At 68.5% G+C, this 108,332-nt stretch carries 108 protein-coding genes, 1 tRNA gene and 1 pseudogene; 24 read left to right on the top strand and 86 right to left on the bottom strand.

Annotated elements, in window-relative coordinates:
- The first annotated feature begins 185 nt into the window (after nucleotides 1-185).
- From ACFVH5_RS07470 to ACFVH5_RS07460, 3 genes are all read left to right on the top strand, one after another.
- Complete coding sequence (locus tag ACFVH5_RS07470; protein WP_385832601.1) at nucleotides 186-1,514, top strand: LCP family protein; 1,329 nt, start codon at nucleotides 186-188, stop codon at nucleotides 1,512-1,514.
- Nucleotides 1,515-1,774: 260 nt separating this feature from the next.
- On the top strand, nucleotides 1,775-3,520 hold the full coding sequence (locus ACFVH5_RS07465; protein WP_384801372.1) for an LCP family protein: 1,746 nt from the start codon (nucleotides 1,775-1,777) through the stop codon (nucleotides 3,518-3,520).
- Between the two features lie 74 nt (nucleotides 3,521-3,594).
- Nucleotides 3,595-5,331: an LCP family protein gene (locus ACFVH5_RS07460; RefSeq protein ID WP_385832600.1), complete on the top strand. Its 1,737-nt coding sequence runs from the start codon at nucleotides 3,595-3,597 to the stop codon at nucleotides 5,329-5,331.
- A gap of 102 nt (nucleotides 5,332-5,433) precedes the next feature.
- On the opposite strand, the gene ACFVH5_RS07455 is transcribed toward ACFVH5_RS07460, so the two are convergent.
- On the bottom strand, nucleotides 5,434-6,462 hold the full coding sequence (locus ACFVH5_RS07455) for a glycosyltransferase family 2 protein (protein ID WP_384801366.1): 1,029 nt from the start codon (nucleotides 6,460-6,462) through the stop codon (nucleotides 5,434-5,436).
- A 118-nt stretch (nucleotides 6,463-6,580) separates the two neighbouring features.
- Here ACFVH5_RS07455 and ACFVH5_RS07450 point away from each other — a divergent pair, with 118 nt between their 5' ends.
- Nucleotides 6,581-8,044: an LCP family protein gene (locus ACFVH5_RS07450; RefSeq protein WP_385832599.1), complete on the top strand. Its 1,464-nt coding sequence runs from the start codon at nucleotides 6,581-6,583 to the stop codon at nucleotides 8,042-8,044.
- 258 nt (nucleotides 8,045-8,302) lie between these two features.
- Here ACFVH5_RS07450 and ACFVH5_RS07445 read toward each other — a convergent pair whose 3' ends face one another.
- A complete protein-coding gene (locus tag ACFVH5_RS07445) occupies nucleotides 8,303-8,848 on the bottom strand; it encodes an acyl-CoA thioesterase (protein ID WP_385832597.1) in 546 nt (181 codons plus the stop codon).
- 119 nt (nucleotides 8,849-8,967) lie between these two features.
- Here ACFVH5_RS07445 and ACFVH5_RS07440 point away from each other — a divergent pair, with 119 nt between their 5' ends.
- Nucleotides 8,968-10,239, top strand: a complete 1,272-nt coding sequence (locus ACFVH5_RS07440; RefSeq protein WP_384801356.1) for an LCP family protein — start codon at nucleotides 8,968-8,970, stop codon at nucleotides 10,237-10,239.
- Nucleotides 10,240-10,333: 94 nt separating this feature from the next.
- Here the strand turns inward: ACFVH5_RS07440 and ACFVH5_RS07435 are convergent, their stop codons facing one another.
- Nucleotides 10,334-11,491 (bottom strand): acyl-CoA dehydrogenase family protein, encoded by a 1,158-nt coding sequence (locus ACFVH5_RS07435; RefSeq protein WP_384801353.1) that lies wholly within the window; start codon nucleotides 11,489-11,491, stop codon nucleotides 10,334-10,336.
- A 187-nt stretch (nucleotides 11,492-11,678) separates the two neighbouring features.
- On the opposite strand from ACFVH5_RS07435, the gene ACFVH5_RS07430 reads away from it, so the two are divergent.
- The gene (locus ACFVH5_RS07430; RefSeq protein ID WP_384801350.1) at nucleotides 11,679-13,022 is read left to right on the top strand and encodes a UDP-glucose dehydrogenase family protein; all 1,344 of its coding nucleotides are present in this window, start codon (nucleotides 11,679-11,681) and stop codon (nucleotides 13,020-13,022) included.
- A 55-nt stretch (nucleotides 13,023-13,077) separates the two neighbouring features.
- Here ACFVH5_RS07430 and ACFVH5_RS07425 read toward each other — a convergent pair whose 3' ends face one another.
- The 5 genes from ACFVH5_RS07425 to ACFVH5_RS07405 all read right to left on the bottom strand — a co-directional run bounded on the left by ACFVH5_RS07425 (nucleotide 13,078) and on the right by ACFVH5_RS07405 (nucleotide 18,879).
- Nucleotides 13,078-14,217 (bottom strand): dipeptidase, encoded by a 1,140-nt coding sequence (locus tag ACFVH5_RS07425; protein ID WP_385832596.1) that lies wholly within the window; start codon nucleotides 14,215-14,217, stop codon nucleotides 13,078-13,080.
- A 419-nt stretch (nucleotides 14,218-14,636) separates the two neighbouring features.
- Entirely contained in the window at nucleotides 14,637-15,863 is a 1,227-nt protein-coding gene (locus tag ACFVH5_RS07420; protein ID WP_385832607.1) for an RNA polymerase sigma factor, read from the bottom strand.
- Nucleotides 15,864-15,978: 115 nt separating this feature from the next.
- On the bottom strand, nucleotides 15,979-16,335 hold the full coding sequence (locus ACFVH5_RS07415; RefSeq protein WP_384801344.1) for a YciI family protein: 357 nt from the start codon (nucleotides 16,333-16,335) through the stop codon (nucleotides 15,979-15,981).
- 173 nt (nucleotides 16,336-16,508) lie between these two features.
- Complete coding sequence (locus ACFVH5_RS07410) at nucleotides 16,509-17,498, bottom strand: LCP family protein (protein ID WP_385832606.1); 990 nt, start codon at nucleotides 17,496-17,498, stop codon at nucleotides 16,509-16,511.
- Between the two features lie 352 nt (nucleotides 17,499-17,850).
- On the bottom strand, nucleotides 17,851-18,879 hold the full coding sequence (locus ACFVH5_RS07405) for a LacI family DNA-binding transcriptional regulator (RefSeq protein WP_210882078.1): 1,029 nt from the start codon (nucleotides 18,877-18,879) through the stop codon (nucleotides 17,851-17,853).
- A gap of 163 nt (nucleotides 18,880-19,042) precedes the next feature.
- Between ACFVH5_RS07405 and ACFVH5_RS07400 the strand changes: the two genes are divergently transcribed.
- The 4 genes from ACFVH5_RS07400 (at nucleotide 19,043) to ACFVH5_RS07385 (ending at nucleotide 24,609) form a co-directional block, all read left to right on the top strand.
- On the top strand, nucleotides 19,043-20,434 hold the full coding sequence (locus ACFVH5_RS07400; RefSeq protein WP_385832595.1) for an ABC transporter substrate-binding protein: 1,392 nt from the start codon (nucleotides 19,043-19,045) through the stop codon (nucleotides 20,432-20,434).
- A gap of 62 nt (nucleotides 20,435-20,496) precedes the next feature.
- The gene (locus ACFVH5_RS07395) at nucleotides 20,497-21,378 is read left to right on the top strand and encodes a carbohydrate ABC transporter permease (RefSeq protein ID WP_385832605.1); all 882 of its coding nucleotides are present in this window, start codon (nucleotides 20,497-20,499) and stop codon (nucleotides 21,376-21,378) included.
- A gap of 4 nt (nucleotides 21,379-21,382) precedes the next feature.
- Nucleotides 21,383-22,285, top strand: coding sequence for a carbohydrate ABC transporter permease (locus ACFVH5_RS07390; protein ID WP_385832594.1), 903 nt, complete (start codon nucleotides 21,383-21,385; stop codon nucleotides 22,283-22,285).
- Between the two features lie 26 nt (nucleotides 22,286-22,311).
- A complete protein-coding gene (locus tag ACFVH5_RS07385; RefSeq protein ID WP_385832593.1) occupies nucleotides 22,312-24,609 on the top strand; it encodes a glycoside hydrolase family 3 N-terminal domain-containing protein in 2,298 nt (765 codons plus the stop codon).
- A gap of 123 nt (nucleotides 24,610-24,732) precedes the next feature.
- On the opposite strand, the gene ACFVH5_RS07380 is transcribed toward ACFVH5_RS07385, so the two are convergent.
- Genes ACFVH5_RS07380 through tsaB form a run of 4 tightly spaced genes read right to left on the bottom strand, consistent with a single transcriptional unit; the run spans nucleotide 24,733 to nucleotide 27,257 of the window.
- On the bottom strand, nucleotides 24,733-24,987 hold the full coding sequence (locus ACFVH5_RS07380; protein ID WP_385832591.1) for a hypothetical protein: 255 nt from the start codon (nucleotides 24,985-24,987) through the stop codon (nucleotides 24,733-24,735).
- On the bottom strand, nucleotides 24,984-26,111 hold the full coding sequence (gene tsaD / locus ACFVH5_RS07375) for a tRNA (adenosine(37)-N6)-threonylcarbamoyltransferase complex transferase subunit TsaD (protein WP_385832590.1): 1,128 nt from the start codon (nucleotides 26,109-26,111) through the stop codon (nucleotides 24,984-24,986). Before tsaD ends, ACFVH5_RS07380 begins: the two co-directional genes overlap by 4 nt.
- A complete protein-coding gene (gene rimI, locus ACFVH5_RS07370) occupies nucleotides 26,104-26,577 on the bottom strand; it encodes a ribosomal protein S18-alanine N-acetyltransferase (protein ID WP_384801403.1) in 474 nt (157 codons plus the stop codon). The genes tsaD and rimI overlap by 8 nt, the downstream gene beginning before the upstream one ends.
- A gap of 20 nt (nucleotides 26,578-26,597) precedes the next feature.
- Complete coding sequence (gene tsaB, locus ACFVH5_RS07365; RefSeq protein ID WP_385832589.1) at nucleotides 26,598-27,257, bottom strand: tRNA (adenosine(37)-N6)-threonylcarbamoyltransferase complex dimerization subunit type 1 TsaB; 660 nt, start codon at nucleotides 27,255-27,257, stop codon at nucleotides 26,598-26,600.
- A gap of 134 nt (nucleotides 27,258-27,391) precedes the next feature.
- Between tsaB and ACFVH5_RS07360 the strand changes: the two genes are divergently transcribed.
- Nucleotides 27,392-27,946, top strand: a complete 555-nt coding sequence (locus ACFVH5_RS07360) for a hypothetical protein (RefSeq protein ID WP_385832604.1) — start codon at nucleotides 27,392-27,394, stop codon at nucleotides 27,944-27,946.
- Nucleotides 27,947-28,545: 599 nt separating this feature from the next.
- On the opposite strand, the gene tsaE is transcribed toward ACFVH5_RS07360, so the two are convergent.
- From tsaE to ACFVH5_RS07335, 5 genes are all read right to left on the bottom strand, one after another.
- Nucleotides 28,546-29,109: a tRNA (adenosine(37)-N6)-threonylcarbamoyltransferase complex ATPase subunit type 1 TsaE gene (tsaE, locus tag ACFVH5_RS07355; RefSeq protein ID WP_385832588.1), complete on the bottom strand. Its 564-nt coding sequence runs from the start codon at nucleotides 29,107-29,109 to the stop codon at nucleotides 28,546-28,548.
- Nucleotides 29,075-30,325, bottom strand: a complete 1,251-nt coding sequence (locus ACFVH5_RS07350; protein WP_385832587.1) for an alpha/beta fold hydrolase — start codon at nucleotides 30,323-30,325, stop codon at nucleotides 29,075-29,077. Before ACFVH5_RS07350 ends, tsaE begins: the two co-directional genes overlap by 35 nt.
- A gap of 95 nt (nucleotides 30,326-30,420) precedes the next feature.
- Nucleotides 30,421-31,572: an alanine racemase gene (alr, locus tag ACFVH5_RS07345; protein WP_385832586.1), complete on the bottom strand. Its 1,152-nt coding sequence runs from the start codon at nucleotides 31,570-31,572 to the stop codon at nucleotides 30,421-30,423.
- Between the two features lie 64 nt (nucleotides 31,573-31,636).
- Entirely contained in the window at nucleotides 31,637-32,596 is a 960-nt protein-coding gene (locus ACFVH5_RS07340; RefSeq protein WP_385832585.1) for a L,D-transpeptidase family protein, read from the bottom strand.
- Between the two features lie 157 nt (nucleotides 32,597-32,753).
- Complete coding sequence (locus tag ACFVH5_RS07335; protein WP_385832584.1) at nucleotides 32,754-34,190, bottom strand: NAD(P)H-hydrate dehydratase; 1,437 nt, start codon at nucleotides 34,188-34,190, stop codon at nucleotides 32,754-32,756.
- Between the two features lie 310 nt (nucleotides 34,191-34,500).
- Here ACFVH5_RS07335 and ACFVH5_RS07330 point away from each other — a divergent pair, with 310 nt between their 5' ends.
- Nucleotides 34,501-34,821, top strand: a complete 321-nt coding sequence (locus ACFVH5_RS07330; protein ID WP_385832582.1) for a hypothetical protein — start codon at nucleotides 34,501-34,503, stop codon at nucleotides 34,819-34,821.
- A 195-nt stretch (nucleotides 34,822-35,016) separates the two neighbouring features.
- Here ACFVH5_RS07330 and ACFVH5_RS07325 read toward each other — a convergent pair whose 3' ends face one another.
- The 3 genes from ACFVH5_RS07325 to ACFVH5_RS07315 all read right to left on the bottom strand — a co-directional run bounded on the left by ACFVH5_RS07325 (nucleotide 35,017) and on the right by ACFVH5_RS07315 (nucleotide 36,842).
- A complete protein-coding gene (locus ACFVH5_RS07325; RefSeq protein ID WP_210882064.1) occupies nucleotides 35,017-35,388 on the bottom strand; it encodes a holo-ACP synthase in 372 nt (123 codons plus the stop codon).
- Nucleotides 35,389-35,421: 33 nt separating this feature from the next.
- Nucleotides 35,422-36,339 carry a hypothetical protein gene (locus ACFVH5_RS07320; RefSeq protein ID WP_385832581.1) on the bottom strand — a complete coding sequence of 306 codons (918 nt, stop codon included), beginning with the start codon at nucleotides 36,337-36,339 and terminating at the stop codon, nucleotides 35,422-35,424.
- Nucleotides 36,340-36,419: 80 nt separating this feature from the next.
- The gene (locus ACFVH5_RS07315) at nucleotides 36,420-36,842 is read right to left on the bottom strand and encodes an ATP-binding protein (RefSeq protein WP_385832580.1); all 423 of its coding nucleotides are present in this window, start codon (nucleotides 36,840-36,842) and stop codon (nucleotides 36,420-36,422) included.
- Nucleotides 36,843-37,077: 235 nt separating this feature from the next.
- On the opposite strand from ACFVH5_RS07315, the gene ACFVH5_RS07310 reads away from it, so the two are divergent.
- Nucleotides 37,078-37,914 carry a helix-turn-helix domain-containing protein gene (locus tag ACFVH5_RS07310; protein WP_385832579.1) on the top strand — a complete coding sequence of 279 codons (837 nt, stop codon included), beginning with the start codon at nucleotides 37,078-37,080 and terminating at the stop codon, nucleotides 37,912-37,914.
- Between the two features lie 8 nt (nucleotides 37,915-37,922).
- On the top strand, nucleotides 37,923-38,135 hold the full coding sequence (locus tag ACFVH5_RS07305; RefSeq protein WP_385832603.1) for a DUF397 domain-containing protein: 213 nt from the start codon (nucleotides 37,923-37,925) through the stop codon (nucleotides 38,133-38,135).
- Here the strand turns inward: ACFVH5_RS07305 and glmS are convergent.
- Entirely contained in the window at nucleotides 38,096-39,943 is a 1,848-nt protein-coding gene (gene glmS, locus ACFVH5_RS07300; RefSeq protein WP_384801290.1) for a glutamine--fructose-6-phosphate transaminase (isomerizing), read from the bottom strand. The two genes, ACFVH5_RS07305 and glmS, sit on opposite strands and share 40 nt — an antisense overlap.
- A 91-nt stretch (nucleotides 39,944-40,034) precedes the next feature.
- Nucleotides 40,035-40,286 (bottom strand): hypothetical protein, encoded by a 252-nt coding sequence (locus ACFVH5_RS07295; protein WP_385832578.1) that lies wholly within the window; start codon nucleotides 40,284-40,286, stop codon nucleotides 40,035-40,037.
- Nucleotides 40,287-40,451: 165 nt separating this feature from the next.
- Between ACFVH5_RS07295 and coaA the strand changes: the two genes are divergently transcribed.
- Nucleotides 40,452-41,441, top strand: coding sequence for a type I pantothenate kinase (gene coaA, locus ACFVH5_RS07290; protein WP_210882058.1), 990 nt, complete (start codon nucleotides 40,452-40,454; stop codon nucleotides 41,439-41,441).
- A gap of 43 nt (nucleotides 41,442-41,484) precedes the next feature.
- Nucleotides 41,485-42,408 (top strand): DUF389 domain-containing protein, encoded by a 924-nt coding sequence (locus tag ACFVH5_RS07285; RefSeq protein WP_385832577.1) that lies wholly within the window; start codon nucleotides 41,485-41,487, stop codon nucleotides 42,406-42,408.
- A gap of 159 nt (nucleotides 42,409-42,567) precedes the next feature.
- On the opposite strand, the gene glmM is transcribed toward ACFVH5_RS07285, so the two are convergent.
- The 3 genes from glmM to rplM form a co-directional block, all read right to left on the bottom strand.
- The gene (gene glmM, locus ACFVH5_RS07280) at nucleotides 42,568-43,926 is read right to left on the bottom strand and encodes a phosphoglucosamine mutase (RefSeq protein ID WP_384801281.1); all 1,359 of its coding nucleotides are present in this window, start codon (nucleotides 43,924-43,926) and stop codon (nucleotides 42,568-42,570) included.
- Between the two features lie 386 nt (nucleotides 43,927-44,312).
- Nucleotides 44,313-44,837, bottom strand: a complete 525-nt coding sequence (gene rpsI, locus ACFVH5_RS07275) for a 30S ribosomal protein S9 (protein ID WP_107022214.1) — start codon at nucleotides 44,835-44,837, stop codon at nucleotides 44,313-44,315.
- A 46-nt stretch (nucleotides 44,838-44,883) separates the two neighbouring features.
- Complete coding sequence (rplM, locus tag ACFVH5_RS07270; RefSeq protein WP_369233862.1) at nucleotides 44,884-45,327, bottom strand: 50S ribosomal protein L13; 444 nt, start codon at nucleotides 45,325-45,327, stop codon at nucleotides 44,884-44,886.
- Nucleotides 45,328-45,706: 379 nt separating this feature from the next.
- Between rplM and ACFVH5_RS07265 the strand changes: the two genes are divergently transcribed.
- Nucleotides 45,707-46,576, top strand: a complete 870-nt coding sequence (locus ACFVH5_RS07265; RefSeq protein ID WP_384801278.1) for a hypothetical protein — start codon at nucleotides 45,707-45,709, stop codon at nucleotides 46,574-46,576.
- Nucleotides 46,577-46,733: 157 nt separating this feature from the next.
- Here the strand turns inward: ACFVH5_RS07265 and ACFVH5_RS07260 are convergent, their stop codons facing one another.
- The 42 genes and pseudogenes from ACFVH5_RS07260 to ACFVH5_RS07055 all read right to left on the bottom strand — a co-directional run bounded on the left by ACFVH5_RS07260 (nucleotide 46,734) and on the right by ACFVH5_RS07055 (nucleotide 76,848).
- A complete protein-coding gene (locus ACFVH5_RS07260; protein WP_385832576.1) occupies nucleotides 46,734-47,486 on the bottom strand; it encodes a polyprenol monophosphomannose synthase in 753 nt (250 codons plus the stop codon).
- A 4-nt stretch (nucleotides 47,487-47,490) separates the two neighbouring features.
- Nucleotides 47,491-48,795 (bottom strand): UDP-glucose dehydrogenase family protein, encoded by a 1,305-nt coding sequence (locus tag ACFVH5_RS07255; RefSeq protein WP_385832574.1) that lies wholly within the window; start codon nucleotides 48,793-48,795, stop codon nucleotides 47,491-47,493.
- Between the two features lie 88 nt (nucleotides 48,796-48,883).
- The gene (locus ACFVH5_RS07250; protein WP_385832573.1) at nucleotides 48,884-50,737 is read right to left on the bottom strand and encodes an ArnT family glycosyltransferase; all 1,854 of its coding nucleotides are present in this window, start codon (nucleotides 50,735-50,737) and stop codon (nucleotides 48,884-48,886) included.
- Nucleotides 50,737-51,762: a glycoside hydrolase family 26 protein gene (locus ACFVH5_RS07245; protein WP_385832572.1), complete on the bottom strand. Its 1,026-nt coding sequence runs from the start codon at nucleotides 51,760-51,762 to the stop codon at nucleotides 50,737-50,739. Before ACFVH5_RS07245 ends, ACFVH5_RS07250 begins: the two co-directional genes overlap by 1 nt.
- Nucleotides 51,762-53,177, bottom strand: coding sequence for a glycosyltransferase family 2 protein (locus ACFVH5_RS07240; protein ID WP_385832602.1), 1,416 nt, complete (start codon nucleotides 53,175-53,177; stop codon nucleotides 51,762-51,764). Before ACFVH5_RS07240 ends, ACFVH5_RS07245 begins: the two co-directional genes overlap by 1 nt.
- 457 nt (nucleotides 53,178-53,634) lie before the next feature.
- On the bottom strand, nucleotides 53,635-54,492 hold the full coding sequence (truA, locus tag ACFVH5_RS07235) for a tRNA pseudouridine(38-40) synthase TruA (RefSeq protein ID WP_385832571.1): 858 nt from the start codon (nucleotides 54,490-54,492) through the stop codon (nucleotides 53,635-53,637).
- 146 nt (nucleotides 54,493-54,638) lie between these two features.
- Nucleotides 54,639-55,154, bottom strand: a complete 516-nt coding sequence (gene rplQ / locus ACFVH5_RS07230; RefSeq protein ID WP_385832570.1) for a 50S ribosomal protein L17 — start codon at nucleotides 55,152-55,154, stop codon at nucleotides 54,639-54,641.
- Between the two features lie 193 nt (nucleotides 55,155-55,347).
- The gene (locus tag ACFVH5_RS07225) at nucleotides 55,348-56,370 is read right to left on the bottom strand and encodes a DNA-directed RNA polymerase subunit alpha (protein WP_003966937.1); all 1,023 of its coding nucleotides are present in this window, start codon (nucleotides 56,368-56,370) and stop codon (nucleotides 55,348-55,350) included.
- 122 nt (nucleotides 56,371-56,492) lie between these two features.
- Nucleotides 56,493-56,897, bottom strand: coding sequence for a 30S ribosomal protein S11 (gene rpsK, locus ACFVH5_RS07220; RefSeq protein ID WP_003956432.1), 405 nt, complete (start codon nucleotides 56,895-56,897; stop codon nucleotides 56,493-56,495).
- Nucleotides 56,898-56,966: 69 nt separating this feature from the next.
- A complete protein-coding gene (gene rpsM / locus ACFVH5_RS07215; protein ID WP_107022207.1) occupies nucleotides 56,967-57,347 on the bottom strand; it encodes a 30S ribosomal protein S13 in 381 nt (126 codons plus the stop codon).
- A gap of 216 nt (nucleotides 57,348-57,563) precedes the next feature.
- Nucleotides 57,564-57,677 carry a 50S ribosomal protein L36 gene (gene rpmJ, locus ACFVH5_RS07210; RefSeq protein ID WP_003998809.1) on the bottom strand — a complete coding sequence of 38 codons (114 nt, stop codon included), beginning with the start codon at nucleotides 57,675-57,677 and terminating at the stop codon, nucleotides 57,564-57,566.
- Nucleotides 57,678-57,733: 56 nt separating this feature from the next.
- Nucleotides 57,734-57,955 (bottom strand): translation initiation factor IF-1, encoded by a 222-nt coding sequence (infA, locus tag ACFVH5_RS07205; protein ID WP_003948620.1) that lies wholly within the window; start codon nucleotides 57,953-57,955, stop codon nucleotides 57,734-57,736.
- Between the two features lie 316 nt (nucleotides 57,956-58,271).
- Nucleotides 58,272-59,108: a type I methionyl aminopeptidase gene (map, locus tag ACFVH5_RS07200; RefSeq protein ID WP_385832569.1), complete on the bottom strand. Its 837-nt coding sequence runs from the start codon at nucleotides 59,106-59,108 to the stop codon at nucleotides 58,272-58,274.
- A 101-nt stretch (nucleotides 59,109-59,209) separates the two neighbouring features.
- Nucleotides 59,210-59,920: an adenylate kinase gene (locus ACFVH5_RS07195; RefSeq protein ID WP_385832568.1), complete on the bottom strand. Its 711-nt coding sequence runs from the start codon at nucleotides 59,918-59,920 to the stop codon at nucleotides 59,210-59,212.
- Entirely contained in the window at nucleotides 59,920-61,233 is a 1,314-nt protein-coding gene (secY, locus tag ACFVH5_RS07190) for a preprotein translocase subunit SecY (protein ID WP_210882047.1), read from the bottom strand. The genes ACFVH5_RS07195 and secY overlap by 1 nt, the downstream gene beginning before the upstream one ends.
- A 248-nt stretch (nucleotides 61,234-61,481) precedes the next feature.
- Nucleotides 61,482-61,937, bottom strand: coding sequence for a 50S ribosomal protein L15 (gene rplO / locus ACFVH5_RS07185; RefSeq protein ID WP_328495908.1), 456 nt, complete (start codon nucleotides 61,935-61,937; stop codon nucleotides 61,482-61,484).
- Nucleotides 61,938-61,939: 2 nt separating this feature from the next.
- Nucleotides 61,940-62,122, bottom strand: a complete 183-nt coding sequence (rpmD, locus tag ACFVH5_RS07180; RefSeq protein WP_107022202.1) for a 50S ribosomal protein L30 — start codon at nucleotides 62,120-62,122, stop codon at nucleotides 61,940-61,942.
- Between the two features lie 2 nt (nucleotides 62,123-62,124).
- Nucleotides 62,125-62,727: a 30S ribosomal protein S5 gene (gene rpsE / locus ACFVH5_RS07175; RefSeq protein WP_055513610.1), complete on the bottom strand. Its 603-nt coding sequence runs from the start codon at nucleotides 62,725-62,727 to the stop codon at nucleotides 62,125-62,127.
- 42 nt (nucleotides 62,728-62,769) lie between these two features.
- The gene (gene rplR / locus ACFVH5_RS07170) at nucleotides 62,770-63,153 is read right to left on the bottom strand and encodes a 50S ribosomal protein L18 (protein ID WP_107022201.1); all 384 of its coding nucleotides are present in this window, start codon (nucleotides 63,151-63,153) and stop codon (nucleotides 62,770-62,772) included.
- 3 nt (nucleotides 63,154-63,156) lie between these two features.
- Nucleotides 63,157-63,696 (bottom strand): 50S ribosomal protein L6, encoded by a 540-nt coding sequence (gene rplF, locus ACFVH5_RS07165; protein ID WP_107022200.1) that lies wholly within the window; start codon nucleotides 63,694-63,696, stop codon nucleotides 63,157-63,159.
- 24 nt (nucleotides 63,697-63,720) lie between these two features.
- On the bottom strand, nucleotides 63,721-64,119 hold the full coding sequence (gene rpsH, locus ACFVH5_RS07160; RefSeq protein WP_081218894.1) for a 30S ribosomal protein S8: 399 nt from the start codon (nucleotides 64,117-64,119) through the stop codon (nucleotides 63,721-63,723).
- A 235-nt stretch (nucleotides 64,120-64,354) separates the two neighbouring features.
- Nucleotides 64,355-64,540, bottom strand: coding sequence for a type Z 30S ribosomal protein S14 (locus ACFVH5_RS07155; protein ID WP_003948630.1), 186 nt, complete (start codon nucleotides 64,538-64,540; stop codon nucleotides 64,355-64,357).
- Between the two features lie 5 nt (nucleotides 64,541-64,545).
- Nucleotides 64,546-65,103: a 50S ribosomal protein L5 gene (gene rplE, locus ACFVH5_RS07150; RefSeq protein ID WP_107022199.1), complete on the bottom strand. Its 558-nt coding sequence runs from the start codon at nucleotides 65,101-65,103 to the stop codon at nucleotides 64,546-64,548.
- Complete coding sequence (gene rplX, locus ACFVH5_RS07145; RefSeq protein ID WP_055513601.1) at nucleotides 65,103-65,426, bottom strand: 50S ribosomal protein L24; 324 nt, start codon at nucleotides 65,424-65,426, stop codon at nucleotides 65,103-65,105. The genes rplE and rplX overlap by 1 nt, the downstream gene beginning before the upstream one ends.
- Before the next feature lie 2 nt (nucleotides 65,427-65,428).
- Nucleotides 65,429-65,797, bottom strand: a complete 369-nt coding sequence (gene rplN / locus ACFVH5_RS07140; RefSeq protein ID WP_003992364.1) for a 50S ribosomal protein L14 — start codon at nucleotides 65,795-65,797, stop codon at nucleotides 65,429-65,431.
- A 102-nt stretch (nucleotides 65,798-65,899) separates the two neighbouring features.
- Entirely contained in the window at nucleotides 65,900-66,187 is a 288-nt protein-coding gene (gene rpsQ, locus ACFVH5_RS07135; protein WP_107022197.1) for a 30S ribosomal protein S17, read from the bottom strand.
- On the bottom strand, nucleotides 66,187-66,411 hold the full coding sequence (gene rpmC, locus ACFVH5_RS07130; RefSeq protein WP_003998824.1) for a 50S ribosomal protein L29: 225 nt from the start codon (nucleotides 66,409-66,411) through the stop codon (nucleotides 66,187-66,189). Before rpmC ends, rpsQ begins: the two co-directional genes overlap by 1 nt.
- On the bottom strand, nucleotides 66,411-66,830 hold the full coding sequence (gene rplP / locus ACFVH5_RS07125; RefSeq protein WP_099500627.1) for a 50S ribosomal protein L16: 420 nt from the start codon (nucleotides 66,828-66,830) through the stop codon (nucleotides 66,411-66,413). The genes rpmC and rplP overlap by 1 nt, the downstream gene beginning before the upstream one ends.
- Before the next feature lie 5 nt (nucleotides 66,831-66,835).
- Nucleotides 66,836-67,687, bottom strand: a complete 852-nt coding sequence (gene rpsC, locus ACFVH5_RS07120; protein WP_107022196.1) for a 30S ribosomal protein S3 — start codon at nucleotides 67,685-67,687, stop codon at nucleotides 66,836-66,838.
- The gene (gene rplV / locus ACFVH5_RS07115; protein WP_030619142.1) at nucleotides 67,687-68,034 is read right to left on the bottom strand and encodes a 50S ribosomal protein L22; all 348 of its coding nucleotides are present in this window, start codon (nucleotides 68,032-68,034) and stop codon (nucleotides 67,687-67,689) included. Before rplV ends, rpsC begins: the two co-directional genes overlap by 1 nt.
- Nucleotides 68,035-68,076: 42 nt before the next feature.
- Complete coding sequence (gene rpsS / locus ACFVH5_RS07110) at nucleotides 68,077-68,358, bottom strand: 30S ribosomal protein S19 (RefSeq protein ID WP_006376029.1); 282 nt, start codon at nucleotides 68,356-68,358, stop codon at nucleotides 68,077-68,079.
- A 12-nt stretch (nucleotides 68,359-68,370) separates the two neighbouring features.
- Nucleotides 68,371-69,207, bottom strand: coding sequence for a 50S ribosomal protein L2 (rplB, locus tag ACFVH5_RS07105; RefSeq protein WP_028805741.1), 837 nt, complete (start codon nucleotides 69,205-69,207; stop codon nucleotides 68,371-68,373).
- A gap of 39 nt (nucleotides 69,208-69,246) precedes the next feature.
- Nucleotides 69,247-69,663 carry a 50S ribosomal protein L23 gene (gene rplW / locus ACFVH5_RS07100; protein ID WP_107022195.1) on the bottom strand — a complete coding sequence of 139 codons (417 nt, stop codon included), beginning with the start codon at nucleotides 69,661-69,663 and terminating at the stop codon, nucleotides 69,247-69,249.
- Nucleotides 69,663-70,319 (bottom strand): 50S ribosomal protein L4, encoded by a 657-nt coding sequence (gene rplD, locus ACFVH5_RS07095; protein ID WP_384801246.1) that lies wholly within the window; start codon nucleotides 70,317-70,319, stop codon nucleotides 69,663-69,665. The genes rplW and rplD overlap by 1 nt, the downstream gene beginning before the upstream one ends.
- 7 nt (nucleotides 70,320-70,326) lie before the next feature.
- Nucleotides 70,327-70,971 (bottom strand): 50S ribosomal protein L3, encoded by a 645-nt coding sequence (gene rplC / locus ACFVH5_RS07090; protein WP_384801243.1) that lies wholly within the window; start codon nucleotides 70,969-70,971, stop codon nucleotides 70,327-70,329.
- A gap of 16 nt (nucleotides 70,972-70,987) precedes the next feature.
- Nucleotides 70,988-71,296 carry a 30S ribosomal protein S10 gene (gene rpsJ / locus ACFVH5_RS07085; protein WP_003948644.1) on the bottom strand — a complete coding sequence of 103 codons (309 nt, stop codon included), beginning with the start codon at nucleotides 71,294-71,296 and terminating at the stop codon, nucleotides 70,988-70,990.
- 480 nt (nucleotides 71,297-71,776) lie between these two features.
- Nucleotides 71,777-72,496: a hypothetical protein gene (locus ACFVH5_RS07080; RefSeq protein ID WP_385832565.1), complete on the bottom strand. Its 720-nt coding sequence runs from the start codon at nucleotides 72,494-72,496 to the stop codon at nucleotides 71,777-71,779.
- Between the two features lie 575 nt (nucleotides 72,497-73,071).
- A pseudogene (locus ACFVH5_RS07075) lies at nucleotides 73,072-74,103 on the bottom strand (putative T7SS-secreted protein); the annotation flags it as partial.
- 98 nt (nucleotides 74,104-74,201) lie between these two features.
- On the bottom strand, nucleotides 74,202-75,173 hold the full coding sequence (locus tag ACFVH5_RS07070) for an SUKH-3 domain-containing protein (protein WP_385832564.1): 972 nt from the start codon (nucleotides 75,171-75,173) through the stop codon (nucleotides 74,202-74,204).
- A gap of 193 nt (nucleotides 75,174-75,366) precedes the next feature.
- Nucleotides 75,367-75,726, bottom strand: coding sequence for a hypothetical protein (locus tag ACFVH5_RS07065; protein WP_385832563.1), 360 nt, complete (start codon nucleotides 75,724-75,726; stop codon nucleotides 75,367-75,369).
- A gap of 274 nt (nucleotides 75,727-76,000) precedes the next feature.
- Nucleotides 76,001-76,429: a hypothetical protein gene (locus ACFVH5_RS07060; protein WP_385832562.1), complete on the bottom strand. Its 429-nt coding sequence runs from the start codon at nucleotides 76,427-76,429 to the stop codon at nucleotides 76,001-76,003.
- Nucleotides 76,426-76,848 (bottom strand): hypothetical protein, encoded by a 423-nt coding sequence (locus ACFVH5_RS07055; protein WP_385832561.1) that lies wholly within the window; start codon nucleotides 76,846-76,848, stop codon nucleotides 76,426-76,428. Before ACFVH5_RS07055 ends, ACFVH5_RS07060 begins: the two co-directional genes overlap by 4 nt.
- A gap of 53 nt (nucleotides 76,849-76,901) precedes the next feature.
- Here ACFVH5_RS07055 and ACFVH5_RS07050 point away from each other — a divergent pair, with 53 nt between their 5' ends.
- Complete coding sequence (locus tag ACFVH5_RS07050; RefSeq protein WP_385832560.1) at nucleotides 76,902-77,945, top strand: hypothetical protein; 1,044 nt, start codon at nucleotides 76,902-76,904, stop codon at nucleotides 77,943-77,945.
- Between the two features lie 18 nt (nucleotides 77,946-77,963).
- Here ACFVH5_RS07050 and ACFVH5_RS07045 read toward each other — a convergent pair whose 3' ends face one another.
- Together ACFVH5_RS07045 and ACFVH5_RS07040 are read right to left on the bottom strand one after the other, a co-directional pair.
- Nucleotides 77,964-78,155: a DUF397 domain-containing protein gene (locus tag ACFVH5_RS07045; RefSeq protein WP_385832559.1), complete on the bottom strand. Its 192-nt coding sequence runs from the start codon at nucleotides 78,153-78,155 to the stop codon at nucleotides 77,964-77,966.
- A complete protein-coding gene (locus tag ACFVH5_RS07040; protein ID WP_385832557.1) occupies nucleotides 78,152-79,003 on the bottom strand; it encodes a helix-turn-helix domain-containing protein in 852 nt (283 codons plus the stop codon). Before ACFVH5_RS07040 ends, ACFVH5_RS07045 begins: the two co-directional genes overlap by 4 nt.
- A gap of 140 nt (nucleotides 79,004-79,143) precedes the next feature.
- On the opposite strand from ACFVH5_RS07040, the gene ACFVH5_RS07035 reads away from it, so the two are divergent.
- The 5 genes from ACFVH5_RS07035 (at nucleotide 79,144) to ACFVH5_RS07015 (ending at nucleotide 83,352) form a co-directional block, all read left to right on the top strand.
- Nucleotides 79,144-79,641 carry an ATP-binding protein gene (locus ACFVH5_RS07035; protein WP_385832556.1) on the top strand — a complete coding sequence of 166 codons (498 nt, stop codon included), beginning with the start codon at nucleotides 79,144-79,146 and terminating at the stop codon, nucleotides 79,639-79,641.
- Nucleotides 79,642-79,923: 282 nt separating this feature from the next.
- On the top strand, nucleotides 79,924-80,817 hold the full coding sequence (locus ACFVH5_RS07030; RefSeq protein ID WP_385832555.1) for a helix-turn-helix domain-containing protein: 894 nt from the start codon (nucleotides 79,924-79,926) through the stop codon (nucleotides 80,815-80,817).
- Between the two features lie 52 nt (nucleotides 80,818-80,869).
- Nucleotides 80,870-81,469, top strand: coding sequence for a Uma2 family endonuclease (locus ACFVH5_RS07025; RefSeq protein WP_385832554.1), 600 nt, complete (start codon nucleotides 80,870-80,872; stop codon nucleotides 81,467-81,469).
- A gap of 145 nt (nucleotides 81,470-81,614) precedes the next feature.
- Nucleotides 81,615-82,529, top strand: coding sequence for an NADP-dependent oxidoreductase (locus tag ACFVH5_RS07020; RefSeq protein WP_385832553.1), 915 nt, complete (start codon nucleotides 81,615-81,617; stop codon nucleotides 82,527-82,529).
- A gap of 361 nt (nucleotides 82,530-82,890) precedes the next feature.
- Nucleotides 82,891-83,352 (top strand): MarR family winged helix-turn-helix transcriptional regulator, encoded by a 462-nt coding sequence (locus ACFVH5_RS07015; RefSeq protein ID WP_385832552.1) that lies wholly within the window; start codon nucleotides 82,891-82,893, stop codon nucleotides 83,350-83,352.
- 9 nt (nucleotides 83,353-83,361) lie between these two features.
- On the opposite strand, the gene ACFVH5_RS07010 is transcribed toward ACFVH5_RS07015, so the two are convergent.
- From ACFVH5_RS07010 to ACFVH5_RS06930, 17 genes are all read right to left on the bottom strand, one after another.
- Entirely contained in the window at nucleotides 83,362-86,481 is a 3,120-nt protein-coding gene (locus ACFVH5_RS07010; RefSeq protein WP_385832551.1) for a glycosyl hydrolase 115 family protein, read from the bottom strand.
- Between the two features lie 285 nt (nucleotides 86,482-86,766).
- Complete coding sequence (gene tuf, locus ACFVH5_RS07005) at nucleotides 86,767-87,960, bottom strand: elongation factor Tu (protein ID WP_107020991.1); 1,194 nt, start codon at nucleotides 87,958-87,960, stop codon at nucleotides 86,767-86,769.
- A 170-nt stretch (nucleotides 87,961-88,130) separates the two neighbouring features.
- Nucleotides 88,131-90,260, bottom strand: a complete 2,130-nt coding sequence (gene fusA, locus ACFVH5_RS07000) for an elongation factor G (protein ID WP_107020990.1) — start codon at nucleotides 90,258-90,260, stop codon at nucleotides 88,131-88,133.
- Nucleotides 90,261-90,299: 39 nt separating this feature from the next.
- Entirely contained in the window at nucleotides 90,300-90,770 is a 471-nt protein-coding gene (rpsG, locus tag ACFVH5_RS06995; protein ID WP_081218873.1) for a 30S ribosomal protein S7, read from the bottom strand.
- 2 nt (nucleotides 90,771-90,772) lie between these two features.
- Nucleotides 90,773-91,144, bottom strand: coding sequence for a 30S ribosomal protein S12 (gene rpsL / locus ACFVH5_RS06990; protein WP_003948652.1), 372 nt, complete (start codon nucleotides 91,142-91,144; stop codon nucleotides 90,773-90,775).
- Nucleotides 91,145-91,435: 291 nt separating this feature from the next.
- Nucleotides 91,436-91,990 (bottom strand): DUF1707 and DUF4190 domain-containing protein, encoded by a 555-nt coding sequence (locus ACFVH5_RS06985; RefSeq protein ID WP_385832550.1) that lies wholly within the window; start codon nucleotides 91,988-91,990, stop codon nucleotides 91,436-91,438.
- Nucleotides 91,991-92,195: 205 nt separating this feature from the next.
- Nucleotides 92,196-96,095 carry a DNA-directed RNA polymerase subunit beta' gene (locus ACFVH5_RS06980; protein ID WP_385832549.1) on the bottom strand — a complete coding sequence of 1,300 codons (3,900 nt, stop codon included), beginning with the start codon at nucleotides 96,093-96,095 and terminating at the stop codon, nucleotides 92,196-92,198.
- Nucleotides 96,096-96,196: 101 nt separating this feature from the next.
- Nucleotides 96,197-99,682 (bottom strand): DNA-directed RNA polymerase subunit beta, encoded by a 3,486-nt coding sequence (gene rpoB, locus ACFVH5_RS06975; protein WP_384801190.1) that lies wholly within the window; start codon nucleotides 99,680-99,682, stop codon nucleotides 96,197-96,199.
- Nucleotides 99,683-100,306: 624 nt separating this feature from the next.
- Nucleotides 100,307-100,687 carry a 50S ribosomal protein L7/L12 gene (gene rplL / locus ACFVH5_RS06970; RefSeq protein WP_107020986.1) on the bottom strand — a complete coding sequence of 127 codons (381 nt, stop codon included), beginning with the start codon at nucleotides 100,685-100,687 and terminating at the stop codon, nucleotides 100,307-100,309.
- A gap of 110 nt (nucleotides 100,688-100,797) precedes the next feature.
- Entirely contained in the window at nucleotides 100,798-101,328 is a 531-nt protein-coding gene (gene rplJ / locus ACFVH5_RS06965; RefSeq protein WP_107020985.1) for a 50S ribosomal protein L10, read from the bottom strand.
- Between the two features lie 287 nt (nucleotides 101,329-101,615).
- Nucleotides 101,616-102,473 carry a DUF1396 domain-containing protein gene (locus ACFVH5_RS06960; RefSeq protein ID WP_385832548.1) on the bottom strand — a complete coding sequence of 286 codons (858 nt, stop codon included), beginning with the start codon at nucleotides 102,471-102,473 and terminating at the stop codon, nucleotides 101,616-101,618.
- A gap of 220 nt (nucleotides 102,474-102,693) precedes the next feature.
- A complete protein-coding gene (locus ACFVH5_RS06955; protein WP_385832547.1) occupies nucleotides 102,694-103,614 on the bottom strand; it encodes a hypothetical protein in 921 nt (306 codons plus the stop codon).
- A 224-nt stretch (nucleotides 103,615-103,838) separates the two neighbouring features.
- A complete protein-coding gene (gene rplA, locus ACFVH5_RS06950; RefSeq protein ID WP_107020982.1) occupies nucleotides 103,839-104,564 on the bottom strand; it encodes a 50S ribosomal protein L1 in 726 nt (241 codons plus the stop codon).
- 76 nt (nucleotides 104,565-104,640) lie between these two features.
- On the bottom strand, nucleotides 104,641-105,075 hold the full coding sequence (rplK, locus tag ACFVH5_RS06945) for a 50S ribosomal protein L11 (RefSeq protein ID WP_267028676.1): 435 nt from the start codon (nucleotides 105,073-105,075) through the stop codon (nucleotides 104,641-104,643).
- A 193-nt stretch (nucleotides 105,076-105,268) separates the two neighbouring features.
- Nucleotides 105,269-106,165 carry a transcription termination/antitermination protein NusG gene (gene nusG, locus ACFVH5_RS06940; RefSeq protein ID WP_385832546.1) on the bottom strand — a complete coding sequence of 299 codons (897 nt, stop codon included), beginning with the start codon at nucleotides 106,163-106,165 and terminating at the stop codon, nucleotides 105,269-105,271.
- Between the two features lie 77 nt (nucleotides 106,166-106,242).
- The gene (gene secE / locus ACFVH5_RS06935; RefSeq protein ID WP_055610500.1) at nucleotides 106,243-106,530 is read right to left on the bottom strand and encodes a preprotein translocase subunit SecE; all 288 of its coding nucleotides are present in this window, start codon (nucleotides 106,528-106,530) and stop codon (nucleotides 106,243-106,245) included.
- Between the two features lie 109 nt (nucleotides 106,531-106,639).
- Nucleotides 106,640-106,712 (bottom strand) — tRNA-Trp (locus ACFVH5_RS06930).
- Nucleotides 106,713-106,937: 225 nt separating this feature from the next.
- Here ACFVH5_RS06930 and ACFVH5_RS06925 point away from each other — a divergent pair.
- Nucleotides 106,938-108,164, top strand: a complete 1,227-nt coding sequence (locus ACFVH5_RS06925; protein ID WP_384801174.1) for a pyridoxal phosphate-dependent aminotransferase — start codon at nucleotides 106,938-106,940, stop codon at nucleotides 108,162-108,164.
- Nucleotides 108,165-108,332: the final 168 nt, after the last annotated feature.

Raw genomic sequence — 108,332 nt, 5'->3', positions numbered from 1 at the left:
GCGCATTTCCCCGCGCCCCTAGGTACCTAGGGGCGCGGGGAACTGCGCAATCCTTTGGGCCCGCCCCGCCCGCCCGCACTCGGCGGCATCCCCCGTTCGGCCCACCACCCAAGGCCCTCGTCGCCCGAAACGCGGCATGGTCGTAGAGGGCATGGCAGGGCCGGCGGGAGGAGGCGTACAGGGTGGTGAGCGGCACCGGTGGGACGCGTCGTGACGGGGCGGTCGGGCCCGGTGTGGGCTCCGCCGCCACGGGAACCGGCGTCGCCCGGCGCCGCAGACGATGGCTGCGGTGGACGGGCATCGGCGTCGCCGTGACCCTCGTCGGCGCAGCGGGAGCCGGCTGGGCGGTGTACGAGAAGCTGAACGCCAACATCACCTCGGACGACGACACGGCCGCCGAACTCGCCCGCTACGAGAAGGAACGGCCCACCGCGCTCGTACGCGCCGCGCAGAACATCCTGCTGATCGGCTCGGACTCACGGTCCGGCGACGGGAACCGCAAGTACGGCAGGGACTCCGGCACCGAGCGCTCCGACACCACGATCCTGCTGCACCTCGCGGCGAACCGGCGCAGCGCGACCGCCGTCTCGCTCCCGCGCGACCTCATGGTCGACATACCGAGCTGCCTGCGGTCGGACGGTTCCCGCGGCGCACCCATGTTCTCGATGTTCAACTACGCCTTCCAGAAGGGCGGTCCGGCCTGCACGATCCGTACCGTCGAGAAGCTGACCGGGGTGCGCGTGGACCATCACATGGTGGTGGACTTCCACGGGTTCAAGGACATGGTCGAGGCGGTCGACGGCGTCGAGGTGTGTCTGAAGGAGCCGATCGACGACCCCGCCGCGAAACTGCGGCTGCCCGCGGGCAAGGTGCGGCTCGACGGCGAGCAGGCCCTCGGTTATGTGCGGGCCCGCAAGACCATCGGCGACGGCAGCGACACCGACCGGATGGACCGCCAGCAGCGTTTCCTGGGCGCGCTCGTCAACAAGGTGCGCAGCAACGACGTACTGCTGAATCCCGCGAAGCTCTATCCCGTGCTGGACGCGGCGACGTCGTCCCTCACGACCGACCCCGGGCTGGCGAACCTGCGGGGGCTGTACGACCTGGTCCGCGGTATGCGCAACATCCCCACCGAACGGGTGCAATTCCTTACCGTGCCGAGGGAGTCGTACGCCCTCGACGCCAATCGCGACCAGTTGGTGGAACCCGAGGCGCAGAAACTTTTCGAGCGGCTGCGCAGGGACGCGCCGTTGGAGGTCGCGAAGGAAGTTCCGGAGGATTCCGGTGCAAAGAGGAGTACTCCCGAGCCGGTCGACGAGCCGGCCAGGCGCGGCTATTCGTACGACTTCGAGCGCTATCGGCCGGGTGACGGGGGCGAGGACGGGCGCTTCGGGGCCGAGTCGGGTGCGGACGACGGCAAATCGGGCGGAAAGCGGGCCGACGGGACTTCGTCCACACCGAGTCCCGCGCCGACTTTCCGGGGAAACACCGCCGCCGAGGACGTGTGCGGTTAACGCCCGAACAGCCCTCCGAGTAAAGGGCAAACCAAGAGCGGGAACGTACGTTCAAGGAATTGGGCGGATTGCCCGGTTGTAGGGACGTGGAATTCGTCACCGTCGTCGCTCGTGGCTGATCCGGCCGGATAGTGTGAGCGATCCGGTGCACCCGGCCCGAGGCCTGTCCTGGGAGTCGCGCACTGGTTGGACCGACTGACCGAGCGTCTTTTTGAGGGGGAAAAGACGCCGCGTGGCCCCGACGGAGGACTCAAGCAACCGTGGACGCGCAAGGCCGTGGGCGGGCGGACGATATCGACCCCGCAGACCAGTGGGTACTCAACCCGAACACAGGCGACTACGAACTGCGACTGCAGAATTCCGCACCGCAGTCGGCGGTCCCAGGTCCCCGTTCCCGCAGAGCGGCGGGTGCCGCCGCGCCGCCGGCCGGGCGCACCGCTCCCGGCCGGGAGCGGAAGGGGACACCGGAGGAGGCGCCGGAGCCCGGCGTGCCCGGGCCGCGCAGACGCCGTGCGCCCGAGAGCCCGCCGCCGGCCGGCCGGCGCAAGGGCCGGCCCAAGAAGTCGCGGGGCAAGAAAATACTGCTCTGGACGGGCGGCACGATGGCCTTCCTGCTCGTCGGTACCAGTACCGCCGGGTACCTCTATTGGAAGCATCTAAACGGCAACATCACGTCCGTCTCCGACGACGGCGCGGGTACCGGCGGCTTCAGCAAGGACCGGGCGATCAACGTCCTCCTGGTGGGCACGGACAAGCGCACCGGTGACGGGAACGACGGCTACGGCGACTCGGACAGTCCCGGCCATGCCGACACCACGGTGTTGCTGCATGTCTCCAAGGACCGTACGAACGCCACCGCGATGAGCATCCCGCGTGACCTGATCACCGACATCCCGGACTGCCCGACGACGCAGGAGGACGGCTCCACCAAGGTCATCCCGGGCACGCTGAACACACGCTTCAACGAGAGCCTGGGCCAGGAGGGCCGGACGCCGAGCTGCACGATGCGGACCGTCACCGCGCTCACCGGCGTCAAGATGGACCACTTCATGATCGCCGACTTCAACGCGGTCAAGACACTGACGACGGCGGTCGACGGCGTGGACGTGTGTCTCGCCAAGGACATCGACGACCCGGACTCCAAGCTCAAGCTGTCCAAGGGCGAGCACAGCATCCAGGGCGAGGAGGCGCTCGCCTTCGTCCGTACCCGCCACTCGGTGGGCTTCGGCGGCGACCTCAGCCGGATCGAGATCCAGCAGCAGTTCCTCAGCTCCCTGATGCGCAAGCTGAAGTCGAACGACACGCTCACCAGCCCCACCAAGCTGCTCAAGCTGGCGGAGGCGGGCACCAAGGCGCTGACCGTCGACTCGAAGATCAGCAGCATCACCAAACTGCGTGACCTGGGCACCGAGTTGGGCAAGTTCCCCACCAAGAACCTGTCCTTCACCACCGTGCCGGTGGCCGACAACCCCACCGAGAAGGTCAAGGCCACGGTGGTCCTCCAGGAGGCCAAGGCCAAGGAGATGTTCGCCCTGATCAAGGACGACGTCTCGCTCACCGCGGTCAAGCAGGAGAAGAAGAAGGAGAAGGCCGCCGAGGCCGCCCGTCTCAAGGGCAGCAAGGCCGACCCCGCCGAGGTCCGTGTGCGGGTCCTCAACGGCGGCGCGGTCGCCGGTTCCGCGCAGGAGACCCTCAACTGGCTGCAGCTCGAAGAGGGCGTCACGAAGTCCGAGAACGCGGGCAACGCCGGGGCGACGCTGAAGAAGACAACCGTCGAGTACGCTCCCGACCAGGCCGATCAGGCACGCAGGCTCGCCGATCTCATGGGCCTGTCCGGATCGGCCATGAAGCCGGGCAAGAGCGTGACCAACTCCCAGGGTCTCCCTGCGATCACGCTGACCCTCGGTGAGGACTTCAAGGGGGCCGGGGTCTCTCTGACCACTCCGTCGACGGCGCCGGAGGACGTCGAGAAGTCCACGGCGGACAAGGTCGAGTGCGCCAAGTGACCTAACAGGTCCGTCCTACGTCTCACAGGGCGTAGGACGGACCTGTGTCAGGCGCAGGGTGGGGAGGCAGGAACATGGCGCAGAGCAGTGTGCGTGGGGAGGGGGCTCGTCCACGCGCCTCGCATGCGGAGGAGGGCGGTCGCGGTGACGGCTCCTCGCAGACGGGGGAAGCAGGTGGCGGCGGCACCGCGCAGGCGTCGCGGGTGCCGCGGGCGCGGACCGCGTCGGGCGGGAACGGCGGCGAAGACGGCGGGGACGGCGGCAGACCGGCGAAACGGCGGGGCGGCAGACCCCGGCGCATACTCCGGTGGTTCGCGCTGGTCCTCGCGGTGCTGATACTCGGGACGGCCGGCGCCGGATACCTCTACTACCGCCATCTGAACGGCAACATATCCAAGGGCAAGCGCAACAACGGTGAGTCCGACGTCAAGAAGACGGAGCCCAACGCGGCCGGTCAGACGCCGCTGAACATCCTGTTGCTCGGCTCCGACAGCCGCAACTCGAAAGAGAACGTGAAGCTCGGCGGCAGCAAGGACCAGGTGGGCAGCAAGCCGCTGGCCGACGTCCAGATGCTGGTGCACGTCTCCGCGGACCGCAAGAGCGCCTCCGTCGTGAGCATCCCGCGCGACACCCGGGTGAAGATCCCCGAGTGCGAGGACCCCGAGACCGGGGAGACGTACCCGGAGACGAACAACATCATCAACATGTCGCTGCAGCGCGGCGGGGCCGGCTGCACGCTGGCGACCTGGCAGAACCTCACCGGTGTCTACATCGACCACTGGATGATGGTCGACTTCGGCGGCGTGGTGAAGATGGCGGACGCCATCGGCGGTGTCGAGGTGTGCGTGGAGCAGAACGTGTGGGACCGTCCGCTGCCGGGCGTCCCGGGCGGTTCCGGTCTGAAGCTGAAGGCGGGCAGCCACAAGGTCAAGGGGAAGCAGGCCCTGCAGTGGCTGCGCACCCGGCACGCCTTCGAGAGCGACCTGGGCCGCGCCAAGGCCCAGCACATGTACATGAACTCGATGATCCGCACGCTGAAGGGCCAGAACGTCTTCACCGACAGCGGCAGGCTGATGGGTCTGGCCGAGGCGGCCACCGACTCCCTCGAGGTCTCCGAGGAGATCGGTACGGTCAAGAAGCTGTACGACCTGGGGATGAAGCTCAAGTCCGTGCCGATGGACCGGTTCACGATGACGACCATGCCCACGGTGCCGGACCCGCTGAACGCCAACCACCTGGTCCCCAAGCCCACGGACGCGGACAAGGTGTGGTCGATGATCCGCAACGACGTCTCCTTCGACAAGGGCGGCAGGAGCGGCAAGGACGGCAAGGGCAAGAGCGGTGCGTCCGCGAGCCCGGCGGCGACCGGACCTGCCGCCGCGCCCGCCGAGGGGCTGTCCGTCACGGTCGTCAACGGCACGGCGGGCGACGACAGCGAACTGGCGCCGGTGGGCAGCCGGGCCACGGCGATCGCGGGCGCCCTGCAGGGCAAGGGGTTCACCAAAGCCACCGCGAGCGCGCAGGCCGATCCCAGCTCGCGTACGCAGATCACGTACCCGAAGACCTCGGGGGCGCAGGGCAGGGCGAACGCGCTGTCCGTGGCCGAGGCCGTCGGTGTGCCGAGCGGTCAGGTACGCGCCACGGCCGACGCCGTCACCACCACGCTGACCGTCGGCAGTGACTGGCGGGAGGGCAACGCCTACCCGAAGCAGTCCACTCCGGACGCGGGTGACCTGCCCGAGAGCGCGGACGCCCTCAGCGGCTCCAAGGAGGACGCCTGCATGCCCGTGTACAAGCCGTACCGGTACTGAGTCCGGCGCCGGACCGGCGAGGGGTCACCAACCGGTGAGGGGCCGGAACCGCTGTCAGGACGACAGTGGTTCCGGCCCCTCGGCCGTTCGGGCTCCCGGTGCTCAGGTCTCGCTCAGCACCGCGGGACGGCGGGACGCGATGACCTTCCTGGCCAGCGCCTTCGGGCTGGTGAGGAAGCCCCAGCCCCACGACATGTGCATGGTCGCCAGCGCCACCGGGATCCGCAGCCGCGCCTTCAGGGGCAGCCCCTTGCCCGCGGGCAGCGAGCCCAGCGCGATGGCGACGAGGTAGCCGAGGGGGACCAGGAAGCCCCAGGGGGTCACCGCCGCGCCCACCACGAGACCGAGGACGATCGCGACGACCGCCGTCGGCGGCGCCAGATAGCGCAGGTTGATGGAACCGGAGTGGTAGCGCGCCACGACATGACGCCAACGGCCGTAGTCCTTGTACTGCTTGGCCAGGGCCTGCATCGAGGGGCGCGGACGGTACGAGACCCGCAGCTCGGGCGAGAACCAGATGAGGCCGCCCGCCTCCCTGATCCGGAAGTTCAGCTCCCAGTCCTGGGCGCGGATGAACTCCTCGTTGTAGCCGCCCTGTTGCTCCAGCGCCGCCCGCCGGAAGACGCCCAGGTAGACCGTGTCCGCGGGACCCGCCTGGCCGCCCGTGTGGAAGGCCGCGTTGCCCACGCCGATCTTCGAGGTCATGGCGGCGGCGACCGCGTGCTCCCAGTCGTTCTCGCCCTCGGCGTGCATGATGCCGCCGACGTTCTGCGCGCCGGTCTCCTCCAGGAGCCGTACGGCGGTCGCGATGTAGTTCGGCGAGAGCATGCCGTGCCCGTCGACGCGTACGACGACCGGGTGGCGGGACGCCTTGATCGCGGCGTTCAGTGCGGCGGGGGTGCGGCCGGTCGGGTTCGGGACCGTGTGCACCCGGGGGTCCTCGCGTACGAGTTCGGCCGCGATCTCCTCCGTACGGTCCGTCGAGGGACCGATGGCGATCACGACCTCCATCTCGCCCCCGTACTCCTGGGCGAGGATCGCTTGGACGGCTCCGCGCAGATGCCGTTCCTCATTGAGGACGGGCATGATCACGGACACGGCGGGAAGCTGCACGGCGGGTTCGGCGTTCATCGCGGATTACGTTACCGCGAACGGGGGACACCGACGCGCGCCGCCCGGCCCCTGCACCGGGCAGCAGATCGTATGGGCCTACGGTGCTCACGGACCCCCACACCCGGCCTACGCGGAGGTGTCCGCTTTGCCCACCCCGCCCAGCTCTCCCGCCCCTCCCCCGCGACAGCGTCCGGTACGGCAGCCCGTACGGGGCGGCCGGCCGCAGTGGGCCACGCGGGTGGCGACCGCGCTGTCCGTGGCGGTGCTCGCGGCGGCCGGCGTCGGACACGCGGTGGTCACCGGTCTCGACTCCGACATCCACCGGATCGACCCCTTCAAGGACATGAAGAACCGGCCCGCCCGCGGCCACGGCATGAACGTGCTCCTGGTCGGCACCGACGGACGGGACCGGATCACGGCGCGGGAGAAGGCGGAGTACCGGCTCGGCGGCGCCCCCTGCCACTGCACGGACACGGTCATGATCGTGCACGTCTCCGAGGACCGGCGGCGGGCCAGCGTGGTGAGTCTGCCGCGCGACTCGTACGCCGAGACGCCCCCGCACATCGACCGGACCACCGGCGACCGGCACAAGGCGCACCCGGTCAAACTGAACGCCGCGTACGCGGAGGGCGGGCCGCAGCTGACCGTGCGCACCGTCGAGAAGATGACCGACGTGAAGATCGACCACTATCTGGAGGTCGACTTCATCAGCTTCATGAAGACCGTGGACGTGCTCGGCGGGGTGCGGATCTGCACGGTCCGGCCGCTGAAGGACACGGTCACCGGCCTCGACCTCGCGACCGGGACGCACGACCTGAACGGCGGACAGGCACTGCAGTACGTACGTTCGCGGCACGTCGACGGAGCCTCCGACCTCGGCCGGATGCAGCGTCAGCAGCGGTTCCTGGCGGCGCTGATCGCACAGGCCACGTCGTCCGGGGTGCTGCTCAACCCGATCAGGTTCCGCGACGTGACACAGTCCGTGCTCGGCGCCGTGCGGGCGGACAAGGGCTTCGGAACCAACGAACTCATCGACCTGGGGCGGGCGATGCGGGGCTTCTCGCCGTCGTCCTCGGAGTTCACGACCGTCCCGATCGGACAGATGGGGTACGCCGTCAAGGGCATCGGCTCGACGCTGAAGTGGGACACGAAGAAAGCGGGGCGGCTCTTCGCCACCCTGCGCGACGACAAGCCGCTCGCTCCGCACCGGGTGCGGTCCAAGGTGCTGAGCGTCGATGTGGCTCCGCAGCAGATCCGGGTGCAGGTGGAGAACGGGACGATGACCTCCGGGCTGGGGCTGCGGGTCGACAGCGGTCTTGCGGGGACGGGGTTCCGGACCACCCGGGCGCCGGTGAACGCGCAGGACCGGACGCTGCGGCGGACCGTCGTGCGGTACGACCCGCGCTGGGACCGGTCCGCGAAGTCGCTCGCGGCGGCGTTGCCCGGCAGTGAGCTGCATGCCGTGACGGGGCAGGGGCCGTTGATGAAGGTGGTGGCGGGGGCGGACTTCTCGGGGGTCCGCAAGGTCCGTGCGGACGATCCGACGCAGGGGGAGTTCGCGGCGGTCACCGGCGACCAGGTGATCTGCCCACCGGCCTAGCGCCTGCGGCCCCGAGGGGGCGCGCCCAAAAGATCGCGCAGTTCCCCGCGCCCCTGAAAACCACCCCTGCGGGCCCGTCGTGGCTGGCCGCGCCGTTCCCCGCGCCCCTCAGGGCTCGGCTGCGCCCTCGCCCCTCAGGGGCGCGGGGAACGGCGCAATCTTTTCGTCTTTAGGGGCGCGGGGAACTGCGCAGTCTTTCGTCTTCAGGGGCGCGGGGAACTGCGCAGTCTTTTGGGCTCGCCCGCGTGGGACGGGGCGTTAGTCCAAGCCCTCCGCTGCGCGGCGTTCGCGGAGGTCCAGGATCGCGCGGCGGCGAGCCAGCCGGTGCTGGCGCCGGATCTGCGCCTCCTGATACCGCCGCTCGTCCCGCTCGGTCTCCGGACACACAGGCGGCACCCGCCGCGGCTTCCCGTCGGAGTCCACCGCCGCGAACACGAGATACGCGGACCCCACCTGCTGGGGCGGTGTCGACTCGTTCCACCGCTCGGCGAGCACCCGGACACCGACCTCCATGGACGTACGCCCGGTCCAGTTGACCTGTGCCTTCACATGGACCAGGTCACCTACGCGTACGGGTTCCAGGAACGCCATCTCGTCCATGGACGCGGTGACGGCGGGCCCACCCGAGTGCCGCCCCGCCACGGCCCCCGCCGCGTCGTCGACCAGCTTCATGATCACCCCACCGTGCACCGTCCCCAGCAGGTTGGTGTCGTTGTGGCTCATGATGTGGCTGAGCGTGGTCCGGGACGCCGAGGTCGGCTTGCCCGGAATATCGGATTCCGGGGTGGTGGCCTGGTCTGTCATGCCGCCCACCCTATGCCGGGGCGCGCAAGGGTCGCTTTGCATCAGCTTGGCAACAGCCCTGATCCGATTTTCCGAAGACCCTTGTATGCCACACCCTCGGGCACTGCACACTGGGTCGCATGAACGATTGGCCCCAGGGATGGTCCGGAAACAACGGCGGCGACCGCCAAGGCCGTGGCAGCGCGAGCGCCCAGCCCGAGGGTGCCCGCGTGATGCGACAGGTGCAGCGCGGCCCCGCAGGCGCCCCGCACTCCTCGGCGCCTCCTCACGGGGTCCCGCCGCAGCAGTCGTACACCGACGGTCACGGTGACAACGGCTACGACGGATACAACACGGGGCAGGTCTACGGGGGCGGCGGCGGTCCGCAGGGCCCCGGCCCCGACGGCCGGCCCGGCCGCCCCGCGCCGAACTGGCGCAAGCGGATCAAGTGGATCTCGATCTCCGTGGTCACCGTGCTCGTCGTGGTGACCGTGGGCACGTACTTCTGGGCCGACTCCAAGCTCAACCGGGACGTCGACCTGTCGAAGGTCATCGACCGTCCCGACGGGGGCGAGGGCACGAACTACCTGATCGTCGGCTCCGACAGCCGCGAGGGCATGTCCGCCGAGGAGAAGAAGAAGCTCCACACGGGCTCCGCCGACGGCAAGCGCACCGACTCGATGATGATCCTGCACGTCGGTGACAACGGGAACACGATGGTGTCGCTGCCCCGCGACTCGAACGTGACGATCCCCACCTTCAAGGGCTCCGAGTCCGGCAAGACGTTCCAGGGCACCGGCCGCCAGGTGAAGCTGAACGCGGCGTACGCGGAGGACGGCCCCGAGCTGCTCGTACGGACCGTCGAGGCCAACACGGGACTGCGCATCGACCACTACGCGGAGATCGGCTTCGCCGGCTTCGCCAAGATCGTCGACTCCGTCGGCGGCGTGGAGATCGAGATCCCCAAGGGCGGCATGAAGGACACCAAGTCCGGTGCCGACTTCGAGGCGGGCAAGCAGACCCTCAACGGCGAGCAGTCCCTGGCGTTCGTCCGGACCCGGTACGCGCTCGCGGGCAGCGACCTGGACCGTACGAAGAACCAGCAGAAGTTCCTCTCGGCGCTCGCCAACCAGACGGCGACCCCGTCCACGGTCCTGAACCCCTTCAAGCTGTACCCGACGCTCAGCTCCGGCCTCGACACCCTCACCGTCGACAAGGACATGTCGCTGTGGGACCTCGGCTCGATGTTCCTGGCCATGAAGGGCGTCACCAGCGGCGACGGCAAGTCCATGAACATGCCGATCTCGGGCAACACCGGCAACGGCAACCTCCAGTGGGACACCGCCAAGGTCAAGCAGCTCGTCGAGCAGCTGAAGAACGACGAGAAGGTCACGGTGACGAGCGACCGGTAGGCAGAACAACCAACAGCCGCACCCGTCAGGGCATGCGAGAGGCCCCCGCAACCGAACTGGTTCCGGGGGCCTCTCGCATGCCGCACACGGTGGCCTACGGCAGGTTGCGGGCCATCACGATCCGCTGGACCTGGTTCGTGCCCTCGTAGATCTGCGTGATCTTGGCGTCGCGCATCATGCGCTCGACCGGGTAGTCACGGGTGTAGCCGTAGCCGCCGAGGAGCTGGACGGCGTCCGTGGTGACCTCCATGGCGACGTCGGAGGCGAAGCACTTGGCCGCCGCGCCCTGGAAGGTGAGGTCCTTGTCACCGCGCTCGGACTTGGCCGCCGCCGCGTACGTGAGCTGGCGGGCGGCCTCGATCTTCATGGCCATGTCGGCGAGCATGAACTGGATGCCCTGGAAGTCGGCGATCGGCTTGCCGAACTGCTTGCGCTCCTGGACGTACCCCTTGGCGTAGTCGAGCGCGCCCTGGGCGATGCCGAGCGCCTGCGCGGCGATCGTGATGCGGGTGTGGTCCAGGGTCTTCATCGCGGTGGCGAAGCCCGTGCCCTCCTCGCCGATCATGCGGTCGGCCGGGATGCGGACGTTGTCGAGGTAGACCTCGCGGGTCGGGCTGCCCTTGATGCCGAGCTTGCGCTCCGGGGCGCCGAAGGAGACGCCCTCGTCCGACTTCTCGACGACGAAGGCGGAGATGCCCTTCGAGCGCTTGGTGGGGTCGGTCACGGCCATCACCGTGTAGTACTCGGACTCGCCGGCGTTGGTGATCCAGCGCTTCACGCCGTCCAGGACGTAGAAGTCGCCGTCGCGGACCGCCTTCGTCTTCATGCCGGCCGCGTCGGAGCCCGCGTCCGGCTCGGAGAGGGCGTACGAGAACATCGCGTCGCCCTTGGCCAGCGGCGTCATGTACTTCTTCTTCAGGTCCTCGGAGCCCGAGAGGATGACGGGCAGCGAGCCGAGCTTGTTCACCGCGGGGATCAGGGACGAGGACGCGCAGACCCGCGCCACCTCCTCGATCACGATGACCGTGGCCAGCGCGTCCGCGCCGGTGCCGCCGTACGACTCCGGTACGTGCACGGCGTGCAGGTCGGCCGCGACCAGCGCGTCCAGGGCCTCCCGGGGGAAGCGGGCCTCCTCGTCCACCGCCGCGGCATGCGGCGCGATCTTCGCCTCGGCCAGTGAGCGGATCGCGTCCCGGAGCATGTCGTGCTCCTCGGACGGGCGGTACAGGTCGAAATCAGCCGATCCGGCCAAGGTCTCTCACGCTCCCAAAGATGCAGTGACGCCGAGCTAACTACCGTTAAGTAACCCAAATTTTATGCGCCCGCCCACGTGAGTGATACGTGAGCTTGCCGACAGGGGGGATCTGCCCGGTGAAGGGCTCCGGCACGCCCCGACTATGCTCTGTCCGCGCACCTGACGGCTACCTCCTGGAGCACCCATGGCCCTCAAGATCACCGTGATCGGTACCGGCTATCTCGGCGCCACGCATGCCGCCGCCATGGCCGAGCTCGGTTTCGAGGTGCTGGGTCTGGACGTGGTGCCCGAGAAGATCGAGATGCTCCAGCGGGGCGAGGTCCCGATGTACGAGCCCGGTCTTGAGGAACTGCTGCGCAAGCATGTCGCCGGGATCGAGGGATCCAGCGGGCGGCTGCGGTTCACCATGGACTTCGCCGAGGTCGCGGAGTTCGGCGACATCCACTTCGTCTGCGTGAACACCCCGCAGAAGCACGGCGAGTACGCCTGCGACATGTCGTACGTCGACGCCGCCTTCGCCTCGCTGGCCCCGCACCTCACCGGGCCCGCCCTGGTCGTCGGCAAGTCCACCGTCCCCGTCGGATCGGCCGACCGGCTGGCCCGCATACTCACCGGACTGGCACCCGCGGGCGAGGAGGTCGAGCTGGCCTGGAACCCGGAGTTCCTGCGCGAGGGCTTCGCCGTCCAGGACACCCTGCACCCCGACCGGATCGTCGCCGGAATCCGCAGCGAGCGCGCCGAGAAGCTGCTGCGCGAGGTGTACGCGACACCGCTGTCCGAGGGCACGCCCTTCGTGGTGACCGACTTCCCGACCGCCGAACTGGTGAAGACCGCCGCGAACTCCTTCCTCGCCACCAAGATCTCGTTCATCAACGCGATGGCCGAGGTCTGCGAGGCCGGCGGCGGAGACGTCGTCAAGCTCGCCGAGGCGATCGGGCACGACGACCGGATCGGCAAGAAGTTCCTGCGCGCGGGCATCGGCTTCGGCGGCGGCTGCCTGCCCAAGGACATCCGCGCGTTCATGGCCCGCGCGGGCGAACTGGGCGCCGACCAGGCGCTCACCTTCCTGCGCGAGATCGACTCCATCAACATGCGGCGCCGCGGCCAGATGGTGGAGATGACGCGTGAGGCGCTGGGCGGCAGCTCCTTCCTCGGCAAGCGCATCGCGGTGCTCGGCGCGACCTTCAAGCCCGACTCGGACGACGTCCGGGACTCCCCCGCGCTGAACGTCGCGGGCCAGATCCACCTCCAGGGCGGCCAGGTCACCGTCTACGACCCCAAGGGCATGGACAACGCCCGCCGCCTCTTCCCGACCCTCGGCTACGCGGAGACGGCCGTGGACGCCGTCCGCGGGGCGCACGCCGTCCTGCACCTCACCGAGTGGCGCGAGTTCCGCGAGCTGGACCCGGCGGCGCTGGGCGAGGTCGCCACGGACCGGGTCGTACTGGACGGCCGCAACGCGCTCGACCCGGCGGTGTGGCGGGCGGCGGGCTGGACGTACCGCGCGATGGGCCGCCCGACGGCCTGAGGCCCCCGCGGCAGTTCCCTCCCGTTCTGCCTCCGCGCCTGCCGCGCCTGCCGGGTCAGCCGTCGAGTTCGGCGATCCGTGCCATGGACGGCTCGCGGCGCTGCCGGGCGGCACGGGAGGTGAAGTCCGCGGAACGCAGGACGCGTTGGACGTTGCCCCAGGTGAGCAGGGCCAGATCGGTCCCGGACCAGCCGCGGCCGAGGAGTTCGGCGACCAGCCGCGGATAACCCGAGGCGTCGGACAGGTCCTGCGGATGCGCGGCCCCGGAGTCGTACGTCCCCGAGAGGCCGACGCACTCGGGCCCCGCGAGATCCCGTACGTGGTCCAGGTGGTCGGCGACGTCCCGGACCGTCGGGCCGGTCTGCTCGGCGGTCAGCGGGACCAGGCACAGGCCGTGGTTGGCACCGAGTTCGACGAGCACGTCGTCGGGGAGGTTCGACGGGTGCGGGCGCAGGGCGCGGGCGGCGGAGCGGGTGCACATCACCGGGGCCTTGGAGATGGTCAGGGCGCGGCGGACGGTGGCGTCCGAGGCGCCGGAGAGGTCGGCGAGCACGCCGAGGCGGTTCATCTCACGCACGACCTCCTCGCCGAACCGCGTCAGCCCGTTCTCGCCGGCCCAGGAAGCGCCCGAGAGGGTGAGGACACGCAGGCCGAGGGCGTGCAGCGCCCGCAGAATGCCCAGGGAGTCGTCCAGTGCGGCGGCGCCCGCGGGGCCGAGCAGCACGGCGACCCGCCCGCAGTTCCTGGCGTCCGTGACCTGGGCCGCACTGTGGGCCATGCGCAGGCCCTCCGGATGCGCGGCGACCACGGTCTTCACGAGGTCGAGCTGTTCCAGCGTGGCGCCGACGGCCCGCTCGCCGACGAGGCCTCCCGGCAGGTGCAGCGACCAGAACAACGCTCCCACGTGTCCCTCGCGGAGCCGTGGCACGTCCGTGTCGACCGCGCTCTCGCCCAGTTCGAGGTCGTACCAGGACAGGCGGCGCAGGGCCCAGGGGAGGCCGCTGTAGCCGTCCGCGACGGGGTGGGCGGCGAGGAGGGTGTGGGCGCGGGCCAGGGGGTCGGTACCGCGCTCGCTGTCCGCGCCGGGCCCTGGCTCGACGGCCGGGGGCTCGAACGCGCTCAGCGGCTCGGGGTGATCCAGGTCCAGTTCCCCGACCTCTGCGGTGGAGTGCAGTTCGTCCTGCAGATCAGCCATGTGAGGCTCCGGGGTCCGGTGGTGCCAACAGGTGGCTCCACCGTGCCACGCCCCGGGCCCACCTTCACGACAGAAGAGCCGTTCGGGCGACCCGGGCCCCGTCGGGACCGCCCGCACCGTCCGTCTCGCGGGTGCGGGCACGCCGTGGCTGATCGCGCAGTTCCCCGCGCCCCTGAGGGGGAAGGCGGACCCGCCGTCTTGTGGGTGCGGGTGCGTCGTGGTTGGTCGCGCCGTTCCCCGCGCCCCCAGAGGGAGGAGGTGGACCGGGCGTCTTGTGGGTGCGGGTGCGTCGTGGCTTGTCGCGCCGTTCCCCGCGCCCCCTACGGGGCGAGGGCGCAGCCGAGCCCTTAGGGGCGCGGGGAACTGCGCGGGCAACCCCCACCGGGCCGCACCCTCAAGACGGGACGGGAAGCGTGTTCTCAGTGCGGCGGAGCGCACTCTTGTGCTCGGGTCAGCAGGAGCGTCCGTTCCCGCTCGTTGCCGGCGAGGCCAGCCGCCCGGGTGAACTCCCGCGCCGCTTCCTCCGTACGACCGAGCCGTACCAACAGGTCCCCCCGGACACTCGGCAGCAAGTGGTATTCGCGCAACGCCGGCTCCCCCACCAGCGCGTCCACCAGGACCAGCGCCGCCCCCGGCCCCTCGGCCATGGACACGGCGACGGCCCGGTTCAGTTCGACGACCGGCGACGGCACCCGCAGGGCGAGCATCCCGTAGAGCGTGACGATCCGCCCCCAGTCGGTCTCGGCGTACGTGAGCGCGTGTGCGTGGCACGCGGCGATGGCGGCCTGCAGCACGTACGGCCCCGGCCCACCCCCGGAGGACACGGCCTCCGCCCGCCCCAGCGCGGCGAACCCGCGCCGGATGAGCACCCGGTTCCACCGCGCCCGGCTCTGGTCCTTGAGCAGCACGGGCTCCCCCGAGGGCCCGGTCCGCGCGGCCGACCGCGACGCCTGCAGTTCCAGCAGCGCGGCCAGCCCGTGCACTTCGGGTTCCTTGGGCATCAACTCGGCGAGCACCCGCGCGAGCCGCAGGGCGTCCTCACAGAGCGCGGGCCGCAGCCAGTCGTCCCCGGCCGTGGCGGCGTACCCCTCGTTGAAGATCAGGTAGATGACCTCCAGTACGGAACCGAGCCGGGCCTCGCGTTCGGGCCCGTACGGCACCTCGAAGGGAACGCCCTTCGCGGCGAGCGTCCGCTTGGCGCGCACGATGCGCTGGGCGAGGGTCTTCTCGGGCGTGAGGAAGGCGCGGGCGATCTCGACGGTGGTCAGCCCGCCGAGCAGCCGCAGGGTGAGGGCGATCCGGGCCTCGGCGGACAGGACGGGGTGGCAGGCGGTGAAGACGAGCCGCAGCAGATCGTCGTCGATGTCGTCGGGATCGGCGGGCTCGTCGAGATGGCTCTGCGGCCCGGACGTCTCCAGGTCGCGCCCCATCTCCACCAGTTTGCGGGCGTACCGCTCGCGCCGCCGTACGAGGTCGATCGCCCGGTGCTTGGCGGTGGCCATGAGCCAGGCTCCGGGGTTGCCCGGCACTCCGTCCCCGGGCCACTGTTCCAGTGCGGCGACCAGCGCGTCCTGCGCAAGTTCCTCCGCGATGCCGACGTCGCGCACGATGCGTGCGACCCCGGCGATGATGCGGGGCGACTCCATCCGGAAGACGGTTTCGATGGTGCGGTCAGGGGCCTGGGGGGAGGTCTGGCCGGGGGCGGGGGTGTCTGGCGTCACGGTCCACCATCAGACACCCCCGGACCCGTACGGCCAAGGCTCAGCCTTCGACGATCTCCCGTACCTCGCAGGTGACCGTCCAGTGGGCCTCGTGGATCTGCAGGAACCGCTTGGTCCATTCGACCGCCTCGGCCCGGTCCTTGGCCTGGAGCATCGCGTACCCGCCGACGACCTCCTTGGCCTCGGTGAACGGCCCGTCGGTGACGGACAGTTCGCCGCCCTCCCAGCGCACCCGTGTGCCCTGCGCGGTCGGCGTCAGCCCGGAGGTGTCGAGCAGTACGCCGGCCTTGGTCATCTCTTCGATCAGTTCACCCATGCGTTCCATGAGCGCGTCGCTCGGCCCCTCGGCGGGGGCGGTCTGCTCGTCGATACGGATCATGGACAGGTAGCGCGGCATGGTGACTCCCTGAGTCCTCGGCGTGGAGCCGGGGCCGGTCCCCGTCTCTCATCGCCTCTCACCCATGCGTCGAACGACCGGCACGGGGATCGACACACCCGCCGAACTTCTCAGATATTTCTTCGACCGGCCTCAGCCACCTCAGCCACCTCAGGTCACTCAGGTCACTCAGGTCACTTCAGTGACTCCCACAGCTTCCCCGCCTCCGGCTCCTCCGCCACCACCCGGTTGGGGTTGGGCGCGGGCACCACCGGCATCGTCACGGTCTCGGTGTAGGTGGAGGAGAGGGACTTCAGGCTCTGGCCGAGGCTCATGAGTTCGGTCAGGGAGTTCAGCCCCGTGTCGGTGGTGAGGCTGCCGGTGAGGGCGTCGGCGACGCTGTACAGCCGGGTGGGGTTGGTGAGGAGGTTGCTGGTGGAGACCTGGTCGAGGAGTCCCTTCACCAGTTTCTGCTGGAGGCCGATGCGGCCGAGGTCGCTGCCGTTGCCTATGCCGTGCCGGGTACGGGCCAGGGCCAGGGCGTCCGCGCCGTCGAGGTGGTGGGTGCCCGCCTCCAGTTCGAGGTGGCTGTCCTCGTCGGAGATGTCGTCGTCGGTCGTCACCGTGACCCCGCCGAGCGCGTCCACCAGATCGGCGAAGCCGGCGAAGTCGATCTCGATGTAGTGGTCCATGCGGACGTTCGTCAGGGTCTCCACGGTCTTGACCGCGCAGACGGGCCCGCCTAGGGAGTACGCGCTGTTGAACATCACGCCGTACGCCTCCGCCGTCGAGCCGCCCGACTCCAGCGGGCAGGAGGGGCGGGTGACGAGGGTGTCGCGCGGGATGCTCACGACGGTCGCCTCCGAGCGGCCCTCGTCGACATGGATGATCATCGCCGTGTCGGAGCGGGCGCCCTCGCTGCTGCCGCCGCCGAGCGCCTTGTTGCGCTTGCCGCTGCGCGAGTCCGAGCCGAGGACCAGGATGTTGAGCGCGCTGCTGGGCAGCGGGGTGGCGGACTCGGGGCCCGTCGGGGTCGTCACGGCCCGGGCCGGCCGGTTGTCGCCGAGCGCGCTGTCGATGTCGACGCTCTTGATGTTGTGGTTCAGGTGCCAGTACACCCACGCGGCCCCGGCCATCGAGGCGACGAGTACGCAGCTGAGGGCGATGCCCGTCACCTTGAACAGCCGTGACCGGCCGGACCACCACGACCGTCCCCCGGCGCCTGCGACGCCTGCGGCGCCTGCGCCCTCACCGTTACCGCCGTTGCCGCCGTCACCGCCGCCGTCGGGTATCGCGGCGTCCTCGCCCCCGGACCCGTCTTCTCCGCCCACGCCCACACTCCCGCTCACAGGAAGAACATAAGTCCGAATTATTTCAACAAGGAACCACTTCCCGGCTTTCCTTCGGAAACTCTCAGGTTTCGTTGAGTTTTCTCAGACACCTCCCGCGCCCGGGGCGGCAGGCACCCGGAAAGTCTTCGAAACTTTCGACGCGCCGATACCGCTCACGGCGGCCGTGGCACGACCGTGGCATCGATCACGCCGACGGCGGCGCCGTACTGCTCCTGACCACCAGGCTCGTCGCGAGCTCCACCCGCGTGGCGGTCGAGGGCCGCTCCGAGCGGCCGAGGTCCAGGACGAGCCGGGCCGCCGCCTCGGCCATCTCCGTGAGCGGCTGACGCACGGTGGTGAGCGGCGGGCCGACCCAGCGGGCCACCGGCAGGTCGTCGAAGCCGACGATGCTGAGGTCCTCCGGCACCCGCAGGCCCAGCTCGCGGGCGGCCTCGTACAGGCCGAGGGCCTGGAGGTCGTTGCCCGCGAAGACGGCCGTCGGGCGGTCGGGGAGTTTCAGCAGTTCGAGCCCGGCGCGGTAGCCGCTGTCGTGGTGGAAGTCGCCGGTGCGCACGAGCGCCGGGTCGACCGGCAGCCCGGCCGTGTCGAGCGCCGCCCGGTACCCGTCGAGCCGGGCCCGGCTGCACATCATCCGTGAGGGCCCACTGATCACGCCGATGCGGCGGTGGCCGAGGTCCGCCAGGTGCCGGGTCGCGGCGAGCCCGCCCTGCCAGTTGGTGGCGCCCACCGAGGGCACGTCGTCACCGGGGTCGCCGGCCGGGTCGACCACCACGAACGGGATGGAACGGCTGGTCAGCAGCGCCCGCTGGGACTCGTCGAGCCCGTTGAGGACGAGCACGACGCCGTGCGGGCGGCGGGCGGCGACCTGGTCGGCCCAGGTGCGCCCGGGGGTGAGCCGTCCCGCGCTCTCGGACAGGACGACGCTCAGTCCCTCGTCCCGCGCCACGTTCTCCACGCCCCGGATGACCTCCATCGCCCACGCGCTCTCCAGTTCGTGGAAGACGAGGTCGATGAGCGGCGACCGGGACGCCTCGGCCCGGCGGCGCCGATAGCCGTGGTTGCGGAGCAGTTCCTCGACCCGGGTGCGGGTCGAGGGGGCCACATCGGCGCGGCCGTTGAGCACCTTCGAAACAGTCGGGGCCGAGACTCCCGCCTCGCGGGCGATCTCGGCGAGCGTCGCTGACTGGGCTACGGCGGGATTCGGGCGAGTCATGAACGGGATCGTATCCCTGCGCAACCTCTTGACGAAGACCTTCGACCGCCATACGTTCCCGGAACATTCGAAGTACCACCCGAAACATTCGTGCATGTTCGATGCGTATGCGTGCCGCGAGCGCGCCGGCGAGCGGACGAGCCGGACAAGAAGAGGTGCTGTCATGGAGTCGATCAGCGGGCGGTCCAACAGCGGGCGGCCCACGGGCGCGGGCCCGAGCGGAAGCGGGGGCGGCAGCAGCCTGAGCGGCCGCGCGTTCAGCAGGCGCTGGGTGCTGGGCGCCGGTGCCACCACCCTGCTCACCACCGGCCTCACCGCCTGCGGCTCCGACGACGGCCCCGGCGGGGGCGGCGGCACGATCGACGCCTTCGTGTACGGGGACGACGCGGTGAAGGTCCAGCAGACGGCCGTCGAACGCTTCAACAAGTCCGCCGCGAGCAAGTCGGCCAAGGGCACGGTGAAGCTGGTCAAGGTCCCGGGCGCGGACTACACCTCCAAGCTCCGTACGGCGATGGGTTCGCCGAGCGCCCCGGACGTCTTCTTCAACTGGGGCGGCGGCTCGATCAGGGCCTACCAGGAGGCGAAGCAGCTCGTCGACCTGACCGACACCATCGCCGGCGACCCGGTCCTGAAGTCGGGGTTCCTGCCCGCGGTGCTCGCGGCGGGCGCGCTCGGCGGCCGCAACTACGGGATACCGATGCGCGGCATGCAGCCGGTGATCCTCTTCTACAACAAGTCGGTGTTCGCCGAGCACAAGCTCCAGCCGCCCGCCACCTGGGCCGAGTTGCAGGACGTCAACGCCAAGCTGAAGGCCGCGAAGATCACCCCGTTCGCGCTCGGCGGGGCGGACACCTGGACCGAGCTGATGTGGCTGGAGTACCTGGTCGACCGGATCGGCGGCCCGGAGGTCTTCGCGAAGATCCAGGGCGGGGACGCGTCCGCCTGGGGCGACCCGGCCGTCCTCAAGGCCGCGGAGAGGGTGAAGGAACTCATCGACGACGGCGCGTTCGGGTCGAAGTTCAGCTCGGTGTCGTACGTCAACGGCGGCGCCCCCGCGGTCTTCGCCAAGGGCAAGGCGGCGATGCACCTGATGGGTTCGTGGGAGTACTCGACGCAGCTCGGCAAGTTCCCGTCGTTCGCGAAGAACGACCTGGGCTGGTGTCCGTTCCCCACGGTCGAGGGCGGCACCGGCGACATCCGCAACGTCGTCGGCAACCCGACCAACTACTGGTCGGTCAACTCCCGTGCGGGCAACAAGGACGCGGCGATCGCCTTCCTGAAGGACTGCGCCTCCGAGACGTACGCGAAGGCGCTGGTCGCCAACGGTGACATCCCGACGACCTCCAACGCGGCGAAGCTGCTGGACGCCTCGCCCAATCCGGAGTTCGCGAAGTTCCAGTACGAGATGGTCGAGAAGGCGCCGGCGTTCACGCTCTCCTGGGACCAGGCGGTCGACGCGGACATCGCGACCCCGATGCTCACCGAGATCAACAAGCTGTTCGTCGGGAAGTCCTCGCCGAGCGCGTTCGTGTCGGCGCTCAAGGAGCTGAAGTGAGCGCACCCACCCCCACCGAGGCCCCGGTGGGACGCCCGGTCGCCGAGCGCGGCGGGCCCGAGGTGCCCCACGGGCCGCACAAGCGGTCCGGGGCCTCGACGGCCGGCCGGCCGCACGCCGTCTGGGCACTGCCCGGTGTGCTGTTCTTCGCGTTCTTCGCCGTGGTCCCGATGGGACTCGCCTTCTATCTCTCCTTCACCAGCTGGGACGGCCTGGGCGACCCGACGCCCGTCGGCCTCGACAACTGGCGGAAGCTGATCGACGACGACCGGATGGTCCAGTCGCTGTGGCTCACGGTCCTGCTGACGGCCGCGAGCTGGGTCTTCCAGACGGTGATCGCGCTGCTGCTCGGTGTCTGGGCGGCGGGCCGCCAGCGCAACCGGGCGGTGCTGTCCGCGATCTTCTTCGTCCCGTTCCTGCTGTCCTCGACGGCGATCGCGCTGCTCTTCTACGCCCTGCTCGACCCGAACTTCGGCATCATCCGGGAGAACATCCTCGGCTCGTCCGGCGGCGCGTTCCTGGCGATCGTGTTCGTCGGCGGCTGGCAGTTCATCCCCTTCCACACGCTGATCTACCAGGGCGGCGCCCGCCAGATACCCGAAGTCCTCTACCAGGCCGCGGCGATCGACGGGGCGGGCCGCTACCGCCAGTTCTTCTCGATCACGCTGCCGCAGCTGCGCCACACCGTCACGACGTCCACGGTCCTGATGGTCGTCGGCTCGCTCACGTACTTCGAGACCGTGCTGATCCTCACCAAGGGCGGTCCGGGCACGGACACCGCGATCCTGCCGTACCTGATGTACGAGGCGGGCTTCAAGAGCTACGACTTCGGTTATGCGAGCGCCATCGCGTCCTTCCTGGTGCTGGTCGCCACCGGCCTGTCCCTGATCCTCGTGCGGCTGACCGGCTTCGGCGGCATGCGCAGTACCCGCGAAGGGATGTGACGCAGTGTCACACGACACCTTGCCGCGTCCGCGTCCCGTGAAGACCGAGGAGCGCGACACGCCACCGTCCCCGCCCCGCCGCCGGCACTGGACGAAGCGCGCGAACCCCGTCGCCGGGCTCGGCGCGGTCGTCTGGCTCGTGATCGTCGTCGTCCCGATCTACGCGATGCTGTCGGCCTCGCTCACCAGTCAGGACAAGGCGCTCACCGGCAACCCGCTGACCCCGCCCACGAGTCCGACGCTCGACAACTACAGCACCGTGCTGAACAGCGGCTTCGGTCATCTGTTGGCCAACACGGCGATCGTGGCCGTCGCGGTCGTCGCCATCGTCCTCGGCCTCTCGGTCCCGCTCGCGTACGTGGCCGTCCGTACCCGCGACCGCTGGTCGGGCCTGGCTTTCCGGCTGTTCCTGCTCGGTGTCGCGATCCCGGCCCAGGCGGTCGTGGTCCCCCTCTACCTCCTGATCGCCAAGCTCGACCTGTACGACAGCCTGCTCGCGGTCATCCTGCCGACGGCGGCCTTCGCGATGCCGGTCTCCGTCCTCGTCCTCGTGGGCACCCTGCGGGACGTCTCGGAGGAGCTGTACGAGGCGATGGCGCTGGACGGCGCCTCACCGCAGCGGATGCTGTTCCAGCTGGCGGTCCCGATGGCCAAGGGCGGTATCAGCACGGTCGTCATCTACGCGGCGCTGCAGGCCTGGAACGGCTTCCTCTTCCCGCTGATCTTCACCCAGTCCGACGAGCCGCGTGTCCTGACCCTCGGCCTCTTCAACTACGTCAGCCAGTTCGGCGTCAACATCCCCGCCCTGCTGGCCTCGGTCGTCCTCTCCGGCGTCCCGATCTTCGCCGTCTACCTGGTGGCCCGCCGCGCGCTGGTCGGCGGCCTGATGGGCGTGGGCGGAAAGTGAACCCACTCGACTCTGACAGGAGTTCCATGACCAACGCCCCGTGGCGTGATCCCGCGCTGCCCGCCGAGGCCCGGGTCGACGACCTGCTCGCCCGGATGACCCTGGAGGAGAAGACCGCCCAGCTGTACGGCGTGTGGGTGGGAGCCGCCACGGACGGCGACGGAGTGGCCCCGCACCAGGACGAGATGACCTCGGACTTCGACTGGGACGAGCTGATCACCCACGGTCTGGGCCAGCTCACCCGCTCGTTCGGTACGGCCCCCGTGGACCCCGCGCTGGGCGCGCAGGCACTGGCCCGCGCCCAGCGCAGGATCAGCGAGGCGGGCCGCTTCGGCATCCCGGCCGTCGCGCACGAGGAGTGCCTGGCGGGCTTCACGGCCTGGGGCGCCACCGCGTATCCGGTCCCTCTCGCCTGGGGTGCCTCGTTCGACGCGGCGCTGGTCGAGGAGATGGCCCACCGGATCGGCCGGGACCTCGCCTCCGTCGGCGTCCACCAGGGCCTCGCCCCGGTCCTGGACGTCGTACGGGACCCGCGGTGGGGCAGGGTCGAGGAGACGATCGGCGAGGACCCGTACCTCGTCGGCACGATCGGCGCGGCGTACGTCCGCGGGCTCGAGTCCGCCGGAATCGTCGCCACGCTGAAGCACTTCGCCGGGTACGCGTCCTCCGCGGGCGCCCGCAACCTCGCCCCCGTACGGGCCGGTGTGCGCGAGTTCGCCGACATCACGCTGCCGCCGTTCGAGTTCGCGCTGCGCGAGGGCGGGGCCCGTTCGGTGATGGCCGCGTACACGGACACGGACGGCGTGCCCGCGACCGCGGACCCGTACCTGCTGACCGAACTCCTGCGTGAGCAGTGGGGTTTCACCGGCACGGTCGTCAGCGACTACTTCGGCGTCGGCTTCCTCAAGACCCTGCACCGGGTGGCGGGCACCGAGGCCGAGGCCGCCCGCGCGGCCCTCGCGGCGGGCGTGGACGTCGAACTGCCGACGGTCCACTGCAACGGCGACCCGCTGGTCGAGGCGGTACGGGCCGGGGACGTCCCCGAGTCCCTGGTGGACCGGGCGGCGGCGCGGGTGCTCCGCCAGAAGTGCGAGCTGGGCCTGCTGGACGAGACCTGGTCCCCCGAGCCGGCCGGCCCCGTCGACCTCGACTCGACCGCGAACCGCGTCCTGGCCCGCCGCCTGGCCGAGGAGTCCGTGGTCCTGCTCTCCAACCCGCAGGGCCTGCTCCCGCTGGCCCCCGACACCCGTATCTCCGTGGTGGGACCGCGGGCGGCGGACGCCCTGGCGATGCTGGGCTGCTACTCGTTCCCGTCCCATGTGGGCGTCAACCACCCGGCGCTGCCGATGGGCGTCGAGATCCCCACGCTCCTGGAGTCCCTGCGCACGGAACTCCCCGACGCGAAGATCACGTTCACCGAGGGCTGCGACACGACCGACCCGGACACGTCCGGCTTCGAGGAGGCCGTCGCACGCTCCACGGAGGCGGACGTCTGCGTGGCGGTGCTCGGCGACCGGGCGGGCCTCTTCGGCCGGGGCACGTCGGGCGAGGGCTGCGACGTGGCGGACCTGCAACTACCCGGAGTCCAGGCCCAGTTGCTGGACGCCCTGACCGCCGCCGACACCCCCGTCGTACTGATCCTGCTCACCGGCCGGCCGTACGCGCTGGGCCGCTGGCACGACCGGCTGGCCGCCACGGTCCAGGCGTTCTTCCCGGGCGAGGAGGGCGGCCCGGCGGTGGCGGGCGTCCTGTCGGGCCGTGTGAACCCGTCGGGCAGGCTCCCGGTCAGCGTCCCGCAGACCCCCGGCGGCCAGCCGTGGACCTACCTCCAGCCCCCGCTGGGCCTGGCGGGCGAGGTCAGCAACCTGGACCCGACCCCGCTCCACCCCTTCGGCCACGGCCTGGGCTACACGGACTTCACCTGGGAGGACACGGCCGACCGGCACGCGGAGATCACCACGGACGAGGGGCACGACGTCTCGGTCACGGTCCGCAACACGGGCGCGCGGGAGGGGACGGAGGTCGTCCAGCTGTACCTGCACGACCCGGTGGCGTCCGTGACCCGCCCCGACGTGCGCCTGATCGGCTACCACCGCCTGACCCTGTCCCCCGGAGAGACCCGGCAGGTCACGTTCCACTTCCACCCAGACCTGTCGGCGTTCACGAACGGCAAGGGCCGACGCGTGGTCGAACCAGGCGCCCTGGAACTCCGCGTGTCCAGGTCCAGCACGGACGTGGTCCACACCACCCACCTGACCCTGACAGGCCCAGAACGCCAACCGGGCCCGTCCCGCCAACTGACGTGCAGGACAACGGCCGTCTAAGGGGCGCGGGGAACGGCGCAGTCTTGTGTCTTGGGAGGGGCGCAGCCCCTTCAGGGGCGCGGGGAACGGCGCGACAAGCCCCCACCGGACCCGCACCCGAAGAACACACGCCGGAGGCAACCCCTACCCCTCGACGGACTCGAACCGCCACCGATGAACGGCCCGAGCAACCAACCCACCAGCCGGCTCCGGAAGCTCAGGAAGCGCGTCGTCATACGCGGCATCCCACCACGTGATGACAAGCACCCGCTCCCCCGGAGCCCGCAGGACCTCCCGTCGCAGGGGCCGCGCCGGGAGGTCCTGCTCCCGCACCCACGCGAGCAGTTCCTCGCCCCGCCCCTCGGCTGCCCGCGCCTCCCACATCAACGCGACGCTCATGAGTACAGATTGCCCTTGCTGACCTCATGCACATGATCGTGCGAGTGAGAGTGACCGTGTGCGTGCCCCTGCGCGTGGGAACGCCCCGGCACATGCGGATCGGTCACGGGCAACGAGGAATCCGCCGACAGATCCCAGTCGGAGGCGGCCCGTCCCCGAGCCACCATCTCCGCCCCGAGCGCGGCGACCATCGCCCCGTTGTCCGTGCACAGCTTCGGCCGCGGCACCCGCAGCGTGATCCCCGCGGCCTCGCACCGCTCCTGCGCGAGCACCCGCAACCGCGAGTTCGCCGCGACGCCGCCACCGATCATCAGATGGTCGACGCCCTCGTCACGACAGGCCCGTACGGCCTTGCGGGTCAGCACGTCCACCACGGCCTCCTGGAAGGACGCGGACACGTCCCGCACGGGCACGTCCTCGCCGGCCGCCCGCTTCGCCTCGATCCACCGGGCCACGGCGGTCTTCAGCCCGGAGAAGGAGAAGTCGTACGCGGCGTCGCGCGGCCCGGTGAGCCCGCGCGGGAAGGAGATCGCGTTCGGGTCGCCCTCCTTCGCGTACCGGTCGATGACGGGCCCGCCCGGGAACCCGAGATTCAGAACCCGGGCGATCTTGTCGAAGGCCTCGCCCGCCGCGTCGTCGATCGTCGCGCCCATCGGCCGTACGTCACTGGTGATGTCCGAGGACAGCAGCAGCGAGGAGTGGCCGCCGGAGACGAGGAGGGCCATCGTCGGCTCGGGCAGCGGCCCGTGCTCCAGCTGGTCCACACAGATGTGGGACGCCAGATGGTTCACCCCGTACAGCGGCTTCCCCAGCGCGTACGCGTACGCCTTCGCCGCCGAGACCCCGACGAGCAGCGCGCCCGCGAGTCCGGGCCCGGCGGTGACGGAGATGCCGTCGAGGTCGCGCGCGCTGACCCCGGCCTCCTTCAGCGCCCGCTCGATGGTCGGCACCATCGCCTCCAGGTGCGCGCGGGAGGCGACCTCGGGCACGACCCCGCCGAAGCGCGCGTGCTCGTCGACGCTGGAGGCGATCGCGTCCGCGAGGAGGGTCGTCCCGCGGACGATGCCGACGCCGGTCTCGTCGCAGGAGGTCTCGATGCCGAGGACGAGAGGTTCGTCAGCCATTGATCTCGGTTCCTTGTACGGAAGTTGACGGGTCGTTGAGGCGCATCACGAGAGCGTCCACGTTCCCCGGCTGGTAGTAGCCGCGCCGGAAGCCGATCGCCTCGAAGCCGAAGCGCTCGTAGAGCTTCTGGGCGCGGATGTTGTCGACCCGGCATTCGAGCAGCACCTCGGCGCACTCGAAGGCGGTCGCGGCCCGCAGCAGTTCGGTCAGGATCAGCGCGCCGAGCCCGGTGCCCCAGTGCTCGCGGGCGACGGCGATGGTCTGTACGTCACCGGCGTCACCGGCGGCGGCCAGACCCCCGTACCCGACGATCACCCCGCCGTCCTCCGCCACCACGTACCGCCGGGTCGCCTCGGGTCCCCGCGCGTGGGCGAGGTCGGACCAGAACATGCCCCGCGACCAGGCGTCCTCGGGGAAGAGGTCCTTCTCCAGCTCCAGTACGGGCTCGATGTCCCACCAGCGCATCTCACGCAGCACCGCGGTCGTCACTTGGGGGTGACCACCTTGTAGTTCTTGGGCACCTGGGCGTCGGGCCGGCGCAGATAGAGGGGCCGGGGCGCTTCCAGTTCCTCGCCGGCCGCCAGCCGCTCGGCCGCCAGGGACGCGAGCGAGGCCGCCGACACGTGCTCGGGTTCGCGGGCGTCCCGGAAGGTGTCGGGGTAGAGCAGCGCGCCCGCGCCCACGGCGGGCAGTCCGCCGATGTCCAGTTCCCCGGGCCGGTCCACGGCGGGTTCGGTGAGCCGCGTACGGGAGTCGGCGTAGCGCGCCCAGTAGACCTCTTTGCGCCGGGCGTCGGTGGCGACGACGAAGGGTCCCTCGATCCCCGCCTCACCCCCGGCGGCGTACGCGAGGCCGTCGAGCGTGCACAGTCCGTACACGGGCACGCCGAGCGCGAGCCCGAACGTGTCGGCGGTCATCAGACCGACTCTGAGCCCGGTGTACGGGCCGGGGCCCACGCCGACGACGATGCCGGTGACGGCGTCGAGCCGCAGCCCGGCTTCGGTGAGCACCCGGTCGACGGCCGGCAGGAGCAGTTCCCCGTGCCGACGCGCGTCCACCTGGCTGTGGGCGGCGACGACGGACGTGCCGTCGTGCAGCGCGGCGGTGACGGCGGGGGTGGCGGTATCCAGAGCGAGCAAGAGCACGCGAACAGCCTACGGCGCCGGGACCCGGCGCACGTCCGCCTCAATCCGGCGGGTGGCTCCTGCTAACGTCACACCGTCACAACACGGACAAATAACGTACAAGATCGAAGATCGTACGAGAGGTGGGCACCCAGGTGATGCGGAGCAGCTCGGGAATCGTGGCCGTGCTCACCGCGGTGGCGCTCGCCGTGATCGGCTTCCTCACCTACCAGGCGTCGGCGTACGCACCGGCCGACCTGTCCACCCCGCGGGCCGCCGCGTCCTTGCCCGCCACGGCGTCCAAGGCCCCCCGGGACAAGAACCATCCGACGGCCCTGCCCGGCGACTCGGGCACCGGGCAGCGGGTCGTCTACTCGCTGGACGACGACCGGGTGTGGCTGGTCGACGAGGGCGACAAGGTCAGGCTCACGTTCCGGGTCAGCCCCGGTACGGTCGATCCGCTGCCCGCCCGGTACGTCGTCACGTCACGCTCCGGGACGATCGTCGGCTCCGACGGTGTGGCCGTGGAACACGTGGTCCGCTTCGCCAGCCTGGACGGCATCGCGATCGGCTTCAGCGCGGCGGTGGACGGCTCGGTGACACCCCCCGACCCCGCACGCAAGCTGGGCGCGATCCGCGAGCCGCGCGGCGCCGGAGCGGCAATGTGGGACTTCGCCACGATCGGCACGAGGATCACGGTAATCAAGTAACCGAATCCCCCCACCCGCATACCCACCCACCCACCCAAGCCCCAACAGGGGCGCGGGGAACGGCGCAGGCTTTCCCCTTGGGCGCGCGGGGAACGGCGCAGGCTTTTGTCTTTAGGGGCGCGGGGAACTGCGCAATCTTTTCGGGGGCGCAGCCCCCAAGGGGCGCGGGGAACTGCGCGGCCGACCCCCACCGGCCCGCACCCGCGAACGACCTAGGCCGCCCGCCGCCCCTCATCCCGCCCAGCCGCCGCAGGCACAGGCGCAGGCACAGGCGCAGGCGGTGGCGGCGGCACGGACACAGCCCGCACAAGCCCACCCACCGCAAGCAACTCCCCCACCGACACCGAGCCCCCACCGGCCCCAGAAGGAACACGTTCCGACGCAGACGCAGACGCAGACGCAGGCATCGCGGCCTCCTGAAGAGCTCCGGGAGCAGACATGGTTAGGTAGACCTAACCAACTCCTTCGCCCATGTGAACACGCCGAAGCCCCCCACCGCAACATCTTCCCGACGCCCTGTCGGAATGTTGGGGCGAACGTACAAACCGATCCCCGCCCCGAGGACCTCAGAGCTTCAAGGCTTCAGGGGCTTCAAGGCCTCAGACGGAGAGCACACCCAGATCCACAGACCCCCACCGCTCCCCCACCCCGGTCACGACGACATGCCGTACCTCGTCGGTCGTGTCCCCGACGGCCCGGTGGATCAGCAGATGCAGCCGGTCGTCCGTCAGCTCCTCGACCTTCCCCTCGCCCCACTCCACGACGATCACGGAGTCGGACAGCGACACGTCGAGGTCGAGGTCCTCCATCTCGTCGAGCCCGCCGCCCAGGCGGTACGCGTCGACGTGGACGAGCGGCGGCCCACCCGCGAGCGGGGGATGCACGCGGGCGATCACGAACGTCGGCGAGGTGACCGCGCCGCGGACCCCGAGCCCTTCCCCGAGCCCGCGCGTCAGCGTCGTCTTGCCCGCGCCCAGTTCGCCGGTGAGCATCACGAGATCCCCGGCCCGCAGGAGCTCGGCGAGCCTGCGGCCCAACTCCTTCATCTGCTCGGGCGAGTTGACGACGATCTCCGCGGTCACGGCCTGCACGGCCGTCACGGCCTGCACGGCCGTCACGGCACCGGTTTCAGCCGGGTTGCGCGGTGCTGCTGGTGCTTCCATAGCCACCAACGGTAGCCCCTGCGGGCACGGCGCCGACGCGGGTCAGCAGGTCCGCGAGCCGGTCTATGACGACCTCCGGATGCTCCAGCATCACGAGGTGCCCGGCGTCCGGCACGAGCACCAGCTCGGCGTCCGGCAGCAGATCGGCGATGGACTCGCTGTGCTCGCTCGGCGTCACGAGGTCCTTGACCCCGGCGAGTACGAGCACGGGCAGATCGGCGAAGTACGCGAGCGCCTCGGTCTTGTCGTGGTCGGTGAAGGCCGGATAGAACTCGGCGACCACGTCGATCGGCGTGGCCTCGATCAGCCGCTCCGCGAACCGCGCGACCGCCGGGTCGATGTCCCGGGACGCGAACGAGTACCGCTTGATGATGCCCGCGAACAGATCCGCGGTGGCCCGCCGCCCGCGCTCCACCAGTTCGGCGCGCTGCCCGAGCGCTTTCAGCACTCCGGGCAGGATTCGCCGCACCGCGTTGACGCCCGCGACGGGCAGCCCGAAGTTGACCTCGCCGAGCCGCCCGGACGACGTACCGACGAGCGCCACGCCGACGACGCGGTCGCGGATCAGGCCGGGGTACTGGTCGGCGAGGGCCATCATCGTCATGCCGCCCATCGAGTGGCCGACGAGCACGAGCGGTCCCTCGGGCGCCGCCGCGTCGATGACGGCCTTCAGGTCGCGGCCCAGCTGGTCGATGGTGACCGGCTGGTCGTCCCGGATCTGGGCCACGCCCCGCCCGGAGCGCCCGTGGCTGCGCTGGTCCCAGTGGACGGTCCGGACGACTCCGCGCAGCGCGGCCCGCTGGAAGTGCCAGGAGTCCTGGCTGAGGCAGTAGCCGTGGCTGAAGACGACGGTGACCGGGGCGGGTGTCTTGCGGCCGAAGAGCCGCCGGCGGCGCGGGGCGAGCGCGGTGTCGGTGTCCACCTCGTCGACCTCGTAGTACAGCTCGGTGCCGTCGTCCGCGGCGGCCTTGCCCGGCATACCGCGCAACGCCCCGTACGGACCGGCCGAGTCGAGGGCGAGCCGCGCCTTCCTGCGCATGCCGCGGCCGACCGTGAGCCGCTCTATGGCGACTCCGGCGGCGGCGCCCGCGGCGACCACGCCTATCGCGGCGCCGGCGACGCCTGCCCTGCGCCAGTTCGCGGGCCCGGCCGCGGAGACCGCCGAGGCCGCGGCCGTGGCCGCTTCCACCGCTGCCTCCGCGCTGCTCTCGCTCACGAACCGCTCCTCTTCTTCGTCTTCTACGGCTTCTACGGCTTCTACGTTTTTTCGGGGGCGTTCCGTGCTCCGCCCTTATGCGGATACCCCGCTGGTTACTCGTTCACGTAGTCATTCACGTAGACGCGCGGTACGCGGGTTCCGATGCGGGTGACGATCTCGTACGCGATCGTGCCCGCGGCCCGCGCCCAGTCCTCGGCGGTCGGCTCGCCGTGGTCGCCGGGCCCGAAGAGGACCGCCCGCTCGCCGACCGGCGGTTCGTCGCCGCCGAGGTCGACCGCGAACTGGTCCATCGCGACCCGGCCCGCGACCGTCCGCCACTTGCCGCCGACCAGGACGGGTCCGGTGCCGGAGGCGTGGCGCGGGATGCCGTCCGCGTACCCGACGGGCACGAGGCCGAGGGTCGTATCGCCGGCGGTGACGTAGTGGTGTCCGTAACTGACGCCGTGGCCCGCGGGCACGTGCTTCACCAGCGCGAGCGACGCCCAGAGCGTCATCACGGGCCGCAGCCCGAGGTCTCCGGCGGTGCCCAGCTCGGGGCTGGGCGAGATGCCGTACGTGGCGATCCCGGTCCGTACGAGGTCGAAGTGGGACTCGGGAAGTGTGAGCGTGGCGGGCGAGTTGGCGATGTGCCGCACCTCCGGGCGCAGCCCCGCGCCCTCCGCCTGGGCGAGCATCTCGCGGAAGAGGGTGAGCTGGGCGGCGATGGAGGGGTGCCCCGGTTCGTCGGCGCAGGCGAAGTGCGACCACAGGCCGGTGACGGTGACCAGGCCCTCGGTCTCGGCCCGCCGCGCCTCGGCGACCAGTTCGGCCCAGTCGGCGGGCTGGCAGCCGTTGCGCCCGAGACCGGTGTCGGCCTTGAGCTGGACGCGGGCGGTGCGGCCCGCGGCCCGTGCGGCCTCCGTGGCCTCGCGCAGGGCCCACAGCCCGCTGATCCCCAGGTCCAGGTCGGCCTCGACGGCTTCCCGCCAGGGCCCGCCCGGTGTCCACAGCCAGCACATGATCCGCCCCGGCAGCCCGGCCGCGCGCAGGGCGAGGGCTTCCTCCGGAGTGGCCGTGCCCAGCCAGGTCGCTCCCGCGTCCAGGGCCGCGCGGGCGCACGGCACGGCCCCGTGCCCGTACGCGTCGGACTTGACCACCGCCATGAGGGCGGCGGCCGGCGCCTGGGCGCGCAGGGTCCGCACATTGGCCCTCAGGGCGGCCAGGTCGATCTCGGCGCGGGCACGCGCGGGTGCTGTCTCAGTCATCGCCGACCAGTGTCTCAGAGGGGTCCGACACCACTTCCGGGTACCGGGTCCCGGGCACCGCGCCTCACGTACCTGCCTTGCGGCCCCACACGTACACGCGGTCGCCCGTGGAGAGCCTGCTCCACAGGGTGCGGGCATCGGCGAGCCGCATGTTGACGCAGCCCCGCGATCCGGGCGGGCTGTACACGCTGCCGTAGATGGCGTGGAAGGCCTGGCCGCCGCTGAAGAACTGGCTGTACGGCATGGGGGTGTTGTACAGCGTCGACCAGTGGTTCTTGTGCTTCCAGTAGACCTTGAACCAGCCGGTCCTGGTCCGGTACCCGGCCCTGCCGCTGCGCACCGGCACGGGCCCGAACACCACCTTCTTGCCCTTCTGCACCCAGACCAGTTGCCGGCCGAGGTCGACACAGGCGACGCGACCGGCCCGTACGGGGCATCTGCCGGCCGCGTTCGGCGCCTTCGCGGCGGACAGGAGCTGCATCCGGCCCCAGGTCACGGGCCCGGCGAAACCGGTGTCGGGCCGGATGCCCTGCTTGTTCTGGAAGGCCCGCACGGCCCGGCAGTCCGCCGCCGACTGCTTGCCGTCCGCCGTGAGCCGCAGCCACCGTTCGACCTGCCGCTGGTGGGGCCCGGTGCGCCGGCTGCACGCCGTCACCCCGGCCTCCCGCGCGACGGCTTCGCTCAGCGGTACGTACTCGATGAGCGCGTCGCTCCCCTCGGCGGCACGCGGCGGCTCGACGGCGTTCTCCGCGGCGGAGGGCGTGTAGACCTGCGGGGCGAGCACCTGGTCGGGGGTGTCCACCTGCCAGGGCTGGTACGGGCCCGGGTGCACGCCGGGCACGAGTTCGCTCTGCGGCGCGGGGGCGTCGGGCGCGCCGGGAGCGCTGGGAGCGCCGGGCGCGGGTGGGGGCGGGGCTGTGGGGGCGGCGGCGGCCCCCGGCCCGGACAGCACGGCGAAGAGGGTGACGAGGGCGACCAGGGCGGTGGGCTGCGCGGCGGCGGTTCTCCTGCGGATACGGGCCATGTGCTCAGCGAAACCCGGGAGGGTGCCGGGGTCCGGTCAGCCGCGCGGCAGGGTCGCCCGTTGTGGCGCACGCCCGCGTGTGCGCCCGCGCGCGTTCCGCTCAGTTCGTGGCGTCATCCGGTTCCGTTCGTGGCGTCATCCAGTTCCGTTCGTGGCGTCATCCGGTCGCGATGTCCCGCCAGGCCTCGCGTACCGCCTCGGCGACATCGTGCGCCCCCACGGGCGCGCCGTCCGCGGCAAGCCGCCCCGCCAGTCCGTGCAGGTACGCGCCCACGCTGCCGGCGTCCCGCGCGTCGAGCCCGGCGGCGAGCAGGGACCCGGTCAGCCCGGACAGCACGTCGCCGCTGCCCGCGGTGGCGAGCCAGCCGGTGCCGGTGGAGTTCACCCGCACGGGTCCGCCGCCGGGGGAGGCGACGAGGGTCGTGGACCCCTTCAGCAGCACGGTGGCCCCGTACCGCTCGGCAAGTTCTCGTACGGACGTCAGCCGGGCGCCCTCGACCTCCTCGCGCGGGACACCGAGCAGTGCGGCGGCCTCTCCGGCGTGCGGGGTGAGCAGGGTGGGTGCCCTGCGGGCCCGTACGGCGTCACGGTCGGCGAGGCGCAGACCGTCGGCGTCGACCAGTACGGGCACGTCCGCCTTGAGCACGGCCGCGACGACGTCGGCGTCGTCACCGGCGCCGGGGCCGACGACCCATGCCTGGACGCGCCCGGCCTGCTCCGGCGAACCGGTGGACACGAGCGTCTCGGGGAACCGTGCGATGACGGCGTCGCCCGCGGGCCCGACGTACCGGACGGCTCCGGCGCCGCCGCGCAGGGCACCGGAGACGGCCAGTACGGCCGCGCCCGGATAGCGGGAGGATCCGGCGGCGATACCCACGACGCCTCGCCGGTACTTGTCGCTCTCGGCGCCGGGTACGGGGAGCAGGGCGGCGACGTCGGCGTGCTGGAGCGCCTGCAGTTCGGCCTCGCCGGGCAGCGCGAGCCCGATGTCGACGAGCCGTACGGACCCGGCGTACCCCTTTGCCGGGTCAACGAGCAGCCCCGGCTTGTGGGTGCCGAAGGTGACGGTCAGATCGGCGCGTACGGCGGCTCCGCGGACCTCGCCGGTGTCGGCCTCGACACCGCTGGGCAGGTCGACGGCGACGACGGCGGCGCGGATCTCGCCCAGCACGTCGAGGAGCTTCGCGGCGTCGGGGCGGAGCCCGCCCTTGCCGCCGATCCCGACGATGCCGTCCAGGACGAGATCGGCGCGCCGGAGCGGTTGTTCGGCCGCCTCCGTCCCCTCGACCACGCTCCCGCCGGCGCGGCGCAGGGCGGCGAGGCCGCCGGGGTGGGTGCGGTCGGGGGCGAGCAGGACGGCTGTGACCCCGGCGCCCCGCTTGGCGAGCCGGGCACCGGCGTACAGGGCGTCGCCCCCGTTGTCGCCGCTGCCGACGAGCAGCACGACGCGCCGGCCGTAGACGCGCCCCAGCACCTCGGCGCACGCGGCGGTGAGGCCGGCCACGGCGCGCTGCATCAGTGCCCCGTCCGGCAGCCGCGCCATCAGCTCCTGCTCGGCGGCCCGGACCGTCTCCACGCTGTAAGCGGTACGCATGTCTTCGAGTCTCCCCCACGTCGTCCTTTTCGGCTGCGGGCCGGTGGGGGCTGGTCGCGCAGTTCCCCGCGCCCCTGGGTGGGTGGGGGCGTGGGTTTCGTCCTCCGGGTTCGGGTGCGCGTCGGGACATGCGTCCGCAGCCGGAAACGTACGGGTGTCCCACCTGAGGGATAGGTGGGTGGGAGTCGTCGTACGCTGCGGCCACACATCCCGCCACGCCCCCTGAGACCGCGGGACTGCACGCAACCGCGCGCCGCTGTAAGTCATCTAGTCCGGTGAGTCTGCGAGTCTGCCGATCGGAAGGGCCGCCATGAGCGATGTGCTCGCGATTGCCGTCGCCACCACGGTCGTGGTGACGATCGCCGGTGCCGTGACCTATCGAATCGCCCGACTCGACCTCACCCCGGCAGGAGCGCTACTGGCCGCGGCCTGCGCCGCCGTGGCGGTGGGCACCGGCTGGCTACTGACGCTCTTCCACGCGCTACTGGGCTTCACGATAGGCCTGATCGTCTACCTGATAGCACGCACCCGCCTACCAACCCCCCAAGCCATGCTGACAGCAGGAGCCGCCTACGCAGCAAGCACGGCCCTGTCAGTAGCGGCCCTGATGGTGGCCCTGAGCGGCATGTAGAGCCCGGCGCCAGCGAGGGGCATTTAGGGGCGCGGGGAACGGCGCAATCCTGCCGCTTTTCGCTCTTAAGGGGCGCGGGGAACGGCGCAATCTTTTGTCTTTCGCCCTTCAGGGGCACAGCCCCTGAAGGGGGCGCGGGGAACTGCGCGACCAGCCACAACGCACCCGCAGACGAACGCCACCCCCGCGGAGCGGCTACCCCTCCGCGATCACCACCGCGGACGCCACCCCCGCATCATGGCTGAGCGAAACGTGCCAAGACCGCACCCCCAACTCCGCCGCCCGCGCAGCAACCGTCCCGGTAACCCGAAGCCGAGGCTGCCCACTCTCCTCGACATAGACCTCCGCATCAGTCCACCGCAGCCCCCCGGGCGCCCCCAACGCCTTGGCCAACGCTTCCTTCGCAGCGAAGCGAGCGGCGAGAGAGGCGACCCCCCGCCGCTCCCCACTGCCCAGCAGCAGCTCGCTCTCCAGAAACAGCCGCTCGGCCATCCCCGGCGTCCGCTCCAACGACGTAGCGAACCGCTCGATCTCGGCCACATCAATACCGACCCCGATGATGCTCATCAGGGCACCCTATGGCCCGCCCGGCTACTTCCGTCAGCCTTGTTCTGGAGTGCTCGGCGGGACCTCCAGGTCCTCGGTGAACAGATCCTCGACGCGCTCGACCGTAAGGGAACGCTGCAGCCAGGCATCCATCTGGCCGAGGTCGATGCAGGTGGTGATGCGCTCACGCACGCTGTCCGGTACGGAGATACCACGCACCTCGAGCACGGAAAGAATCCCCTTGGCCTCGCCTTCCGCCTTGCCTTCCAGGTAAGCCGTCTCGCGGACGGTCCCCCGGCCCGGGAAGTAGCTGACGAACGACATGTCATTCCTCCATTGATCTCCGGCTGGGGAGTTCCCCAGGGTGATGTCCAGGAACTCGGCGAAGTACCCGGCGGTTACGGGGTCCGTCTGGTGAAGTTCCTGAACGGCGCGGGCGATCGCCTTCAGTATGGCGCTGCCCTGTGGACCGCGGGCGTGTGCCACGGCTGAGAGCACGGACAGCGCGAGGTTCTTCGACGCGGTCCTCGCGTCAGTGATCACCGGCAGGTTGTCCGGCCCCGCGACCAGCGGATACGTCCGCTGTGCGGTCCAGCCGCGCGTGCCGCAGTCGAAGGGGCCGACCGCCCACTTGGCCGTGGCCCTGTCCTGGCAGACGACCACGAGCAGGACGGGCAGACCGAACTTCGACTGCAGGTATGCGACGTAGTACGCCCAACTCGCGGCCTTGTCCTTGTTCTTGCCCGACTGCGACTCGATCGCGAGCAGGAAGTCCTCGCCGTCGGACGGGCCGATGCGCAGCACTGTGTCCACGCGGCGTTCCAGCGGCCGGGCTTCCGTCACGTCCGTGGTGACGGCGTCCACGGTCGCCTTCGCGGCGAACGGGACACCCAGCACGCCGAACACGGGAGCCAGGATCTCGGGCCGCTCCTGGAAGATCCGGTGCATGCCCTCGTGAGCTGATGTGACCATGTGTCCAACCTTGATGGAGTAAAAGGCTGAAGATCCAGACAATTGAGCTGCGTTCACTCATTCGAGCTGCGATGAAACGTTCACGCCGTAGAGGCCAGCTCGCACCACACGTACTTGCCGCCGTTGCCGTTGGCCGTCAGGGGGTGCCAGCCCCATGTGTCGGCGCAGGATTTGACCAGGGCCAGCCCGCGGCCCTCCTCCGAGAGGTCGAGCAAGTCGCCCGTCGAGCAGGGCGGTTCCGGCGGGCCGGGGTCCGCGTCCCAGGCGCCGATCCGGAGTACGCCGGCCGCCCAGCGCACGCGGAGGGCGGCGGGGCCCTTGGTGTGGCGTACGGCGTTGCTCACCAGTTCGGCGGCGAGGAGTTCGGCCACGTCGACGTGGCGGATCAGGCCGTGCATGGTGAGGATCAGCCGGAGGGTACGGCGGCTGACCGTGACCGCTCTGAGGTCGTTGGGGATGTAGAGGGAGTACTCCCACGGCACGTCGTTCTCGATTCCAGGCATGCGTCAACTCCGGTTCGGTGAGGGGGGTTTCGGAGATCTGCGGCCGATCACGGGCGGTGGGCATGCCTCAGCCGTCCCGGCAGGACGGAGTGGTGCACTTCCGGAGCCCCGGAGTGGCGCAGAGTATGCGTCGCACCACTGAAGGTAGGCCTTAGATTTAAGCTTTTGCAACTGGCCCACGTAATCTGACCCCGAACGAGTCACAGCAGCAGGCGCCTTGCGCCAAGGAGCAGCCATGAGTGCACGGCGCGAACCAACAGCACGACAGATGCGCTTGGCGGTCGAACTGCGCAGGCTCCGCGAGGCAGCAGGACTCAGCGCCCGCGAGGCGGCAGCACTGCTCGGCGTGAACTCCGTCCAGATCAGCCAGATCGAGCTGGGCACTTCCGGCGTGAGCGAGAAACGACTCCGCCGCCTCGCGTCGCACTACGCGTGCACGGACACGGAGTTCATCGACGCCCTGGTCGCGATGGCCACGGACCGGACACAGGGGTGGTGGGAGGAGTACCGGGGCCTACTGCCCACGCCGTTCCTGGACCTCGCCGAGCTGGAGCACCACGCCGGATTCCAACGCCATGTGGCCATCCTGTACGTGCCAGGGCTGCTCCAGACGGAGGATTACGCACGCGCTGTCTTCTCCTCCAGGCTCCCCGAACTCACCGATGAAGAAGTGGAGTTGCGCATCCGCCACCGGATGGCACGCCAGGAGATCCGCATCCCGTACGAGGTGGTGCTTCACGAGGCGGCACTGCGGATCCGGGTCGATGACCGCGCCACCTCGAAGGCACAACTCGCCCAACTGCTCACGCTTTCCGAAGCGGACCACATCACCTTGCGAGTCATCCCCTTCGACCTGGACGGCTTCGCCAAGGCGTCCAGCACGATGACGTACGTCGGCGGGCCCCTGCCCAAGCTGGACACCGTTGTGCGTGACGCACCGCACGGCTCGGTCTTCATTGACGCCGATGCACAGCTCAACACCTACCGAACGAGCTTCCGTACAGTGGAAGCCTCTTCGCTCGCCTCCGAACAGTCGCGCGAGTTCATCCACAAGCTGACGAAAGAGCTATGAGGCATCTCATGGACAACTGGCGGAAGTCCTCTTACTCGGGCGAGGGCGACGGCAACGAGTGCGTGGAGGTCGCAACCACCCCCACCCACATAGCTGTCCGAGACTCGAAAGCCCCGGCCAGGGCCACCCTCACCTTCACGGCCGAGACCTTCACCCCCTTCGTCGACGCCCTCGCGCAGCGCTATTCCACCGTCACCGACTTCGCCAGGTTGCGCGGCTGATCCACCTCGTTACCCCTGGCGGTAGCCAACTCGCAGGCGAAGACCTGGAGCGGCACCGTCGCGACCAGTGGCTGCAACAGCACCGGTGTCGCGGGGATCCGGATCAGGTGGTCCGCGTAGGGGACCACCGTCTCGTCGCCCTCCTCCGCGATCACGATCGTCCGCGCACCCCGTGCCCGGATCTCCTGGATGTTGGAGACGATCTTGTCGTGCAGCACCGAGCGACCCTTCGGTGACGGCACCACCACGACCACGGGCAGGTCGTCCTCGATCAGGGCGATCGGCCCATGCTTCAGTTCACCCGCCGCGAAGCCCTCGGCGTGCATGTAGGCCAGTTCCTTCAGCTTCAGCGCGCCCTCCAGGGCGACCGGATAGCCCACGTGCCGGCCCAGGAACAGCACGGTGTTCTTCGAGGCCAGGGAGCGCGCCAACTCCCGTACCGGCTCCATCGTCTCCAGGACGCGTTCGACGTCCTCCGCGATGCGGGACAGGTCGCGTACGACGGCCCTGATCTCGTCGCCCCACTTCGTGCCGCGTACCTGGCCCAGGTACAGGGCGACCAGGTAGCAGGCGACGAGCTGTGTCAGGAACGCCTTCGTGGAGGCGACCGCCACCTCGGGCCCGGCGTGCGTGTAGAGGACCGCGTCCGACTCGCGCGGGATCGTCGAACCGTTCGTGTTGCAGACGGCCAGGACCTTCGCGCCCTGCTCCCGCGCGTGCCGCAGCGCCATCAGCGTGTCCATGGTCTCGCCGGACTGTGAGATGGCGATGACCAGCGTCCGCGCGTCCAGGATCGGGTCCCGGTACCGGAACTCGCTCGCGAGTTCCACCTCGCACGGGACCCGCGTCCAGTGCTCGATGGCGTACTTGGCGATGAGCCCGGCGTGGAAGGCGGTCCCGCAGGCCACCACCACGACCTTGTCGACCTCCCGCAGCGCGCTGGGCGCGATCCGCACCTCGTCGAGCGTCAGCGAACCGCTCGCGTCGATACGGCCGAGCAGTGTGTCGGCGACCGCCTTCGGCTGCTCGGCGATCTCCTTGAGCATGAAGTAGTCGTAGCCGCCCTTCTCGGCGGCGGACACGTCCCAGTCGACGTGGTACGAGCGGGTCTCGGCCGGTGAGCCGTCGAACCCGGTGACGTGCACGCCGTCGCGCCGCAGTTCGACGACCTGGTCCTGGCCCAGTTCGATCGCGGACCGGGTGTGCGCGATGAACGCGGCGACGTCCGAGGCGAGGAAGGCCTCGCCCTCCCCGACGCCCACGACGAGCGGCGAGTTCCGCCGGGCGCCGACCACCACGTCCGGCTCGTCGGCGTGCGCGGCCACCAGCGTGAAGGCCCCTTCGAGGCGCCGGCACACCAGCCGCATGGACTCGGCGAGGTCGGCGCACGCGGAGAACTCCTCGGCGAGCAGATGCGCGACGACCTCGGTGTCCGTCTCGGAGGAGAGCGCGTGTCCCCGCTCGGCCAGTTCGGCCCGCAGCTCCGCGAAGTTCTCGATGATGCCGTTGTGGACGACCGCGACCCGTCCCGCGTTGTCGAGATGCGGATGCGCGTTCGCGTCCGTCGGGCCGCCGTGCGTGGCCCAGCGCGTGTGTCCGATCCCTGTCGAACCGGCCGGCAACGGCCGTTCCACCAGCTCCTTCTCCAGGTTGGCGAGCTTGCCGGCCTTCTTCGCCGCCGCCATCCCGCCGTCCGCGAGCACCGCGATGCCCGCCGAGTCGTACCCCCGGTACTCCAGTCGCTTCAGTCCGGCGACCACCACATCGAGCGCCGACTGCGACCCCACGTATCCCACGATTCCGCACATGACGGCAGCCTAGGGGCCGATATGCGCCCGGCCGAGGCACCGCGTGCCCGATATCGGAAATTCCCGGGCCGCGGGCCGAACCGGGGGCCGGCTACCGCTCCCCGCGCTCGATGCGGTCGATCGCGTCCTGCAGCATCCCGAGGTACTCGACCTCCTCGCAGCGCGGCTTGCTGCCCATCCGGTAGAGGTCGATGCAGTCGTAGAGGTACTCCCCCAGGTCCTCGTCCGGCAGGTCGACGGCCAGTTCACTGCACACCTGGCCCGCCGTGTCGGCCGGACCGGGCCCGCCTCGGCGCCCGGCTCTTGTGCCCACCAGGCCACGCACTCGGAAACGTACGGTCATGACGACCATCCCCACCACCGGCGTCCCGGGAGGCGGCTCGCTCCCGGGTGGGCGGCACGCTATGCCCATGCGCCCCACCGGTCCAGGGTTCGGACGCACCCGAACAAAGGCCCGGCGTGACGGACTCCACCCGACGGTTCGTTCAAACTCCCGTAACAATGGACTGTGATCTCATCGGTCTCCTCGTTGCCGCGGAGCGCCCACCGGCCCAGGCCGGAGGCGACTCCCTACGTCGACCTCACCCGTGCTCAGTGGAGCGCGCTGCGTGAGAAGACACCCCTTCCGCTGACCGCCGAGGAGGTGGAGAGACTGCGCGGTCTCGGCGATGTCATCGACCTCGACGAGGTACGGGACATCTATCTGCCGCTGTCCCGGCTCCTGAACCTCTACGTGGGCGCGACCGACGGCCTGCGCGGCGCCCTGAACACCTTCCTCGGTGAGAAGGGGTCGCAGTCCGGTACGCCATTCGTGATAGGCGTGGCGGGTTCGGTCGCCGTCGGCAAGTCCACCGTCGCCCGCCTCCTCCAGGCCCTGCTGTCCCGCTGGCCGGAGCATCCGCGGGTCGAACGGGTCACCACGGACGGATTCCTGCTCCCCACGAAGGAGCTCCAGGCCCGCGGGCTGATGTCCAGGAAGGGCTTCCCCGAGTCGTACGACCGCCGGGCGCTCACCCGGTTCGTCGCCGACATCAAGGCGGGCAAGGACGAGGTGACGGCCCCCGTCTACTCCCACCTCATCTACGACATCGTCCCGGACGAGCGCCTCACCGTGCGCCGCCCGGACATCCTGATCGTCGAGGGCCTGAACGTCCTGCAGCCCGCCCTGCCCGGCAAGGACGGCCGCACCCGCGTCGGCCTCGCCGACTACTTCGACTTCAGCGTGTACGTGGACGCGCGGGAGGAGGACATCGAGCGCTGGTACCTGAACCGCTTCCGCCGGCTGCGCGAGACGGCGTTCCAGAACCCGTCCTCGTACTTCCGCAAGTACACCCAGGTCTCCGAGGAGGAGGCCCTCGACTACGCCCGCACCACCTGGCGAACGGTCAACAAGGTCAACCTCCTGGAGAACGTGGCCCCCACCCGAGGCAGAGCCACCCTGGTAGTGCGCAAGGGCCAGGACCACAAGGTCCAGAAGCTCAGCCTGCGCAAGCTCTGACCGTGACCCGGTCACCGTCGTCCGGCACGGCTACCCTGCCTCCATGCTGCACCTGCGCCTGATCACTCCGCCCGACCGGACCGAGGCGGTGATCCGCCTGATCGAGACGACCGTCGGCACGACCCATCTGGCGGTCGTGCCGGGCGCCGCCCGCAACCCCGTCGGCGACATCGTGATGGTCGACGTGGCGCGCGAGGCGGGCGACGACCTGATCGGCGGGCTGCGCGAGCTGAAGATCGACACGGACGGGTCGATCGCCGTCGAGGACATCGACCTGTCGCTGTCGCGGCACGCCGACAAGGCGGAGGACGACGCACCCGGGGAGGGCGCGGACGCGGTCCTGTGGGAGCAGCTGACGGAGGCGACGCACGAGGAGTCGACGCTCTCGGTCACCTACCTGGCCTTCATCACGCTCGCCACGATGATCGCGGCCTGCGGTGTGGTCCTCGACAACGCGATCCTGATCGTGGGCGCGATGGCGGTGGGCCCGGAGTTCGGCCCGCTGGCGGGGTTCAGCACGGCCGTGGTCCGGCGCCGGCCGCGCCTGGCCCTGCGCTCACTCACCGCTCTGCTGGTGGGATTCGCCGTGGCGATGGCCGTCACCGTGCTCTTCAGCCTGCTGATGGACGGCCTGGGTCTGTTCACCGAGGACATGCTGGAGGGCGACCGGCCCAACACGGCGTTCGTCTACGCGCCCGACGCGTTCTCGTTCGTCGTGGCGGTCCTCGCGGGCATCGCCGGCACGCTCTCCCTGACCTCGGCCAAGTCGGGCCTCCTGGTGGGCGTGGCCATCTCCGTCACCACGGTCCCGGCCGCCGCCAACGCGGCGGTCGCCCTCAGCTACGGAGACACGTCCCAGACCGTGGGCTCCACGAACCAGCTCCTCCTGAACCTGGCAGGCATCACCCTGGCAGGCACCCTCACCCTCCTGACCCAGAAATGGCTCTGGTCGAGACAGAGGCATTGAGAACCAAGAAGGGGCGCGGGGAACGGCGCAATCTTTCGCCTTCAGGGGGCGCCCCCCAAGGGGCGCGGGGAACTGCGCGACCAGCCACAACGCACCCGCACCCCGCGACGAACCCCGAGCCCCCACCCCGGGCCCGGGGCCCAGAACAAAACCCCCGGTTCAGCCGAGCGCGGACTTCACCGCGTCAGCAAGCCGCCCCGCCACGGACCGAGCCTGATCGATATCAGCAGCCTCGACCATGACCCGCACAAGCGGCTCGGTCCCGGAGGGCCGCAACAGCACCCGCCCGGTCGCGCCGAGCTCCCGCTCGGCCTCGGCCACGGCGGAAGCCAGCTCCGCGGACGTGGACACCCGCGACCGGTCGACATCGGGCACATTGATCAGCACCTGCGGCAACCGCTCCATCACGGACGCGAGCTCCCGCAACGTACGCCCGGTCTGCGCGACCCGGGCCGCCAGCAGCAACCCCGTCAGCGTCCCGTCCCCGGTGGTCGCGTGATCCAGGATGATCACGTGCCCGGACTGCTCACCGCCGAGCGCGTAGTCGTGGCGCTTCATCTCCTCCAGCACGTACCGGTCACCGACCCCGGTCTGTACGAGGGACACGCCTTCACGCTCCATGGCCAGCTTGAACCCGAGGTTCGACATGACCGTGGCGACCACGGTGTCGGACCGCAGCTCGGACCGCTCCCGCATCGCGAGGGCGAGCACGGCCAGGATCTGGTCCCCGTCGACCTCCGCACCGGTGTGGTCCACGGCGAGGCACCGGTCCGCGTCACCGTCGTGCGCGATGCCGAGATCGGCGCCGTGCTCGATGACGGCGGCCTTGAGCAGACCGAGGTGGGTGGAGCCGCAGCCGTCGTTGATGTTGAGGCCGTCGGGTTCGGCGCCGATCGTGACGATCTCGGCGCCCGCGCGCGTGAAGACCTCGGGCGAGACCCGTGCGGCAGCGCCGTGCGCCTCGTCGAGGACGACCTTCAGGCCGTCGAGGCGGTTCGGAACGGCGGCGAGGAGGTGGGCGACGTACTTCTCGAAGCCCTCCTCGTACGAGCGGACGCGCCCGACGCCGGAGCCGGTCGGCCGGTCCCAGGGAGCGCCGGTGCGGTGCTCCTCGTAGACGGACTCGATCCGGTCCTCCAGCTCGTCGGCGAGCTTGTGCCCGCCGCGGGCGAAGAACTTGACGCCGTTGTCCGGCATGGCGTTGTGGCTCGCGGAGAGCATCACACCGAGGTCGGCGCCGAGGGCGCCGGTGAGATACGCCACGGCGGGGGTCGGCAGGACGCCGACGAGCAGCACGTCCACTCCGGCGCTGGCGAGGCCGGCGACCACGGCGGCCTCCAGGAACTCCCCGGACGCACGCGGGTCCCGTCCGACCACCGCCGTCGGCCGGTGGCCTTCGAAGGTTCCCGCTTCGGCCAGTACGTGCGCCGCCGCCACGGAGAGGCCGAGCGTGAGCTCTGCCGTCAGATCCGCGTTGGCGACACCACGTACGCCGTCCGTCCCGAAGAGTCGTCCCACTGGTGTCCTCCGAACTTGCTCAGGCTCGATCAGTCTTGATCAGAATGTGCGACACGGCGTGCAACACCATGTGCTGCACGTGCGCCACGTACGGCCACGTACGCCACCATGTGCGGCTCGGCCGAAGGTCCCGCCCCGGCCCGGCACACGTCAGGTATATCCCCCGGGCCTGTCTGTCTCCCACGCCTGTTCCCAGGCTGTGGCCGAAAGGCCGCGGCACGCGGCTGCGACACCCGACCGGGGCACGCGACACGTGCCCCACCGGGTACCCCACAGCCTCTGACCCACGAGCGGTGCCACAGGTTGTGCCACAGATCGTGATAAACGAACGCCCCGGCGACACAGAACGTGCCGCCGGGGCGAGTCGTGCAAACAGCGAGCGGGATTTAGCGCTTGCTGTACTGCGGGGCCTTACGGGCCTTCTTGAGACCGGCCTTCTTGCGCTCGACCGCACGGTCGTCACGCTTGAGGTAACCGGCCTTCTTGAGGGCGCCGCGGTTGTTGTCCACGTCGGCCTCGTTCAGCGCGCGGGCCACGCCGAGGCGCAGGGCACCGGCCTGACCGGAGACGCCGCCACCCGAGATACGGGCGACAACGTCGTAGCGGCCGTCGAGTTCGAGCACCTTGAAGGGCTCGTTGACTTCCTGCTGGTGCACCTTGTTCGGGAAGTAGTCCTCGAGCGTGCGCCCGTTGACCTTCCACTTGCCGGTGCCCGGGACGATCCGGACGCGGGCGATGGCGTTCTTGCGACGGCCCAGGCCGGCGGCCGGCTGCGGGTCGCCGAAGCGGCCCGCGAGCGACTCCGAGGTGTACTCGCCCTCGACGACGGGGGCCTCGGACTCGGTGGTGTAGCTCTCGATGTCGACAGCCTCGGTCTCTTCGACCGGCTGCTCAACGGTGGTCTCGGCCACGATTCTCCTCAGATTCTGTTCAGTCTTAGGGGGGTGGTGGCCGGAACTACTGCGCGACCTGGGTGATCTCGAACGGCACCGGCTGCTGTGCAGCGTGCGGGTGCTGGTCGCCCGAGTAGACCTTCAGCTTCGAGAGCACCTGACGGCCCAGGGTGTTCTTGGGGATCATGCCCCGGATGGCCTTCTCGACGGCCTTCTCGGGGTTCTTCGCCAGCAGCTCGTCGTAACGGACGGAGCGCAGACCACCCGGGTAACCGGAGTGGCGGTACGCCAGCTTCTGGGTCTTCTTGTTGCCGGAGAGGTGCACCTTGTCGGCGTTGATGATGATGACGAAGTCACCAGCGTCGACGTGGGGGGCGTAAATCGGCTTGTGCTTGCCCCGCAGGATGTTCGCGGCAGTGGTGGCCAGACGACCCAGGACGACATCCTGGGCGTCGATGACGTACCACTGGCGAGTGATGTCGCCGGGCTTGGGGCTGAACGTACGCACGGTCATGCCTTCGCTTCTTCAGTGAGTGGGTCCTGACAATGGGCCACCACGGACGATGCACGACAGCCCTGGCGGACATCGGGACGCAACCGAGTCCTGCCGCTGGTCATCGGCCCGGTGGACCGGTGTAAGGGCCCCTCACGTGAGAATGAGCAAGCCAATACACATAACGAACCGCAAGAATACCTTCGGTGGCCCGTACGGGTCAAAACGCGTGCCGGAGGGCAGGCGCTCACCGGGTCCGAGCGTACCCGAGGCCTCTGAGATGCCCCCTTGCTCTCACTTTGCTCTCATTCGGGCTTGACACATCAGTGCTTCGAGTGCTGCGGGAGAGGACCAGCGGATCCCTTGTCCCCTTGTCCCGTCTAAGATGCGGCCCATGAGCTTTGGGCAGGGGGGACCCCAGTGGGGTTCCGGGGGATCGGGTTCTCAGCCGCCGCAGTGGAGCAATCGGTCTCCCGACTGGGCGGCGCTGGCCGAGGCGTCCGAAACGCGTAACCGGCGTCGCAGGTGGATGCTGGTCGGCGGCGGCGCCCTGGCCACCATCGCCGTGGGCGCGGCCGTCGCGGTGGCCGTGGTGTCGGCGGACGGCAAGGATCAGGCCTCCAACAAACCGGCCTCCGAGCTGCCCGCCTCCGCGGACATCCCCTCGGACACCGCCGGGACCGGTCCGTCCTTCGAGGCGACCTCCGCGCCGCCGCCGCTGGACCCGAAGGACTTCATATCCGATGTGAAGAAGGACACCGCGACGCTCGCGCCGGACATCCTCTTCCCGGGCACCCAGCTGACGATGGGCGAGACGGTCTACAAGAAGGGCGCGATGGCGTCCACGAAGAACTGCGCGTCGGCGGCCCAGGGCACGCTCGGCCCGGTCCTCACCAAGAACGACTGCACCCGCCTCATGCGCGTCACGTACTCGAAGGACGGGGTGGCCGTCACCGTCGGTGTGGCCGTCTTCGACAACGAGGCGAAGGCGCTCAGGGCGAAGACCGACGCCGACAAGCAGAGCGTCGTCCAGTCCCTCACCGGTGAGGGCGTCCCCGTCTTCTGCCGCTCGGCGATCTGCCGTTCGACGACGAACTCGTACGGCCGCTACGCCTACTTCACGGTCGCCGGCTTCACCAACGCCAAGGACGTCACCGAGAAGGACGCCAAGGTCTTCACCACAGGCGACGACCTGGCCGAATTCACCTTCCGCCAAATCCGCCGCAGAGGCGAGGCCCAGGCTTCAGCGGCAGCCAACGGATAAGGGGCGCGGGGAACGGCGCAATCTTTTGCCTTTACGGGGCCGCAGGCCCCCAAGGGGCGCGGGGAACTGCGCGACCGGCCCCCACCGGCCCGCACCCGACGACCCACCCCCGGCACCCCTCCCGGCCGGAGGCCAAGGCCAGGCCAAGGCCCGGAGGTCAGTCCCTCTTGAGACGCAACTTGACCGGCACCAACGCCGACTCCAGCTGCGTACGAAGAGTCATCTTCGAAACCCCTTCGGTCCGTTCCTCGAACCGAATGGGAATCTCCACCGCACTGTGCCCGGCCCGAACGGCCTTGTACTTCAGCTCGACCTGAAAGCTGTACCCCGCGCTGTCCAGCGAGTAAAGATCCACGTCGTTCAACGCCCGCGCGGACCACAGGTTGAACCCCGCGGTGATGTCCCGGATCTTCGTGCCGAGCACGGTCCGCGCGTACCGGTTCGCGAACCGCGACAACAGCACGCGATGCGCCCCCCAGTCCTCGTCGAGCGAGCCCCCCTCGACATACCGGCTCCCGATGACCAGCCCGACCTCCGTGGCCACGGCGGTGCCCAGCATGCGCGGCACCGCCTCCACGGGATGGCTGCCGTCGGCGTCCATCTGCACCACGTACTCCGCGCCCTCGTCGACCGCGGCGGTCATGCCCGCCACGTACGCGCGCCCGAGCCCGTCCTTCTCGGTGCGGTGCAGCACGCTCATCCGGCGCCGCCCGTCCGCGTTGTACTTCTCCGCCAGTTCCTCGGCGATCCGGCCCGTACCGTCCGGACTGGAGTCGTCCACCGCCTTCAAGTGCAGCCCGTTGAGCGGCAGTTGAAGCACCGCCTCGGCCATTCTCGGCAGATTGGCGGCCTCGTTGTACGTGGGCATCACGATCGTGACGCGCACGTCGCCGAATGTCTCGTACGTCATGTCCCTAACCCTCCCCACCCGGCGCGGGTCTACCCGGCGCCCGGAACTCCCAGCCCGCCGCGGCCCATGTGGCCATGTCGAGCGTCCCCCTGCCGTCCACGATCCGTGGACGGGAGACCAAGGTGCGGGCCCGCTCGGGAGCGAGCTCGCGGAACTGCGGCCATTCGGTCAGATGCAGCACGAGATCGGCTCCGCGCAGCGCCTCCTCGGCCGACAGCGCGTACCCGAGCAACGGATACGCCTTGCGGGCGTTGTCCATCGCCGCCGGGTCGTAGACCGTGACATCAGCACCGCCGAGGTGCAAGCGGGCGGCCACGTTCAGCGCGGGCGAGTCGCGGATGTCGTCGGAGTCCGGCTTGAAGGCCGCTCCGAGCACGGCGATCCGCGCCCCGAGAACCGTGCCCCCGCACAGTTCGCGGGCCAGCTCGACCACCCGGTCGCGGCGCCGCATGTTGATCGCGTCGACCTCGCGCAGGAACGCCAGGGACACCCCCAGCTCGTCGGCGCGGTGCGCGAAGGCCCGGATGTCCTTGGGCAGGCAGCCGCCGCCGAAGCCGACGCCGGCCCGCAGGAACTTCTTCCCGATGCGGTCGTCGTGGCCGATCGCCTCCGCGAGTACGGAGACATCGCCGCCCGCGGCCTCGCACACCTCCGCCATGGCGTTGATGAACGAGATCTTGGTGGCGAGGAAGGCGTTCGCGGCCGTCTTGACCAGCTCGGCGGTCGGGAAGTCGGCGGTGACCACCGGTGTTCCCGCGTCGATGACGGGCGCGTACACCGCGCGCAGCAGCGTTTCGGCGCGCTCGGAGCCGATGCCGAGGACCAGCCGGTCGGGCCGCAGGGTGTCCTCGACGGCGAAGCCCTCGCGCAGGAACTCCGGGTTCCAGGCGATCTCCACGCCGGTGTGGGTGTCCGCGAGGCGCTGGGCCGTGCCCACGGGCACGGTCGACTTGCCCACCAGGAGCGCGCCCTCGCCCGCGTACCTGGCCATCGACGCGAACGCCGAGTCCACGTACCGCAGGTCGGCGCCCTCGGAGTCCTTCCTCTGCGGGGTGCCCACGCAGAGGAAGTGCACCTCGCCGAAGGCCGCGGCCTCCTCGTAGGACGTGGTGAAGCGCAGCCGCCCGCTCGCCGTGTGCCGGGCGAGCAGTTCGGGCAGCACGGGTTCGTGGAACGGCACCCGCCCCGCCTGCAGGGCGGCGACCTTCTCCGGGTCGACGTCGACCCCGAGCACCTCGTGCCCGAGCTCCGCCATACAGGCGGCGTGGGTGGCACCGAGATAGCCGGTGCCGATGACGGTGAGCCGCATGGCACTGCCTTTCGTACGGAAGAGTCAGCTGGTGGACCCAGCGCGGGACAGGGGGAACGGCCGCGTCCAGGACGGCTTCAGGACGTTTTCAGGACGTCTTGATCCAGATCCGGTAGGTCCCCGTGCCGCTGGAGTTGCGCCACGGCACGTCGGCGAGCAGCCGGTAGTGCGGGTTGCCCCTGACGGCCCCGGCGATGACGTCGTCGACCCGCGGGTTGGTGATCCCGTCGAGGACGATCAGATCGAACTCGCCGTCGCGCAGCGCCGCGCGATAGGCCTCGTCGCCGGTGTAGTACGTGCCCTTCTTGGCCTTGTACTCCATGCCGAAGACGCTCTGCCACTGACTGTGGTCGGTCTTGTCGCGCAGGTAGTAGACGGGCACCTCGGGCGTGGAGCTGAGGTAGTGGCCCTTGTCGTCCACGTGCGACTGGATCGTGCGGATCATCTTCGACGAGTCGGGCCAGACGCCGAAGCGCCAGTCCGCCTGCGAGATGCCCAGGCACAGCACGGCCGTCCACAGCATGATGCCGAGCTGCGGATAGCGGAAGTGCGCGCCGACGAGCCGTGTCACACCGACGCCCGCCATCGGGGCGGCGAAGAGCAGCCCGAAGCCGACGTGCTTGAACAGCGAGACCACGGTGCCCAGATGGATCTGGTACGCCGATGCCAGCACGGCCGTGCCGCACAGGAGCAGCCCCATCAGGGCGCGCCAGCGCCAGCCGGGGTTGCCGAGCCGCTGCGCCAGCGGCGACTCGTTCATCCGGCTGCGCCGGACGTACGAGATCGCGCCGCCGACCGCCGCCAGGAACATCAGTCCGCCCCACTCGGCCGAGCGCTGCAGCAGGAACGCCGCGCTGTCGGTGCCGTGGGCACGGTTGGTGGTGGTCTGCTGGATGCCCGCGAGCAGATCGGTGGTGTACATACCGATCCCGGCCAGCGCGCCCATGCCGAGACCGAGCAGCAGCATGCGCAGCACGGCCGACCTGGCCCCGCGGTAGGGCCAGGCGGTCAGCAGCGCCAGCACGACGATGGTCGGCAGATAGAGCGCCGCCGCGTACTTCACCCCCACCGCGAGGACCGCGACGGGCGCGGCGAGCAGCACCGCGTAGGCCGGCGCCCGGTTCGTACGGACGACGATCCAGACGGCGAGGGCCAGCAGGAACACCGCCGCCGCGTCGTAGGTCGCGAAGAAGCCCATGACGACGGTCGACTGGACCACCGAGAACAGCGCGGCGGCGGCGAGCGCGGCCCGTTCGTTGAACATCCGCCGCGAGAACGAGTACAGCAGCCCGGTGGTGAAGAGCATGAGGACCAGGCTGAGCACGCGCGCGCCGGTGAGCCCGAACTGCCCGTCCACGAGCGCCGCGAGCACCGGGTAGAGCTGCGGCGATCCCGAGAAGTACGCGGCGTAGTCGATGGGCAGCGGGGTGCCGTTGAGCAGGTGGTCCAGCTCCGCGTGCCCGGCCGCCAGATACAGCGCCTCGTCCTGGAACGCCGTGTTGGACAGCCGCAGCGACAGCACCGTCTGGATCAGCAGGATGCACAGCAGCACGGCCCGGCTGACCCAGGCCCGTCGCCGGCTCGCCGCCATGTCCCAGCCCGCCTCGGGCGTGACAGGGATGTGGTACGAGGGCTCGGCGGGCGTCTCCTCGACGGTGTGCAGTGCGTACGTCGGCTGGTCCTCGTGCTGCCGCTGCTCGGGAATCCCCGGCACGTACTGCTGCTGACCGTGCTGCTGCGGGTACGCGGTCCGTGTGCCGTACCCATGGCCCTGCGCGGGCTGCCCGTCGGAGTTGAACCAGGAGGCCGAGTCGCTCTCCCCGTAAGGATCGGCGTAGGGATCGGCGTACGGGTCCCCGAACCGGTCCCCGTACTGCTGATGCCCGTGCTGCTGGTCCCCGTACGGCCGGCCGTCGTACTGATGGTTCTGGCTGCGATTCATCACGGCTTCCGAACGTCGAAGCCGAACACGTCGTCGGCGGCCAGTCGCTTGAACTCCTTGAGGGCCAGCGGGCTGACCTTCAGCCGCCAGTCGGCGCGCTTCTTGTGGTCGAACCACACGAATCCGAGCATGTCGTCGTCCGCCGCGACCCCGGCGAACAGGTTCCGCACGTCGGCCCGGCGGCGTTCGCCCGGCTCGGCGGCCGTCTCCAGGATCAGCGTCGGCTTCTTCGTGAAGGTCCGGATCTCGTCCAGGGTCGGCCCGAAGACGCTCTGGTAGGCGTTGTCCTCTTCGAGCGTGAAGTAGCCGATCACGCCCACCCAGTCGACATAGCCGTCGCCCGGGTAGTACGGCTCCAGCTCGACGCTCTCGACCGGGTTGACGATGTTGGGCGACCAGGCCCAGATGACGTTGGAGGCGCCGGCGTCCGTGAACGTGTCGTGGATGTGCTTCCACGCGGCCACGTACTGCTTCGGCGTGACGTACTTGGTGCCCCACTTCTCCCAGTGGCCGTTCATCTCGTCGGCGAAGGAGATCACGACGGGCAGGTTCAGCTTGCGCACCGAGGCCGCGTACTTCTTGAGGTACGCGTCCTTCTCACCGGCCGCGATGTCGGCGAGCGTGACGTCGAACGGCTCCCAGGAGACCAGGGTCAGCGCGCCCTCGGCCCAGGCGTTGCGCACACCCCGGGCGTCGAAGCCGTCGCCCCAGGCCGCGTAGTACTCGATGAGGTTCGGCTGCTTGCCGGTCATCGCGGTGTAGGCGTCGACGCCCTTCATCGAGTTCGGCGCCCCGTCGACGGCCGCGCCGAAGAACTTGTTCGCGGGCTTGAGCAGGGGCATCACGTCGTAGGGGAGGTCGGCGTCCGTGCCCTGCGCGTCCTCGCCCGCGCCCTGCGAGACACCGCCCTCGGACGAGGCCGAGGTACCGGAGTCGTCGAGCAGGGAGCAGCCGCTCAGCGTGAGCAGCGCGGACAGGGCCAGCGCGCAGCCGGCCACGGTCGTACGTACACGTGTCAGGAACATCAGACGGCGCTCTCCGCTCGGGGCTGCACCAGGACCCGGCCCACGACGAGGGCGTAGAAGAGTCCGGTGGAAAGGATGAGGGCGAAGTCGGGGGCGTTCATCGTGAAGAGCCGCCACACCGCGGCGCCCACCCAGATCAGGGCGGTACCGCCGCCCCAGACCCACATGCCGATCCAGAAGCGGCGGGTCTTGTTCTTCTTCGCGCCGGCGGAACCGGTGGGCTGCCAGCCCATGCGGTTCTTGCGCAGGATGTCGTAGATCGCGAAGAAGTGCGCCCAGCCGTACATCATGCGGGCCGCCCACGCCTCCAGGCGGTAGGGGGCCTTGTGCCACATCGGAAAGATGATCGTGGTGTACAGGATGCTCGGCAGCACCAGGAGCAGATGCTCGACCTTCAGCTTGTCCGGCATCATCAGCAGCAGCACGACGGGGATCACGGGCGCCGCGAACGTGAACAGCGCCGTGTGGATGTAGTAGAAGAAGCCCGACATGTAGCAGAGCCGGCTGGAGAACTTGATCTTCCGCTGCCAGAACTTCCTGCTGCCCATGAGGCTCATGGACCCCGAGCACCAGCGGTACTGCTGGTTGAAGAAGGCGCCCGCGCTGTCCGGGCACACACCCGTGGACACGGCGACGGGGATGTACCGCAGGTCCCAGCCGAGGCCGCGCAGGTCGAAGCCCGTGTGAACGTCCTCGGAGTGCTCGATCAGCGTCGTGCCGCCGTTGTCGTTCAGCGCCGCCCGCCGGTAGATGGCGCACGAGCCGACGCAGATCGCGCCGTCGCTGCCCTGCCGGGAGACCTGCACGGAGCGGTAGAACAGCTCCTGCACCGCGCCCGCGCCGCGCTCGATCCAGTTCTGCGAGTCCAGGACACGGAAGTACTGCGGCGACTGGACGATCCCGGTCTTCGGGTTCTCGTCCATGTACGGCAGCATCTCTTCGAGCAGGTCCGCGCGCGGGGTGAAGTCGGCGTCGAGAATGAGGACGAACTCCCCGTCCGACTGCTCGAAGCCGAAGTGCATGTTGCCGGCCTTCTTGAACCAGCCACGGTTCTCCCGGGTCCCGTAACGGAACCCGAAGTCGTGGGCCATCGCCTCAAGGTCGGCACTCGCGCCGTCGTCGAGCACGAAGGGCACGCAGACACCGGGATAGCGGTCGGCCATCGCCCGCACATGGGTCCAGGTGTTGTGCAGGACCTCGATGGGCTCGCCGCACACCGGCAGGAAGACGTCCACCGACGGGTAGATCGCGGGCCGCCAGTTCGCCACCAGCGCCCGGTGGTGCTTGATGTCGAAGTCCCGGGTGAAGCCGTTCACCCGCAGCGAGATCAGGTAGTAGATCACCGTGAACACGAGGAGCGGTGTGTAGATCCACAGCACGGGAGTCGACTGCGCGAGCTTGAACTGGCTCATGATCAGACAGCAGAAGCTGATCAGCGAACTGATCGTCAGGATCCACAGGTGCCGTCTGGCGTAGGAGTACTTCTCCCTCTCCGTCGGCGGCAGAGGCAGCAGCCCGAGCGATGCCTGGCCGCCGCGCCCAGCCCTCCGTTTCCCGGTCCGGCGCGTGCTGCGCCGCCCCCCGGTCCGCACAGGACCTACTGATGTCATGAAAAAACCCACCCCCGGGCATGCAGAAGCCCGATGATCCCCACCCCTTGCCCGGCCACCCCATTCGAACAACAGGCCGGGCCGCGAAACTATAACCGAGTTTCAAGAGGTTCGTAAGATTCGCGTGAGGAAGTAAGTCAGACATGACGCCCTACATCCGATATAAGGCGCCAACATCCGTGTTACGGCTTGATTTCACCGAGGTCCACAAGGGGCGATTTGCGAGGCGGGGGCGGGGCTCCTCAGCAGTATCCACGGGTGTTCAGCAGCACGCGGCCCCCGGCAGGGTCCGTCGGTTGCGTGCCTCCTTGTTCCGCGCGGCGAGCAGTTCGTCGGCCGGATACCCGACCTCTTCGAGGGTCAGCCCGTGCGGCCGCACCACATGCACCGCGGAGTCCCGCACACCCGCGGCCAGCACCTTCGCCGGCCAGTCGGCCCCGCGGTGCCCGTCCCCCACGAAGAGCAGCGCCCCGATCAGCGACCGCACCATGTTGTGGCAGAAGGCGTCGGCCCGCACGGTGGCAGTGATCACACCGTCCTCCCCCCGTTCGAGCCGCAGCTCCTGGAGCGTACGGATGGTCGTCGCGCCCTCCCGCTTCTTGCAGTAGGCGGCGAAGTCGTACTCGCCGAGCAGCCCCCGGGCCGCCTCGTTCATGGCGTCGACGTCGAGCGGCCAGTCGTGCCACAGGACATGGCTGCGCAGCAGCGGGTCGACCCCGCCGGGGTTGTCGGTGACGCGATACGCGTACCGCCGCCACATCGCCGAGAACCGCGCGTTGAACCCGCTCGGCGCCTCGGCCAGGGCCCACACCCGTACGTCCTTGGGCAGCCGCCCGGCCATCCGCTTGAGCAGCTTCTCCTGGTGCTCGGCCCACAGCTCCTCGGGCAGATCGACATGCGCCACCTGCCCTCTGGCGTGCACGCCGGCATCGGTCCGCCCGGCCACGGTCAGGTCGTAGTTCGTCCCGCCCGACCGCGTGACGGTCCGCAGCGCGTCCTCGATCTCTCCCTGCACGGTCCTGCGGCCACTGGCCTGCTTGGCCCACCCGGAGAACTCGCTCCCGTCGTACGAGACGTCCATCCGGACCCGCACATGCCCGGCCGCCACTTCGTCACTCACCCAGAAATCCTCTCAGGAACACGAAAGCGGGCCCGCTCCTGAAAAGGAACGGACCCACTCAAGCAAGCCCCCGTAGGGGCGCGGGGAACTGCGCGACCAGTCACGACGAAGCCGCAGCCGCCGACAAACAGTCCCCCGCGGAACGCTTACGCGTCCTTGGACTCCTCGGCAGCCTCGTCACCCTTGGCCACGTCGACCTTGGCGTCCTCGACCGGAGTCTCCTCGGCCTTGGTCTCGACCTCGGCGTCCTTCGCGGAGCGCTTCGTCGCCGCCTCGGCCTCACCGGTGGCCTGCTGGGCCACGGTCAGGGCCTCCACCAGCTCGATGATCGCCATGGGCGCGTTGTCGCCACGACGGTTACCGATCTTGGTGATACGGGTGTAGCCACCCGGGCGGTTCTCGTAGCGCGGGCCGATCTCGGTGAAGAGCGTGTGCACGATGCTCTTGTCCGTGATGATCGACAGCACCTGACGGCGGTTGTGAAGGTCGCCCTTCTTCGCCTTGGTGACCAGACGCTCGGCGTACGGCCGCAGCCGGCGGGCCTTCGCCTCGGTGGTCGTGATCTTGCCGTGCTCGAAGAGCGACTTCGCGAGGTTCGCGAGGAGCAGCTTCTCGTGCGCGGCACTGCCGCCCAGACGGGCGCCCTTGGCAGGCTTCGGCATGGTGTTTCTCCTAGGTGTCTGCCCCGGCCGTATCAGGTACCGAGGTCAGTGTCCGAGCAGGCGATCGCCTGTCGAAGATCCAGGGCAGCCTCGAAGAGGCGCCCTGGAAGGGGCGCGGGGAACTGCGCGACCAGCCACAGCGCACCCGCAGCCAGAACTCAACCGATCCAGCGAAGCGATCTCGCGGAACGGCTCAGTACTGCTCGGTCTCCACGAACCCGGCGTCCGCGTCGTCGTCCGCACCGAAGGCGTCCGCGGCAGCGGTGGGGTCGAACCCGGGAGGCGAGTCCTTGAGCGCAAGACCCATGCCCGCGAGCTTGGCCTTGACCTCGTCGATGGACTTCGCACCGAAGTTACGGATGTCGAGCAGGTCCGCCTCGGACCGCGCCACGAGCTCACCCACGGAGTGGATGCCCTCACGCTTGAGGCAGTTGTACGACCGAACGGTGAGCTCAAGCTCCTCGATCGGCAGGGCGAGATCAGCGGCGAGGGCGGCGTCCGTCGGGGACGGGCCCATGTCGATGCCCTCGGCGTCGATGTTGAGCTCGCGCGCCAGACCGAACAGCTCGACCAGGGTCTTACCGGCCGACGCCATGGCGTCACGGGGACGCATGGCCTGCTTGGTCTCGACGTCGACGATCAGCTTGTCGAAGTCGGTGCGCTGCTCGACACGCGTCGCCTCGACCTTGTACGTGACCTTGAGAACCGGCGAGTAGATCGAGTCGACCGGGATGCGCCCGATCTCCTGACCGACCTGCTTGTTCTGCACGGCGGAGACGTAGCCGCGACCGCGCTCGACGGTCAGCTCCATCTCCAGCTTGCCCTTGCCGTTGAGCGTGGCGAGGACGAGGTCGGGGTTGTGCACCTCGACACCGGCGGGCGGGGCGATGTCGGCGGCGGTGACGAGACCGGGTCCCTGCTTGCGCAGGTACATGACGACGGGCTCATCGTGCTCGCTGGAGACGACCAGCTGCTTGATGTTGAGGATGAGGTCGGTGACGTCCTCCTTGACACCGGGCACGGTGGTGAACTCGTGCAGGACGCCGTCGATCCGGATGCTGGTGACAGCGGCACCGGGGATCGAGGAGAGGAGCGTACGACGGAGGGAGTTGCCGAGGGTGTAGCCGAAGCCCGGCTCCAGCGGCTCGATCACGAACCGGGAGCGGAATTCGTCGACGACCTCTTCGGTCAGCGACGGGCGCTGGGCAATAAGCATGCTGCGATCCTTCAGTCATGGGCACCCACTATTTGATGCCCTGCTGGTACTGCAAGGGTACGGGCGGCACGCCTCCGAAGAGCCGTACCGCCCGAACCCAGGAAAACTAAGACAACCGTGCGTCAGACGCGACGGCGCTTGGGCGGACGGCAGCCGTTGTGCGGCGTGGGCGTCACGTCCTGGATCGAGCCGACCTCGAGGCCGGTCGCCTGCAGCGAACGGATGGCGGTCTCACGACCGGAACCCGGACCCTTGACGAAGACATCGACCTTGCGCATGCCGTGCTCCTGCGCGCGACGGGCGGCCGACTCGGCGGCCATCTGCGCGGCGAACGGAGTGGACTTGCGCGAGCCCTTGAAGCCGACGTGGCCGGCGGAGGCCCAGGAGATCACGTTGCCCGAGGGGTCCGTGATCGAGACGATGGTGTTGTTGAACGTGCTCTTGATGTGCGCGTGGCCGTGAGCGACGTTCTTCTTTTCCTTGCGGCGCACCTTCTTGGCAGCGCCCTGACGACCCTTGGGGGGCATCTATAACTCCTACGGGGAGGTGGTCGGTCCTACAGCGAAGACCGCTGATGAAGCGTTGTCCGCTGAGGACTACTTCTTGCCCGGCTTCTTCTTGCCGGCGATGGCGCGACGCGGGCCCTTGCGGGTACGAGCGTTCGTGCTGGTGCGCTGGCCGTGGACGGGCAGGCCACGACGGTGGCGCAGACCCTGGTAGCAGCCGATCTCGACCTTGCGGCGGATGTCGGCCTGAACCTCACGGCGGAGGTCACCCTCGGTCTTGAAGTTGTTGTCCACGTACTCGCGGATCCGGACCAGCTCCTCCTCGGAGAGGTCACGGACGCGGGTGTTGGGGTTGACGCCGGTGTCGGCCAGCGTCTTCTGCGAGAGGGTTCGGCCGATGCCGAACACGTAGGTGAGGGCAACCTCCACGCGCTTTTCGCGCGGGATGTCAACACCGGAAACGCGTGCCATTCAATGGCTCCAGTTGTCGTTCGGAGGTCTTCCACAGAACCGGCTCCCGCCCGCCGTCGTCTTCCGAGGTGAACACCTCGAAGATTCGGTACGACCCGGGTCCCCGGCCTCCGACCGGGGGTGTCGGATCACTGCGCACAGTGGATCCGGGCTCTGCGTATGAACATGTTCGTGCGTCGCGCGAAGTTCTGCGGGTGCAGAAGGTGCGGTCGTGCGTCAGCCCTGGCGCTGCTTGTGGCGCGGGTTTTCGCAAATGACCATGACCCGGCCGTGACGGCGGATCACCCTGCACTTGTCGCAGATCTTCTTGACGCTCGGCTTGACCTTCATGGTGAGGTTCTCCGGGTCAGTGCCATCACCCCGCTGAAACGGGGCCCAGGCAAGATCTACTTGTACCGGTAGACGATCCGGCCACGCGTCAGGTCGTACGGAGACAACTCCACCACGACCCTGTCGTCAGGGAGGATGCGGATGTAGTGCATACGCATCTTGCCGCTGATGTGTGCCAGAACCTGGTGGCCGTTCTGGAGCTCAACCTTGAACATGGCGTTCGGAAGAGACTCGACGACAGTGCCCTCGATCTCGATGGCACCTTGCTTCTTGGCCACGCTTCGCCCTTCGAATCGACTACCTTGATCGACTCCGCGCTTACCACATGCAGACATGCGGATGCACGAGAGCCGACGAGTCAGTCTACGCCAGGGCCCCCGGAAAGACGAATCGAGAAAGTCTGCCCCACGTTCAAGATCCCTAAGCAGAGACCCGCCCCAAGAGGGGCGCGCTTTCAGGGTCGCGGGGAACGGCGCAGCCTTTTGCCCTCGGAGGGGCGCAGCCCCTTTAGGGGCGCGGGGAACGGCGCGACCAGCCCCCACCGAACCCGTACCCGTACCCGCACTCCAAGGGGACCCCTCCCCGGAGGGCGACCTACGCCAAGGGATCAGGCGCGGCAGTGATCCCGTACTCCGCAAGCTTCGCCTTACCCCCGTCAGGGGAAGTAAGGACAAGCGGACCCGCATCGGTCAGAGCGACAGAGTGCTCCCAGTGGGACGACCACGTACCGTCCGTCGTGATGACGGTCCAGTCGTCCGCGAGCACCTCCGTCCGAGGCGTCCCCAGCGAAACCATCGGCTCGATGGCGAGGCAGAACCCGGCCACCAGCTTCGGCCCCTTCCCCCGCCGCCGCTCGACGTAGTTCAGCAGATGCGGGTCCATGTGCATCTCGGTCCCGATGCCGTGGCCGCCGTAGTCCTCGACGATCCCGTACTTGCCGCCACCGGGCTTCGGCTGGCGCCGGATGTACGTCTCGATCGCCCGGGAGACGTCGACGAGCCGGTTCCCCAGCTTCATCGCCGCGATCCCCGCCCACATCGACTCCTCGGTCACCCGCGACAGCTCAAGGAGCTCCGGAGCGTGACCGGAGCCCACGAAGGCCGTGAACGCCGCGTCCCCGTGCCAGCCGTCGATGATCGCGCCGGCGTCGATCGAGATGATGTCCCCGTCCTTCAGGACGACGTCGTCGGTCGGGATGCCATGGACGACGACCTCGTTGACCGAGGTGCAGATCGTGGCGGGGAAGCCGCCGTAGCCGAGGAAGTTCGACTTCGCGCCGTGCTCGTCGAGCACCTTGCGGGCGACCTGGTCGAGATCCCGGGTCGTGGCACCGGGTACCGCGGCTTCCCGCGTCGCACGGTGGACGGCGGCGACGACCAGGCCCGCCTCACGCATCTTGGCGATCTGCTCGGGGGTCTTGATCTGCACCATGGGGGCCCGCGCTCTCCGTCTTCTCTGCCTACTGGGTTACGTACACAACAGTACGGCCGCGGCGCCCAGGGAGGGCACCGCGGCCGAACCGGTCGGGACGACTACTTGTCGTCGTCGCCCCGGCTGTCGTTCTTGTCCTCGTCGCGCTGATCCTTGCCCTCGGACTGACCCTTGAGGGCGTCCATCGCACGCTTGGTGACCTCGTCCACCTTGCCGAGCGCCGAGATCGTCACCACGAGGCCCTGGGCCCCGTAATAGTCGATGATCGGCTCGGTCTGGGTGTGGTAGACCTCCAGGCGCTTGCGGACGGTCTCCTCGGTGTCGTCGTCGCGCTGGTACAGCTCGCCGCCGCAGACGTCACAGACGCCTTCCTTCTTCGGCGGGCTGTACGTCACGTGGAAGACGTGACTCGACTCGTTGCGGCAGATGCGGCGGCCGGCGATGCGCTTGACCACCTCGTCCTCGGGGACCTCCAGGTCGAGCACCCCGTCGAGTTCCACACCATCGGCCTTGAGGGCCTGGTCCAGCGCCTCGGCCTGCGAGACGTTCCGCGGGAAGCCGTCGAGCAGGAAGCCGTTCACGGCGTCCGGCTGCTCCATGCGGTCCTTGGCCATCGCGATGGTGACCTCGTCCGGTACGAGGTTGCCCTCGTCCATGTACGACTTCGCCAGTTTGCCCAGGTCGGTCTGCTGGCTGATGTTCGCACGGAAGAGGTCGCCCGTGGAGATGTGCGGGATCGACAGGTTCTTGGCGAGGAACGCGGCCTGCGTTCCCTTGCCCGCCCCGGGCGGCCCGACGAGGACGATTCGCATCAGCGGAGGAACCCTTCGTAATTGCGCTGCTGGAGCTGGCTCTCGATCTGCTTCACCGTCTCCAGACCGACACCCACGATGATCAGGATGCTGGTGCCACCGAACGGGAAGTTCTGGTTTGCCCCGAAACCAACCAACGCCATCGTCGGTACGAGAGCGATCAGGCCCAGATACAGCGAACCCGGCCAGGTGATCCGGTTGAGTACGTATCCCAGGTACTCAGCGGTCGGCCGACCGGCCCGGATGCCCGGGATGAAGCCACCATACTTCTTCATGTTGTCCGCGACTTCTTCGGGGTTGAAGGAGATGGCCACGTAGAAGAAGGCGAAGAACACGATCAGCAGGAAGTAGGTGGCGATGTAGATCGGGTGGTCGCCTTTGGTCAGGTTCTGTTCGATCCAGGTCTTCCAGCCCGAGGTCCCACCTGCGAACTGAGCCACCAGCGCCGGGATGTAGAGCAGCGAGGAGGCAAAGATCACAGGGATGATGCCCGCCTGGTTCACCTTCAGCGGGATGTACGTGGACGTACCGCCGTAGGACCTGCGGCCGATCATCCGCTTCGCGTACTGGACCGGGATGCGGCGCTGGGCCTGCTCGACGAAGACCACGAGGCCGACCATGACGAGGCCGACCGCGATGACGGTGCCGAACTCGATCCAGCCGTCCGCCAGGTTGCCCTGCTGCTTGATGGCCCACAGTGCCGACGGGAACGTGGCGGCGATCGAGATGAACATGAGGATCGACATGCCGTTGCCGATACCGCGGTCGGTGATGAGCTCACCGAGCCACATGACGACGGCCGTACCGGCGGTCATGGTGATGACCATCGTGATGGTGACGAAGATCGACTGGTCCGGCACGATCTGGTTGGCCACCGGGCAGCTGGTGAAGAGCGCGCCGCTGCGGGCGGTGGCCACCAGGCCGGTGCCCTGCAGGATGGCCAGCGCGACCGTCAGATAACGCGTGTACTGCGTGATCTTCGCCGTACCCGCCTGGCCCTCCTTCTTGAGGGCTTCCAGGCGCGGGATCACCACGGTCAGCAGCTGCAGAATGATGCTCGCCGTGATGTACGGCATGATGCCCAGTGCGAAGATCGTGATCTGCAGCAGAGCGCCACCGCTGAACATGTTGACCAGACCGAACAGGCCCTGGTTCTGGCTCGCGTTGTCGATACAGATCTGGACGTTCTTGTAGTCGACACCGGGGATCGGGATGTGCGTACCCACCCGATAAACCACGATGATGCCGAGCGTGAAGAGCAGCTTCTTGCGCAGGTCGGGCGTCTTGAACGCCCGGGCGAACGCGGTGAGCACGGTGCCTCCTGCGACCCCCGCGCAAGTGCGCCAGAGGTGACGGTCTTGAGGTTCGACGAATAAGTAACGGACAGCTAACTAACAGTCAGAAGCCACCTGGAGTTCCCTGGCGGCACACCGGGCGAAAATTAGCAGCGCAGGCCACCTTACCGGCGACACCGCTCCCCTAGGAACGACCAACCGGGGATGCCCCTTTTGTGGGGCATCCCCGGTCGGGATCGCTCAAGTCATCGAATCGCCTGAAGAGATCAGATCAGCTCGGTGACGGTACCGCCGGCGGCGGTGATCTTCTCCTTGGCGGAGCCGGAGACGGCATCGACCGTCACCTGCAGTGCCACGGAGAGCTCGCCCTGGCCGAGGACCTTGACGAGGCTGTTCTTGCGAACCGCACCGTTGGCGACGAGTCCCTCGACGGTGACCTCGCCACCCTCCGGGTACAGCGACGCCAGCTTGTCGAGGTTCACGACCTGGTACTCGGTCTTGAACGGGTTCCGGAAGCCCTTGAGCTTCGGAAGACGCATGTGGAGGGGCATCTGGCCACCCTCGAAGCGCTCCGGAACCTGGTAACGGGCCTTCGTGCCCTTGGTACCACGACCGGCCGTCTTACCCTTGGACGCTTCACCACGACCGACTCGCGTCTTCGCGGTCTTGGCGCCCGGGGCGGGACGGAGGTTGTGGATCTTGAGCGGGTTGTTCTCCGCCATGATCAGTCGACCTCCTCAACCGTCACGAGGTGGCGGACGGTGTGAACCATTCCGCGGAACTCGGGGCGGTCCTCCTTGACGACCACATCGTTGATCCGCTTGAGACCAAGCGAACGAAGGGTGTCACGGTGGTTCTGCTTGCTGCCGATGAACGACTTCTTCTGCGTGATCTTGAGCTGGGCCATGATTACGCACCCGCTCCCGCACGTGCACGCAGGAGAGCCGCGGGGGCGACGTCCTCAAGGGGCAGACCGCGGCGGGCCGCGATCTCCTCGGGACGCTGCAGGCCCTTGAGGGCCGCCACGGTCGCGTGCACGATGTTGATCGCGTTGGAAGAGCCGAGCGACTTCGACAGGATGTCGTGAACGCCGGCGCACTCCAGGACAGCACGCACCGGGCCACCGGCGATGACGCCGGTACCGGGGGAGGCAGGCTTGAGCAGGACGACGCCCGCGGCCTTCTCGCCCGTGATCGGGTGCGGGATGGTGCCCTGGATACGGGGGACCTTGAAGAAGTGCTTCTTGGCCTCTTCAACACCCTTGGCGATCGCGGCCGGCACCTCCTTGGCCTTGCCGTAACCGACACCCACGGTGCCGTCACCATCGCCCACTACGACCAGCGCAGTGAAGCTGAAGCGACGACCACCCTTCACAACCTTGGCGACACGGTTGATCGCGACGACACGCTCGACGTACGCGGTCTTCTCGGCAGCTGCGCCGCCGTCACGGCCCTTCCGGTCCCGCCGCTCGCCGCCACCGGCACCGCTTCCGCGGCGCTGGGGTCCAGCCATTGGAATTACCTCTCTCTGTTTCCGCTAGCTACGGAACAGGACTCAGAACTTGAGTCCGGCTTCGCGGGCGGCGTCCGCCAGAGCGGCAATGCGCCCGGCGTACTGGTTTCCACCACGGTCGAATACGACAGCCTCGACACCGGCGGCCTTGGCGCGCTCGGCGACCAGGGCGCCGACCGACTTGGCCTGCTCGGACTTGTCGTTCTCGCCGCCGCGGATGGTCGTGTCCAGGGTGGACGCCGACGCGAGGGTGTGACCCTTAACGTCGTCGATCACCTGGGCCACGATGTGGCGGTTCGAGCGCGTCACGACCAGGCGAGGCCGCTCAGCCGTACCGGAGATGTGCTTCCGGATGCGGATGTGACGTCGCTTGATGGCAGCACGCTTGTAAGCGTCGCCCTTAGCAATCTTGACACCGTATGCCATGGCTTACTTACCCGCCTTTCCGACCTTGCGCCGGACGACTTCGCCCTCGTACTTGACGCCCTTGGCCTTGTACGGGTCGGGCTTGCGCAGCTTGCGGATGTTGGCCGCAACCTCGCCGACCTTCTGCTTGTCGATTCCCTCGACCGAGAAGTGTGTCGGGTTCTCGACCTTGAAGGAGATGCCCTCGGGCGCCTCGATCGTGATCGAGTGGCTGTAGCCGAGCGAGAACTCCAGGTTGGAACCCTTCGCCAGGACGCGGTAACCGACACCGCTGATTTCGAGCTTCTTCACGTAACCCGTGGTCACGCCGGTGATCATGTTCGCCACCAGCGTGCGGGACAGGCCGTGGAGGGCCTTGTTCTGACGCTCGTCGTTCGGGCGGGTGACATTGAGAATGCCGTCCTCGCCCTTGGCGACCTCGATCGGCGCCGCGACGGTGTGGGAGAGAGAGCCCTTGGGGCCCTTCACCTGAACCGTACGGCCGTCGATGGTGACGTCCACGCCGGCGGGAACCGTGATGGGGAGCTTGCCAATACGCGACATAGCTGTTTCCTCCGTTCCCTTCCGCTACCAGACGTAGGCGAGAACTTCTCCGCCTACGCCCTTCTTGCCGGCCTGCTGTCCGGTGAGGAGACCGTGCGACGTGGAGATGATCGCCACGCCGAGGCCACCCAGCACCTTGGGCAGGGAGGTGGACTTCGCGTACACACGCAGACCCGGCTTCGAGATCCGCTTGATGCCCGCAATGGAGCGCTCGCGGTTCGGACCGAACTTCAGCTCGAGGACGAGCTTCTTGCCGACTTCGGCGTCCTCGACCTTCCAGCCGGTGATGAAGCCCTCCTGCTGGAGGATCTCCGCGATGTGCGACTTGATCTTGCTGTGGGGCATCGCGACATCGTCGTGGTACGCCGAGTTCGCGTTACGCAGACGAGTAAGCATGTCTGCGATGGGATCAGTCATGGTCATGAATTGGCCTTCGGCCTCTCTCGCCGGGGTTTCCTGTATGCGCCATCCCTCTCCCCACTCAGTGGCGGGACGGGTGCGGTGCGGGGACCTACGGCGTAGTAAGCGTTAACTAGTGGGCTGTACCCACATGCGTCCGGGCGGCAGACGCCCAACCCTCCTAGCCTAAGCCATGGAGGGGAGAGCCTCTGCCAACCCACTGCTTACCGAGAGCGTCCGGTCGTCCCAGTTATGGGGACTACCAGGAGCTCTTGGTCACGCCCGGGAGCTCTCCACGGTGAGCCATCTCACGAAGGCACACGCGGCAGAGACCGAACTTGCGGTACACGGAGTGCGGGCGGCCGCAGCGCTGGCAACGGGTGTAGCCACGCACACCGAACTTGGGCTTACGAGCAGCCTTGGCAATCAGAGCCTTCTTCGCCATCTCGCTTACGCCTCCTTGAAGGGGAAGCCGAGGTGACGGAGAAGGGCACGGCCTTCGGCGTCGTTGGTCGCCGTGGTGACCACGGTGATGTCCATACCCCGGACGCGGTCGATCTTGTCCTGGTCGATCTCGTGGAACATGACCTGCTCGGTGAGACCGAAGGTGTAGTTGCCACGACCGTCGAACTGCTTGGGAGACAGACCACGGAAGTCGCGGATGCGCGGAAGCGCGAGCGACAGGGTGCGGTCCAGGAACTCCCACATGCGGTCGCCACGAAGTGTGACGTGGGCACCGATCGGCTGACCCTCACGCAGCTTGAACTGCGCGATGGACTTGCGGGCCTTGGTGACGGCCGGCTTCTGACCGGTGATCGTGGTGAGGTCGCGGATGGCGCCCTCGATCAGCTTGGAGTCGCGGGCGGCGTCGCCCACACCCATGTTGACCACGATCTTGACGAGGCCCGGGGTCTGCATGACGTTCTCGTACGAGAACTCTTCCTGCAGCTTGCCCGCGATCTCCTCGCGGTACTTCGTCTTGAGACGCGGAATGGTGGTGGTAGCCATCAGATGTCCTCACCCGTCCGCTTGGCAACGCGGATCTTGTTGCCCTCGTCGTCGAAGCGGAAACCGACGCGCGTGACGACCTTGTTGCCGTCCTTCTCAACGACCAGCTGGACGTTGGAGACGTGGACGGGCGCCTCGGTCGTGACGATGCCACCGGCCTGCGAACCGCGAGCGGTGGGACCGGCCTTCGTGTGCTTCTTGACCCGGTTGACACCCTCGACCAGGACGCGCTCGTCGCGCGGGTAAGCGGCAATGACCTTGCCCTGCTTGCCCTTGTCCTTACCGGTGATGACCTGAACCAGGTCGCCCTTCTTGATCTTCATGCTTACAGCACCTCCGGCGCGAGCGAGATGATCTTCATGAACTTCTTCTCGCGCAGCTCACGGCCGACCGGGCCGAAGATACGGGTGCCGCGAGGGTCGCCGTCGTTCTTCAGAATGACGGCGGCGTTCTCGTCGAAGCGGATGTACGAGCCGTCGGGACGGCGACGCTCCTTGACGGTGCGAACGATGACCGCCTTGATGACGTCACCCTTCTTCACATTGCCGCCGGGGATCGCGTCCTTGACGGTGGCGACAATGACGTCACCGATGCCCGCGTAGCGGCGACCGGAGCCACCGAGCACACGGATGCAAAGGATTTCCTTCGCACCAGTGTTGTCGGCGACACGCAGTCGCGACTCCTGCTGGATCACGTCTATCTCCTGATTGTCTGCCGGTTCCCGGCAGGGGCTCCTTCACGGAAACCCCTGCCGAGCCTGGCGGAACCAACCTGCGGGAAACCCCTCAGGTACTTACTACTTGGCCTTCTCGAGGATCTCGACGATGCGCCAGCGCTTCGTCGCGGACAGCGGCCGGGTCTCCATGATGACAACCCGGTCGCCGACGCCCGCGGCGTTCTGCTCGTCGTGCGCCTTGAGCTTGTTCGTACGGCGGATGACCTTGCCGTACAGCGCGTGCTTGACGCGGTCCTCGACAGCGACGACGACGGTCTTGTCCATCTTGTCGCTGACGACCAGACCCTCACGGGTCTTGCGGAAACCGCGGCTCGTCTTGGTCTCTTCGGTCACGTTGTTCTCGCTCATCAGGCGCTCTCCACCGTCTCGATGCCCAGCTCGCGCTCACGCATCAGGGTGTAGATCCGCGCGATGTCCTTGCGGACGGCCTTGAGCCGCCCGTGGTTTTCGAGCTGACCGGTCGCCGCCTGGAAGCGGAGGTTGAACAGCTCTTCCTTGGCTTCGCGAAGCTTCGCAAGAAGCTCCTCGTCACCCAGTTCGCGCAGCTCGGACGCCTTGGTACCGGCCGACATCACGCTTCACCTGCCTCGCGCTTGACGATCCGGCACTTCATCGGCAGCTTGTGGGCTGCGCGAGTGAGGGCCTCACGGGCGATCTTCTCGTTGGGGTAGGACAGCTCGAACATGACCCGGCCCGGGTGCACGTTCGCGACCCACCACTCGGGGGAACCCTTACCGGAACCCATGCGGGTCTCGGCGGGCTTCTTCGTCAGCGGACGGTCCGGGTAGATGTTGATCCAGACCTTGCCGCCACGCTTGATGTGGCGGGTCATCGCGATACGAGCCGCCTCGATCTGGCGGTTCGTGACGTACGCCGGCGTGAGGGCCTGAATGCCGTACTCGCCGAACGAAACCTGCGTACCGCCCTTGGCCTGACCGCGGCGCTTCGGGTGGTGCTGCTTGCGGTGCTTGACCCTACGAGGGATCAGCATTTCGGTCAGGCCTCCGTTCCGGTGCTCTCGGCCGGAGCGGCAGCGGCGGCGGGAGCGTCGGCCTTGGGGGCCTCGGCTGCCGGCGCGGACTGCTGCTGCGGCTTGCGGCCACGGCCGCCACGCTCGCCACCACGACCGCCACGGGCCGGGCGGTCGCCGCCGCCACCGGCTCCACCACGGGCCGGGCGGTTACCCGCACGGGCCGCGGCGTTCTCGGCGCGGACCTCGGCGATGTTCTTGACATCGCCCTTGTAGATCCAGACCTTCACACCGATGCGGCCGAAGGTCGTCTTGGCCTCGAAGAAGCCGTAGTCGACGTTCGCGCGGAGCGTGTGCAGGGGCACACGGCCCTCGCGGTAGAACTCCGAGCGGGACATCTCGGCGCCGCCGAGACGGCCACCGCACTGGATCTTGATGCCCTTGGCGCCGGCCTTCATCGTGCCCTGCATGCTCTTACGCATGGCGCGACGGAAGGAGACGCGGGAGGACAGCTGCTCGGCGACGGCCTGGGCCACCAGCTGAGCGTCCGTCTCCGGGCTCTTGACCTCAAGGATGTTCAGCTGGACCTGCTTGCCGGTCAGCTTCTCCAGGTCACCGCGGATGCGGTCGGCCTCGGCGCCGCGGCGGCCGATGACGATGCCCGGGCGCGCGGTGTGGATGTCCACACGGACGCGGTCACGGGTGCGCTCGATCTCCACCTTCGAGATGCCGGCGCGCTCCATGCCGGACGTCATCATCCGACGGATGGCGACGTCTTCCTTGACGTAGTCCTTGTACAGCTTGTCGGCGTACCAGCGGGACTTGAAGTCCGTGGTGATGCCGAGCCGGAACCCATGCGGGTTAACCTTCTGGCCCATTACCGGGTTCCTTCCTTGCTGCTGACGACCACGGTGATGTGGCTGGTCCGCTTGCGGATCCGGTAGGCGCGGCCCTGGGCGCGCGGACGGAACCGCTTCAGGGTCGGACCCTCGTCGACGTACGCCTCGGAGATGACGAGGCTGTCGGCGTCGGTGTGGTCGTAGTTGTGTGCGGCGTTGGCGATGGCGCTGTCAAGCACCTTGCCGACGGGCACGCTCGCGGCCTGCGGGGCGAAACGCAGGACCGCCTGAGCCTCCGTGGCATCCATGCCACGGATAAGGTCCACCACACGGCGGGCCTTCATGGGCGTGACGCGGATGTACCGCGCCTGGGCCCTGGCTTCCATGGTTGTCCTTCCAGTGTCTGTCATGGTCGATTCCACCCCGCGTTAGCGGCGCTTCGACTTCCGGTCGTCCTTGACGTGACCCCGGAAGGTGCGCGTCGGCGAGAACTCGCCGAGCTTGTGGCCGACCATCGACTCGGTGACAAACACCGGAATGTGGGTCTTGCCGTTGTGCACCGCGATCGTGTGGCCGAGCATGGCCGGGATGATCATCGAGCGACGGGACCAGGTCTTGATGACGTTCTTGGAACCGGCTTCGTTCTGTACGTCCACCTTCTTGATCAGGTGGTCGTCGACGAAGGGCCCCTTCTTGAGACTGCGCGGCATCTAAACCCGCTCCTAGCGCTTCTTGTTCGTCTTGCGGCGGCGGACGATGTACTTGTTCGATGCCTTCTTCGGCGAACGAGTACGACCCTCCTTCTGACCCCACGGCGAGACCGGGTGACGTCCACCGGAGGTCTTGCCTTCACCACCACCGTGCGGGTGGTCAACCGGGTTCATCGCCACACCGCGAACGGTCGGGCGGACGCCCAGCCAGCGCTTGCGGCCGGCCTTGCCCCAGTTGATGTTCGACTGCTCGGCGTTGCCGACCTCGCCGACGGTGGCGCGGCAGCGCACGTCGACCAGGCGGATCTCTCCGGACGGCATGCGCAGGTGGGCCATCTGGCCCTCCTTCGCGAGCAGCTGCACGGAGGCACCGGCGGAGCGGGCGAACTTGGCACCGCCACCGGGACGGAGCTCGATCGCGTGGATCGTGGTACCGACCGGGATGTTGCGGAGGGCCAGGTTGTTGCCCGGCTTGATGTCGGCCCCGGGACCGTTCTCGACGCGGTCGCCCTGCGACAGGTTGCGGGGGGCGAGGATGTAGCGCTTCTCGCCGTCCGCGTAGTGAAGCAGCGCGATGCGCGCGGTGCGGTTGGGGTCGTACTCGATGTGCGCGACCTTCGCCGGCACGCCGTCCTTGTCGTGCCGACGGAAGTCGATGACGCGGTAGGCGCGCTTGTGTCCGCCACCCTGGTGGCGAACGGTCACACGACCGGCGTTGTTACGGCCGCCCTTGCTGTGCAGCGGGCGGACCAGCGACTTCTCCGGCGTGGACCGCGTGACCTCGACGAAGTCGGCGACGCTGGAGCCACGACGCCCCGGCGTAGTCGGCTTGTACTTGCGGATTCCCATTTCTCAGTCCTCGTCCGATATTCGGACCAGGGCGCTCCGTTAGGAGGCCTGGCCGAAGATGTCGATACGGTCGCCCTCAGCGAGGGTCACGATGGCGCGCTTGGTGTCAGCACGCTTGCCGAAGCCGCTCTTGGTCCGCTTGCGCTTCCCCTGGCGGTTGATCGTGTTGACCCCGGTGACCTTGACCGAGAAGACCGCCTGGACGGCCTGCTTGATCTGGGTCTTGTTGGCGCCCGGCGCGACGACGAAGGTGTACTTGCCCTCGTCGAGCAGCGCGTAGCTCTTCTCGGAGACGACCGGCTTGATGAGGACGTCACGGGGATCCGTGAAGCTCTTGCTCAGCGGCGTCTCAACGGTGTTCTTGCCCTCGGCCTCGTGGCGCTTCGCCTTGGCGATGCGCGCGGCCTTGGCGGCCTTGGCCGCCTTGGGGGCAATGCTCGGGTGACGCGTAGCCATCAGGCTTCGCTCCCTTCGGTGTCAGCGGCCTGGGGGCCAGACACGAAGGACTCGAAAGCGGCCTGGGTGAAGACCACGTCGTCCGAGACGAGAACGTCGTACGTGTTCAGCTGGCCCGGCTCCAGGATGTGGACCTGGGGCAGGTTGCGCGCGGAGAGCAGCGCGGCCTCGTCGGCACGGTCGATGACCAGGAGCAGGTTCTTGCGCTCCGAGATCTTGCCGAGCAGAACCTTCGCGGCCTTGGTGGAGGGGTTGTCGCCCTCGATCACGCCGGAGACGACGTGGATGCGAGCGTTGCGGGCCCGGTCGGTGAGGGCGTGGCGCAGGGCCGCGGCCTTCATCTTCTTCGGGGTCCGCTGCGAGTAGTCACGCGGCTGCGGGCCGTGGACGACGCCACCGCCGACGAACTGCGGGGCGCGGGTCGAGCCCTGGCGCGCACGGCCGGTGCCCTTCTGGCGGTAGGGCTTCCTACCGCCACCACGAACCTCGGCGCGCGTCTTGGTCTTGTGCGTGCCCTGGCGGGCAGCGGCCAGCTGGGCGACTACGACCTGGTGAAGCAGCGGGATGCTGATCTTCTCGACGTCGAAGATCTCCGCAGGGAGCTCGACCGTCCCGGTCTTGTCGCCTGCCGGCGAAATGATGTCAACAGTGCTCATCGTTACCTCAGGCCCCCTTGGCCGCGGTGCGGACCAGGACGAGGCCGCCGTTCGGACCAGGAACCGCGCCCTTGATGAGGAGCAGGCCCTTCTCCGCGTCAACGGCGTGGACGGTCAGGTTCTGGGTGGTGACCCGCTCGTTGCCCATGCGACCCGCCATGCGGAGGCCCTTGAACACACGGCCCGGGGTGGCACAGCCACCGATGGAGCCCGGAGAGCGGTGCTTGCGCTGGACACCGTGGCCGGCGCCGAGGCCATGGAAGTTGTGACGCTTCATGACACCGGCGAAGCCCTTGCCCTTGCTCGTGCCGGTCACGTCCACCTTGATGCCGGACTCGAAGGTCTCGGCGGTGATCTCCTGGCCGAGGACGTACTCGCTGGCGTCAGCGGTACGGATCTCGACGAGGTGACGGCGGGGAGTGACGTCGGCCTTGGCGAAGTGGCCCTTGAGGGGCTTGTTCACCTTGCGCGGGTCGATCTCGCCGAAGGCGATCTGGACCGACTCGTAGCCGTCGACGTCATTCGTACGGACCTGGGTCACGACGTTGGGGCTGGCCTTGACGACGGTGACCGGAACAACACGGTTGTTCTCGTCCCACACCTGCGTCATGCCGAGCTTCTCGCCGAGGATGCCCTTGATCTGCTTAACCATTCTCAGACCACATCCCTTAGAGCTTGATCTCGATGTCGACACCGGCCGGGAGGTCGAGTCGCATCAAAGAGTCAACGGTCTTGGGGGTCGGGTCGAGAATGTCGATCAGGCGCTTGTGCGTGCGCATCTCGAAGTGCTCGCGCGAGTCCTTGTACTTGTGCGGCGACTTGATGACGCAGTACACGTTCTTCTCAGTGGGCAGCGGCACCGGGCCCGCGACCGACGCACCAGTGCGCGTCACCGTCTCGACGATCTTCTTCGCCGAGGAATCGATGACCTCGTGGTCGTAGGCCTTGAGCCGGATGCGGATCTTCTGTCCCGCCATGGCTACTCAGTAGTCCTTTGTCTAGTGAAACGCTCTGCAACCCCGCGGGTTCGCGTCCTGTCTCCGACCCACGCGGTCGGGTGTGTCGCGTCCTCACCGCAGAGATATCCACAAACGGATTTCCCTACCAGGGACACGGCCCATCCCAAAGACGACCGCAGGACCGGGGGCGGAACACCCACCGGGTGCCTGGTCTGCACCCCGCTGACACTTCCCGGAAGATTCCCGTACGTCCGCTCCAGCGCTGCCCTGGGGCAGTTGGGGCGACGAGTACTGTGGGACTCGCTTCCGGTCCTCCCGGCGGGAGGCGCGCAGCATCGGCACTCAACCGAGCAACCCCGACAGTCTGCCACACGGGGCAGCGACCTGGCGAATCGAGCCGGAGAGGATACCCCCGGGGGGACGGGCGTCAAACTCTTCGGACGGACCGGCCCTGTCGGCGAGCCGCCGCAGGGCCTTCCGGGCCCGACGTCCGGCTTCTCAGCCCCGCAGCTCGTCGCCTTCCAGCGCGTCGTAGTCGATCGGCCGGTACCCCGGGGCGTAGTCCCGCAGGAACGCGGCGGCCTCCGCCGGCAGGGGCGGGGTCGCGATCACCGCGTACTCCAGTACGCGCTTGGGGGCGAAGTACTTCCAGAACTCGTACTCCGGCTCCCCCGCCGCGAGGCCCGGATACCGGCCCGTGACACCGAGGCTGTCCAGGAGTTCGGCGAGTGTGGCGTCGGCAAGGCCCGCCATCGGCTCCCCCGGGAGCACGATCCGCTCCACCCCGGGGTCGAGACGAGGCGGCTTCCCCTGCGCGATGGCCTCCATCTGAGGCCGGTCCAGCACGTACCAGGGCCCGGCATGCTCCAGCACGAGCCAGCTGTCCCGGGTGTCGCTGCGGTGGACGGCGCATTCGTCACCCCGGAAGATCTCCTCGACGTACCCGAGACCGGGCTGGACCAGGGTCTGGGCCCCGCCGGCCGCCTGAAACGTGATCTCCCTCCCGTGCCCTGTCGCGATCCCCGCGAACTCGGCGGCGAACTCCGACCGGACGGCCGACGCCCGCAGGCAGGAGAAGTGCAGCGACCCGACGAGAAACGCGTGCTCCTCCCGCCAGGTCGCCCGCATGAGCCGGTACGAGGGAACATCGCTGGCCCACCCGGGGATGTGCAGGACGAACTCCCCGCAGAAGACACACGAGGCGTATTCACTACTCATTACGGCTTTCCCTTTCCGCGGCGCGGTTCATGCCAACGTATGCACATCGGTTATCCCATTTGCACGGGAACGATGAACCCCAACGGATTCACCGGACCACCCTCAGGGTACGTTCCCTGCGGCAGTTCACGGATCCCGTCACCGTCGAAGAACCGCAGGTTTCCGTCCCGGCTGACGACCACTTCCATATGATCCGACGCCTTGTACTCCAGGTCCCGCGACATACTGTTGGGCATTCCCTGCGCCTGTTCTATTCGGTTGGGCGGTCCGGGAATTCGGTCTTCCGGGTGCGTATGGGCGATGAAGTCGTAATCCTGGCCCCTGAGGTCCCGCGGAATGGAACTGGTCCGCTCCGTCCCCCGGAAGAGACGCAGATCCCCCGCCGGGTTCTGGATGATGGCGTGCTCGACCCCGTGGAAGCTCTGGAGTTCGGAGAGATGGGAGACGTTCACCTCGCCGGGCCGGATGGGTATGTGGCCGTTCTCCAGCGCCCGGGTGAGCTGCCTGGCCTTCGGGGACAGTGCCCGGTAGGGGATCTGGCCACCCGGCATGCGGGCCGCGCCCTTGAAGACGCCGCTCATCCCGCGCACGCCCTCGGCCATGCCCTTCATCCCGGCCTTGATCCCGTTCAAGCTCCGGAGCCCTTTGAGCCCCTTGGCGAGCCCGCCGAGGGTGGTCAGCCCCTTCATCCCCGGAATGCAGTCGAGCGCGGCAAAAGCCACATCCCACAGGGAGGCCTGCCCCTTCATATATTTGTTGAGAGTGTCCGCGAGGACGATCAGCGCGGCGATCAGCACGATCGCACCGAGAATCGGCCCGCCGATAATCATCGCGATAATGCCCAGCACCGCCACGACGACCTTGCAGACGGCGACGATGGTGTCCCAGTTGTCGACGAACCAGTCGCCGACTTCTTCGTACCACTTACGGTTCGGAATGCCGGCGTCGGAAGCGTCATCGAGCTTGCGCTTGGCTTCCCCGGCGGCGTCCTCACGCATCTGACGCGCGTCGGCGGCCATCTTCTTCGCCGCGTCCAGCGCACTCTGCGCGGAGGTCACATCCGACTGAGCGGCGGTGTGCGCGTCCTTGGCACTCTGCGCGTCACGGGTGGCGGCCCGCACCTTCGCTTCATCAGGCTTCGGAACGTCCTTGCCCGCCGACCCCGGATCGTCCTTGTACTTGTCCGCTTCCTTGTTCGCCCGCGTCACCCACGAATCGGCCGAGGACAACTTGGACTTGGCGGACGACAGATCAGCCTGCGCGTCCCGCCCCTTGGCGAGGGCCTTGTCGGCCAGCGTCTGGGCACGCTCAAGCTCGGGCCAGTACGCCGCCAGCGCATCACCGGCCAGGTCGTACGACTTCTTCAGCTTCTTCAAGTTCTTCGGCACACCCGAGAACTCGTCCCGGAACACCTCGGCCGTCTTGCCCACCATCGTCAGGACGGCGTCTTCCTCCGCCATGCCCTTGACGAGCCGCAACGCATCCTGCACGTCGTCGGCGAAGTCGTGCAGGCTCTTGGCCAGGGACTTCACCCGAACCGGATCCCCAGGCGTCGGATCCTTGTCCAGGTCCAGGACATGCCAGTCCGTCGGCCGATACCCCGCCATCACGCAACCCCCGTCGCACCAGCCCCGTCAACCACACATACGCAGCAGCGAATTTACTAGGCACAGGCGTTCGGCGTGAAGATCGGCCGTTCAGCTCGTCAGTGGTCGCCCAGCCGCCACGTGAGCCGCTGCACCGCCTCGTCGGGCGTGGGTGCCAGCAGCCAGACGCTGTCCATGCCTGCATAGACAGCCCCGTCCGCCGCCATGGCCAGGTACTGGTTCCCGCGGTCACGCATGCCGATGGGATACAGAGTGTCTACGCCTGCCTGCTCGGCGAGATCATCAATGATCTCCGCGTCCCAGAACGCCAGGAGCGGATCCAGTCGGAACTCCATGCACGACGTGGCGTCCAGGGGATCTCGGTAGGGCACACCCACCGCACCGAACTCCGCCAGAAACCGGCGCGCGGCATCGTGGATCTCGTACTCACCGCTCTGCAGAAGGGCGCTTTCCCAGGTGTCCGTGGGAATTGCCCGGCCCGGACACCAGCCTCCTGCCCGCAGCACCCGATCCGTCTCCGCCGACCAGCGCACCCCGGCGTCCTCGCCGGGGTGCGCCACGTCGAACCTCCGCCAGAACGGAGGAGGGTCCGCCGGCACGTCGGGCGTCCACAGGGCTGCCTGCGCCCCTTGCAGCGTGACCAACCGGTCCAGCGCCTGGTCGATGGTCGTCGCCAGCGGTTCCGCCCGGTCCCGAAGCAGGTGCAGTGCGCCCTCCTCCGTGATCCCCAGGAAGCCGGCACCTTCGTCCGCCGTGCCCACCGGGTAGAGCGGCGCCCCTATTTCCCGGCTCGCCCGCGCGAACAGCTCGTCCTGCCACCCGGCCGCCAGGGGGTCGAACCGGACGGACGACGAAGTGGTGATCGAATCGGCGGGCCAGCCGTACGTCACGAGACCGCCGAACTCGGCGAGGAGCCGGCGCGCTGCGTCATGAGCCACGAAGGCCCCGCGTTCGCTCAGGATCGCTTCCCAGGTCGACGTCGGCACCGTCCGTCCGGGACGCCAGCCCGCACGACGCAGCACGTCCTCGGTCTGCGGGGACCAGTCCCGTCCTGTCCGCTCTTGCGTCACTTACCGCGCCTCCACAGCCGCCATCACGCAACCCCCGTCACGCCTACCCCCGCCGACCGTGCCATCGCACGCCTTGCCCTCAGGAGCGGCGACCTCGCAGGAACCGCCGCGCGTCGCCGACCGCGTCCGTGGCCAGCATCCACCAGTACTCCAGCTTGTTCTGCACGGTCATCCGGACCATCTGCCACTTGAATCACGGTGGGAGTTGCCGGAACGGTACGTAGTCGAGGGTGTCGTCGATGGCGTTCTCGGCCATGCTCCTGCGGCCGTGGCCCTCCGCCCGCAGCGCGGCGTACAGCTCTGGTGTCAGTTCGCCGTTGAGCCGGGCCGCGGTGCCCGCCGCGGTGAAGGCGAAGCCGCATTGGCCGATGTCCGGCAGCTGCATCGCCCTGACGATCCGAGGTGACGCCTCGGCCAGCGAGCAGTTGAAGGCTAGCCCGATCGCGGCGGAGCCCAGTGAGTCCTCTCCGCGTTCGTACGCCGCGTCCCACTCGACGGGGTCGTCGAAGCGGAGCAGGCTCTCGTCACCGTCCCAGTCCCACCCGGCCGCCATGTCCCCTCCTCCCGATGCCGATCTCCTCCCGATGCCGATCGATACCGACCGTGCTGGCACAGGACCCGCCGGCCGTCCTCGACCTCCTGGCCATGCCCCGCCCAGCAGCACGTCCTAGTTGAAGCCGAGCTCGTTGCCCACTCGGTCATTCCCATCTGCCACGTCTCCGGCGCACAGCCTTCTTCCACGCGCCCTCGGCCGCATCCGCGGCCCGCATCCACCAGTACGCACACTTGGGCGCCATGGTCCGCCTTCTCCCTCCACCACCGACCAGTCAGGGCCCGTCCGAAAAGGGATCAAGGTGTCCTCCCCATTGGAAGCCCCATGCCCCTGTCTCATCGTCGAGAGCGGCGCGGAGTCCGCGATCTGGGAGGGCGAATTCGTTGCGCAGCCAAGCGTCCATCGCCAGCGCCGCCGCCTCGGACCGGTAGTGGGCGAGGGGGAAGGTGAGCGCGGCGACCTCGACGAGCAGGCCGTCGGGATGCTCGGAGGACAGGTCGGCGGAGTGCACCGAGAGCCCGAAGGCGAGCCATGCGGCGTCGCGCCAATGGGTGCCGCTCGGAAGCGTCAGCGAGACGTTGCGGTAGACCTGCAGGCAGCCCGCCGCACCGGTGCCGGGGAGGCGATACTCCGCCGTCAAGTCCGCGGCCAGACCGCCCTGAGAGTGGGTGCCCCGGAGCCGGTACTCGACAGTGCTGCTCATCCCTCTCCCCCGCCCTGAACGTCCCCGCGGAGGGTCCACGCGGGCGAGCCCTCCGGCGGACGCGGGCGGATCCGCAGTCGCGTCACGTCGATGCCCGCGTCCGCGTCCGCGCCCGCGTCTCCCGTCGGAAGACGTCCGGCGTCGTCGGGGTAGTAGTACGGGCTGTAGGCCCAGAACTCCGGAAGCTCATGGCACAGGAGATCGGGGTACGGAGCTATCTCCGTTCCTCCGTACCTCTCATTGATCCTCGCCACCGCCTCCGCGCGGGAGATACCGAACCGCCCCACCATTTCGTCCGCTATCTCGCGGAAATAGCCGAGCATTCCTTCGCCCAGCTTCATGTGAAATTCCGCGGTCACGGCGTTTGCATCCCCCTCGGTGGACCAGGTGTACGCCGCCGCCCGCGTCCCATCGGCCATCGGACGTGCCCCACCTTCACCTTGCGCCCGCGTGCACACATAGCCTCTCCCCCATGCCCCGCACCACCCCACCCCGCCCCCTCGACATCGTCGCCCTCTTCCCCGAGTTGGCGCCGATGGCCCGTACCGCCGTACGGCTGCACCCGCGTGCCGGTGCGCCGGCCGCCGCCGACAGTTCGATCGGCGGTCCTCTTCTCTGGCCGGCTGACGAACCGTGGCCCACCTGCCCGGATCACGCCGGACCCTCGCACCGCGGTGTCGCCCCCGACGACGTACGGCTGAGGCGGCGCATCCTCGACGAAGCCTGGGACCGGCCACGCGCCGAGGGTGCCGATCTCCTCACCCCCGAGGAGCAGGTGATCGTCGACCGCGCCTCGTTCTCCGGCCGGACCCGGATATCCCTGGACGGCCCGGCCCCCATGATCCCCGTGGTCCAGCTGTACGCCGCCGACGTCCCCGCGCTGCCCTGCCCGGCCGGTACCGATCTGCTCCAGGTCCTGTGGTGCCCCTTCGACCACGCCGCGGACCATCTCCCCGCGGTCACGCTCCGCTGGCGTGCCTCCGCCGACGTGACCGACCCCCTCACCGCCGCCCCGCAGCCCTCGGTGATCGGCAACGACGACTACCTCCCCGAGCCCTGCGTCCTCCACCCCGAGACGGTCACCGAGTACCCGGCCCCGCACGAACTGCCCGAGGACCTGGCGGACCGCATCGAAGCCTGGGAGGAGGAGCAGGCCCCGGAAGAGCCTGAGGATGGGGATGAGCTGGATGACGTCGACGTCATCGGCTATCAGTACGACCTCAGCGTCGCCCCGGGCTGCAAGCTCGGCGGCCACGCCCCCTGGAGCTTCAGCGATCCGTTCCCCATGGCATGCCCCGAGTGCGGCTCGGACGTACGGCCCCTGCTCACCATCGACGGCAGCGAATGGGACGGCGGCAACGGGAGTTGGCGTCCTGTGGAGGACGCCGGCTATACGGGGCTGCACTACCGCGGCCCGTCCTGCGCGACCCAGCTGAACATCGGCCGCAGCTACAACTTGCAGCTGTACGTGTGTACGGTCGCGCCCGGCCATCCGCATGTGCAGAACATGCAGTGACCCGGCCCCCGGCCCCGGCTAGTGGCCCGGCGCCAGGGGTGCCACGAACGACGCCCAGGCGGCAGGGCTGAGGGTGAGCCGCGCCCCGGCGGGGTTCTTGGAGTCACGGACGTGGACGGCGGCGGGGGCTTTGGCTATTTCGACGCAGTCGTCAATCTCGCCGCTGTCGCTGTAGCTGCTTTTGAACCAGCGGAGTTCCGTGGTGCTCATAGCTCTCCCAGCGTTCGTTCGATGAAGGCCAGCGACTCCCCAGGCGTGAGAGCCTGCGCCCGGATCATGCCATAGCGCAGTTCAAGAATACGAAGATCCCTGGGGTCGCTGACAGGGCGGCCGTTGAACGCGCCAGGGCAACGTCCAACCGCCGTTCCGTCGGCGAACTTCAGCACCTGGATCAGACCCTGCACCCCGGCATGCTCTTCGCGCTTGGTCGGCATGACCTGAAGTGTGACGTTCCGCAGCTTCCCGACCTCTAGCAAGTGTTCGAGTTGCCGCCGTAGCACCATGTTCCCACCGAGGGGGCGTTCCAGCGTCACCTGTTCCTGGACAAAGCTGAGCGTCGGAGCAGGCTCTCGCTCGAAGATCGATTTCCGGGCCAGGCGCGCAGCGATGCCCCTTTCCACTGCGTCCGGCGAGTGCATGGGCTGTCGCATCTCAAACAGCGCCCGCGCGTACTCCGGCGTCTGCAACAACCCTTGGATGTTGTGGTTGCTGTATTGCAGCAGCTCAACCGCCCCGTCCTCCAACTCCTTCAGTTCCCGCATCTTCTTCGGGTACCGGGCCCTCTCCACATCCCCCTTGAACGCCTTGAGGTGCCCGCTCGCCTTCAGCACCTCGTCCGCCCGGTCGAGGAACTCCGGCCGGGGAATCCGCGCCCCGCGCTCGATCTTGCGGATCATGTCCTCGCCGTATCCGAGGGCCTCACCGACGTCGGCGACCCGCAGCCCGGCCGCCTCGCGGCAGATCCTGACCAGCCGTCCGACGGCCTCCACCAACGGCGCGCTCTCGTCCCCCGGTTCGAGGTCCCAGCCCGCCTCGTCCACGCCCTCACCGCTGCTCATCTCCACCCACCTCCAACATCCACCCGCACCCGTACGACACCCGAGACAGCCAGGACAGACCGGGACCACAGAGCGACAGTCCCGATACGCACAGTCGTAACCCCAGCTCAGAGTAGACACGGGTGGCCACGCTGTGTGACGTGAATCAAGAAACCGTCCGCAGCTTCAGCCTGCTCCTGTCAGCGACACCCCGCGGCGCCCGTCTCGCCCGGCGGTTCACGACCGAGCAAGTCCGCGCCTGGGAGCTGCCGTTGGACCCCGACCGCGCGGAGCACATCGTGGCCGAGCTGGCCGCCAACGCCGTCACGCACGGCCGCGTCCCCGGCCGCGACTTCCGTCTCACGCTGTACGTGATCGGCGGCACCCTTCGCATCGAGGTGACCGACACCCGCGGCGACCGTCGGACCCTCGGCCCGCAACACCCGGGCCCCGCCGACGAGTCGGGGCGCGGACTCGTCATCGTGGAGGCGCTTTCCGACCGTTGGGGCGTCATGCCCGGCAGACCCCCGCGCAAGACGGTCTGGGCCGAGCTCAACTTCGTACCGCATCCGGCACCGTCATCAGCACTGACGCCGGCGCTGAAGCCCGTCGGCTCCGGACCCGCCCGCACCGGCCCCCGGATTCCACCGTCCCGGTAAACGACCGACCGATACCGCCCGGCATCAAATGCTTTTCAAGAACTCGGGGAGAGAACCCACCAAACCCAGCCCCGCCCGGCTCTCACCTGACCCGGTTCGGCCTCTCGTCAGCACCGCGAACCCGCATCGCCCACAAGGGTGACAATCCGCAACTCAGCTGGATTTCCGACTGGTTGTCGGTCATATGCTCGCCCGAACAGACCCCAGAACATGCGACGGCCCCCGGCCGGGACTGGACTCCCGATCGAGGGCCTGACCACCAAGGAAGCGAGAACCTTCCCGATGGATACGCAGCACTTTAGCGCGCCCCCGTGCGCCCAGTCCCGGCTTCCGCGCCAGCATCCGCGAGGCGTCACACACGTCAAAGTCCGCCACACCGCCCGCTTCACGGTGATCGGCAATCATCTCGCCCAGCACCCGCAGCTGTCGGGGCTCGCGATCGGGCTCGGCGTCCACATCCAGTCGCTGCCCACCGGTGCCCGCGTCGACATCAGGACGCTGACGGACCGCTTCCCCGAGGGCGAGACGCGAATCGCGTCGACCCTAAGGGAGTTGGAGGCCCACGGATATCTGGCCCGCACCCGCCACCGCCTGCCGAGCGGGCATCTCGTCACCCGAACGGTGTCGTACAACCAGCCGGGGGCCACCAAGATCCCGGTCCGGGAGCCCCGCCCCACCCCTCGCCCCACTCCTCCGCCGAGACCTGCGCCCGCGCCAGCGCCCGCCACAACCCCCGTACAACCGGACGTCAAGACTCCGCCGCCCGCCACGCCACCAGCCGCACCCCCTCCCGCACCCCTCCACCACCCGGCCGCCACCCTCCTCGCGAGCCTGCACCGCGACGACCCCCGCCTGCTCCTCCCCGAGCGAGTCGTGCAGCATCTCGCCCCCGCGGTCACCGCCTGGCTGGACCGCGGCGTCACCCCCGAAGCCGTACGCCGGACCCTGACGGCAGGCCTGCCCGAGGGCCCGTTCCGTCATCCGGCCGGCCTCCTGGCCCACCGCCTCACGGAGCTGCTCCCACCACCGCTCCCCGCCATCGCGACAGCCGGGACCGCACCGTCCGAACGCCCCTTCCCCCTGCGGAACTGCGACGGCTGCGACCGCGCCTTCCGCTCACAGGAACCAGGACACCGCTGCCGTGACTGCCGATCCAATCCCCAGGAGGCCACCTAGCATGAAGGGGACGATCCTTACCCCCCGGCACCCAGCACGAGGAGCGAGCGCCATGACCATCGCCTCGGACGACACACGGCCCGGCGCTCACCACCGCTACCAGGCAATGCGCGAATTCCTTGAGTCGATGGACGACACGCTCCCCGGGAAGTTCGAGATCACCAAGGAAGGAATCGTTCACGACATGATGTCGCCGGGAGGGCCCCACGAGGTGACGGCAGCACTCGTCAGCCGCCGTCTGGAGAAGGTCATGCCGGACGAGCTACTGGCTCACACCGGCACGCCAGATGTGGAGGACGAGCCAGAGGGCATCATGCGCCACCCCGATGTGATGCTGATCGCGTGGGACGACCTCAACGTCGAGGGCTCCATCGACTCCCGAACGCTCATCGCCGCCATCGAAGTGGTCTCCCGTTCCAATCCCGAGAACGACTGGGCCGGCAAGGCGCGCGATTACCCGCTGCTCGGAATCCCCATCTACGCGATCTTCGACCCCCGTACCGGCACAGGAGCCGTCCTCTCCGACATCCACCCCACCCCCGACGGCCCCCGCTACGCGACCCGCAAGGACTTCCTCTACGGCGAGGACGTCACGATCGCCGAGTGGACCATCTCGACGGCCGACCTGCCGCGATACCCCGCCACGGACTGACAGCAGCACCGGGACATCCCCGGCTCCAGAGCGCCCCTCCACCAACTACTTGGCTAGCCACATAATCGGTGCTACTTTTTATGTGGCTGGCCACACAAATGTGGTCGGCGGTCGCAAGACCGGCTCACCGAAGGAGACATCAGTCATGAAGGCCATCGTTTTCGACGCGTTCGGCGGCACCGAGGTTCTGCACGAGGCCGAGATCGAGGTGCCCCAGCCGGGGCCCGGCCAGGTCCGCGTCCAGGTCCGGGCCGTGGGCGTGAACCCCGTGGACGGAAAGATCCGCTCCGGGACCATGGAAGCCATCTTCCCCACCACCCTGCCCGCGGTCCCCGGCGGCGAGATCGCCGGAATCATCGACGCCCTCGGCGAAGGCGTCGACACCTTCAAGGTCGGCGACGAGGTACTGGGCTGGTCCGACACCGGCTCCTACGCCCAGTACGCGCTGGCCGACGCGACCGTCCTCGCCCCCAAGCCCGCCGCCCTGGACTGGACGCAGGCAGCCGCACTGCCCGTGGCGAGCGACGGCGCCGAGCGGGTCCTGGACCTCCTCGACGTCAAGGCCGGCGAGACGCTGCTGATCCACGGCGCGTCCGGCGCCCTCGGCACCATCGCCGTGCAACTCGCCGTCGCCCGCGGCGCCCACGTCATCGGCACCGCCGGCCCGAACAACCAGGAGTACGTCACCTCGCTCGGCGCCACCGCACTCGTCTACGGGGACGGCCTGGTCGAGCGGGTCCGCGCGCTCGCCCCGAACGGCGTGGACGCGGTCTTCGACGCCGCGGGCAAGGGCGCGCTGGAGGACTCCATCACCCTGCGCGGCGGTACCGACCGGGTCGTCACCACGGCCGACTTCCGGGCCCGCGAACTGGGCATCGTCTTCGCCGAGGGCCCCCAGCGCCGCTCGGCCACCCGCCTCGCGGAACTTGCCCGCCAGGCCGCCGACGGCGACCTGACCGTCACGGTCGGCACGACGTACCCGCTCGCCGACGCGGCCAAGGCGCAAGAGGTCAGCGACGGCGGCCACGGCCGCGGAAAACTGGTCCTCACAGTCGCCTGACCCTCCGGTGCAGCGACACCCACGAGGGCAACGCACCCTTGGATTTCGGGTGCGGGCCCGGTGGGGGCGGGCCGCGCAGTTCCCCGCGCCCCTTACAGGGCCTGGGACAAGCCCCCACCAACCCGCAGCCAAACCTCACACCCCCACCCCCACCCGCAGGGGCGCGGGGAACTGCGCGACCAGCCCCCACCGACCCACACCCCACAACCCAACGCCAGCCCCACCCACCCAGGGGCGCGGGGAACTGCGCAATCCTGTAGGCCACCCCCCACCGAACCCGCACCCCCGGACAACCAAGGGGCGCGGGGAACTGCGCAATCCTTTGGGCCCACCCCCACCGACCCGCACCCAAGGAACACCAATGACCAACCCCACCCCCCCGACCGCGGCACGCGACGGAAGCCTCAGCTACGCCGTCTTCGTGCTGGCCCGCACCCACCGCGGCCACGCCGCCACCATGCTCCGCGCCATGAACCTGCATCCCGGGCAGGAACTGCTCCTGATGCAGCTCTTCGACCGCGACGAGCAGACCCAGTCCGAACTCCTGGAAGGCGTCGGCCTCGACCACTCCACCGTCTCGAAGTCGCTGCGCCGCATGCAGGAGGCCGGGCTCCTCACCCGGGAGCCGTCCGCCCACGACCGGCGCGTCCTGGTCGTCCGCCTGACCGACGCCGGCCGCGCCCTGCGCGCCCCCATCACCGACATGTGGCGGACACTGGAGGAGATCTCCGTCCGCGAGCTGACGGCGGAACAGATCGAGGCGTTCACCACGACCGCCTACACGATCGAGCAGTCGATCAAGGACCACGGCCACCAGCCCTGACAGGCGGGCTCAAGGCACGCGCCCACTCTCCCGCGGCCCCAGATACGTCGGCGTCAACCCACCCGTGTCGATCACCAACCGCTGCACCACCACCGTCGGATCGACCGCCCAGAACTTCAACCGGTGCACCCCCGCCGCCCTGATCATGTGGCGCGAAGACGTGCGGTTGACGTTGTCCGATGTGTTGCGGGCCCACTCCATGTTCATCAGCCCGTCGTCGGCCCCGGTCGCCGCGTGGATGTCGACGATCTGCGGCGCGTCCCCGTCGAACGAGATCCCGTACCGCAGCCCGGCGCCCGTCGCCAACGCCGGATTCCGCGGCGACAGGTACGCCCACACGGTCACCACCCCTGCCGACAGCAGACTCACCTCGTACTCCAGCCGCGGTGACGAACTCCCCGGGGACGGGGTCCATCCGGGAGCCGTCACCGGCCACGGCGTCACCCCCGCCCCCGTACGCCCGATCCCGTCGATACGCCGCCACGCCCCCACCGAGCGCGCGAAGTGCTCGGCGTCGACGGCGACATATCCGCCCGCCTCCACGAAGCCCCGCAGCCCGCGCGCCACACGGACCGACGGCTGCTCCGCGATCACCCCGACCTCGACCACCTCCCCCGCCCCCTCCACGGTCACCGACGCCTCCGTCCGCCCCCGCGGAGCCTTCTCCCAGTCCACCGTCAGCACGGCCCGTATCTGCTCCTGGACCCGCCCCCGCGGCCGGTCGACCACGAGCCACGGCACGGACGGCGTGATCCGGTAGTCGAAGGCCGTACGCCCCCGGTTGAACACCTCGATGTACTGGTCGGGCCGCGTCTGGTACGGACTGAAGGCCGGCAACACAGCAGAACCCGCACCCGAATCCGAAGCCGCGCCCGTGCCGCCTCCCCCCGGCCACCACCCCTCCACCCCGTCCACAGCCACCCCCATCCCCGCCCCCGCCGGCACCTCGATCCGCCGTACCGCCGGGAAGATCTCGTCCGGCAGTGCCACGTTGTCCCGCTCGGGCTGCTGCCAGGGCGCGTTCGGGCCGTAGCGCTCCACATCCCCGTACCCGATGTGCGGCTGGGTCTGGAAGCCCCGCCATTTGCCGCCCGCCACCCGCGCGTTGAAGCGTTCGGCGAGCGCGAGGTCCCGGGCGAGCCCCGCCTCCGCCTCGGCCGCGAGGCCGTTCGTCGCGGCCCGGCCCTGCCCGGCGTACAGCAGGTTCGTGAACTCCGCCGCCCGCAGCCCGTACAGGTTGGCCGTCGCCGCCACCTCGTACCCGACCAGCTCGAACCACGCGTCCTGGTCCGCGGCCGGCAGCCGTCGGCCGATCCGCGCCGCCTCCTCGCCCAGCCGCCGCCACTCCTGCGTGACCCCCTCCAGTTCACGGTGGCCGAAGTGGAACGGCGTCTCCTGGTCGTCGTACACGACCCGCCCGTCCACCAGCGTGATCCGGCGGTTCAGCAGTTCGGGCTTGCGCCGCGCCTGGAGCCGCCCGTACGCCGCGAGCACGGACGCGATCGCCGCCGTCTGCCCGTGCGCCTCACCGAAGTTCTGCCGCGCGTACCGCCGTTCCCACTCCCCCAGCCGCTCCAGCGGCCATCGCCCCGGGTCCCACGCGTAGTCGAGGAAGAACTCCGTCGGCAGCTCGTTGCCCTTCAGATCGCCGACGTTCGTGACCCACAGCTCCCGGTTCCCGTACGCGGCGGCCTGATGGAGCTGGTCCCACAGGTTCGGCAGCGAGGTGGTGTCCACCCACTTGTAGTTGCGGCCGACGCCCACATAGTCGAAGTGGTAGTAGAGGCCGTAACCGCCGTCCCGCATCCCCTCCGCCGGATCGGGATGCTTGCGGATGTTGCCCCAGTTGTCGTCCGTCAGTACGACGGTCACGTCGTCCGGCGCCCGCAGTCCGCGGTCCCAGTACCGCTGGACCTCCTTGTAGAGCGTCCAGACCTGCGGGGTCTCGGCGGCGGGCCGGCCGGTGACGTCCTCGATGATCGCCCGCTGCGTCGCGATGATCTCCCGCATCAGCTCGATGCCGTCGCCGTCCGGCAGGCTGGTGTCGCCGTTGCCCCGCATGCCGAGGGTGACGACCCCCTCGAAGTCCTGGCCGACCATCCGCTCGATGCCGTCACGCCAGTACGCCTTGACGGCCTCCGCGTTCCGCCGGAACGACCACTCTCCGGTGCCGCCGTACGGGTCCCGCCCCGGCGTCACGATGTTCCCCGCGCTGTCGCGCACGGCCGGCACGGCATGCCGGTTCCACTCCTCGATGCCCCGCATCATCGGCGCCTCATGAGACGTGCCCATGACAATCCCGTACGCCGAAGCCCGCGCGTGGTTCTCCGGGTCGTCCTCCGCGAACGCCCGCCCCCACACCGCCGGCCACAGATAGTTCGCCTTCAGCCGCAGCAGCACCTCGAAGACCTTCGCGTAGAAGTCCGCGGTGAAGCCGCCGGGGTGACCGGGAGTCTTCCCCGGCCCGAAGTACCCGGGCGCCCAGGTCCCCAGCGCCGGATTCTCGTCGTTGACGAAGACACCCCGGTACTTCACGGCCGGCGTGCCCTGGCTGAAGCGCCCGCGCCGCACGTACACCTCGCTCCGCCGCACCGGCCGCACGTCGTCCCACCAGTACCAGGGCGAGACCCCGATCCCGTACGAGACGTCGTACGCCCCGAAGATCGTGCCGCGCTGGTCGCTGCCGGCGATCACGAACGCCCGCTCCACCCCGGGCATCGGCCGTTCGACCACGGTCTGCAGCGAGGTCTCCCAGCTGCCGCGGATCCCGTCGACGTCGAGCTTCCCGGCCGCGACCAGCCCGTCGATGAGCGCACTGCGCCCGACCGTCCCCACCAGGACCACCTCGCGTGCGACCGAGTCCCCCGGCCGCACCCCCGTGACCCGCTCGATGTCGTCCCGCAGGTCCCCCGCCACCCGTACGACCCCGGGATGATCGTCCTCACCGACCACGACCGGGGCGCCGACGAGCCGAAAGGCCCCGGGCTCCGGCGAGAAGGAGATGTACGCGCCCGGGTTCGGCGAGGTCGGTGACGCGTCCTGCGCCCACGCGGCTCCGGACAGCCCCGACAGCGCGGGCAGCGCGGCCCCCGCTCCCAGAACGGCTCTGCGGCTGACTCCTCCGGACATGCCTCACCCCTCGAAGGTCTCGTCCTGTCGTCCTGTCGTCCTGCCATCCCGAATGCGCTCAGCGGTATGACAAACGGTGACGGGAGTGACCCCTGAGGGGAACGGGTCGTCACCACCGAACACTTTCGTGACGAATCATTTCGACGCGCACACCACGCCCCCGCCGGGCACCGCGGAGCCGGGCACAGCAAAGGGGCCCGCACGACCGAAGTCGTACGGGCCCCTTCAGGAGCTCTGCGTTCTCTGCGGAGCTACCAGGCGTTCAAGCCCAACCAGCAGCCGAGACTACTTGTTGATCTTGGTGACCTGGCCGGCGCCGACGGTCCGGCCACCCTCACGGATGGCGAACTTGAGGCCCTCCTCCATGGCGACGGGCTGGATGAGCTCAACGGTCATCTCAGTGTTGTCGCCCGGCATGACCATCTCGGTGCCCTCGGGAAGGGTCACCACACCAGTCACGTCCGTCGTGCGGAAGTAGAACTGGGGACGGTAGTTGTTGAAGAACGGCGTGTGACGGCCGCCCTCGTCCTTGGACAGGATGTACGCCTGCGCCTCGAACGAGGTGTGGGGCGTGACCGAGCCCGGCTTGATGATGACCTGGCCGCGCTCGACGTCCTCGCGCTTGATGCCACGGAGGAGCAGACCGACGTTCTCACCGGCCTGGCCCTCGTCGAGCAGCTTGCGGAACATCTCGATGCCGGTGACCGTGGTGGTGGTCTTCTCGGTCTTGATGCCGACGATGTCGACGGTCTCGTTGACCTTGAGGACACCACGCTCGATACGACCGGTGACGACGGTGCCACGACCGGTGATCGTGAAGACGTCCTCGATCGGCATCAGGAACGGCTTGTCGACGTCACGCTCGGGCTGCGGGATCGACTCGTCGACGGCCTTCATCAGGTCGAGGACGGACTTGCCCCACTCGGCGTCGCCCTCAAGAGCCTTGAGCGCCGAGACCTTGACGACCGGAAGGTCGTCGCCCGGGAACTCGTACTCGGAGAGGAGCTCACGGACCTCGAGCTCGACGAGCTCCAGGATCTCCTCGTCGTCCACCATGTCGGCCTTGTTCAGGGCGACGACGATGTACGGAACGCCGACCTGGCGGGCCAGGAGCACGTGCTCCTTGGTCTGCGGCATCGGGCCGTCCGTCGCGGCGACGACGAGGATGGCGCCGTCCATCTGCGCCGCACCCGTGATCATGTTCTTGATGTAGTCCGCGTGACCGGGGCAGTCGACGTGGGCGTAGTGACGCGTCTCGGTCTGGTACTCGACGTGCGCGATCGAGATCGTGATACCGCGCTGGCGCTCTTCGGGAGCCTTGTCGATCTGGTCGAAGGCCGAGGCCTCGTTCAGGTCCGGGTACGCGTCGTGCAGCACCTTGGTAATGGCGGCCGTGAGGGTCGTCTTACCGTGGTCGATGTGACCGATGGTGCCGATGTTGACGTGCGGCTTAGTCCGCTCGAACTTTGCCTTCGCCACTGAATCCTCCTGCGGAGTGGTTCTGGTACGCCTTACTCATCGGCGCCAGGGTGATCTTTGCTGGGATGCCGCCCGCCGAGGTCCTCGCCGGTCCGGGACGATTTCTCGTCCCCTGCCGGTTCGCGACCCGGGCGGTCGGTGTCAAGCCTAAAGCGTGTAAACGGTGTGTGTTACTCGCCCTTGGCCTTCGCGATGATCTCCTCGGCGACGTTCCGGGGAACCTCGGCGTAGGAGTCGAACTGCATCGAGTAGCTTGCGCGACCCGAGGTCTTGCTGCGGAGGTCGCCGACGTAGCCGAACATCTCCGAGAGGGGCACGAGGCCCTTCACGACGCGGGCACCGGCACGCTCCTCCATGGCCTGGATCTGGCCACGGCGGGAGTTGATGTCGCCGATGACCTCGCCCATGTAGTCCTCGGGCGTGGTGACCTCGACGGCCATCATCGGCTCAAGGAGCACGGGGCTGGCCTTGCGGGCAGCCTCCTTGAAGGCCTGCGAACCGGCGATCTTGAACGCCAGCTCGGAGGAGTCGACCTCGTGGTAGGCACCGTCGAGAAGCGTGATGCGGACACCCGTCATCTCGTACCCGGCGAGGATGCCGAACTGCATGGCCTCCTGCGCACCGGCGTCCACCGACGGGATGTACTCCCGCGGGATACGGCCACCGGTCACCTTGTTCACGAACTCGTACGCCGGGCCGTCGGCCTCGGTGATGGGCTCGATCGCGATCTGCACCTTGGCGAACTGACCGGTACCACCGGTCTGCTTCTTGTGGGTGTAGTCCACGCGCTCGACGGCCTTGCGGATCGTCTCACGGTAGGCGACCTGCGGCTTACCGACGTTGGCCTCAACCTTGAACTCACGGCGCATACGGTCGACCAGCACCTCAAGGTGCAGCTCGCCCATACCACCGATGATGGTCTGGCCGGTCTCCTCGTCCGAGTGAACCTGGAAGGAGGGGTCCTCCTCCGCGAGACGCTGGATGGCTACACCCAGCTTCTCCTGGTCACCCTTGGACTTGGGCTCGATGGCGACCTGAATGACCGGCGCCGGGAAGTCCATGGACTCCAGGATGACCGGGTTCTTGTCGTCGGAGAGCGTCTCACCGGTGGTGGTCTGCTTCAGACCCATCACGGCGACGATGTCGCCGGCGCCCACCGCCTCGATCTCCTCACGCTTGTTCGCGTGCATGCGGTAGATCTTGCCGATGCGCTCCTTCTTGCCCTTGACGGAGTTCAGCACGGCAGTGCCGGACACCAGGCGGCCCGAGTAGACCCGGACGAAGGTGAGCTTGCCCAGGTGCGGGTCGCTCATGATCTTGAACGCGAGGGCGGACAGCGGCTCGTCCACGGACGGCTTGCGCTTGATGACGACCTCGGGGTCCTTCACGTCGTGGCCCTCGATGGCCTCGACGTCAAGCGGGGTCGGCAGGTAGCGCACGACCGCGTCGAGCAGGGGCTGGACGCCCTTGTTCTTGAACGCGGTGCCACAGAACACCGGGGTGACCGTGGTGCCCTCGGACTTGCCGGACGCGATGGTGATGCGGCGGATCGCGGCGTACAGCTGCTCCACGGAAGGCTCCTTGCCCTCCAGGTACAGCTCCATGATCTCGTCGTCGTTCTCGGCGACCGTCTCGACGAGCTTGCCGCGGTACTCCTCGGCAGCCTCGGCGTGCGTGGCCGGGATGTCGACGACGTCGTACATCTCGCCCTTCTCCGCCTCGGCGGACCACACGAGCGCCTTCATGGTGACCAGGTCGACGACACCCTTGAAGTCGGCCTCGGCACCGATGGGGAGCTGCATGACGATCGGCTGCGCGCCGAGGCGGCCGCTGATCATGTCGACGCAGCGGTGGAACTCCGCGCCGGTCCGGTCGAGCTTGTTCACGAAGCAGATGCGCGGCACGCCGTAGCGGTCGGCCTGACGCCACACCGTCTCGGACTGCGGCTCAACGCCCGCGACACCGTCGAACACCGTGACGGCACCGTCGAGGACGCGGAGCGAACGCTCCACCTCGACCGTGAAGTCCACGTGCCCGGGGGTGTCGATGATGTTGATGGTGTAGTCGTTGTCCTCAAGCGGCCAGTGACAGGTGGTGGCAGCAGAGGTGATCGTGATGCCACGCTCCTGCTCCTGCTCCATCCAGTCCATGGTGGCGGCGCCGTCGTGGACTTCACCGATCTTGTAGCTGACGCCGGTGTAGAAGAGGATCCGCTCGGTGGTGGTCGTCTTGCCCGCGTCGATGTGAGCCATGATCCCGATGTTGCGGACCTTGGCCAGGTCAAGTGAAGTGGTAGCCATAAGGCTTCGGTCTTCTCTCGGTCTCGATGGGGGTAGCGACTACCAGCGGTAGTGCGCGAAGGCCTTGTTGGACTCGGCCATCTTGTGGGTGTCCTCGCGCTTCTTCACAGCGGCACCAAGGCCGTTGGAGGCGTCGAGAAGCTCGTTGAGCAGACGCTCGGTCATGGTCTTCTCGCGACGGGCGCGGGAGTAACCGACGAGCCACCGCAGCGCGAGCGTGCTGGCGCGACCGGGCTTGACCTCGATCGGGACCTGGTACGTCGCACCGCCGACTCGGCGGGACTTGACCTCAAGCGTCGGCTTGATGTTCTCCAGAGCGCGCTTGAGCGTGATGACCGGGTCGTTGCCGGTCTTCTCGCGCAGGCCCTCCATGGCGCCGTACACGATGCGCTCGGCGGTGGAGCGCTTGCCGTTCAGCAGCACCTTGTTGATCAGGGAGGTCACCAGAGGGGAACCGTAGACCGGGTCGATGATGACCGGGCGCTTCGGGGCGGGGCCCTTACGAGGCATTTCTACTTCTCCTTCTTGGCGCCGTAGCGGCTGCGGGCCTGCTTGCGGTTCTTGACACCCTGGGTGTCGAGAGAACCGCGGATGATCTTGTAGCGAACACCGGGCAGGTCCTTCACACGGCCGCCGCGCACGAGCACGATCGAGTGCTCCTGCAGGTTGTGTCCCTCACCCGGAATGTAAGCAGTGACCTCGATCCCGCTGGTCAGACGCACACGCGCGACCTTACGCAGGGCCGAGTTCGGCTTCTTCGGGGTGGTCGTGAACACACGCGTGCAGACGCCGCGACGCTGGGGCGAACCCTCGAGTGCGGGCGTCTTGTTCTTCTCGACCTTGTCCTGCCGGCCCTTCCGGACCAGCTGCTGGATCGTAGGCACTACTTCTCCGGTTTCTGTGTGCCGAATGGTGAAGCTAACCTGGAACACCGCCGACCCACGCGGTCGGGTGTGTCGAACACTGCAGATTCCCGCCGCGAAGCGGGAGGGGCGCAGATTGCGGTGGCCGGTGATGACTCCCCTAGTGCGGTTGAAGGCACGCACGGGAGCCAGGGCACACCCCAGGCACAAGGTCTGAGCGTACCTACCTCATAGGCTGCGGTCAAAACAAATGGACCGCACTAGCATCACTGAGCGGACCATGCCAAGCCGCAGCCCTCTTCACGATCTTCGTCAGGACGTCACCACGGCGACGAACAGCAAGGTCACCAGCAGTGCCCAGCCCACGGTGGACAGCCAGCCGAAGACCAGCCCCGTGAGCGCGAGACCTTCGCCACCCTCGCCCGTGTGCCGCATCTCGGAGCGGGCGCTGTGGCCCAGGATCACCGCCGGAATCCCGGTGAGCCCGACGGTCACCAGACAGAGCACCCCGCAGATCGCCGCCCCGACGGCCTTCTCGTTCGTCTTCGGCGGCACGGAGACGGGCAGGAACGTCCGTGGCACGGGCCCAGAGACCGCAGGAAGCGGTACGGGTCCCTGCGGGAGGTCGGACACCAGCAGGGCCAGCTCACCCACCGTACGGGCCGCGTAGGCCCGCGCCACCCGCTTCTCGAACTCGGGCTGCTGCATCCGCCCCTCGCCGAAACCGGCTCTGAGCACGTCCACGGCCCGCTCCCGGTCGGCGGTGGACGCGAGCATCGAATGGCCGGCGGCCTGCTGCTCCGGCCAGGGACGCGGCTGATTCCACCCCTGCCCCTGCCCCGGCTGCCACGGCGACGGATACGACACGTGAGCACCTCCCCCGACGACTGGGTCTCCACGGATCTCCATCATGCTCCAACGCGGCAATACGGGCACAGGTTCCCGCACCACTCATGTCAGGAATTCCAGGCACCGCGCGGAGGCACCGGCCGGCCCGGGAACGCCGAAGGGCGGCCACCCCGGAAGGTGACCGCCCTCAGACTCGATCAGGCGCCCTGTTCAGGCGACCCGCCTACTGGTTGTACGGACCGTAGTCGTAGTCCTCCAGCGGAACGGCCTGGCCGGAGCCCGTGCCGAACGGCGAGTAGTCGATGTCGTCGTAGCCGACGGCCGAGTACATCGCGGCCTTGGCCTCCTCGGTCGGCTCGACCCGGATGTTGCGGTAGCGGGACAGACCCGTACCGGCCGGGATGAGCTTACCGATGATGACGTTCTCCTTGAGGCCGATCAGGGAGTCGGACTTGGCGTTGATCGCCGCGTCCGTCAGAACCCTGGTCGTCTCCTGGAAGGACGCCGCCGACAGCCACGACTCGGTGGCGAGCGAGGCCTTGGTGATACCCATCAGCTGCGGACGGCCGGAGGCCGGGTGGCCGCCTTCCTGCACCACACGACGGTTCTCGGTCTCGAACTTCGACCGCTCGACGAGCTCGCCGGGCAGCAGCTCCGCGTCGCCCGACTCGATGATCGTCACACGGCGCAGCATCTGCCGGATGATGATCTCGATGTGCTTGTCGTGGATCGACACGCCCTGCGAGTTGTAGACCCGCTGGACCTCTCCGACCAGGTGGACCTGGACGGCACGCTGACCCAGGATGCGCAGCACGTCGTGCGGGTTGGTGGCACCCACGGTGAGCTTCTGGCCCACCTCGACGTGCTCGCCCTCGCTGACCAGGAGTCGGGCACGCTTCGAGATCGGGAACGCCGTCTCGTCGCTGCCGTCGTCCGGGGTGACGACGAGCTTCTTGGTCTTCTCGGTCTCCTCGATCCGCACGCGGCCGGAGGCCTCGGAGATCGGGGCGACACCCTTCGGCGTACGAGCCTCGAAGAGCTCGACGACACGGGGCAGACCCTGGGTGATGTCGTCACCGGCCACACCACCGGTGTGGAAGGTACGCATCGTCAGCTGCGTGCCGGGCTCACCGATGGACTGGGCGGCGATGATGCCGACCGCCTCACCGATGTCGACCAGCTTGCCGGTGGCCAGCGAACGGCCGTAGCACATGGCGCAGGTACCGACGGCGGACTCGCAGGTCAGGACCGAGCGGGTCTTGACCTCCTTGATGCCGTGCTTGACGAGCTCGTCGATGAGGACGTCGCCGAGGTCGGTGTTGGCCGGGGCCAGCACCCGCCCGTCGACGGTGATGTCCTCGGCCAGCGCACGTGCGTACACGCTGGTCTCGACGTTCTCCGCCTTGCGCAGCACGCCGTCGGCGCCGACCTCGGCGATCTCCAGGCGCAGACCGCGGTCGGTGCCGCAGTCCTCCTCGCGGATGATGACGTCCTGCGAGACGTCCACCAGACGACGGGTGAGGTAACCCGAGTCGGCGGTACGCAGGGCGGTGTCCGCCAGACCCTTACGGGCACCGTGCGTGGAGATGAAGTACTCCAGCACGGACAGGCCCTCACGGAAGGACGCCTTGATGGGACGAGGGATCGTCTCGTTCTTGGCGTTCGACACCAGACCACGCATACCCGCGATCTGACGCATCTGCATCATGTTTCCGCGAGCACCGGAGTTCACCATCATCGAGACCGGGTTGGTCTTCGGGAAGTTCGCGTTCATCGCCTCGGCGACCTCGTTGGTCGCCTTGGTCCAGATCGCGATGAGCTCCTGCGTGCGCTCGTCCTTGGTGATCAGACCGCGCTCGTACTGCTTCTGGACCTTCTCGTCCTGGTCCTCGTAGCCCTTGACGATCGCGCGCTTCGCGTCGGGAACGACGATGTCGGAGATGGCCACGGTGACGCCGGAACGGGTCGCCCAGAAGAAGCCGGAAGCCTTCAGGTTGTCGAGCGTCGCCGCCACGATGACCTTGGGGTACCGCTCGGCGAGGTCGTTGACGATCTCGGAGAGCTGCTTCTTGCCGACCTCGTAGTCGACGAACGGGTAGTCCTCGGGCAGCAGCTCGTTGAAGAGCGCGCGGCCCAGGGTGGTGTTCAGGCGGAAGGTGTCACCCTGCTGCCACTCCGGGTCGCCCTCCTCGCGGGCCGGCGGGGTCCAGCCGCGCGGCGGGATGGTGCCCACCGGGAAGCGGATGTCCACGCGCGACTGCAGCGAGAGCTCGCCGGCGTCGAACGCCATGATCGCCTCGGCCGAGGAGCCGAAGGACCGGCCCTCGCCCTTGACGTCCCGCAGTTCGCCGTCGGTGGTGAGGAAGAACAGACCGAGGACCATGTCCTGGGTCGGCATCGTCACCGGACGGCCGTCGGCGGGCTTGAGGATGTTGTTCGAGGACAGCATCAGGATGCGGGCCTCGGCCTGCGCCTCCGCGGAGAGCGGCAGGTGCACGGCCATCTGGTCACCGTCGAAGTCCGCGTTGAACGCGGTGCAGACGAGCGGGTGGATCTGGATGGCCTTGCCCTCGACCAGCTGCGGCTCGAAGGCCTGGATGCCGAGGCGGTGCAGGGTGGGCGCACGGTTCAGCAGAACCGGGTGCTCGGCGATGACCTCTTCGAGGACGTCGTACACGACCGTGCGGCCGCGCTCCACCATGCGCTTCGCCGACTTGATGTTCTGCGCGTGGTTCAGGTCCACCAGGCGCTTCATCACGAACGGCTTGAAGAGCTCCAGCGCCATCGCCTTCGGCAGACCGCACTGGTGCAGCTTGAGCTGCGGACCGACGACGATCACGGAACGCGCGGAGTAGTCCACGCGCTTGCCGAGGAGGTTCTGGCGGAAACGACCCTGCTTGCCCTTGAGCATGTCGCTCAGGGACTTCAGCGGGCGGTTGCCGGGACCGGTGACCGGGCGACCACGACGACCGTTGTCGAAGAGGGCGTCCACGGCCTCCTGGAGCATGCGCTTCTCGTTGTTCACGATGATCTCGGGCGCGCCGAGGTCGAGAAGCCGCTTCAGACGGTTGTTGCGGTTGATCACACGGCGGTACAGGTCGTTCAGGTCGGAGGTCGCGAAGCGGCCACCGTCCAGCTGCACCATCGGGCGGAGGTCCGGCGGAATGACCGGGACGCAGTCGAGGACCATGCCCTTGGGGCTGTTGGACGTCTGCAGGAACGCGGACACGACCTTCAGCCGCTTCAGCGCACGGGTCTTCTTCTGGCCCTTGCCGGTACGGATGATCTCGCGGAGGCGCTCGGCCTCTTCGTCGAGGTCGAAGGACTCCAGGCGCTTCTGCAGCGCCGCGGCACCCATCGATCCGTCGAAGTACGTACCGAAGCGGTCGCGCAGCTCGCGGTAGAGCAGCTCGTCACCTTCGAGGTCCTGGACCTTGAGGTTCTTGAAGCGGGTCCACACCTCGTCGAGACGGTCGATCTCGCGCTGCGCACGGTCGCGCAGCTGCTTCATCTCGCGCTCGGCGCCTTCGCGCACCTTGCGGCGCACGTCGGCCTTGGCGCCCTCGGCCTCAAGCTCGGCCAGGTCGGTCTCGAGCTTCTTGGCGCGGGCCTCAAGGTCGGAGTCGCGACGGTTCTCGACCTGCTGACGCTCGACGGAGACGTGCGCCTCCAGCGAGGGCAGGTCACGCGTACGACGCTCGTCGTCGACGTACGTGATCATGTACGCGGCGAAGTAGATGACCTTTTCGAGGTCCTTCGGGGCGAGGTCGAGCAGGTAGCCCAGCCGCGACGGAACGCCCTTGAAGTACCAGATGTGGGTGACGGGAGCGGCCAGCTCGATGTGACCCATCCGCTCACGACGCACCTTGGCGCGAGTGACCTCGACGCCGCAGCGCTCGCAGATGATGCCCTTGAAGCGGACGCGCTTGTACTTACCGCAGTAGCACTCCCAGTCCCGGGTCGGACCGAAGATCTTCTCGCAGAAGAGTCCGTCCTTTTCGGGCTTGAGGGTGCGGTAGTTGATGGTCTCCGGCTTCTTGACCTCACCGTGGGACCACTGACGAATGTCGTCAGCGGTAGCAAGGCCGATCCGCAGCTCGTCGAAGAAGTTGACGTCGAGCACTTGTCGTCAATCCCTCTTTCGGGGTCGATTCTTCACTGGTCTGACTGGGGTCCGGGGTTGGTTAGCCGGGGCTCGTGTTCAGCGAGCCCCGGCCAGACCCGTCAGACCTCTTCGACGCTGCTCGGCTCGCGCCGGGACAGGTCGATACCGAGCTCCTCCGCGGCGCGGAAGACGTCCTCGTCCGTGTCGCGCATCTCGATGGACATGCCGTCCGAGGACAGCACCTCCACGTTGAGGCAGAGCGACTGCATTTCCTTGATGAGCACCTTGAAGGACTCGGGAATGCCGGGCTCAGGAATGTTCTCGCCCTTGACGATGGCCTCGTAGACCTTCACGCGGCCGGTCACGTCGTCGGACTTGATGGTCAGCAGCTCCTGGAGGGCGTAAGCGGCGCCATAAGCCTCGAGCGCCCACACCTCCATCTCACCGAATCGCTGGCCACCGAACTGGGCCTTACCACCCAGCGGCTGCTGGGTGATCATCGAGTACGGACCGGTCGAGCGGGCGTGCAGCTTGTCGTCGACCAGGTGGTGGAGCTTGAGGATGTACATGTAGCCGACCGAGACCGGCTCCGGGAACGGCTCGCCGGAGCGGCCGTCGAACAGCGGCGCCTTACCGGTCGGGAGCACCATGCGTGAGCCGTCGCGGTTCGGGATCGTGTGCTGCAGCAGACCGGCCAGCTCGTCCTCACGCGCACCGTCGAAGACGGGGGTGGCGACGTTGGTACCGGGCTCCACCTTGTCGGCCTCGATGGCCTGGAGGCGCTGCGCCCACTCCTCGCCGAGCCCGGAGACGTCCCAGCCGCGGCTGGCGAGCCAGCCGAGGTGGATCTCCAGGACCTGTCCCGGGTTCATTCGGGACGGGACACCCAGCGGGTTGAGGATGATGTCGACCGGCGTGCCGTCCTCAAGGAAGGGCATGTCCTCGATCGGAAGGATCTTGGAGATGACACCCTTGTTGCCGTGCCGGCCGGCGAGCTTGTCGCCGTCCGTGATCTTGCGCTTCTGCGCCACGTAGACACGAACCAGCTGGTTCACGCCCGGCGGCAGCTCGTCGCCCTCTTCACGGTCGAAGACGCGGACGCCGATGACCTTGCCGATCTCGCCGTGCGGCACCTTCAGCGAGGTGTCGCGCACCTCGCGCGCCTTCTCACCGAAGATCGCGCGGAGCAGGCGCTCCTCCGGGGTCAGCTCGGTCTCGCCCTTGGGCGTGACCTTGCCGACCAGGATGTCACCGGCGACGACCTCGGCACCGATACGGATGATGCCGCGCTCGTCGAGGTCGGCGAGGACCTCCTCGGAGACGTTCGGGATGTCCCGGGTGATCTCCTCGGGGCCGAGCTTGGTGTCACGGGCGTCGACCTCGTGCTCCTCGATGTGGATCGAGGAGAGGACGTCGTCCTGCACGAGGCGCTGCGACAGGATGATCGCGTCCTCGTAGTTGTGACCCTCCCACGGCATGAAGGCGACGAGCAGGTTCTTGCCCAGCGCCATCTCGCCTTCCTGGGTGGCCGGGCCGTCGGCGAGCACCTGGTGCTCGATGACCCGGTCGCCCTCGTTGACGACGACCTTCTGGTTGACCGAGGTCCCCTGGTTGGAGCGGGAGAACTTGGCCACCCGGTAGGTGGTGTAGGTGCCGTCGTCGTTGGCCACCGTGACGTAGTCCGCGGAGACCTCCTGGACCACACCCGACTTCTCGGCCTTGATGACGTCACCGGCGTCGACGGCGCAGCGGTACTCCATGCCCGTACCGACGAGGGGGGCCTCGGCGGTGATCAGCGGCACGGCCTGGCGCATCATGTTCGCGCCCATGAGGGCACGGTTGGCGTCGTCGTGCTCCAGGAACGGGATCATCGCGGTCGCGACGGACACCATCTGGCGCGGCGAGACGTCCATGTAGTCGACGTCGTCACCGGGGACGTAGTCGACCTCTCCGCCACGGCGGCGGACCAGGACGCGGGCCTCGTTGAACCGCATGTCGTCGTTGAGCACGGCGTTGGCCTGCGCGATGACGAAGCGGTCCTCCTCGTCGGCGGTCAGGTAGTCGACCTCGTCGGTGACGACACCGGCGGTGACCCGTCGGTACGGCGTCTCGACGAAGCCGAACGCGTTGACCCGGCCGTAGGAGGCGAGCGAGCCGATCAGGCCGATGTTCGGGCCTTCGGGGGTCTCGATCGGACACATGCGGCCGTAGTGCGAGGGGTGCACGTCACGGACCTCGAAGCCGGCCCGCTCACGGGAGAGACCACCCGGGCCAAGCGCCGACAGACGGCGCTTGTGGGTGAGACCCGACAGCGGGTTGTTCTGGTCCATGAACTGCGACAGCTGGCTGGTGCCGAAGAACTCCTTGATGGAGGCGACGACCGGCCGGATGTTGATCAGGGTCTGCGGCGTGATCGCCTCGACGTCCTGGGTCGTCATGCGCTCGCGGACGACTCGCTCCATACGCGCCAGACCCGTACGGACCTGGTTCTGGATGAGCTCGCCCACGTTGCGCAGACGGCGGTTGCCGAAGTGGTCGATGTCGTCGGTCTCGACGACGATCGAGGTGCCGTTGTTCCCGACGGTCTCGGTCTCACCGGCGTGCAGCTTCACCAGGTACTTGATCGACGAGATGATGTCCTCGACGGTCAGGATCCCGGCGTCGAGCGGCGCTTCGCCGCCCAGCTTCTTGTTGACCTTGTAGCGGCCGACCTTCGCGAGGTCGTAGCGCTTGGGGTTGAAGTAGAGGTTCTCAAGCAGCGTCTGCGCGGCCTCACGGGTCGGCGGCTCGCCCGGACGCAGCTTGCGGTAGATGTCGAGCAGCGCGTCGTCCTGGCCCTGGGTGTGGTCCTTCTCCAGGGTGGCGCGCATGGATTCGTACTCGCCGAACTCCTCGAGGATCTGCTCGGTCGTCCAACCGAGAGCCTTGAGCAGGACGGTGACGGACTGCTTGCGCTTGCGGTCGATGCGGACACCGACCATGTCGCGCTTGTCGATCTCCATCTCCAGCCAGGCACCCCGGGACGGGATGACCTTCGCGGAGAAGATGTCCTTGTCGGACGTCTTGTCGATGGAGGAGTCGAAGTAGACACCCGGCGAACGGACCAGCTGCGACACCACGACACGCTCGGTGCCGTTGATGACGAAGGTGCCCTTGTTCGTCATGAGCGGGAAATCACCCATGAAGACGGTCTGGGACTTGATCTCGCCGGTCTCGTTGTTGGTGAACTCGGCGGTGACGAAGAGCGGTGCGGCGAACGTGAAGTCGCGCTCCTTGCACTCGTCGATCGAGTTCTTGGGAGGCTCGAAGCGGTGGTCGCGGAACGTCAGGGACATCGACCCTGAGAAGTCCTCGATCGGGGAGATCTCCTCGAAGATCTCCTCCAGACCGGACTTCGTGGGGACGTCCTGTCCACTGTCCAGAGCCGCCTCGACACGAGCCTTCCACGCGTCGTTGCCGAGCAGCCAGTCAAAACTTTCGGTCTGCAGCGCAAGAAGGTTCGGAACCTCGAGGGGCTCCTTGATCTTTGCAAAGGAGATGCGCAGCGGGGCGGTGCTGGCGCCGTTGTTCGTATTCGCGGTCGAGGCAGTGCGCGAGGCGGCCAAGAGGGGGTCCTTCCGAGGGCTCGGACTCACTACGCGCGTACCGGTCCCAAGCGGGGCCCCAGGACGAACGTCTCCCGATCCGGTCGAATACGACCAGGTCAGAGTCAGTTCCATCCACGGTGCTCAAGCGAGGGTATGCCCCTGGTGACGGGCAGGAGGCAGCTAACAGGCAGCGCAAAGGGTCAGTGTAGCCACTAGGCCCACTGATGTCCAGTGCGGGTTTTTGAAGACCCTCGTTGTTCTCAACCCCTGCTGCAAGCCACGCCCTCGATGCACATCGATACTGCCCTCTTCGCCGCCGATCCATGCCTCGGATCCGGATCGTTGTGACGACGCGTCCTGAGAATTGCGCGCTGCGTGCGGTTCGTCAAGGCCCCCCAAGCCCGAACCGGGTGCTGCCACCGTCACTTGCAACCTGTCTTGCAGCCCGTCACGGGCGGCTGGAGGCACGAACGAAGATCACCATACTCGTCGCGACCTACAGCGCAAGGCAGTCGCCGCACGGCCCCCTCGAACGCCGAAGAGCGACCACCCAGATGGGTGATCGCTCTTCGGTGCGTCAGCGTTACACCGCTACGAAAGCGGCTCTACGCGGCCCGCAGGAGTCCTGGCGGACTCGTCGGGTCACTTGACCTCGACGGAGGCGCCGGCGCCCTTGAGGGACTCGGCAGCCTTCTCGGCGGCGGCCTTGTCGACCTTCTCCAGGACGGGCTTCGGAGCGCCGTCGACGAGGTCCTTGGCCTCCTTCAGACCCAGCGAGGTGAGCTCACGCACGACCTTGATGACCTGGATCTTCTTCTCGCCGGCACCCGTGAGGATGACGTCGAACTCGTCCTGCTCGGCCTCGGCCTCGGCCGGGGCGGCAGCGGCGGCGGGGCCGGCGGCGACCGCGGCGGCGGCGGTGACGTCGAACTTCTCCTCGAAGGCCTTCACGAACTCGGAGAGCTCGATGAGGGTGAGGTTCTCGAACTGCGCGAGCAGCTCTTCCTGGGACAGCTTCGCCATGATGGCGTCCTTCCACTCATTCGGCAGGTGCCGGGATGTACTGGTGAGGCGGGCGTACGTTCGGCCCGCTGCGACCGTCGCCTCAGGCGGCGGTCATTGCGCGAGCCGAGTTACTCGGCACCGCCCTGCTCTTCGAGCTTGACGCGAAGCGCCTCCGCGGTGCGGACGAACTTCGACGGGAGCGCCTGGAAGAGGGAGGCAGCCTGGGACTGCTTGCCCTTCATGGCACCCGCCAGCTTGGAGAGCAGAACCTCGCGGGACTCGAGGTCCGCAAGCTTCTTGATCTCGTCGGCGGACAGCGCCTTGCCGTCAAGGACACCGCCCTTGATGACGAGGTTGGGGTTGTCCTTGGCGAAGTCACGAAGACCCTTCGCCGACGTCACCGGGTCACCGGAGATGAAGGCAACCGCTGTCGGACCGTTGAACAGGTCGTCGAGCGTGGAGATCCCGGCCTCGTTGGCCGCGATCTTGGTCAGCGTGTTCTTCACCACGGCGTACTGGGCGTCTTCACCGAGCGAACGACGCAGCGTCTTGAGCTGCGCCACGGTGAGACCCCGGTACTCGGTCAGCACAGCGGCGTTCGAGCTACGGAACTGGTCCGCGAGCTCGGCTACCGCGGCAGCCTTGTCGGGCCTTGCCATAAGCGTGGCCTCCTTCCGGGTGATGAGGACCGCTCAGAAGGAGACTGGGAAAACGAAACGCCCCGGCGCAGGCGCACGGGGCGTGGCTCTACCAGACGGAATCCGTACGAAGTACGGGACTGTCCGGGAGCTCATCCACAGTCACCTGCGCGGGTCGTCCGCAATTCAGCGGATCCTTCGGTCACCGCGTCCTCTGACGAGAGCACGGCAACGACCAGCGGTCTTTGGCTTCTGTGGAAGATTACGTGAACGGGGCACTGTCAAGCAAATCCATGCCCCCGGGGCCGTCAGCCCTTGAGGTCGCCCATCATCTCGGCCAGGTCCATGACGTCCTTGGCCGGCGGGGCCTCGACGGTCACGGGCTTGTTGTAGTCGAGGAAGGTGATGGTCATGTCGAGCTTGCCCTTGTCGGCGTCGCCCTGCATGCGGAACTGCTTGGTGTGGTCCTCGCCGTCGACCCACATGTCCATCGTGAGCGCGTCCAGGCCCAGCTTCTCGTACTGCTCAAGGCTCTTCTCCCGCTTCTCACGGGTGGCCTTGCTCTCGCTCTTGAGGGACTTGCGGAACTCGTCGAGGGTGACCGTGCCCTTGTAGTGGGTGGTCTCGACGCCCTCGACCTTCTCGCTGCCGACCTTCTTCACGTCCTTGGAGCCGGTGAGGAAGGTGGACTCCTGCGCCGGGTTCTTGTCGGCCGTCCCGGCGCCCGGGGCCCCGCCCCCGCCCAGCGCGTCGTCACCGAGCGTGGACATGTCGAACTTGATCCAGCTCTTGCCGTCCATCTCCTTGGCCGCCGCGGCGCCCCCGCCGATGTACATCGCCTTGTCGACCAGGCGGATCTCGGCGTTGCCGTCCTTCCCCTGGTCGAGGGCGGTCATCTTCATGCTCATGGCGACGTCGGGCTTCATGCGCATCTGGGCCTCGGCCTTGATGCGCCCCTCCTCCGGAGTCCTGCCGGTCATCCGGTAGCTGAGGGAGGTGATGTCCTCGGTCTTCTTCGCCGCCTTGGCGACGGCCGCGGCGGGCGTCATCTCGGGGGACTCCTCGTCCCCCTTGGAACAGCCGACGGCACCCCCGCCGAGGACGAGCGCGGCGACGACCGCGCCGGTCGCCTTGTGGCGTACGGATGTGCGCACAGAAAGCTTCATGGTCCCCCCAGGAACAAATGAGCGATTCACAGACAAGCCGCGAGCGTATCCCAGCGGGGTTCAGACAGTCCTCCGAGTTGTCACGTGACCTGTGTGACGCCTGTGACGCGTGTGATGCCTGTGGCTTTCGGGGAGGGAGGCCGGGCGGGGGCCCAATCCGGCCGGGCGGGCGGGGGCCGGGGATGGGGCTGGAGTCCGGCCGGGGGGCCGCCGGGCGGCGTCAGCCCGTCGGCCGGCTCCGCACCAGGTCCTTGAAGTCCGCGGTGTCCCCCGCCGCGGGCTCGTCGGCGGCGACCTCGACGCCGTAGTCGCTGTAGTACGCCGTCGAGGACATCGAGCCGGTCGCCAGCTCGCCCTTCTCGGCCTTCTTGACCAGCAGGTCCTTGTCGTTCACCCAGATGTCGATGGTCTCGGTGGTCACGCCCGCCTGCTCCAGCTGGCTCTTCAGATCGGCCAGTTGACTCGCGGAGAGGGACGAGTTCCGGCCCGCGAGATCCGCGACGTCGACCGTGCCCGAGTAGTGCGTGGTGTCCTCGCCGCGCACCTTCTCCTCGCCGACCTTCTCGACGTCCCCGGAGGCCAGCAGCAGCTTCACCGACTGGTTCGGCGTGGTGTTCTGCATCTGGTCCTTCATGTACGCGCCCGAGCCGCCGGCGAGCTTCGCCAGGTCGTCGTAGTCGTACTTGATCCAGTGCTTGCCGCCGGACTGCTCGGCGAACTTGTCGCCCATCTTCGCGTAGTAGGCGTCCGGCAGATAGCGGGCCTCCATGGAGGTGGTGCCCAGCTGGCGCATCTGGTCGGCCATCGTGCCGCCGGTGTACGTGATCGTCAGATTGCCGGTGAGCCCGTCGGCCCAGCCGAGAGCCCCGTCCGCCTTCATCGACATCATCGTGCCCATGGTCGTGGTGGACTCGACCTTGGCGGAGTCGGCGCCGCCGGTGCTCTTCTCCACGGACCGAAGGGCCACGATCGCGTCCGTACGGGTCCTGGCCTCGCCGGCGCCCTTGCCGTCCGCCGCCGAACCCTCGCCGTCCCCTCTGGAACCCCCGTCGGAGCCCGAGCCGCTACAGGCAGCGGCTCCGGTCAGGGCGGCCGCCACCGCTATCGAGACGGTCACCCGGCGCACGATCGAGTTCATCATTCGTCCCCCTATGCGATTCCTGTGCCTCGCACGCTAGCGCAGGCCACCGACATCCGACCCGGAAACGGGCACCGGGTACCGGGCGCCGGGCGGCGGTCACCGGGCGGCGGGGCGCCAGGCGCCGAGAACCGGCGCCGGACACAAAGACGGGCCCCGCACCTCGAAAGGTTGCGGGGCCCGTCCTGAAATCGCGTCTGCGACGCGGCTACCGGTGAGCGTCAGGCTCAGACGGCGGCCGGGTCCTCCTCGACGAGGAGGTTGCGGGTGCGGTTCGAGTCCAGCGTGATGCCGGGGCCGATCGTGGTGCTGATCGTGGCCTTCTTGATGTAGCGACCCTTGGCGGCCGACGGCTTCAGACGAAGGATCTCGTCGAGCGCGGCGCCGTAGTTCTCCACCAGCTGCGTGTCGTCGAACGACGCCTTGCCGATGATGAAGTGCAGGTTCGAGTGCTTGTCGACGCGGAACTCGATCTTGCCGCCCTTGATCTCGGTCACGGCCTTGGCCACGTCCGGGGTCACGGTGCCCGTCTTCGGGTTCGGCATCAGACCACGCGGGCCGAGGACACGGCCCAGGCGGCCGACCTTGCCCATGAGGTCCGGGGTGGCGACGACGGCGTCGAAGTCCAGACGCCCCTTCGCGACCTCGTCGATGAGTTCGTCGGAACCGACGATGTCGGCGCCGGCGGCAGTCGCGGCCTCGGCACGGTCACCGGTCGCGAAGACCAGGACCCGGGCGGTCTTGCCGGTGCCGTGCGGGAGGTTCACGGTGCCGCGGACCATCTGGTCGGCCTTGCGCGGGTCGACACCCAGACGGAAGGCGACCTCGACGGTGCCGTCGAACTTGGAGGTGGAGGTCTCCTTGGCGAGACGGACGGCTTCGAGCGGGGCGTACTGCTTCTCCCGGTCGATCTTGGCGTCCGCAGCGCGGAGAGACTTGCTGCGCTTGCTCACTACTGCTCCTGTGTGCTCTGAGGAGTCGTGGTAGGGGCCGAGCAGGCCCTGCCACGGTGTTCTGCAGGGGTGGGGATCAGCCCTCGACCGTGATGCCCATGGAACGGGCGGTGCCGGCGATGATCTTCGACGCGGCGTCCAGGTCGTTGGCGTTGAGGTCGGCCAGCTTGGTCGTGGCGATCTCGCGGACCTGGGCCTGGCTGATCTTGGCGACCTTGGTCTTGTGGGGCTCGCCGGAGCCCTTCTCGACACCAGCGGCCTTGAGGATCATCTTCGCGGCCGGCGGGGTCTTGGTGATGAAGGTGAAGGAGCGGTCTTCGTAGACCGTGATCTCCACCGGGATGACCCAGCCGCGCTGCGACTCGGTCGCCGCGTTGTAGGCCTTGCAGAACTCCATGATGTTGACGCCGTGCTGGCCCAGTGCGGGGCCGACCGGCGGCGCCGGGTTGGCCGCACCGGCCTGGATCTGGAGCTTGATAAGCCCCGTGACCTTCTTCTTCTTGGGAGGCATTGCTCTCTCCGGGTCCTAGTGAGAGTTTCCGGCCATCCAATCCGGATCATCCGGATGGAGGCATACCGCACAACGATAACGGGTATCGGTGCGCAGCCTAAAACCGAGCAGGTCAGACGGTCCCCCGCAAGCGGGAGATACCCCCAGCGAGAGTCTGTCTGACCTGGTCGGAAGCGTACGGTCCGAAAGAACGTCAGTTCTTCTGGATCTGGTCGAAGCTGAGCTCCACCGGAGTCTCGCGGCCGAAGATCTCGACGAGGCCCTTGACCTTCTTCGAGTCGGCGTTGATCTCGTTGATGGTCGCCTGCAGCGTCGCGAAGGGGCCGTCGGTGACGGTGACCGAGTCGCCCACCTCGAAGTCCAGCACCTGGACCTCGAGCTTGCGGGACGGCGCCGGCTTGCCCTCGGCCTCGGCGGCCTCGCGGGCTGCCTTCTCCTCGGCCTCGGGGGCGAGCATCTTGACGATCTCGTCCAGCGTCAGCGGGTACGGGTCGTAGGCGTTGCCCACGAAGCCGGTGACGCCAGGGGTGTTGCGGACGACACCCCAGGACTCGTTCGTCAGATCCATGCGCACCAGCACGTAGCCGGGGAGCTTGTTCTGCTTGATGGTCTTGCGCTCGCCGTTCTTGATCTGCGCGACCTCTTCTTGCGGCACCTCGGCCGCGAAGATGAAGTCCTCGACGTTCAGCGAGACGGCACGCTGTTCGAGGTTGGTCTTCACGCGGTTCTCGTAACCGGCGTACGTGTGGATGACGTACCACTCGCCGGGCAGCGAACGGAGTTCCTCACGAAGGGCGGTGACGGGGTCGACCGGCTCGGCCTCCTCCGCCTCCTCCTCGTCGGAGTCGGCACTCTCGTCCTCGTCGGTCGCGGCGTCGGTGTCCTCGTCGGAGGCGGTCGGAGCGGTGTCGCCCTCGCCGTCCTCACCGGACTCGTCCTCGACGTGCAGCGCGGCCTCTTCGGCGGGCTCGCCCGCCGCGGCGTCGGCAGCCTCGACCTCGTCCTCGACGTCCGCGCCCTCGACGATGTCGAGTTCGTCGTCACGGGACTCGACCGACTCGACGGCATCGTTCAGGTTCGGGTCAGACACGGTGGCTGCTTCTTCCTGGATCATGGGGGTGGAACACGCGAAAGCGGGCGCCGGGTACGGCGCCCTTCGCGCTTGGCCTAGCCGAAGACGTACTTGGCGGCCTTGTCGAGTCCGAAGTCAATCACAGTCACCAGACCGATCATGATGACAACGAACACAATCACCACTGTGGTGTACGTCGTCAGCTGATTACGGGTCGGCCAGACAACCTTGCGGAGCTCCGCGACGATCTGGCGGTAGAAGAGGGCAAGGCGCTTCAGCGGGCCCTTCTTGGCACGCTTACCGCCCTTGCGGCCCTTCTTCTGGGACTCCGGCGCCTCATCCTGGGCATCAGGCATGTCGATGGAGCCCACGGCGTCCGTCACTCGTCCTCACCTGATTCCGGGTCGTGGCCGTGCCGCGCCCGGTGTGAGCCGCACGGCGGTGCAATGCAGTACGTACATGTGCACACATCCTGGTGAAAGGAGTGTGTAGCAGGGCCGGAGGGACTTGAACCCCCAACCGCTGGTTTTGGAGACCAGTGCTCTACCAATTGAGCTACGACCCTTTGCTTCCCCCACAACGTACCGCATCCGCCCGGGTGCTCGGAGTGCACCGGAAGAGCGCGGCCGGTGAAGGCCAACGAGGTGAGAGTGTACGTGGTCGGCGGCCGGTCGTCGAACAGAAAGTGTCCGTAAGGACTTTGTGCGTACCCGGCCCCGGGTTCGTCCGGCGTTGCCCAGTCTGTGAAACCAGTGTGCCGGGGACGTTTCCGGTCTGAAACGATGGGCCCATGAGCGCTGCAATCCCTCCCACCGAGCGCCGGGTCTCCGCCCGAGTCGGCGCGATCTCCGAGTCCGCCACCCTCGCCGTGGACGCCAAGGCCAAGGCCCTGAAGGCCGCCGGACGTCCGGTGATCGGCTTCGGCGCCGGTGAGCCCGACTTCCCGACCCCGGACTATGTCGTCGAGGCCGCCATCGAGGCATGCAAGAACCCGAAGTACCACCGCTACACGCCGGCCGGCGGCCTTCCCGAGCTGAAGGCGGCGATCGTCGCCAAGACGCTGCGTGACTCCCACTACGAGGTGGACGCCTCCCAGGTCCTGGTGACCAACGGCGGCAAGCAGGCCATCTACGAGGCGTTCGCCGCGATCCTCGACCCGGGCGACGAGGTCATCGTCCCGGCCCCCTACTGGACGACGTACCCCGAGTCGATCCGTCTCGCCGGCGGTGTCCCGGTGGACGTCGTCGCGGACGAGACGACCGGCTACCGCGTCTCGGTCGAGCAGCTGGAGGCGGCCCGTACGGAGAAGACCAAGGTCGTCCTCTTCGTGTCGCCCTCCAACCCGACCGGTGCCGTCTACAGCGCCGAGGACACCGAGGCCATCGGCCGCTGGGCCGTCGAGCACGGCCTGTGGGTGATGACGGACGAGATCTACGAACACCTGGTCTACGGGGACGCGAAGTTCACCTCGCTGCCGGCAGTACTTCCTGAGCTGCGCGACAAGTGCATCGTGGTCAACGGCGTGGCGAAGACGTACGCGATGACCGGCTGGCGGGTCGGGTGGCTCATCGGCCCCAAGGACGTGGTGAAGGCCGCGACCAACCTGCAGTCCCACGCCACGTCGAACGTGTCGAACGTGGCCCAGGCCGCCGCGATCGCCGCCGTCTCGGGCGACCTGACGGCCGTCGCCGAGATGCGCGAGGCCTTCGACCGCCGCCGCCGGACGATCGTGCGCATGCTCAACGAGATCGACGGCGTGCTCTGCCCGGAGCCCGAGGGCGCGTTCTACGCGTACCCCTCGGTGAAGGCGCTCCTCGGCAAGGAGATCCGCGGCAGGCGCCCGCAGACCTCCGTCGAGCTGGCCGCGCTGATCCTGGAGGAGGCCGAGGTCGCGGTCGTCCCGGGCGAGGCCTTCGGCACGCCGGGCTATCTGCGGCTGTCGTACGCGCTGGGTGACGAGGACCTCGTCGAGGGTGTCTCTCGGATCCAGAAGCTCCTGGCGGAGGCCAAGGCCTGAGCCCGCGCACGGCAGTAAGTACTGAACCCGCTCAGATCAGCGGGTGGGGCGGGGGGGCCCCCGCCCCGGCGGGGGGCGCCGGGAGAGGGTGGAGCCGTACGACCGGTTTATGTTCGGGCCCACACACCAGGAGGCGGAGATCGAAGCCAACAGCGCCGCGCGGAGCGC

The organism is Streptomyces sp. NPDC127119 (assembly GCF_042677425.1).
Lineage (GTDB): Bacteria > Actinomycetota > Actinomycetes > Streptomycetales > Streptomycetaceae > Streptomyces.
The sequence above is the reverse complement of the archived record's forward strand: the minus strand, read 5'-3'. Positions and strand labels throughout refer to the sequence as shown.

Coding starts and splice junctions, on each gene's coding strand:
- rpmC (WP_003998824.1), bottom strand. CDS start 66,411: ATGTCGGCCGGTACCAAGGCGTCCGAGCTGCGCGAACTGGGTGACGAG.
- ACFVH5_RS07330 (WP_385832582.1), top strand. CDS start 34,501: ATGAGCGATGTGCTCGCGATTGCCGTCGCCACCACGGTCGTGGTGACG.
- ACFVH5_RS07045 (WP_385832559.1), bottom strand. CDS start 78,155: ATGAGCACCACGGAACTCCGCTGGTTCAAAAGCAGCTACAGCGACAGC.
- ACFVH5_RS06925 (WP_384801174.1), top strand. CDS start 106,938: ATGAGCGCTGCAATCCCTCCCACCGAGCGCCGGGTCTCCGCCCGAGTC.
- ACFVH5_RS07310 (WP_385832579.1), top strand. CDS start 37,078: ATGAGTGCACGGCGCGAACCAACAGCACGACAGATGCGCTTGGCGGTC.
- rplV (WP_030619142.1), bottom strand. CDS start 68,034: ATGGAAGCCAGGGCCCAGGCGCGGTACATCCGCGTCACGCCCATGAAG.
- rplF (WP_107022200.1), bottom strand. CDS start 63,696: ATGTCGCGTATTGGCAAGCTCCCCATCACGGTTCCCGCCGGCGTGGAC.
- ACFVH5_RS07260 (WP_385832576.1), bottom strand. CDS start 47,486: ATGACGTACGAGACATTCGGCGACGTGCGCGTCACGATCGTGATGCCC.
- ACFVH5_RS07430 (WP_384801350.1), top strand. CDS start 11,679: ATGGCCCTCAAGATCACCGTGATCGGTACCGGCTATCTCGGCGCCACG.
- map (WP_385832569.1), bottom strand. CDS start 59,108: ATGGTGCAGATCAAGACCCCCGAGCAGATCGCCAAGATGCGTGAGGCG.
- rplR (WP_107022201.1), bottom strand. CDS start 63,153: ATGGCATACGGTGTCAAGATTGCTAAGGGCGACGCTTACAAGCGTGCT.
- ACFVH5_RS07015 (WP_385832552.1), top strand. CDS start 82,891: ATGACCAACCCCACCCCCCCGACCGCGGCACGCGACGGAAGCCTCAGC.
- rpsS (WP_006376029.1), bottom strand. CDS start 68,358: ATGCCGCGCAGTCTCAAGAAGGGGCCCTTCGTCGACGACCACCTGATC.
- ACFVH5_RS07440 (WP_384801356.1), top strand. CDS start 8,968: ATGAACGATTGGCCCCAGGGATGGTCCGGAAACAACGGCGGCGACCGC.
- ACFVH5_RS06960 (WP_385832548.1), bottom strand. CDS start 102,473: ATGAAGCTTTCTGTGCGCACATCCGTACGCCACAAGGCGACCGGCGCG.
- ACFVH5_RS07080 (WP_385832565.1), bottom strand. CDS start 72,496: ATGAGTAGTGAATACGCCTCGTGTGTCTTCTGCGGGGAGTTCGTCCTG.
- tsaE (WP_385832588.1), bottom strand. CDS start 29,109: ATGGAAGCACCAGCAGCACCGCGCAACCCGGCTGAAACCGGTGCCGTG.
- ACFVH5_RS07255 (WP_385832574.1), bottom strand. CDS start 48,795: ATGCGGCTCACCGTCATCGGCACCGGCTATCTCGGTGCCACCCACGCC.
- ACFVH5_RS07155 (WP_003948630.1), bottom strand. CDS start 64,540: ATGGCGAAGAAGGCTCTGATTGCCAAGGCTGCTCGTAAGCCCAAGTTC.
- ACFVH5_RS07020 (WP_385832553.1), top strand. CDS start 81,615: ATGAAGGCCATCGTTTTCGACGCGTTCGGCGGCACCGAGGTTCTGCAC.
- rpsG (WP_081218873.1), bottom strand. CDS start 90,770: ATGCCTCGTAAGGGCCCCGCCCCGAAGCGCCCGGTCATCATCGACCCG.
- rplP (WP_099500627.1), bottom strand. CDS start 66,830: ATGCTGATCCCTCGTAGGGTCAAGCACCGCAAGCAGCACCACCCGAAG.
- rplE (WP_107022199.1), bottom strand. CDS start 65,103: ATGGCTACCACCACCATTCCGCGTCTCAAGACGAAGTACCGCGAGGAG.
- rplL (WP_107020986.1), bottom strand. CDS start 100,687: ATGGCGAAGCTGTCCCAGGAAGAGCTGCTCGCGCAGTTCGAGAACCTC.
- rplC (WP_384801243.1), bottom strand. CDS start 70,971: ATGGTTAAGCAGATCAAGGGCATCCTCGGCGAGAAGCTCGGCATGACG.
- rplB (WP_028805741.1), bottom strand. CDS start 69,207: ATGGGAATCCGCAAGTACAAGCCGACTACGCCGGGGCGTCGTGGCTCC.
- ACFVH5_RS07315 (WP_385832580.1), bottom strand. CDS start 36,842: ATGCCTGGAATCGAGAACGACGTGCCGTGGGAGTACTCCCTCTACATC.
- rplX (WP_055513601.1), bottom strand. CDS start 65,426: ATGAAGATCAAGAAGGGCGACCTGGTTCAGGTCATCACCGGTAAGGAC.
- rplK (WP_267028676.1), bottom strand. CDS start 105,075: ATGCCTCCCAAGAAGAAGAAGGTCACGGGGCTTATCAAGCTCCAGATC.
- rplJ (WP_107020985.1), bottom strand. CDS start 101,328: ATGGCAAGGCCCGACAAGGCTGCCGCGGTAGCCGAGCTCGCGGACCAG.
- alr (WP_385832586.1), bottom strand. CDS start 31,572: ATGACTGAGACAGCACCCGCGCGTGCCCGCGCCGAGATCGACCTGGCC.
- ACFVH5_RS07265 (WP_384801278.1), top strand. CDS start 45,707: ATGAGCTTTGGGCAGGGGGGACCCCAGTGGGGTTCCGGGGGATCGGGT.
- rplW (WP_107022195.1), bottom strand. CDS start 69,663: ATGGCTACGCGTCACCCGAGCATTGCCCCCAAGGCGGCCAAGGCCGCC.
- tsaD (WP_385832590.1), bottom strand. CDS start 26,111: ATGGCTGACGAACCTCTCGTCCTCGGCATCGAGACCTCCTGCGACGAG.
- ACFVH5_RS07420 (WP_385832607.1), bottom strand. CDS start 15,863: ATGGAGTCGCCCCGCATCATCGCCGGGGTCGCACGCATCGTGCGCGAC.
- rpsC (WP_107022196.1), bottom strand. CDS start 67,687: ATGGGCCAGAAGGTTAACCCGCATGGGTTCCGGCTCGGCATCACCACG.
- ACFVH5_RS07295 (WP_385832578.1), bottom strand. CDS start 40,286: ATGACCGTACGTTTCCGAGTGCGTGGCCTGGTGGGCACAAGAGCCGGG.
- ACFVH5_RS07305 (WP_385832603.1), top strand. CDS start 37,923: ATGGACAACTGGCGGAAGTCCTCTTACTCGGGCGAGGGCGACGGCAAC.
- ACFVH5_RS07405 (WP_210882078.1), bottom strand. CDS start 18,879: ATGACTCGCCCGAATCCCGCCGTAGCCCAGTCAGCGACGCTCGCCGAG.
- ACFVH5_RS07025 (WP_385832554.1), top strand. CDS start 80,870: ATGACCATCGCCTCGGACGACACACGGCCCGGCGCTCACCACCGCTAC.
- ACFVH5_RS07010 (WP_385832551.1), bottom strand. CDS start 86,481: ATGTCCGGAGGAGTCAGCCGCAGAGCCGTTCTGGGAGCGGGGGCCGCG.
- ACFVH5_RS07195 (WP_385832568.1), bottom strand. CDS start 59,920: ATGCGAATCGTCCTCGTCGGGCCGCCCGGGGCGGGCAAGGGAACGCAG.
- ACFVH5_RS07065 (WP_385832563.1), bottom strand. CDS start 75,726: ATGGCGGCCGGGTGGGACTGGGACGGTGACGAGAGCCTGCTCCGCTTC.
- ACFVH5_RS07415 (WP_384801344.1), bottom strand. CDS start 16,335: ATGCCGCGCTACCTGTCCATGATCCGTATCGACGAGCAGACCGCCCCC.
- rplO (WP_328495908.1), bottom strand. CDS start 61,937: ATGGCGGAGAACAACCCGCTCAAGATCCACAACCTCCGTCCCGCCCCG.
- ACFVH5_RS07335 (WP_385832584.1), bottom strand. CDS start 34,190: ATGCGTACCGCTTACAGCGTGGAGACGGTCCGGGCCGCCGAGCAGGAG.
- ACFVH5_RS07250 (WP_385832573.1), bottom strand. CDS start 50,737: ATGAATCGCAGCCAGAACCATCAGTACGACGGCCGGCCGTACGGGGAC.
- ACFVH5_RS07050 (WP_385832560.1), top strand. CDS start 76,902: ATGCCCCGCACCACCCCACCCCGCCCCCTCGACATCGTCGCCCTCTTC.
- ACFVH5_RS07225 (WP_003966937.1), bottom strand. CDS start 56,370: ATGCTTATTGCCCAGCGCCCGTCGCTGACCGAAGAGGTCGTCGACGAA.
- rpsJ (WP_003948644.1), bottom strand. CDS start 71,296: ATGGCGGGACAGAAGATCCGCATCCGGCTCAAGGCCTACGACCACGAG.
- ACFVH5_RS07060 (WP_385832562.1), bottom strand. CDS start 76,429: ATGAGCAGCACTGTCGAGTACCGGCTCCGGGGCACCCACTCTCAGGGC.
- rplD (WP_384801246.1), bottom strand. CDS start 70,319: ATGAGCACTGTTGACATCATTTCGCCGGCAGGCGACAAGACCGGGACG.
- ACFVH5_RS07445 (WP_385832597.1), bottom strand. CDS start 8,848: ATGACAGACCAGGCCACCACCCCGGAATCCGATATTCCGGGCAAGCCG.
- ACFVH5_RS07340 (WP_385832585.1), bottom strand. CDS start 32,596: ATGGCCCGTATCCGCAGGAGAACCGCCGCCGCGCAGCCCACCGCCCTG.
- ACFVH5_RS07245 (WP_385832572.1), bottom strand. CDS start 51,762: ATGTTCCTGACACGTGTACGTACGACCGTGGCCGGCTGCGCGCTGGCC.
- ACFVH5_RS07425 (WP_385832596.1), bottom strand. CDS start 14,217: ATGGCTGATCTGCAGGACGAACTGCACTCCACCGCAGAGGTCGGGGAA.
- rplQ (WP_385832570.1), bottom strand. CDS start 55,154: ATGCCGAAGCCTGCCAAGGGCGCCCGTCTGGGCGGCAGTGCCGCGCAC.
- ACFVH5_RS07385 (WP_385832593.1), top strand. CDS start 22,312: ATGACCAACGCCCCGTGGCGTGATCCCGCGCTGCCCGCCGAGGCCCGG.
- ACFVH5_RS07030 (WP_385832555.1), top strand. CDS start 79,924: ATGGATACGCAGCACTTTAGCGCGCCCCCGTGCGCCCAGTCCCGGCTT.
- rimI (WP_384801403.1), bottom strand. CDS start 26,577: ATGCGCTGGTGGGACATCGAGCCCGTACTGGAGCTGGAGAAGGACCTC.
- rpsQ (WP_107022197.1), bottom strand. CDS start 66,187: ATGAGCGAGAACAACGTGACCGAAGAGACCAAGACGAGCCGCGGTTTC.
- rpsM (WP_107022207.1), bottom strand. CDS start 57,347: ATGGCACGCGTTTCCGGTGTTGACATCCCGCGCGAAAAGCGCGTGGAG.
- rpmJ (WP_003998809.1), bottom strand. CDS start 57,677: ATGAAGGTCAAGCCGAGCGTCAAGAAGATCTGCGACAAGTGCAGGGTG.
- ACFVH5_RS07400 (WP_385832595.1), top strand. CDS start 19,043: ATGGAGTCGATCAGCGGGCGGTCCAACAGCGGGCGGCCCACGGGCGCG.
- ACFVH5_RS07325 (WP_210882064.1), bottom strand. CDS start 35,388: ATGAGCATCATCGGGGTCGGTATTGATGTGGCCGAGATCGAGCGGTTC.
- ACFVH5_RS07285 (WP_385832577.1), top strand. CDS start 41,485: ATGCTGCACCTGCGCCTGATCACTCCGCCCGACCGGACCGAGGCGGTG.
- ACFVH5_RS07320 (WP_385832581.1), bottom strand. CDS start 36,339: ATGGTCACATCAGCTCACGAGGGCATGCACCGGATCTTCCAGGAGCGG.
- ACFVH5_RS07055 (WP_385832561.1), bottom strand. CDS start 76,848: ATGGCCGATGGGACGCGGGCGGCGGCGTACACCTGGTCCACCGAGGGG.
- rpsH (WP_081218894.1), bottom strand. CDS start 64,119: ATGACCATGACTGATCCCATCGCAGACATGCTTACTCGTCTGCGTAAC.
- ACFVH5_RS06955 (WP_385832547.1), bottom strand. CDS start 103,614: ATGATGAACTCGATCGTGCGCCGGGTGACCGTCTCGATAGCGGTGGCG.
- ACFVH5_RS07455 (WP_384801366.1), bottom strand. CDS start 6,462: ATGAACGCCGAACCCGCCGTGCAGCTTCCCGCCGTGTCCGTGATCATG.
- ACFVH5_RS07460 (WP_385832600.1), top strand. CDS start 3,595: ATGGCGCAGAGCAGTGTGCGTGGGGAGGGGGCTCGTCCACGCGCCTCG.
- rpmD (WP_107022202.1), bottom strand. CDS start 62,122: ATGGCCCAGCTCAAGATCACGCAGAAGAAGTCGTTCATCGGCAGCAAG.
- ACFVH5_RS07380 (WP_385832591.1), bottom strand. CDS start 24,987: ATGAGCGTCGCGTTGATGTGGGAGGCGCGGGCAGCCGAGGGGCGGGGC.
- fusA (WP_107020990.1), bottom strand. CDS start 90,260: ATGGCTACCACTTCACTTGACCTGGCCAAGGTCCGCAACATCGGGATC.
- ACFVH5_RS07040 (WP_385832557.1), bottom strand. CDS start 79,003: ATGAGCAGCGGTGAGGGCGTGGACGAGGCGGGCTGGGACCTCGAACCG.
- rpsK (WP_003956432.1), bottom strand. CDS start 56,897: ATGCCCCCCAAGGGTCGTCAGGGCGCTGCCAAGAAGGTGCGCCGCAAG.
- rpsE (WP_055513610.1), bottom strand. CDS start 62,727: ATGGCTGGACCCCAGCGCCGCGGAAGCGGTGCCGGTGGCGGCGAGCGG.
- glmS (WP_384801290.1), bottom strand. CDS start 39,943: ATGTGCGGAATCGTGGGATACGTGGGGTCGCAGTCGGCGCTCGATGTG.